The 115,343-nt window shown below is 45.7% G+C and carries 118 protein-coding genes (1 of these 118 running past the window's edge); 45 read left to right on the top strand and 73 right to left on the bottom strand.

The window, feature by feature from the left end:
* The 3 genes in view from XMA152_RS00590 to XMA152_RS00580 are tightly spaced (at most 23 nt apart) and all read left to right on the top strand, a layout consistent with a single transcriptional unit that may run on beyond the window.
* Positions 1-359 carry the 3' portion of a carboxymuconolactone decarboxylase family protein gene (locus XMA152_RS00590; RefSeq protein WP_173480796.1) on the top strand. The gene continues 19 nt to the left of window position 1, outside the view, so only the last 359 of its 378 coding nucleotides appear in the window; the start codon falls outside the window, past its left edge; its stop codon occupies positions 357-359.
* Positions 360-382: 23 nt separating this feature from the next.
* Positions 383-1,750, top strand: a complete 1,368-nt coding sequence (locus XMA152_RS00585) for an MATE family efflux transporter (RefSeq protein ID WP_173482401.1) — start codon at positions 383-385, stop codon at positions 1,748-1,750.
* Positions 1,716-2,771, top strand: coding sequence for a DUF3080 family protein (locus XMA152_RS00580; RefSeq protein WP_173482400.1), 1,056 nt, complete (start codon positions 1,716-1,718; stop codon positions 2,769-2,771). The genes XMA152_RS00585 and XMA152_RS00580 overlap by 35 nt, the downstream gene beginning before the upstream one ends.
* 1 nt (position 2,772) lies before the next feature.
* Here XMA152_RS00580 and trxC read toward each other — a convergent pair whose 3' ends face one another.
* From trxC to tusA, 3 genes are all read right to left on the bottom strand, one after another.
* A complete protein-coding gene (gene trxC / locus XMA152_RS00575) occupies positions 2,773-3,198 on the bottom strand; it encodes a thioredoxin TrxC (RefSeq protein WP_173482399.1) in 426 nt (141 codons plus the stop codon).
* Positions 3,199-3,298: 100 nt separating this feature from the next.
* A complete protein-coding gene (locus XMA152_RS00570; RefSeq protein ID WP_173482398.1) occupies positions 3,299-3,859 on the bottom strand; it encodes a ProQ/FINO family protein in 561 nt (186 codons plus the stop codon).
* Positions 3,856-4,095: a sulfurtransferase TusA gene (tusA, locus tag XMA152_RS00565; RefSeq protein WP_173482397.1), complete on the bottom strand. Its 240-nt coding sequence runs from the start codon at positions 4,093-4,095 to the stop codon at positions 3,856-3,858. Before tusA ends, XMA152_RS00570 begins: the two co-directional genes overlap by 4 nt.
* A gap of 139 nt (positions 4,096-4,234) precedes the next feature.
* Here tusA and XMA152_RS00560 point away from each other — a divergent pair, with 139 nt between their 5' ends.
* Entirely contained in the window at positions 4,235-4,516 is a 282-nt protein-coding gene (locus XMA152_RS00560) for an antibiotic biosynthesis monooxygenase (RefSeq protein ID WP_173480790.1), read from the top strand.
* On the opposite strand, the gene rlmM is transcribed toward XMA152_RS00560, so the two are convergent.
* A complete protein-coding gene (gene rlmM, locus XMA152_RS00555) occupies positions 4,517-5,581 on the bottom strand; it encodes a 23S rRNA (cytidine(2498)-2'-O)-methyltransferase RlmM (protein WP_173480789.1) in 1,065 nt (354 codons plus the stop codon). It lies immediately after the preceding gene.
* Between the two features lie 392 nt (positions 5,582-5,973).
* Here rlmM and ccoN point away from each other — a divergent pair, with 392 nt between their 5' ends.
* From ccoN to XMA152_RS00465, 18 genes are all read left to right on the top strand, one after another.
* Entirely contained in the window at positions 5,974-7,413 is a 1,440-nt protein-coding gene (gene ccoN, locus XMA152_RS00550) for a cytochrome-c oxidase, cbb3-type subunit I (protein WP_173480788.1), read from the top strand.
* A 20-nt stretch (positions 7,414-7,433) separates the two neighbouring features.
* Positions 7,434-8,054 carry a cytochrome-c oxidase, cbb3-type subunit II gene (gene ccoO / locus XMA152_RS00545; RefSeq protein ID WP_173480787.1) on the top strand — a complete coding sequence of 207 codons (621 nt, stop codon included), beginning with the start codon at positions 7,434-7,436 and terminating at the stop codon, positions 8,052-8,054.
* 6 nt (positions 8,055-8,060) lie between these two features.
* Positions 8,061-8,240, top strand: a complete 180-nt coding sequence (locus XMA152_RS00540; protein ID WP_173480786.1) for a cbb3-type cytochrome c oxidase subunit 3 — start codon at positions 8,061-8,063, stop codon at positions 8,238-8,240.
* A gap of 11 nt (positions 8,241-8,251) precedes the next feature.
* The gene (ccoP, locus tag XMA152_RS00535; protein WP_173480785.1) at positions 8,252-9,145 is read left to right on the top strand and encodes a cytochrome-c oxidase, cbb3-type subunit III; all 894 of its coding nucleotides are present in this window, start codon (positions 8,252-8,254) and stop codon (positions 9,143-9,145) included.
* A 108-nt stretch (positions 9,146-9,253) separates the two neighbouring features.
* Positions 9,254-10,675: a cytochrome c oxidase accessory protein CcoG gene (gene ccoG / locus XMA152_RS00530; protein WP_173482396.1), complete on the top strand. Its 1,422-nt coding sequence runs from the start codon at positions 9,254-9,256 to the stop codon at positions 10,673-10,675.
* A 90-nt stretch (positions 10,676-10,765) separates the two neighbouring features.
* Positions 10,766-11,275, top strand: coding sequence for a FixH family protein (locus XMA152_RS00525; RefSeq protein ID WP_173482395.1), 510 nt, complete (start codon positions 10,766-10,768; stop codon positions 11,273-11,275).
* 9 nt (positions 11,276-11,284) lie between these two features.
* A complete protein-coding gene (locus XMA152_RS00520) occupies positions 11,285-13,690 on the top strand; it encodes a heavy metal translocating P-type ATPase (protein WP_173482394.1) in 2,406 nt (801 codons plus the stop codon).
* A 6-nt stretch (positions 13,691-13,696) separates the two neighbouring features.
* Positions 13,697-13,909 (top strand): cbb3-type cytochrome oxidase assembly protein CcoS, encoded by a 213-nt coding sequence (ccoS, locus tag XMA152_RS00515; RefSeq protein ID WP_173480781.1) that lies wholly within the window; start codon positions 13,697-13,699, stop codon positions 13,907-13,909.
* 2 nt (positions 13,910-13,911) lie between these two features.
* Complete coding sequence (locus XMA152_RS00510; RefSeq protein ID WP_173480780.1) at positions 13,912-14,565, top strand: sulfite exporter TauE/SafE family protein; 654 nt, start codon at positions 13,912-13,914, stop codon at positions 14,563-14,565.
* 75 nt (positions 14,566-14,640) lie between these two features.
* Positions 14,641-16,026 carry an oxygen-independent coproporphyrinogen III oxidase gene (hemN, locus tag XMA152_RS00505; RefSeq protein ID WP_173482393.1) on the top strand — a complete coding sequence of 462 codons (1,386 nt, stop codon included), beginning with the start codon at positions 14,641-14,643 and terminating at the stop codon, positions 16,024-16,026.
* A 121-nt stretch (positions 16,027-16,147) separates the two neighbouring features.
* Entirely contained in the window at positions 16,148-16,909 is a 762-nt protein-coding gene (fnr, locus tag XMA152_RS00500; RefSeq protein ID WP_173480778.1) for a fumarate/nitrate reduction transcriptional regulator Fnr, read from the top strand.
* Between the two features lie 13 nt (positions 16,910-16,922).
* Positions 16,923-17,465 (top strand): adenine phosphoribosyltransferase, encoded by a 543-nt coding sequence (locus XMA152_RS00495; protein WP_173480777.1) that lies wholly within the window; start codon positions 16,923-16,925, stop codon positions 17,463-17,465.
* Between the two features lie 76 nt (positions 17,466-17,541).
* A complete protein-coding gene (locus XMA152_RS00490) occupies positions 17,542-18,420 on the top strand; it encodes an alpha/beta hydrolase (protein ID WP_173482392.1) in 879 nt (292 codons plus the stop codon).
* A gap of 25 nt (positions 18,421-18,445) precedes the next feature.
* Entirely contained in the window at positions 18,446-18,850 is a 405-nt protein-coding gene (locus XMA152_RS00485; protein ID WP_173482391.1) for a thioredoxin fold domain-containing protein, read from the top strand.
* A 99-nt stretch (positions 18,851-18,949) separates the two neighbouring features.
* Positions 18,950-19,867 carry a recombination-associated protein RdgC gene (locus XMA152_RS00480; protein WP_173482390.1) on the top strand — a complete coding sequence of 306 codons (918 nt, stop codon included), beginning with the start codon at positions 18,950-18,952 and terminating at the stop codon, positions 19,865-19,867.
* Positions 19,867-20,517, top strand: coding sequence for a 7-carboxy-7-deazaguanine synthase (gene queE / locus XMA152_RS00475; RefSeq protein WP_173481156.1), 651 nt, complete (start codon positions 19,867-19,869; stop codon positions 20,515-20,517). Before XMA152_RS00480 ends, queE begins: the two co-directional genes overlap by 1 nt.
* Positions 20,518-21,093: 576 nt before the next feature.
* Entirely contained in the window at positions 21,094-23,181 is a 2,088-nt protein-coding gene (locus XMA152_RS00470) for an ATP-binding protein (RefSeq protein WP_173482389.1), read from the top strand.
* A gap of 38 nt (positions 23,182-23,219) precedes the next feature.
* Positions 23,220-23,816, top strand: a complete 597-nt coding sequence (locus tag XMA152_RS00465; protein ID WP_173482388.1) for a hypothetical protein — start codon at positions 23,220-23,222, stop codon at positions 23,814-23,816.
* A gap of 20 nt (positions 23,817-23,836) precedes the next feature.
* On the opposite strand, the gene XMA152_RS00460 is transcribed toward XMA152_RS00465, so the two are convergent.
* From XMA152_RS00460 to flhA, 4 genes are read right to left on the bottom strand one after another with little or no spacing between them, the layout of a single operon-like run.
* Positions 23,837-24,553, bottom strand: coding sequence for an RNA polymerase sigma factor FliA (locus tag XMA152_RS00460; RefSeq protein ID WP_173482387.1), 717 nt, complete (start codon positions 24,551-24,553; stop codon positions 23,837-23,839).
* Complete coding sequence (locus XMA152_RS00455; protein WP_173482386.1) at positions 24,553-25,374, bottom strand: P-loop NTPase; 822 nt, start codon at positions 25,372-25,374, stop codon at positions 24,553-24,555. Before XMA152_RS00455 ends, XMA152_RS00460 begins: the two co-directional genes overlap by 1 nt.
* A 16-nt stretch (positions 25,375-25,390) precedes the next feature.
* Positions 25,391-26,707, bottom strand: coding sequence for a flagellar biosynthesis protein FlhF (gene flhF / locus XMA152_RS00450; protein WP_173482385.1), 1,317 nt, complete (start codon positions 26,705-26,707; stop codon positions 25,391-25,393).
* 16 nt (positions 26,708-26,723) lie between these two features.
* Complete coding sequence (gene flhA, locus XMA152_RS00445) at positions 26,724-28,841, bottom strand: flagellar biosynthesis protein FlhA (RefSeq protein WP_173482384.1); 2,118 nt, start codon at positions 28,839-28,841, stop codon at positions 26,724-26,726.
* A gap of 303 nt (positions 28,842-29,144) precedes the next feature.
* On the opposite strand from flhA, the gene XMA152_RS12675 reads away from it, so the two are divergent.
* From XMA152_RS12675 to XMA152_RS00430, 3 genes are read left to right on the top strand one after another with little or no spacing between them, the layout of a single operon-like run.
* Positions 29,145-29,615 (top strand): LPP20 family lipoprotein, encoded by a 471-nt coding sequence (locus tag XMA152_RS12675; protein ID WP_173482383.1) that lies wholly within the window; start codon positions 29,145-29,147, stop codon positions 29,613-29,615.
* Between the two features lie 17 nt (positions 29,616-29,632).
* A complete protein-coding gene (locus tag XMA152_RS00435; protein WP_173482382.1) occupies positions 29,633-30,802 on the top strand; it encodes a hypothetical protein in 1,170 nt (389 codons plus the stop codon).
* A 14-nt stretch (positions 30,803-30,816) separates the two neighbouring features.
* On the top strand, positions 30,817-31,254 hold the full coding sequence (locus tag XMA152_RS00430) for a FimV family protein (RefSeq protein ID WP_173482381.1): 438 nt from the start codon (positions 30,817-30,819) through the stop codon (positions 31,252-31,254).
* 30 nt (positions 31,255-31,284) lie between these two features.
* Here XMA152_RS00430 and XMA152_RS00425 read toward each other — a convergent pair whose 3' ends face one another.
* From XMA152_RS00425 to flgB, 35 genes are all read right to left on the bottom strand, one after another.
* On the bottom strand, positions 31,285-32,829 hold the full coding sequence (locus tag XMA152_RS00425; protein WP_173482380.1) for a hypothetical protein: 1,545 nt from the start codon (positions 32,827-32,829) through the stop codon (positions 31,285-31,287).
* A 25-nt stretch (positions 32,830-32,854) separates the two neighbouring features.
* Positions 32,855-33,943: a hypothetical protein gene (locus XMA152_RS00420; RefSeq protein ID WP_173482379.1), complete on the bottom strand. Its 1,089-nt coding sequence runs from the start codon at positions 33,941-33,943 to the stop codon at positions 32,855-32,857.
* Positions 33,944-33,951: 8 nt separating this feature from the next.
* Positions 33,952-34,635 carry a hypothetical protein gene (locus tag XMA152_RS00415; protein WP_173482378.1) on the bottom strand — a complete coding sequence of 228 codons (684 nt, stop codon included), beginning with the start codon at positions 34,633-34,635 and terminating at the stop codon, positions 33,952-33,954.
* A 15-nt stretch (positions 34,636-34,650) separates the two neighbouring features.
* On the bottom strand, positions 34,651-35,814 hold the full coding sequence (gene flhB / locus XMA152_RS00410) for a flagellar biosynthesis protein FlhB (protein ID WP_173482377.1): 1,164 nt from the start codon (positions 35,812-35,814) through the stop codon (positions 34,651-34,653).
* Complete coding sequence (gene fliR, locus XMA152_RS00405) at positions 35,814-36,587, bottom strand: flagellar biosynthetic protein FliR (protein WP_173482376.1); 774 nt, start codon at positions 36,585-36,587, stop codon at positions 35,814-35,816. The genes flhB and fliR overlap by 1 nt, the downstream gene beginning before the upstream one ends.
* Before the next feature lie 2 nt (positions 36,588-36,589).
* Positions 36,590-36,862 carry a flagellar biosynthesis protein FliQ gene (gene fliQ, locus XMA152_RS00400; RefSeq protein ID WP_173482375.1) on the bottom strand — a complete coding sequence of 91 codons (273 nt, stop codon included), beginning with the start codon at positions 36,860-36,862 and terminating at the stop codon, positions 36,590-36,592.
* Positions 36,863-36,876: 14 nt separating this feature from the next.
* The gene (gene fliP / locus XMA152_RS00395) at positions 36,877-37,635 is read right to left on the bottom strand and encodes a flagellar type III secretion system pore protein FliP (protein ID WP_217363973.1); all 759 of its coding nucleotides are present in this window, start codon (positions 37,633-37,635) and stop codon (positions 36,877-36,879) included.
* Positions 37,636-37,638: 3 nt separating this feature from the next.
* Positions 37,639-38,022 carry a flagellar biosynthetic protein FliO gene (gene fliO / locus XMA152_RS00390; protein ID WP_173482374.1) on the bottom strand — a complete coding sequence of 128 codons (384 nt, stop codon included), beginning with the start codon at positions 38,020-38,022 and terminating at the stop codon, positions 37,639-37,641.
* 8 nt (positions 38,023-38,030) lie between these two features.
* Positions 38,031-38,381, bottom strand: a complete 351-nt coding sequence (gene fliN, locus XMA152_RS00385) for a flagellar motor switch protein FliN (RefSeq protein WP_173482373.1) — start codon at positions 38,379-38,381, stop codon at positions 38,031-38,033.
* Positions 38,378-39,382 carry a flagellar motor switch protein FliM gene (fliM, locus tag XMA152_RS00380; protein WP_173482372.1) on the bottom strand — a complete coding sequence of 335 codons (1,005 nt, stop codon included), beginning with the start codon at positions 39,380-39,382 and terminating at the stop codon, positions 38,378-38,380. Before fliM ends, fliN begins: the two co-directional genes overlap by 4 nt.
* A 10-nt stretch (positions 39,383-39,392) precedes the next feature.
* A complete protein-coding gene (gene fliL, locus XMA152_RS00375; RefSeq protein WP_173482371.1) occupies positions 39,393-39,989 on the bottom strand; it encodes a flagellar basal body-associated protein FliL in 597 nt (198 codons plus the stop codon).
* Positions 39,990-40,041: 52 nt separating this feature from the next.
* A complete protein-coding gene (locus XMA152_RS12775; protein ID WP_173482370.1) occupies positions 40,042-41,586 on the bottom strand; it encodes a flagellar hook-length control protein FliK in 1,545 nt (514 codons plus the stop codon).
* A gap of 260 nt (positions 41,587-41,846) precedes the next feature.
* Positions 41,847-42,293 carry a flagellar export protein FliJ gene (locus tag XMA152_RS00365; protein WP_173482369.1) on the bottom strand — a complete coding sequence of 149 codons (447 nt, stop codon included), beginning with the start codon at positions 42,291-42,293 and terminating at the stop codon, positions 41,847-41,849.
* A 3-nt stretch (positions 42,294-42,296) separates the two neighbouring features.
* Positions 42,297-43,688: a flagellar protein export ATPase FliI gene (fliI, locus tag XMA152_RS00360; protein WP_173482368.1), complete on the bottom strand. Its 1,392-nt coding sequence runs from the start codon at positions 43,686-43,688 to the stop codon at positions 42,297-42,299.
* A complete protein-coding gene (locus XMA152_RS00355) occupies positions 43,685-44,713 on the bottom strand; it encodes a FliH/SctL family protein (protein ID WP_173482367.1) in 1,029 nt (342 codons plus the stop codon). The genes fliI and XMA152_RS00355 overlap by 4 nt, the downstream gene beginning before the upstream one ends.
* Positions 44,700-45,752, bottom strand: a complete 1,053-nt coding sequence (fliG, locus tag XMA152_RS00350; protein WP_173482366.1) for a flagellar motor switch protein FliG — start codon at positions 45,750-45,752, stop codon at positions 44,700-44,702. Before fliG ends, XMA152_RS00355 begins: the two co-directional genes overlap by 14 nt.
* 17 nt (positions 45,753-45,769) lie before the next feature.
* Positions 45,770-47,542 carry a flagellar basal-body MS-ring/collar protein FliF gene (fliF, locus tag XMA152_RS00345; RefSeq protein WP_173482365.1) on the bottom strand — a complete coding sequence of 591 codons (1,773 nt, stop codon included), beginning with the start codon at positions 47,540-47,542 and terminating at the stop codon, positions 45,770-45,772.
* A gap of 41 nt (positions 47,543-47,583) precedes the next feature.
* Positions 47,584-47,913: a flagellar hook-basal body complex protein FliE gene (fliE, locus tag XMA152_RS00340; RefSeq protein WP_173482364.1), complete on the bottom strand. Its 330-nt coding sequence runs from the start codon at positions 47,911-47,913 to the stop codon at positions 47,584-47,586.
* 42 nt (positions 47,914-47,955) lie between these two features.
* On the bottom strand, positions 47,956-49,401 hold the full coding sequence (locus tag XMA152_RS00335; RefSeq protein WP_173482363.1) for a sigma-54 dependent transcriptional regulator: 1,446 nt from the start codon (positions 49,399-49,401) through the stop codon (positions 47,956-47,958).
* 326 nt (positions 49,402-49,727) lie between these two features.
* On the bottom strand, positions 49,728-50,927 hold the full coding sequence (locus tag XMA152_RS12760) for a sigma-54-dependent Fis family transcriptional regulator (protein ID WP_173482362.1): 1,200 nt from the start codon (positions 50,925-50,927) through the stop codon (positions 49,728-49,730).
* A 283-nt stretch (positions 50,928-51,210) separates the two neighbouring features.
* Positions 51,211-51,603, bottom strand: a complete 393-nt coding sequence (gene fliS / locus XMA152_RS00325; RefSeq protein ID WP_173482361.1) for a flagellar export chaperone FliS — start codon at positions 51,601-51,603, stop codon at positions 51,211-51,213.
* A gap of 102 nt (positions 51,604-51,705) precedes the next feature.
* Entirely contained in the window at positions 51,706-53,100 is a 1,395-nt protein-coding gene (gene fliD / locus XMA152_RS00320; protein WP_173482360.1) for a flagellar filament capping protein FliD, read from the bottom strand.
* Between the two features lie 209 nt (positions 53,101-53,309).
* Positions 53,310-53,675, bottom strand: coding sequence for a flagellar protein FlaG (locus XMA152_RS00315; protein ID WP_173482359.1), 366 nt, complete (start codon positions 53,673-53,675; stop codon positions 53,310-53,312).
* A gap of 338 nt (positions 53,676-54,013) precedes the next feature.
* Entirely contained in the window at positions 54,014-55,201 is a 1,188-nt protein-coding gene (locus XMA152_RS00310) for a flagellin (RefSeq protein ID WP_173482358.1), read from the bottom strand.
* Between the two features lie 210 nt (positions 55,202-55,411).
* Positions 55,412-56,341 carry a flagellar hook-associated protein FlgL gene (gene flgL / locus XMA152_RS00305; RefSeq protein ID WP_173482357.1) on the bottom strand — a complete coding sequence of 310 codons (930 nt, stop codon included), beginning with the start codon at positions 56,339-56,341 and terminating at the stop codon, positions 55,412-55,414.
* A 38-nt stretch (positions 56,342-56,379) separates the two neighbouring features.
* Complete coding sequence (gene flgK, locus XMA152_RS00300) at positions 56,380-58,488, bottom strand: flagellar hook-associated protein FlgK (RefSeq protein WP_173482356.1); 2,109 nt, start codon at positions 58,486-58,488, stop codon at positions 56,380-56,382.
* 6 nt (positions 58,489-58,494) lie between these two features.
* Positions 58,495-58,968, bottom strand: coding sequence for a rod-binding protein (locus tag XMA152_RS00295; RefSeq protein ID WP_173482355.1), 474 nt, complete (start codon positions 58,966-58,968; stop codon positions 58,495-58,497).
* Positions 58,969-58,979: 11 nt separating this feature from the next.
* Positions 58,980-60,179 carry a flagellar basal body P-ring protein FlgI gene (locus XMA152_RS00290; RefSeq protein ID WP_173482354.1) on the bottom strand — a complete coding sequence of 400 codons (1,200 nt, stop codon included), beginning with the start codon at positions 60,177-60,179 and terminating at the stop codon, positions 58,980-58,982.
* A 14-nt stretch (positions 60,180-60,193) separates the two neighbouring features.
* On the bottom strand, positions 60,194-60,883 hold the full coding sequence (locus tag XMA152_RS00285; protein WP_173482353.1) for a flagellar basal body L-ring protein FlgH: 690 nt from the start codon (positions 60,881-60,883) through the stop codon (positions 60,194-60,196).
* A 25-nt stretch (positions 60,884-60,908) separates the two neighbouring features.
* Positions 60,909-61,694 (bottom strand): flagellar basal-body rod protein FlgG, encoded by a 786-nt coding sequence (gene flgG / locus XMA152_RS00280; protein WP_173482352.1) that lies wholly within the window; start codon positions 61,692-61,694, stop codon positions 60,909-60,911.
* An 81-nt stretch (positions 61,695-61,775) separates the two neighbouring features.
* Positions 61,776-62,528 carry a flagellar basal body rod protein FlgF gene (locus XMA152_RS00275; RefSeq protein ID WP_173482351.1) on the bottom strand — a complete coding sequence of 251 codons (753 nt, stop codon included), beginning with the start codon at positions 62,526-62,528 and terminating at the stop codon, positions 61,776-61,778.
* A gap of 172 nt (positions 62,529-62,700) precedes the next feature.
* The gene (locus XMA152_RS00270) at positions 62,701-65,127 is read right to left on the bottom strand and encodes a flagellar hook-basal body complex protein (RefSeq protein ID WP_173482350.1); all 2,427 of its coding nucleotides are present in this window, start codon (positions 65,125-65,127) and stop codon (positions 62,701-62,703) included.
* Between the two features lie 32 nt (positions 65,128-65,159).
* Positions 65,160-65,843, bottom strand: a complete 684-nt coding sequence (locus XMA152_RS00265; protein WP_173482349.1) for a flagellar hook assembly protein FlgD — start codon at positions 65,841-65,843, stop codon at positions 65,160-65,162.
* An 18-nt stretch (positions 65,844-65,861) separates the two neighbouring features.
* A complete protein-coding gene (flgC, locus tag XMA152_RS00260) occupies positions 65,862-66,272 on the bottom strand; it encodes a flagellar basal body rod protein FlgC (protein WP_173482348.1) in 411 nt (136 codons plus the stop codon).
* A 1-nt stretch (position 66,273) separates the two neighbouring features.
* Positions 66,274-66,657: a flagellar basal body rod protein FlgB gene (flgB, locus tag XMA152_RS00255; RefSeq protein ID WP_173482347.1), complete on the bottom strand. Its 384-nt coding sequence runs from the start codon at positions 66,655-66,657 to the stop codon at positions 66,274-66,276.
* A gap of 253 nt (positions 66,658-66,910) precedes the next feature.
* On the opposite strand from flgB, the gene flgM (XMA152_RS00250) reads away from it, so the two are divergent.
* Positions 66,911-67,285, top strand: a complete 375-nt coding sequence (gene flgM / locus XMA152_RS00250) for a flagellar biosynthesis anti-sigma factor FlgM (RefSeq protein ID WP_173482346.1) — start codon at positions 66,911-66,913, stop codon at positions 67,283-67,285.
* A 192-nt stretch (positions 67,286-67,477) separates the two neighbouring features.
* On the opposite strand, the gene XMA152_RS00245 is transcribed toward flgM (XMA152_RS00250), so the two are convergent.
* From XMA152_RS00245 to XMA152_RS00235, 3 genes are all read right to left on the bottom strand, one after another.
* Positions 67,478-68,641, bottom strand: coding sequence for an OmpA family protein (locus XMA152_RS00245; protein ID WP_173482345.1), 1,164 nt, complete (start codon positions 68,639-68,641; stop codon positions 67,478-67,480).
* Positions 68,642-68,687: 46 nt separating this feature from the next.
* Entirely contained in the window at positions 68,688-69,455 is a 768-nt protein-coding gene (locus tag XMA152_RS00240) for a MotA/TolQ/ExbB proton channel family protein (RefSeq protein WP_173482344.1), read from the bottom strand.
* Between the two features lie 166 nt (positions 69,456-69,621).
* Positions 69,622-71,268 (bottom strand): chloride channel protein, encoded by a 1,647-nt coding sequence (locus XMA152_RS00235; RefSeq protein WP_173482343.1) that lies wholly within the window; start codon positions 71,266-71,268, stop codon positions 69,622-69,624.
* A gap of 162 nt (positions 71,269-71,430) precedes the next feature.
* On the opposite strand from XMA152_RS00235, the gene XMA152_RS00230 reads away from it, so the two are divergent.
* Positions 71,431-71,658: a hypothetical protein gene (locus XMA152_RS00230; RefSeq protein ID WP_173482342.1), complete on the top strand. Its 228-nt coding sequence runs from the start codon at positions 71,431-71,433 to the stop codon at positions 71,656-71,658.
* A 4-nt stretch (positions 71,659-71,662) separates the two neighbouring features.
* On the opposite strand, the gene XMA152_RS00225 is transcribed toward XMA152_RS00230, so the two are convergent.
* Positions 71,663-72,700 carry an ion transporter gene (locus tag XMA152_RS00225; RefSeq protein ID WP_173482341.1) on the bottom strand — a complete coding sequence of 346 codons (1,038 nt, stop codon included), beginning with the start codon at positions 72,698-72,700 and terminating at the stop codon, positions 71,663-71,665.
* Positions 72,701-72,829: 129 nt separating this feature from the next.
* On the opposite strand from XMA152_RS00225, the gene flgA reads away from it, so the two are divergent.
* The 4 genes from flgA (at position 72,830) to XMA152_RS00205 (ending at position 75,002) form a co-directional block, all read left to right on the top strand.
* Complete coding sequence (gene flgA / locus XMA152_RS00220) at positions 72,830-73,567, top strand: flagellar basal body P-ring formation chaperone FlgA (protein ID WP_173482340.1); 738 nt, start codon at positions 72,830-72,832, stop codon at positions 73,565-73,567.
* A 174-nt stretch (positions 73,568-73,741) separates the two neighbouring features.
* On the top strand, positions 73,742-74,065 hold the full coding sequence (flgM, locus tag XMA152_RS00215; RefSeq protein ID WP_173482339.1) for a flagellar biosynthesis anti-sigma factor FlgM: 324 nt from the start codon (positions 73,742-73,744) through the stop codon (positions 74,063-74,065).
* 20 nt (positions 74,066-74,085) lie between these two features.
* A complete protein-coding gene (gene flgN / locus XMA152_RS00210; protein ID WP_173482338.1) occupies positions 74,086-74,544 on the top strand; it encodes a flagellar export chaperone FlgN in 459 nt (152 codons plus the stop codon).
* Positions 74,544-75,002, top strand: coding sequence for a DUF2802 domain-containing protein (locus tag XMA152_RS00205; RefSeq protein WP_173482337.1), 459 nt, complete (start codon positions 74,544-74,546; stop codon positions 75,000-75,002). Before flgN ends, XMA152_RS00205 begins: the two co-directional genes overlap by 1 nt.
* 16 nt (positions 75,003-75,018) lie before the next feature.
* On the opposite strand, the gene XMA152_RS00200 is transcribed toward XMA152_RS00205, so the two are convergent.
* Positions 75,019-75,300 (bottom strand): EscU/YscU/HrcU family type III secretion system export apparatus switch protein, encoded by a 282-nt coding sequence (locus tag XMA152_RS00200; protein ID WP_173482336.1) that lies wholly within the window; start codon positions 75,298-75,300, stop codon positions 75,019-75,021.
* A 3-nt stretch (positions 75,301-75,303) separates the two neighbouring features.
* Entirely contained in the window at positions 75,304-76,374 is a 1,071-nt protein-coding gene (locus XMA152_RS00195; RefSeq protein ID WP_173482335.1) for a hypothetical protein, read from the bottom strand.
* A 96-nt stretch (positions 76,375-76,470) separates the two neighbouring features.
* Between XMA152_RS00195 and XMA152_RS00190 the strand changes: the two genes are divergently transcribed.
* A complete protein-coding gene (locus XMA152_RS00190) occupies positions 76,471-76,824 on the top strand; it encodes a hypothetical protein (protein WP_173482334.1) in 354 nt (117 codons plus the stop codon).
* On the opposite strand, the gene XMA152_RS00185 is transcribed toward XMA152_RS00190, so the two are convergent.
* The 7 genes from XMA152_RS00185 to XMA152_RS00155 form a co-directional block, all read right to left on the bottom strand.
* The gene (locus XMA152_RS00185) at positions 76,821-77,957 is read right to left on the bottom strand and encodes an OmpA family protein (protein WP_173482333.1); all 1,137 of its coding nucleotides are present in this window, start codon (positions 77,955-77,957) and stop codon (positions 76,821-76,823) included. The two genes, XMA152_RS00190 and XMA152_RS00185, sit on opposite strands and share 4 nt — an antisense overlap.
* A 30-nt stretch (positions 77,958-77,987) precedes the next feature.
* Positions 77,988-78,755, bottom strand: coding sequence for a MotA/TolQ/ExbB proton channel family protein (locus tag XMA152_RS00180; protein ID WP_173482332.1), 768 nt, complete (start codon positions 78,753-78,755; stop codon positions 77,988-77,990).
* 102 nt (positions 78,756-78,857) lie between these two features.
* Entirely contained in the window at positions 78,858-79,397 is a 540-nt protein-coding gene (locus XMA152_RS00175; RefSeq protein WP_173482331.1) for a hypothetical protein, read from the bottom strand.
* A 228-nt stretch (positions 79,398-79,625) separates the two neighbouring features.
* Positions 79,626-80,180 (bottom strand): DUF1566 domain-containing protein, encoded by a 555-nt coding sequence (locus tag XMA152_RS00170; protein ID WP_173482330.1) that lies wholly within the window; start codon positions 80,178-80,180, stop codon positions 79,626-79,628.
* Positions 80,181-80,236: 56 nt separating this feature from the next.
* On the bottom strand, positions 80,237-82,300 hold the full coding sequence (locus XMA152_RS00165; protein WP_173482329.1) for an ATP-binding protein: 2,064 nt from the start codon (positions 82,298-82,300) through the stop codon (positions 80,237-80,239).
* 22 nt (positions 82,301-82,322) lie between these two features.
* Positions 82,323-82,949 (bottom strand): response regulator transcription factor, encoded by a 627-nt coding sequence (locus XMA152_RS00160; RefSeq protein ID WP_173482328.1) that lies wholly within the window; start codon positions 82,947-82,949, stop codon positions 82,323-82,325.
* On the bottom strand, positions 82,946-84,658 hold the full coding sequence (locus XMA152_RS00155; RefSeq protein WP_173482327.1) for a LysM peptidoglycan-binding domain-containing protein: 1,713 nt from the start codon (positions 84,656-84,658) through the stop codon (positions 82,946-82,948). The genes XMA152_RS00160 and XMA152_RS00155 overlap by 4 nt, the downstream gene beginning before the upstream one ends.
* 237 nt (positions 84,659-84,895) lie before the next feature.
* Here XMA152_RS00155 and XMA152_RS00150 point away from each other — a divergent pair, with 237 nt between their 5' ends.
* On the top strand, positions 84,896-85,423 hold the full coding sequence (locus tag XMA152_RS00150; RefSeq protein ID WP_173482326.1) for a hypothetical protein: 528 nt from the start codon (positions 84,896-84,898) through the stop codon (positions 85,421-85,423).
* A gap of 391 nt (positions 85,424-85,814) precedes the next feature.
* Here XMA152_RS00150 and XMA152_RS00145 read toward each other — a convergent pair whose 3' ends face one another.
* The 5 genes from XMA152_RS00145 to XMA152_RS00125 form a co-directional block, all read right to left on the bottom strand.
* On the bottom strand, positions 85,815-86,651 hold the full coding sequence (locus XMA152_RS00145; protein WP_173482325.1) for a hypothetical protein: 837 nt from the start codon (positions 86,649-86,651) through the stop codon (positions 85,815-85,817).
* 171 nt (positions 86,652-86,822) lie between these two features.
* Positions 86,823-87,602 carry a hypothetical protein gene (locus XMA152_RS00140; RefSeq protein ID WP_173482324.1) on the bottom strand — a complete coding sequence of 260 codons (780 nt, stop codon included), beginning with the start codon at positions 87,600-87,602 and terminating at the stop codon, positions 86,823-86,825.
* On the bottom strand, positions 87,602-88,138 hold the full coding sequence (locus XMA152_RS00135) for a hypothetical protein (RefSeq protein ID WP_173482323.1): 537 nt from the start codon (positions 88,136-88,138) through the stop codon (positions 87,602-87,604). The genes XMA152_RS00140 and XMA152_RS00135 overlap by 1 nt, the downstream gene beginning before the upstream one ends.
* A 300-nt stretch (positions 88,139-88,438) precedes the next feature.
* Positions 88,439-89,362, bottom strand: coding sequence for a hypothetical protein (locus tag XMA152_RS00130; protein WP_173480770.1), 924 nt, complete (start codon positions 89,360-89,362; stop codon positions 88,439-88,441).
* A 138-nt stretch (positions 89,363-89,500) separates the two neighbouring features.
* Positions 89,501-91,027 carry a hypothetical protein gene (locus XMA152_RS00125; protein WP_173482322.1) on the bottom strand — a complete coding sequence of 509 codons (1,527 nt, stop codon included), beginning with the start codon at positions 91,025-91,027 and terminating at the stop codon, positions 89,501-89,503.
* An 885-nt stretch (positions 91,028-91,912) separates the two neighbouring features.
* On the opposite strand from XMA152_RS00125, the gene XMA152_RS00120 reads away from it, so the two are divergent.
* From XMA152_RS00120 to XMA152_RS00100, 5 genes are all read left to right on the top strand, one after another.
* On the top strand, positions 91,913-92,596 hold the full coding sequence (locus tag XMA152_RS00120; protein ID WP_173482321.1) for a hypothetical protein: 684 nt from the start codon (positions 91,913-91,915) through the stop codon (positions 92,594-92,596).
* The gene (locus XMA152_RS00115; protein ID WP_173482320.1) at positions 92,596-93,885 is read left to right on the top strand and encodes a DDE-type integrase/transposase/recombinase; all 1,290 of its coding nucleotides are present in this window, start codon (positions 92,596-92,598) and stop codon (positions 93,883-93,885) included. Before XMA152_RS00120 ends, XMA152_RS00115 begins: the two co-directional genes overlap by 1 nt.
* A 96-nt stretch (positions 93,886-93,981) precedes the next feature.
* Entirely contained in the window at positions 93,982-94,533 is a 552-nt protein-coding gene (locus XMA152_RS00110) for a hypothetical protein (RefSeq protein WP_173482319.1), read from the top strand.
* Positions 94,526-95,437, top strand: a complete 912-nt coding sequence (locus XMA152_RS00105; RefSeq protein WP_173482318.1) for a TniB family NTP-binding protein — start codon at positions 94,526-94,528, stop codon at positions 95,435-95,437. The genes XMA152_RS00110 and XMA152_RS00105 overlap by 8 nt, the downstream gene beginning before the upstream one ends.
* Positions 95,437-96,900, top strand: a complete 1,464-nt coding sequence (locus XMA152_RS00100) for a TniQ family protein (RefSeq protein ID WP_173482317.1) — start codon at positions 95,437-95,439, stop codon at positions 96,898-96,900. Before XMA152_RS00105 ends, XMA152_RS00100 begins: the two co-directional genes overlap by 1 nt.
* Positions 96,901-97,447: 547 nt before the next feature.
* On the opposite strand, the gene XMA152_RS00095 is transcribed toward XMA152_RS00100, so the two are convergent.
* From XMA152_RS00095 to XMA152_RS00085, 3 genes are read right to left on the bottom strand one after another with little or no spacing between them, the layout of a single operon-like run.
* Entirely contained in the window at positions 97,448-98,281 is an 834-nt protein-coding gene (locus tag XMA152_RS00095) for an SDR family NAD(P)-dependent oxidoreductase (protein ID WP_173482316.1), read from the bottom strand.
* Between the two features lie 10 nt (positions 98,282-98,291).
* Entirely contained in the window at positions 98,292-98,789 is a 498-nt protein-coding gene (locus tag XMA152_RS00090; protein WP_173482315.1) for a hypothetical protein, read from the bottom strand.
* Entirely contained in the window at positions 98,789-100,195 is a 1,407-nt protein-coding gene (locus XMA152_RS00085; RefSeq protein WP_173482314.1) for a DUF2130 domain-containing protein, read from the bottom strand. Before XMA152_RS00085 ends, XMA152_RS00090 begins: the two co-directional genes overlap by 1 nt.
* Before the next feature lie 210 nt (positions 100,196-100,405).
* Here XMA152_RS00085 and XMA152_RS00080 point away from each other — a divergent pair, with 210 nt between their 5' ends.
* A complete protein-coding gene (locus tag XMA152_RS00080) occupies positions 100,406-101,767 on the top strand; it encodes a TrpB-like pyridoxal phosphate-dependent enzyme (protein ID WP_173481485.1) in 1,362 nt (453 codons plus the stop codon).
* Positions 101,768-101,915: 148 nt separating this feature from the next.
* Here XMA152_RS00080 and XMA152_RS00075 read toward each other — a convergent pair whose 3' ends face one another.
* From XMA152_RS00075 to XMA152_RS00055, 5 genes are all read right to left on the bottom strand, one after another.
* On the bottom strand, positions 101,916-102,608 hold the full coding sequence (locus XMA152_RS00075) for an aspartate/glutamate racemase family protein (RefSeq protein WP_173482313.1): 693 nt from the start codon (positions 102,606-102,608) through the stop codon (positions 101,916-101,918).
* A 19-nt stretch (positions 102,609-102,627) separates the two neighbouring features.
* Positions 102,628-103,527: a nucleotidyl transferase AbiEii/AbiGii toxin family protein gene (locus tag XMA152_RS00070; RefSeq protein WP_173482312.1), complete on the bottom strand. Its 900-nt coding sequence runs from the start codon at positions 103,525-103,527 to the stop codon at positions 102,628-102,630.
* Positions 103,524-104,294: a type IV toxin-antitoxin system AbiEi family antitoxin gene (locus XMA152_RS00065; protein ID WP_173482311.1), complete on the bottom strand. Its 771-nt coding sequence runs from the start codon at positions 104,292-104,294 to the stop codon at positions 103,524-103,526. Before XMA152_RS00065 ends, XMA152_RS00070 begins: the two co-directional genes overlap by 4 nt.
* Before the next feature lie 112 nt (positions 104,295-104,406).
* On the bottom strand, positions 104,407-104,712 hold the full coding sequence (locus tag XMA152_RS00060) for a hypothetical protein (RefSeq protein ID WP_173482310.1): 306 nt from the start codon (positions 104,710-104,712) through the stop codon (positions 104,407-104,409).
* A 43-nt stretch (positions 104,713-104,755) separates the two neighbouring features.
* Entirely contained in the window at positions 104,756-106,291 is a 1,536-nt protein-coding gene (locus XMA152_RS00055) for a chloride channel protein (protein ID WP_173482309.1), read from the bottom strand.
* Positions 106,292-106,410: 119 nt separating this feature from the next.
* On the opposite strand from XMA152_RS00055, the gene XMA152_RS00050 reads away from it, so the two are divergent.
* A complete protein-coding gene (locus tag XMA152_RS00050) occupies positions 106,411-107,577 on the top strand; it encodes a cation diffusion facilitator family transporter (protein ID WP_173481492.1) in 1,167 nt (388 codons plus the stop codon).
* Positions 107,578-107,631: 54 nt separating this feature from the next.
* On the opposite strand, the gene gorA is transcribed toward XMA152_RS00050, so the two are convergent.
* Positions 107,632-108,990, bottom strand: a complete 1,359-nt coding sequence (gorA, locus tag XMA152_RS00045) for a glutathione-disulfide reductase (RefSeq protein WP_173482308.1) — start codon at positions 108,988-108,990, stop codon at positions 107,632-107,634.
* Between the two features lie 359 nt (positions 108,991-109,349).
* On the opposite strand from gorA, the gene xthA reads away from it, so the two are divergent.
* Positions 109,350-110,165, top strand: a complete 816-nt coding sequence (xthA, locus tag XMA152_RS00040; RefSeq protein ID WP_173482307.1) for an exodeoxyribonuclease III — start codon at positions 109,350-109,352, stop codon at positions 110,163-110,165.
* 5 nt (positions 110,166-110,170) lie between these two features.
* Here the strand turns inward: xthA and XMA152_RS00035 are convergent, their stop codons facing one another.
* Positions 110,171-111,073, bottom strand: coding sequence for a universal stress protein (locus tag XMA152_RS00035; protein ID WP_173482306.1), 903 nt, complete (start codon positions 111,071-111,073; stop codon positions 110,171-110,173).
* Positions 111,074-111,277: 204 nt separating this feature from the next.
* On the opposite strand from XMA152_RS00035, the gene XMA152_RS00030 reads away from it, so the two are divergent.
* Positions 111,278-111,601, top strand: a complete 324-nt coding sequence (locus XMA152_RS00030; protein WP_254442871.1) for a metalloregulator ArsR/SmtB family transcription factor — start codon at positions 111,278-111,280, stop codon at positions 111,599-111,601.
* On the opposite strand, the gene XMA152_RS00025 is transcribed toward XMA152_RS00030, so the two are convergent.
* Both XMA152_RS00025 and XMA152_RS00020 read right to left on the bottom strand, forming a co-directional pair.
* Entirely contained in the window at positions 111,598-111,909 is a 312-nt protein-coding gene (locus XMA152_RS00025; protein WP_173482305.1) for a branched-chain amino acid transporter permease, read from the bottom strand. The genes XMA152_RS00030 and XMA152_RS00025 overlap by 4 nt on opposite strands.
* Positions 111,888-112,562 carry an AzlC family ABC transporter permease gene (locus XMA152_RS00020; RefSeq protein WP_173482304.1) on the bottom strand — a complete coding sequence of 225 codons (675 nt, stop codon included), beginning with the start codon at positions 112,560-112,562 and terminating at the stop codon, positions 111,888-111,890. The genes XMA152_RS00025 and XMA152_RS00020 overlap by 22 nt, the downstream gene beginning before the upstream one ends.
* A gap of 212 nt (positions 112,563-112,774) precedes the next feature.
* Here XMA152_RS00020 and XMA152_RS00015 point away from each other — a divergent pair, with 212 nt between their 5' ends.
* From XMA152_RS00015 to rarD, 3 genes are all read left to right on the top strand, one after another.
* Positions 112,775-112,963, top strand: a complete 189-nt coding sequence (locus tag XMA152_RS00015; protein ID WP_173482303.1) for a PA3496 family putative envelope integrity protein — start codon at positions 112,775-112,777, stop codon at positions 112,961-112,963.
* Between the two features lie 219 nt (positions 112,964-113,182).
* On the top strand, positions 113,183-114,259 hold the full coding sequence (gene hisC, locus XMA152_RS00010; protein WP_173482302.1) for a histidinol-phosphate transaminase: 1,077 nt from the start codon (positions 113,183-113,185) through the stop codon (positions 114,257-114,259).
* Positions 114,256-115,158 (top strand): EamA family transporter RarD, encoded by a 903-nt coding sequence (gene rarD / locus XMA152_RS00005; RefSeq protein ID WP_173482301.1) that lies wholly within the window; start codon positions 114,256-114,258, stop codon positions 115,156-115,158. The genes hisC and rarD overlap by 4 nt, the downstream gene beginning before the upstream one ends.
* The last annotated feature ends 185 nt before the right edge of the window (positions 115,159-115,343 follow it).

Here is a 115,343-nt window from a genome sequence, read left to right as displayed (position 1 = left end):
AGGGTTTAGAGATGCGTCGCAGCACACTGGGTGCTGAATACGTTGATAAAAACCTAGCCGCTGCTGATGACTTTAACCGCCCCTTCCAGGAGGCGATGACCGCTTGGTGCTGGGGATTTGGTTGGGGCGATGATGCCATTGATCCCAAAACACGTTCGTTAATGAATTTAGCGATGCTCGGCGCCATGGGCAAAAGTCACGAATGGGCTACCCACTGCAAGGGCGCATTGAATAATGGTTGCAGTGTTGACGAGATTCGAGCAGCCATTCATGCCGTCGGCATCTATGCCGGCGTGCCTGCCGCCGTTGAGTGCTTTCGTATTGCACGGACAGTGCTTGAGGAGGCGGGAGAGCTTTAAGCGCCCCTTATACGAAAAATAGCATGTCATTTTTTCCGCCCAACTCCAGAGTAGAGATCAAGCAGCTACTCCACCTTGCTTGGCCCATGCTGCTGGCTCAGTCCTCGCAAACAGCGATGAGTCTATCCGATACTCTGATGGCCTCTTGGGCGGGCGCTGAAGAGCTAGCAGCTATCGCTCTGGGCTCCAGTATATGGACGCCACTCTCGCTATCCTTAGCTGGCGCTATGATGGCATTGACCCCTATCGTGGCACATCATGTTGGTGGAAAACGTGAGGAGGAGACCGCCTCAGAACTGTTTAACAACCTTCTGATCACACTTGCGATCGGCGTGCTCAGCTGGCTCTTCATCAATGGCACCTCTGACTGGATTCTTACCCTACTGTCTGTAGAACCGGTTCTTAAATCCACAGCCAATGACTATCTGTTCGCGATCAGCTGGGGCATACCAGGCATGCTGCTCTATCAATCGATCAGGGCGTTCGCTGAGGGACATGGGCAGACAAAAATTGTCATGAAAATAGGCATCAGCGCTGTACTGCTCAATCTACCTCTCAACTACATACTCATCTTCGGCAAACTGGGTATGCCTGAAATGGGCGGCGTGGGCTGTGGATGGGCGACAACGATTGTATTCTGGTACATGTTCATAGCCGGTGCTGCTTATCTGATCTACAGCCGCTATTTCAAACCGTTGAACCTCTTCAAACAGACCCTCAAACCGAACAGAGAGAAGATCAAACATCAGCTCTCTATTGGCATACCGATTGCCGCGAGCCTTGGTGTTGAGACCACCATGTTCTGCCTGATTGCGCTCTTTTTGGCCGATTACGGTGCAACGGTGATCTCTGCTCACCAGATCACACTCTCGATATCGAGCCTGATCTTTATGATGCCGCTCTCACTCTGCTTGGCCGTCACCATTAGGGTTGGCCAGCTCAATGGCGCTAAACGCTTTGCTGAAGCCCAGCAAGTAGGATTCCTGGGACTGCGCATCGCCCTTTTGATAGCCTGCTTCAGCTCAACGATTCTGTTTATCCTGTCCGATGGCATTGCTGCACTCTTCTCTAAAGATGCTGAACTCATCGCCATCGCCTCAACCCTGCTTAGCTACGCTGCACTCTACCAATTCTCCGATGCGCTCCAGCTGACCGCGAATGGCGCACTGCGCGGATACAAGGATACTCGAATCCCACTGCTGATCGCGTTTATCGCTTACTGGATACTTGGGCTACCCAGTGGGTATATCATTGCCGAACATTTAGAGATGGGGGCTGTTGGTTACTGGTTAGGCATACTCATCGGCTTAAGCTTTGCCGCCGTACTACTGATAAAACGACTCTATAAGCTATCCAATGAAGCACTGGTTAACCCTCCTAATTTCAACTAGTTTTATCGCGGGCTGTATCGATACCGATCCAGCCCAGTCCCTGGTTGAGACCTATGCCGAGCGGACCAGTCGAGCCATAGATATCGATTTTGATCTTCAACTGAACAAAACCTCTAAGCTCTACCCCATTCTTCCCGATCGAAGAGAGCGAACTGAAACCCTGAGACCCATTACCGAAGGCCTGATCGATGTTCTCGATCTTAAGCAGTGCGGGCTGATCGATCTAATCGCACAGAGAAACACCAGCCTTGGCAAATTGGCCGGTGGCTCACAACGACTGATTTACGAACTGGGGTTCATCCCAAAATTACGCAGCTGTCAGAAGCTGCTCACAGGTGACAGTAGTCAAACTGATGTGTTAGCGCGTGTTCAAGAGATCAATCAGATCAAGAGCGATAACTGGCCAAAGCAGATATGGAACAGCCTATACAGCAGCCCAGAGATGGAACAACACTTCTCACTGGGGGCTGCACCACTGTTACCCGATGCAGACTACTCAACCTCAGAGTTAATGCTGACAATGCAGCGCTTTGCTGAGATCGCTGAAACCCAAAACAATACAGACTGGCAAACACCCTCTTTTGCCAATGAGCTAGAGCGTGACTACGAAACGCTCTATCGATCCAATTTCGGATCAGAGTGGCTCGCCAGCATGGCACTGTTAACTCAGGTTTTAGAGCAGACCTCAGAAGCGATTAACCAAAGACTCAATGACAGACCGATCTGCTTTAATCAGAGGCAAAACCAGAAGTCAGAGATACTCTGGAACGTCTTTATGAAGTTTTACGTCAACAGTTTGCAACCCTACATCGCTCAGGTTGAACGTACAGGCCGCCAATGGAGTAACCTTCATCAAGCCATCATCGCGTCACTCAACCTCCCTCAAAGCCGATGGCTAGACACCTATACCCATCCCGAAGGAGAGGTCTGGTCTAGGTATCTAAAAGCTCGAGAGAACCACACCCAATCTTGGCAGAATATTTTGGATCAGTGTGGACTTCGTCCGGGTAATCAGAACTGAATTAACCCACCCACTGCTGCAGCTGGCTGATGTTCATTGCGCCCGACTGACGCTTAACCTCTTTACCGCCCTCAAAACGGACAACGGTTGGAAGGCTTCTGATGTTATAGCGAGCGGCCAGCTGTTGATTGGCTTCGGTATCAACTTTAACGAAGCGCATCTCAGGCTCAGTGCGTTTTGCCACTTCGGCAAAGGCGGGTGCCATCATTCGACAGGGTCCACACCAACCTGCCCAGAAATCAACAATAACCGGAATATCCGTATTGCGAATAAACTTAGCGAAATTCTCTTCGCTCAGGGCGATCGGTTGCTGAGTAAAGATCGCTTTTCGGCATTTACCGCAGGCAGGCCCTTTATCGAGCTTATCTTTGGGCACTCGATTGGTTGCTAAACAGTGGGGGCAGCTGAGATTAACTGATTGACTCATAACATCTCCTATATCATTAACTACTAATATATAGGCAGAAATTCAGAGTTCAAGGGGAGAACAAGACAGAGCAGCGAGAACCGTTGCCCTGCCTAAGCGATTAGAACTTCTTAACTAGGGCTTCTAGTTTAGAGGTAAGACGCTCCTCTTTTTGAGCAACGCGTTGTTGTTTACGAGCCTCTTGGTGGCGCTCTTTACGGCGCTGCTTGTACTCGTCTAGCTTAGCTTTAGCGTGCTTTTCATCTTCAGCAGTCACTTCAGCCACTTCAGCACCGGTCAAATCAACACGCTGAGCGCCAACAACCATTGACTGAAGGTAACGTGGGTTACGAACATAAGTCGCTAGCGCACGCTTAATCTTACCGCGACTGACCTTTTCATCCGCCACTAAGTCCTCTTGAATACCAATTTTCAGAGGCTTGGGTTCTTCAAGGTTGAATGTATTGGGGTAAGCGGCAATCAGCAGTTCGACTGCGGCTTGGTTAGCTTCACGGTTTTTATTGCGAGGCTTAGCTGTGTTCTGTTCTGTCACTGTTTTATTCTCTTGAAGTTGACGAGGTTCAGTTCGATCAACTTGTTGTTCAACTCTGATTAAAATTTCTTCTGCCTCTTGCAGAAGACGCTCTGTATCAGAGGCTATCTGTTGAATGATTTTACTCATCCACCTTTCCGTATTCGATAGATGAAAAGATCATCGTTCACTTCATGACTGACCAACTCGTGCCCTAAGAAGTTACAAAACTTAGGGATATCACGCTCTGTAGAGGGGTCCGTGGCAATCACCTCAAAGAGATCACCCACTTGAAGTTGAGCAATTTTACCATGCAACATCATCACTGGCTCTGGGCAGTAGAGGCCGCGCGCATCCAGCTGTTCAATGGGTTTTTCAATGCTCATGGCACTATCCTTTCAATCAAGTCGCGCATTGTCGCAAATAGTTTTTAAAAACTCCAACGAGTTTAAGCCCGATTCACCTTTACCTAGACAAATCCGAGCGCTATTCTCAAGGTATAACAAGTAGTTAGAGGACAAATCGATGATCAAGGTTTTTATAAACCGCAAGGTTCCTGCCGAACTAGAGCCACAATACACGGCCATTGCTAAAGAGACTCTGCAAGCGTCTATGCGCTCACCAGGCTTTATCAAAGGTGAGGTCATGCATGACATCAATGACCCAGAGCACCGCTTAGTCATTGCCACTTACAGCACACTGGCTGACTGGGAGCGTTGGTATCAATCTCAAGAACGTCTTGAACTGATGAACAAACTCCGCCCTATGTTAGAGCGTGACGAGCTGATCAAAATCTACGAGCACTGATTAGACGTCTAACTCCAGGTAGCAAGTGATCTCTTCACGGTCGTGGTAGAGATGCTTGCTGACGAGACGGTAGGGTTTTTCATGCTCCTGAAGAATCATCTCCAACTGCTCTATTCGATCTGATACTTCAATGTAGCGCTTTTTCATTGGCAACTTTAAGTTGAAGATCAAACGATCAGCCCAGCCATTAATGGCCCACTTTGCCATCAACTCAATGACACGTGTCGGTTTATCAACGACATCACACACCATCAGATCCACTGGCTTGGCAGGCGCAAAGGTAAAGGCATCCTCGCGTTGGTGATCAACCTGACCGGTCTCCATTAGATCACCCTTCATGGGCCCATTATCAACCGCTGTGACAAACATGCCGCGTTTAACCAGCTGATAGGTCCAGCCACCGGGGGCCGCCCCCAAATCGACTGCTTTCATACCGCGCTGCAACCGCTCATCCCAGGCTTTTTGTGGGATAAAGTAGTGCCACGCCTCTTCAAGTTTTAATGTAGAGCGGCTCGGTGCATCGGCTGGGAATTTAAGTCGCTTAATCCCCTGCTCCCATTTGGAACTGTTATTGATCGGACTGACACCGACCCAAATCTGATTATTTTCGAGCAGGAAGATATGTAGCCGATATTCAGCCTTTGATTTTCTTGGAAGTAAAAGATCCTGCTGTCGTAAAAAGCCTGCTGCAGCACTACCGAGTTTTTTAGCCAAACCATTAAGGTTGCGGCCATCAGTAGTATCCGCACTCTCAACCAACAACTCAGAGGCTTTGGGCAGCTTAGCAACCGCTTCACTTATGGGTGTTAGGCGATCTTTTGACGAAACGCCCTGCAGCATTGGCTCACAGGCGATCCATTGGCGCGCAAAGATGAGATCGCGAAAGCGCAGCTTACTCATCAACTGCAGCGCGTTGTGAGGAGGGTTGATCACAAACTCTATATAACCCGCCAAATCATCAAACTTCGGATAACCGTAAACTCCAGCCTCCGCCGCTTTTACTGATATTTCACTGGCGGCCTCACTCTCAAAGCCACTGCGACAATAGATAATAATGTGATTCAAAGGAACCTCTCCCTAAAACAGAGGCGACAGTTTAACGAGTTAGCCGTCGTAATAGCAAAAATCAGTCACTTTTATGAAAATTGATACATATCAAAAAAGCGTTATTTTTGATGAATCAAAAAATTGACTAAAATCGAACAAATAATAAACAGATATATAGTTTGAACCAATCGTAATAAATGATTAAGTCATTTAATATCAGTAACTTACACCATTAACAAATCGTATCCGCCTTTTTAAAATTCACGACAACCGACTTATTAGATAATACTAATGGATAGCTACAACGCCCTATTTAGGGGCGTTTTGCATTGAAAAATCTTGCCCCATAACTGATAATTCGCAACGGTTTCAAAAACTATCAATTCACTTAGCTTTGATGAGAGCATGAAATGAGCACTGCAACAGCAAACACGACCTACAACTACAAAGTTGTACGCCAGTTCGCCATCATGACTGTAGTCTGGGGCATAGTTGGTATGACGATGGGTGTACTCATCGCCGCACAACTAGTCTGGCCGGCACTTAACTTCGACACTGCATGGTTCTCTTTCGGACGTCTTCGTCCGTTGCATACCAACGCAGTTATCTTCGCCTTTGGCGGATGTGCACTATTTGCAACGTCTTACTACGTTGTACAGCGCACCTGTCAGACGCGTCTAATCTCTGACGGTTTAGCATCGTTCACTTTCTGGGGTTGGCAAGCAGTCATCGTCGCAGCAGCAATCACGCTGCCGATGGGTCTGACAACCACTAAAGAGTACGCTGAACTTGAATGGCCTATCGATATCTTGATCGCGGTTGTATGGATCTCATACGCAATCGTGTTCCTAGGTACCGTTAAGAACCGTAAAACGTCGCACATCTACGTGGGCAACTGGTTCTACATGGCATTTATTATCACTGTTGCAGTGCTTCACATCGTTAACAGCATCTCTATGCCTGTTACACTGTGGAAGTCTTACTCTGTCTACCCTGGCGTTGTCGACGCGATGGTTCAGTGGTGGTACGGACACAACGCTGTAGGCTTCTTCCTAACGGCAGGCTTCCTAGGCATGATGTACTACTTCGTACCTAAGCAAGCAGAGCGTCCAATCTACTCATACCGTCTATCGATCGTTCACTTCTGGGCACTGATCGCGACGTACATGTGGGCTGGTGGTCACCACCTACACTACTCTGCGCTTCCAGACTGGACTCAGTCAGTCGGCATGGTCATGTCTTTGATCCTTCTTGCACCTTCTTGGGGCGGTATGATCAACGGTATGATGACGCTATCTGGCGCTTGGCATAAGCTTCGCACAGACCCAGTTCTTCGCTTCCTTGTTGTCTCTCTATCCTTCTACGGTATGTCAACATTCGAAGGCCCAATGATGGCAATCAAGACAGTCAACGCACTGTCACACAACACTGACTGGACTATCGGCCACGTACACGCTGGTGCTCTAGGTTGGGTTGCAATGATCTCTATCGGCGCGGTTTACCACATGATTCCTAAGCTGTTTGGTAAGGCTCAGATGTACAGCGTCGGCCTAATCAACACTCACTTCTGGTTGGCAACAATCGGTACAGTTCTTTACATCTGTGCAATGTGGGTTAACGGTATCCTACAGGGTCTAATGTGGCGCGCAGTTAACGAAGACGGCACGCTTACTTACAGCTTCGTAGAAGCCCTAGAAGCGAGCCACCCAGGTTACTTTGTACGTTTCCTAGGCGGTGTCTTCTTCGTAACCGGTATGCTTCTAATGGCTTACAACGTATGGCAGACCGTACGTGCAGGCAGCACAGTAGCTAAAGCTGAAAACCCAGATCCATCAGCAGCTACTGCGTAATTAGTACCGGAGACATTAAGATGATTAAACACGATACTATTGAAAAGAACGTCGGCCTCCTTGCCCTACTGATCATCATCGTGATCAGTGGTGGTGGTTTGGCTGAGATCGTACCTCTGTTCTTCCAGAGCTCTACGACTAAGCCAATCGAAGGTCTTCGCACCTACTCAGCTCTAGAGCTTGAAGGTCGCGATATCTACATCCGTGAAGGCTGTCACGTATGTCACACTCAGATGATCCGTCCTTTCCGTGCGGAGACTGAGCGTTACGGTCACTTCTCTACTGCTAACGAGCACGTTTACGAGCACCCATTCCTTTGGGGTTCTAAGCGTACAGGTCCAGACCTAGCTCGTGTCGGCGGTCGTTACTCAGATGACTGGCAGCGTGCTCACCTATACAACCCACGTGACGTTGTACCTGAATCAAAAATGCCATCTTACCCTTGGCTGTTCGAACAGAAGCTAACGGGTAAAGATACGGCTGCGAAGATGGAAGCTCTTCGTAAGCTAGGCGTTCCATTTGACGATGCAACAATCGCTTCAGCGCGTGAAAACGTAGAAGGCAAATATGAGATCGATGCTCTAGTTGCTTACCTACAAGCGCTAGGCAAGATGCATACTGTGTACAACAACAAGCGGTAATTAATAGTGAGCTACGACGTCTACGGTCCATACATTCCAGTAGTGATGCTGGTAACGTTTCTGGCCCTGTTCATCTGGGTACTGAATCCGAAAAACCGCAAACGGTTTGACGATGCAGCCAACCTCCCCTTCCAGGACGAGGAGATTGATGAACGCACCAGAAAAACTGACAAAGACGTCGAGTAAGGAGTAGAAAGATGAGTGCTTTTTGGAGCGCATGGATCACAGTCATCACTCTAGCCGTTATTATCGGCTGTACTTGGCTGCTTCTAGCAACGCGCAAAAGTGAAACACACAAAGAAACAACTGAAGCGACTACGGGCCACGAATTCGATGGCATCGAAGAGCTTGATAACCCACTACCACGCTGGTGGTTCCAACTATTCATTGGTACGGTTATCTTCTCACTCGGTTACCTAGCGCTTTACCCAGGTCTTGGTAACTTCAAGGGCCTTCTTGGTTGGACGTCGGCTAACCAGTGGGAAGAGGAAGTGGCACACGCAGAAGAGGTCTACAAACCTGTTTTCGCTAAATACGCTTCGCTATCAATTGAAGAGCTAAACCAACCAGGTAACGAAGCAGGCCTTAAAATGGGTCAGCGCATGTTTGCCAACAACTGTTCTGTTTGTCACGGTACTGGCGGTCAGGGTGCTTACGGCTTCCCTAACCTAACCGACAAAGATTGGTTGTACGGTGGCGAGCCACAAACCATTATGATGTCTATCGTCAATGGTCGTCGTGGTGCGATGCCTGCTTGGGGTGCGGTACTGGGTGAAGATGGTGTTCAAGACGTGACTAACTACGTGCTTAGCATCAGCGGCAACGAACACGACGCAGCAGCAGCTGAACGTGGTCAAGCACAATACAACACTCTGTGTGCGGCATGTCACATGCCAACAGGTAAAGGTATGGCGGCACTGGGTGCACCAAACCTAACTGATGACACTTGGCTATACGGCGGCAAGTTTGAGCAGATCGCTCACACTATCCGAGCTGGCCGTGCAGGCGTAATGCCAGCGCACAAAGATCTTCTTTCAGAAGATAAGATCAAACTGATCTCTGCATACGTCTACAGCTTGTCTAACAACTAATAGACCGCATGCAGAAGAAAAGGCGACCTGATATATATCAAGTCGCCTTTTTTTTATTCCATTTATAATAGACAATCAAATCAAGTCATATAAGCACAGGCGAGTTGCATGTCTAATATCCCAGTTAAAGATGTCACCCCAAAAAAGGGCTCTGGCGCTGCTGAAACCTATGATCTATACGCTAAACGTGAAGAGATCTACGTCAAGTACACGACCGGCCTATTCAAGAATCTACGAAACATCTCTAGTGCGATCATGTTGCTGATGTTCTACGGTTTCTCTTGGATCCAATACGATGGCAAACAGGCCGTACTATTTGATCTACCAAACCGCCAGTTCCATGTCTTTAACTTCACGTTTTGGCCACAAGATTTCATGCTGCTTTCGTGGCTGCTGATCATTCTCGCCTTTACCCTCTTCTTTGTAACGGTGTTTGCCGGTCGTCTCTGGTGTGGCTATGCATGCCCACAGTTTGTCTGGACATGGTTGTTCATAAGAATCGAACAACTGACCGAGGGTGATCGCAACGCTCGCATGAAGCTGGACAAAGCGCCTTGGAGTGCGAACAAGGTTCTTCGCAAACTGGCTAAGCACCTTATCTGGCTTGCTATAGGTGCCGTATCAGCCGTTGCGTTTGTTGGCTACTTCTCGCCGGTACGCGAATTGGTTCCAAACATCCTAAGCTTCAATCTTGGACCTTGGGAGCTTTGGTGGTTGGCCTTCTTTACGGTAGGCACCTACGGTGCAGCTGGCTGGTTGCGCGAACAGGTCTGTATCTACATGTGCCCATACGCTCGTTTCCAGAGTGTTATGTTTGACCAAGATACCTTGATCATCTCTTACGATGAGAAACGCGGTGAGAACCGTGGTGCTCGTAAACGCCACATCGATCACAAGGCTGAAGGCCTGGGTGACTGTATCGACTGTGGTCACTGTGTGCACGTCTGCCCTGTCGGTATCGATATCCGTGATGGTCTTCAGTATGAGTGTGTCGCTTGTGGTGCCTGTGTCGATGCCTGTGACAACATCATGGAGAAGATGGGCTATGAGAAAGGTCTGGTTCGCTACACCACCGAGCATGAGCTTAACGGTAAAAAAACCCATATCTTCCGCCCTCGCTTGATCGGTTACTTCGTCGCGATCTGTGCCATGTTCATCGCCTTCAGTTATGTACTCTTTACACGAGTGCCGCTTGAGGTGGACGTTATTCGTGAACGCGGTCAGCTCTACAGCACTACTAATGATGGGTTGATCCGTAACACCTACACACTAAAACTGGCAAACAAATCACAACGTGATTACCAGTACGAGATCCGTGTTGAAGGGTTAGAGGATGCCATCATCAATGGTGATACCGTTGTAAACGTAGCCGTTGGTGAACTACTCGATCACAACCTGTCGATCATTCTGGATCCTCGCGCTATGGAGCGAGCAAACTATGAGATCGATTTTATCGTAACAGCGACTGATGGCTCAGGCGTTGAAGCTGAATCAGAAAGTCGTTTCATAGGTCCTGCGCCTAAGCGTTAAGACAGTGTCACAGAGAATCTGTGATATACTCGCGCGCGGATATTCTTAGGGGTATCCGCGCTTTATTTTAGTCACTATTTTGAGGTTTACATGACTGAACAGACTCACGACATTGGCCCTTGGTACAAGCAGAAATGGCTATGGTTTGTATTGGCGCCGTTGATCGCTGTGGTTATCTATGGAACAACCTTCCTCTATCTTGCTATTACGACTATGGATGGCGTGGTTAAAGACGATTACTACAAAGAGGCACGTGGTACTAATGTCGACACCAGCCGTTCAGATGAAGCGGATCGCTTAGGCATTCATGGTGAAGTATTGTTGGACACACTGACCGGTGATATTCGCTTGGATCTTAAATCGAACAGTTTTTTGGGTGATCAACTATCCGTTGACCTGGTTCACCCTACCCACCAGAAGTATGATCAAAGCCTAACGGTTCGCTCAGTGGGCGGTACAGGCGTCTACGTTGGCAACTTACAGAGCACACTAACCGGCAAACGCTACCTGATCATTACCAACACTGAGGGTAACTGGCGTCTACGTCGCGAAATATTGCCCCCTTACGATCAAAATACCTTCAAGGTGGGTAAGTTCTAACAGACCAAAATGAGTAATCCAAAAGACTCTTGTTTTCACTGTGCCACCCCTATTCCTAAGGGGGTGAAGGTTGAGCTTTCAATTGATGGAAAGCAAGAGTCATTTTGTTGCCCCGCCTGCCGCGCGGTCACCCAAACAATACTGGGATCAGGTCTAGAGAAGTACTACCAGCACCGCGGCAATCAACAGCAAGAACGCCCCACTGAAATAGAGTCCGAAGATCAACTCGCACTCTATGATAATGAATCCATTCAAGCACCCTTCGTCAGAACCATAGACTCCGATCGCAAAGAGGCCCTCTTTGTCATTGAAGGGATCCACTGTGCTGCCTGTGTTTGGCTTTTAGAGAAGCATCTGACCGAACAGGTTGGTGTCACTAGCTTTACCGTTAACCTAACCAACCACCGCGCTCGACTCGTTTGGAACCCGTCAGAGAAACCCTTAGGTGAACTGATGGCCGCCATCATTTCGATCGGTTACACACCTCACCCGTTTACGCCCAACCAAGAAGAGAAGCTCTACGAACAGGAGCAAAAAAAGGCGATGCGCCGACTCGGTGTGGCCGGTGTCGGCATGATGCAGGTGATGATGATGTCATCGGCACTCTACCTAGGTGACGCCTTCTTCATGGAGGAGCACATCCAGAACTTTATTCGCTGGACCAGCTTCATTGTTGCCACCCCTGTTGTATTTTATGCCGCGCGCCCCTTCTTCAACGCGGCCCGACGGGATCTTCGCACCCGACACCTCAGTATGGATGTGCCGGTATCTATCGCTATTGGTGGCGCTTATATAGCCAGCGTATGGGCTACGATCACACAGAGCGGCGAGGTCTACTACGACTCGGTCTCGATGTTCACCTTCTTCCTGTTGATTGGCCGCTTCTTCGAGATGAAAGCTCGCCACAGAACGGGTATGGCTGGCAATGAGTTGGCCAATATTCTTCCAGCCAGCGCTACGCGATTGACCGAGACCGGCGAACAGCTTGTCCCTGTATCGGAACTCAATCCAGGTGATCGCGTACTGGTTAAGCCCGGTCACTCCATACCGGCTGATGGCATACTCTTTACGCAACACACCAGCATTGATGAATCGGCCCTCACCGGTGAGCCTCTGCCCGTCAGCAAAGCGCTTGGCGACCCTTTAGTAGGCGGTACCATCAATATGGAGCAAGCGATTGAGATGGAGATCACCAGCAGTGCTGAACAGTCGCGCATGTCCTCCATTTTGAATCTATTGGATCGTGCTCAGGCTGATAAACCCAAGGCGGCTCAGATTGCCGACAAGGTTGCGAGCTATTTTGTCGCTGGTGTTCTTCTAACGGCTGTCGTTGTCAGTCTTATCTGGTGGCAGATATCCCCTTCAGACGCTTTCTGGGTGACACTCTCTGTCCTAGTAGTTACCTGCCCTTGCGCACTATCCTTGGCTACACCGACGGCTTTAACAGCAGCCATAGGTTCTCTGCGTAAAATGGGACTGCTGGTTACTCGCGGGCATGTATTAGAGAGTTTGGCACAGTGCACGGCCGTCTACTTTGATAAAACCGGCACACTGACCACCGGCAAACTGACGTTGCGTGAGACCACCCCTCTCTGTGAGCAGTCCGTTGATGAGCTCAATCAACTAGCGGCAGCAATTGAGAGCCGCTCAGAGCACCCCATCGCGTCCGCTTTTGCTCCCTACTTTGAATACTCTGTTGAAGAGGCCACTAACCATGTGGGTAGAGGCGTAGAGGGAACGATTAACGGAAACACCTATCGTATTGGTAAACCCGGGTTTGTATCCGAACTCTTTGGAAACCAACCTCCCACTCACCCAGAAGGGACAGGGATTTTTCTTCTGATGGGTAATAGCTCCGGCCCTCTCGCCTGGTTTTCGATTGACGATCAACTTCGACCTGAGGCTATTGAAGCGGTTAAGCAGATCCAAGCATTGGGATTACCTGTTGGCATGCTAACCGGTGATCGCGAAGCGAATGCACAACGCATCGCCTCTGAGTTAGGGATCGATCATGTTGAAGCGCACTTGTCGCCAGAAGATAAGCTAGCTCGTGTAAAGGCGATGCAAAACAACGGTGAACGCATCCTGATGATTGGCGATGGTATCAACGACATTCCCGTTCTGTCCGGTGCGCAGACCTCTATTGCGATGAACGGCGCGACAGACCTTGCCAAAACATCCTCTGATGCTGTGTTGGTCAGCTCTGATCTAAGACGCATCCCTGGCTCCCTTAACATGGCTCGTAAAACACGAAACATCATTCGTCAAAATATTGGCTGGGCTTTGTTATACAACCTAATCGCGCTACCCTTAGCAGCAAGTGGTTTTATTGCCCCCTGGATGGCGGCTATTGGCATGTCCCTTAGCTCGCTGATTGTTGTCGGCAATGCCCTTCGTCTAACCAAACAGCTGTAGGTTTTTATGGAAATCGTCTATTTACTTATCCCTGTCGCGATCATCTTGGTAGCCTTTGCGACCTGGGCTTTCTTCTACAGCGTTAATTCTGGTCAATTTGATGACCTAGAGTCCCCTGCTCATCGCATTCTATACGACGATGATGAAGATATGATTCCTGAAGACGCGCGCGTCAAAAAAGAGCCTGAAGCTCCATCCTCTGAAACACCAAAAGATTGAGCATGCTGCCCGCCTCTCTTAGCTTCACCTCGGCATTCATCATTGGCCTTCTTGGCACAACACACTGCCTAGCCATGTGTGGTGGACTTGCCTCGAGTCTCAGTATAGGTGGAACAGGTCGAGCCAACTCCCTATTAGGTCTGTTTAGCTACAATCTTGGACGTATCGCTAGCTACTGTGCAGCGGGTGCCATTCTTGGTCTGTTAGGTGCAACCCTACAACAGACAGAGATAGCCTTTGCGCTACGCTGGATTGCAGGCCTTCTACTGATCAGCATGGGCCTCTACATCGCACAGTGGTGGTTTGGCCTAACGAAACTGGAACAGGCTGGCTCGCTATTGTGGAAACAGATAGCGCCTCTTCTTAAACCCTTTATGCCTGCCGACACCCCGTTTAAAGCCTTAGTACTGGGCATTGGCTGGGGCTGGCTACCTTGCGGTCTGGTCTACAGCACCTTAATCTGGTCATCGGCCGCCGGTAGCGTTGCAGAGAGCACTCTACTCATGCTGGGCTTTGGCTTGGGTACATTACCAGCCATGCTCGCCACTGGACTACTGGCTAAACAACTACGCGAGCTGGTCGCCCACACTTTGGTACGCAAACTCTCGGGACTACTTTTAATACTGATGGGCATTTGGACACTGCTAAGCGCGTAGCGGTTGACCCGTATCAACACATAAACCTCTATTATTGCTTAATATTCTTACATCTGATGATTAAGGAATATTACTGTGCTGCAACAGACCAACATCCAGTGGGATACAGACCTGATTCGCCGTCATGATTTAGCAGGTCCACGCTACACCTCTTACCCAACCGCACTGCAATTTACTGACACTCCAGACAGTGTCAAAACGCTCTCTAAAGCGATCAGTGAGCGCGACAGTCGTAAGCCTTTATCACTCTATATTCACATCCCCTTCTGTGCACACGTCTGCTACTACTGTGGATGCAACAAAGTGGTCACAAAAGATCGCTCCCGTGCAGAACCCTACCTTCAGACGCTGTTAAAAGAGATTAAACTGCGCAGCTCTGAACTGGGCGGTGACGTACAAGTGGATCAGCTTCACTGGGGTGGTGGTACACCCACCTTCATCGATGATGAGCAGACCGCTCGCTTAATGCAGGCACTCAAAGAGGCCTTCAAACTGCGTGATGATGATCAGGGTGACTACGCCATCGAGATTGACCCTCGCGAGATGACACCTGGCCGCTTAAAACTGCTGCGTGAATTGGGTTTCAACCGCATCAGTATAGGGGTTCAGGATGTTAATGAAGCGGTTCAAATCAAAGTAAACCGCGTGCAATCCCTAGAGATGACAACGGACCTTCTTAAAGAGGCGCGTGAACTGGGCTTTCGCTCAATCAACGTTGATCTAATCTATGGCTTGCCACTGCAAACTGAAGAGAGCTTTGCCGAAACGTTGGATCGAATTCTAGAGCTACGACCTGATCGTCTCTCGGTATTTAACTATGCTCACCTACCCGAGCGTTTTAAACCGCAGCGTCGTATCAATGCCGATGAGCTTCCCGATGCGCTGACTAAACTGGCGATTCACCATCAAAGTATTGAGAAGCTGACGGCAGCGGGCTACCGCAACATTGGTATGGATCACTTTGCTCTGCCAGACGACACACTGACACAACACCAAGATGATGGAACGCTGCATCGAAACTTCCAGGGCTATACCACCCACTCACAGTGTGACTTGATTGGTTTGGGCGTCTCATCGATCAGTCAGATTGGTGATTACTACCTACAGAACAGCCCTAACATTGAGCGCTACACTCAGGATATTGAATCTCAGGGCTCAGCATTAACCAAAGAGTACTGCCTCAATGAGGATGACAAAATTCGCAGAGCGGTGATTACCCGCCTGATCTGTGACTTCCAACTCGATTTTGCGGATCAATCCAAAGCGCTCAACATCGACTTTAAAAAGTATTTCGCTAACGAATTAAAACTGCTTGAGCCTATGGCACAGGATGGCCTAATTCATTTAAGTGAGGATGGCATGGATGTCACCGCCGCTGGACGCCTGCTGATTCGTCGAATCTGCATGACTTTTGATGCCTATATCGATCACTCAGAACAGCGATTTTCTAAAATCATCTAACCCACTCTATCCCAGCGCATTTCACTATAAGTGGACCGTTAAAAAGTCCACTTTTATATCTAAATTGACTTGGGTCAATAAAGCCCTTTTGGATATACTGTCAGACAATTAAGGAGCCCTTATGTCTGACACTAAGAACATCAAACTCGCGAGCATCGGCCAGGTAAGTTGTAACACCTGTAGTTTGAGTACACTCTGCTTGCCTGTCTCTTTAAATGACGAAGAGGCGCTTCGCCTCGACGACATCGTTGATAAAAGTAAACCACTTCACAAAGGCGACTTCCTTTTTAGACAGGGTGAAGAGTTCACATCACTGTTCGCCATTCGTGCGGGTTCGTTAAAAACCTACTCTGTAAACCCAGAGGGTGAAGAGCAGATAAACGGTTTCTACTTCCCAGGTGAACTGGTTGGCCTAGCCGGATTCGATTCAGGCAGCTACCCAATGTCGGCTAAGATGCTTGAGACGACCACTGTCTGTGAGATCCCTTTCTCACGCTTGGACGATCTGGCAGGTCAAATGCCAGAGCTGCGTCGTTCTGTGATGCGCTCTATGAGCCACGAGATCAGCGATGACCAACAGATGATGATGCTGCTCTCTAAAAAGACGGCTGAACAACGTATCGCAACCTTTATTTTCAAGCTGTCGCAACGTTATGCCCTGCGTGGCTACTCTGCACAATCCTTCCGACTTTCGATGTCACGTAACGAAATAGGCAACTACCTTGGCCTAGCGGTCGAGACGGTCAGTCGAATCTTTACACGCTTCTCTTCACAAGAGCTGATTCGTGTTGAAGGTAAAGAGCTGGAAATTCTTGATCAAGCAGCGCTGCTGGATGCGGCTGGTGAAGCACCCAGCCCAGAGTGCAATCAACACCACGGTTAAATAAGGATCTTTAATGTCTTACGACGAGCACTATGTAAAATCGGTTGTCCGCTCTATTCCAGATTGGCCAGAGCCTGGCATTCTGTTCCGTGATATTACGCCGATTTTTCAAGATCCACGTGCCTCTCGCATGGTCGCAAACGCCTTTATTGATCGTTACATGCAGATGGATATTACCCACATAGCCTGTATCGATGCTCGAGGTTTTCTATTTGGTGCGATTATTGCACACCAGCTGAACAAGCCTCTAATTTTGGTTCGTAAAAAAGGGAAGCTTCCTGGTGAAACGATTCACCAAGACTATACGCTGGAGTACGGCACCGCCTCTGTGGAGATTCAGAAGGATGCCGTTACCGCTGGCGATAAAGTGGTACTAATCGACGATCTGATTGCCACTGGTGGCACAGCTCTGGCGGCCTGCACACTGATCAACGGTCTAGGGGCTAGCGTAGTTGAGGTGGCTGCGCTGATTGACCTGCCAGACCTTAACGGATCACAAAAAATCCAAGACACCGGCGTCCCCGTATACTGTTTACTGGCCTACGACGGTCTCTAATAGAAACCGAGGTTTAGCCACCTCGGTTTTTTTATACCTATTAACGATAAAAATTTTAAGTTTAATGGAGTTTTAAATGCTTCGACTATCGACCACCCTACTCGCTGCATCACTCATGGCTGCAACTGCACAGGCTGAACAGGTTCAGATACCGTTTGAGGGTTTAACACTGAACGGCAACCTTGAACTGACGGCTGATAAATCCCTGGCAGACGGTGTACTGATGCTGACGCACGGCACCCTGGCTCACAACGAGATGGAGATCATCAGCTACGTGCAGGAACAGATGGTCGATTACGGCATCTCTACTCTAGCCATCAACCTGAGTTACGGCCTAGATAACCGCGAATCAGCGATGTACGACTGTACCCTTCCGGCTCAACACACCATGCAGCAAGCACTGGCTGAAATGGATGCATGGCAAACCTGGCTAGATGGACAAGGCGCAGGCGATCGTTGGGTAATGGGTCACTCGCGTGGCGGCAACCAGACGGCTCAGTTTGCTGCAGCTAACCAAGATAAGATCAAAGGCCAAGTTCTATTAGCACCTGCAACTTGGGACTACACTAAGACCATAGAGGGTTATGGCAAACGCTATGAAACGCCTATCGAGCCGATTCTAGAAAAAGCTAAGGGAATGGATCCTAAGGCGATGATCGATGGCATCAGCATCATCTACTGTGAGAACAGCGGTGCGTCAGCTGAAGCGGTCCTAAGCTACTACGGTAACTACCCTGAGTACGACACACCCACCGTGTTAAAAGAGACTAACATCCCTACTCTGGTCATCGCAGGCAGCTTGGATACCGTGGTTGCAGATCTTCCTGAAAAGATGGAAAGTATCGACAAAGAGAACATTGAACTAGTAGTCGTTGAGGATGCAGATCACTTCTTCTTAGATCTGTTTGCCGACGAGGCGGTGGAATATGCGGTCGATTTTATCGAAAACCTGTAGTGCACTTCTTCTCAGCTTGGGCCTTATGATAAGCGCCCAAGCCGAGGTAACACTTAAGACAGCCACAGATCTTCAGTCGCTTGGTAAAGCGAACCCAAATGAAGTGATTGTTCTGTTGGTCTCTCAGGATGGTTGTGCCTTCTGTGTTACCGTCAAAGAGGACTTCCTAAAACCTCTTTTACAAACGAACGATGCACCCCCTATTCAGGTACTGGATCTGAGCAACCCTACTCCCGTCATCAACTTTGATGGCTCAACGGGCTCGGCTGAACAGGTCGCTAAGAGCTTGGGTGGACGCTTCACCCCGACCATTCTATTTGTCGATGCAAAGGGCGAGACTCGCGCTAAAAAGATCGTCGGTGTGAACACGCCAGAGTTCTACGGTTACTACATCGATGAAGCGATTAAATCGGCTCGTAACAGCTTTTAACCACAGAAACTAACCGCAAGCAGAGGGCTCTCTGCTTGCATCCCTTCTATCAGAGCAACATAATAGCGCCCCTTCACCTAATCCGCATTTAGAGGTTTTATGCTCTGGTTTCGTAACGCCATTTGGTACCGTTTTTCTCCCAGTGATTCATTTAATGAAGCCGCACTGATGGAGGCGCTAGAAGCCAGACCCTTCGTACCCTGTAAAGGCGCTGAACCACGTTCAGTGGGTTGGGGTGAAGTGGCGCCTGGTGTCATAGATCTACCGGTACTGACCAGTCACGGCTTTCACCTTATCTCACTGCGAGAAGAGGAGAAGATCCTACCCTCGAGCGTGATCAAAGATCAGCTCAACGAGAAGGTAGAGCAGATAGAGGCGACTGAAGATCGTAAGGTCTACCGTAAAGAGAAGGTGCAGCTTAAAGACGAGATTACCCTGACGTTATTGCCACGTGCATTTACACGCCGTAAAACCACACGTGCTCTTATCGCGCCTCACCATAAACTACTGATTGTGGAGGGCAGCAGCTTTAAGCGCGCAGAAGAGCTGCTAAGCACACTGCGTGAAGATCTAGGGTCACTATCGGTAAAACTGACCTCGACCGCGCTTCCGGCCAACAAAGTGTTCAGCGACTGGCTACTAGAGAACCGTGATCTACCCCGTGCACTTGAGCTGGGCGCTGTCACCGAGTTTACCGATCCTTTAGAGACCAGCAGCCAGATCAAGATTAAAGGCCAAAACCTGACTGACAAAGAGATCCAAGCGCACCTTAGCGGCGGCATGTTAGCAGAGCGCCTAGAACTGGTGTGGCGCGATCAGCTGCAGTTTGTCATGCACTCGGATCTAACCCTGCACTCGATTAAAATGACGGATCAGTACCAAGAGCAACAGAGCGACCGCGAGCAAGAGGACGAAGCACTGGCACTGGATGCTGATCTAGCCCTGTTGGGCATTGAATTTACCCGCCTACTCCCTGAGCTTTTGGAAGCCCTGGGCGGTGAGGCAGAAGAGGCTTAATTTTGGCAAAGACCTACTCCGTAAAAGAGATCTTCTACACCCTACAAGGCGAAGGCTTTCACGCAGGACGCCCTGCGGTGTTCTGTCGCTTTACCGGTTGTAATCTTTGGAGTGGTCGTGAAGCCGATCGAGTGGCTGCAGTCTGCCAATTCTGTGATACCGATTTCGTGGGTACGGATGGTCAAAACGGCGGCAAGTTCACCTCCGCCGAAGCCCTGGCACAAAGGATCGCTAGCTTCTGGCCAGATCCTAAGCAAGGACAACCCTTTGTCGTCATCACCGGGGGCGAGCCTGCCCTGCAGATGGACAGCGATCTGATCGATGCTCTACATAACCAAGGGTTTGAGATCGCCATTGAGACCAACGGCACCCTACCGCTTCCAAACGGAATCGATTGGGTCTGTGTCAGCCCCAAAGGGAGCTCCGAGATTCTTCTTTTAGAGGGCCACGAGTTGAAGCTGGTCTACCCGCAAAAAGAGCTCAGAGCACAGCCAGAACAGTTCCAAAATCTAAGCTTCGAACACTTCTACATCCAACCCCTGGATGACCAAAACGCGCTTGAAAATCGTGCACGTTGTATCGAATATTGTATGCAAAATCCTCAATGGAAATTGAGCATTCAGACCCACAAAATCCTTGACATCGACTGATCGTTTTTAACCTTTAATTCTCTAAAATCGACCACCCCAGTAACCATGGGGGCTAGCAAAGTGTGCTCACATTATCTGTGGATAAACCTGTGCACAGAGTCATCAAAGGTGAACTAAAGCGTCATTAAAAGGTAAAAGCAGAAAATTGGTTAAAATTTAACCAATACCATTAAGCCTATAATAAACAATAACTTACATTGGCAATGTAATCTTAAATTGTCTATTTTGGGCCTAACTTGTTCATAATGTCGAAAATAGAACTTAAGTTAGTACTTTGGCGACACTGATGCAGAATTATGTTATTTCAAACTAAGTTTGATACTGGTATCAAAATGATTTGAATTTAAAACTGTGCATTGGAAAGGGTTGTGGATATATATTAGTGTAATCTAATGTTTAAATTCAAATTAAGCTTGATATTCAAATTATAATGACCATGAATCATGTCTAGTAGTACGTATTGAAAAACAGCATCAAGATCAAATAAATTTTAGTTTCATTATTTGTAATAGTTGCCACACGTCTGGCTCAAGGTTAACCTCTAAAATTGGTATATACGATTTAAAAAAAACGCCAATGGACGAGCAGAAAAGAGAACTTCAAAAACAGGTAAAAAGTGACATTGTCGATCTAATCTATCGACAATCAGTCGGCGCTTTGTTGATGACGGTTATAAGCGCCTCAATTCTGGCATCTATCATATGGGATAATGCAGACCATCTCTCGGTCGTTATTTGGTTAATTTCTGTTTTTACGTCGATCATATTTCGCGGCATCATTTTCGCCCTCTACTTCAAGAATAACCCCCAAGGTGTCAACCGTGAAAAGTGGGAAATTCCATTTGCAGTTGGCGTACTCATTAGCGCTGCTGTATGGAGTATCGGCATTACTATCATTGCAATCGATTTGGCGTTAACCGATCAAATAGCTGTATTCTTTTTCCAAATGGGGATGGCCGCAGGAGCGATATCTGTTTTTGGTGCTATTCGCTATATTGCTCTATCTACTGTGGCCATAATGCTTGTTCCAGCAGGATTACTTTTTGCATTTTCCGGTGAGACTTTCCAAACATTGATAGCTGTTGGCGCCAGCTTGTTTCTCATCTCGACCATTCGCTCAACTAAGATTCTGGCAAACACGCTAAATGATGTATTCAATTTAACCTACAATCTTTCTGATCAGGCTGTAAAACTAGAAATTGCACGGCAATCTGCTGAGCTAGCTAAGAATACACGCGGGCAATTTATTGCATCTCTAAGTCATGAGATACGAACACCGTTAAACGTAATTTTAGGGATGATTGAACTGCTACGAGGACGTTTTCAAGACCCACAGAATGAGCACTATTACAAATCCCTAGACTCTGCGAGTAAACACCTCTCATCTCTTGTCGATAACGTACTCGATTTCAGTAAAATCGATGTGGATAAAAACGTTCTCTCGGTTAGGCCGGTGAACCTATTAGAGGTCGTCCAAGATGTTGTAGACGTTTTCTCTGATCAAGCTAAAACAAAAGGTATTACGCTCACTCTTTCATCATCTAATTTGACCAAATCAACCTGGCTAGCCGATCAACAACGTCTCCGCCAAATTCTTTTTAACCTAGTGAGCAATGCAATAAAGTATAGCGATTCAGGTGAAGTGACTCTTAGCGTCTACTCTAAGGATGAAGGTGTTGAGTTCTCTGTTACAGATGCAGGAAAAGGGATCCCTAAAGAGCAGATTCTTCATATTTTTGACCCATATTACCAATCTCCACACCAAAAACTGGACCAGCTCTCTAGTACAGGTTTGGGGCTATCTATCTGTAAAAAACTTGCTCATCAAATGGGCGGGGATTTAAATGTTGAATCTGTGGTAGGTGTAGGCAGTATCTTCACTATTTACCTGCCTCTAATGCATTCAGAGTCTGTAAAACCACAGAAGATGATTGAACCAGATCCAGATACCCATACAGTTGAATCAATTCCCGACTTATCAGGTAAAAAGATACTGGTCGCTGAGGATTCACCTCTCAACCAACAGTTGATACGAGACTTTGTAGAGGGTACAAACCTTCAATTGATTTTTACTGCAAATGGTCAGGAGACCTTATCAGTTCTTGAACATGAATCAGTAGATCTTTTACTTCTGGACCTTCAAATGGAAGTAATGGGTGGTCTTGAACTGATTAATAGAATCCGTGCACAGGAAGAGAAGAGCGACCTACCCTCTACCCCTATCATCATTCAAACAGCGGATAATCGTCGTGAATCACGATTAGCTTGTTTAGACGCTGGTGCTAATCGATTCCTAGCCAAGCCCTTCTCTCGAGAACGCCTGGTATCTGAAATTATCGAAGCGTTAGAGGGTAATCCTAAACCCTGCCTCAATGGATCTGAGCAGATGGATCCGTCACTCATTAGGCTTTTCCCTCGATTTTTAGAGGGTACCGATGACTCCCTCATCAAAATTAATTCAGCACTTGCTGCGCAGGATTTAGCTCAAGCATCTAAAACGACACATGAAGTTAAAGGATACTGTGGCATGTTCAAACAGGATGATCTCTTCCAATTAGCGGGGTTAATTGAGAACCATTGCGAACAGGGCGAACTAGCCTCTGCAAAAAACCTATTGAATGAGTTTGAAATCTTGTTTAATGAGCTTAAAGCCAATTACAAATAGCGGGTAACACCACCGTTAAGGAAACCTTAGAGTTAACTATGAATTTAACAGCTTTAGGTACATTAACTATATTATCTCTACTGGTAAGTGGCTGTACCGGTATTATGGAGAAATCACAACAAGGCACTCCTCAACAGGAGAACAGTCAACAAAGCAATATTGGTTTTGGAAGCGAAATCGAAACTGATAAAGCGTGCCATACCTTAACTGCAACTCAACCCAGTATTGATCGTTTATCAAAACTCTCTAAATGCTATCTAGACTACTCGGTCTCATTGGGTAACAGAGTTGATCTAAAAGGTGAGCGGGAAGAGTTAATGGCTATCCAATCATCTCTTAATGACTTAGCAATACAGACACAGTCTATAGGAGAAATCTACTGCTCTCTTCAAGAACGATGTATTGTTGAAGTTACAAAAGATCAGGCAATCTTTAATGATTACTACCAGATCGCGAGTATAATTCAACAAATGAATGAAGCTGATGGTGACCCAAAGCGACTCAGTCGCGTCATCAAAACGGTCAATTCAAAGGTTAAAGATGCTGCTGGAAAACTTTCTAACAGTCAGCAGAGTGATGCAAATGAGATGCTTAAAGGCATTGGCGTTTGTAGTGGCATAGCCACTCAAAAGTAATTAAAAAGGTTAATCGATTATCAATTGATGTGTTCGACCAGCAGTTCCTGCAACTTTTTAATCGCTTGACGCTGAATCTGACAGACCCTAGATTCAGTTACATTCAGCACCATCGCAATCTCTTTCAGATTCATCTCTTCAGTGTAGTAGAGAGAAAAGATTAACTGCTCACGCTCATTCAGTTCTGAAATAGCATCAGCTAACGCCTCTCTAAACTGACTGTCACTTATTTGATCCGTTATACCCAACCCATCAAATCTTAACTCAGACTCTGCACCATCCTCACCTTCCGTCAAAGAGACTGTCTGGTATTGGTGATTTTTATTAGCATTGGCGTGATACTCATCTAAGCTCAGTCCCATATAGTCCGCCAGTTCAGTATCATAAGCAGCGCGTCCAAGACGTTGTTCAAGCTCACCACGCGCGATTGAAACCTCTCGAATATTGCTCATGACACTGCGTGGCAAAATACTCGAGCGGCGCACTTCATCAATCATTGCTCCTCGAATACGAAAACGAGCAAAGGTTTCAAACTGCGTCCCTTTACTGGCATCAAACGTTTGATCTGCTTCTAATAGACCGATCATGCCAACCTGTATCAAGTCGTCCAGTTCGATACTGGATGGAAGACGTGAAATAAGATGCAGGGCGACCTGTTTTACCAAGCCTGCATGCTCTTCTAATACCGAGGTAGCATGGACTCGATCATTCTCTTTGTAGAGGGATAAGTCACGCATTAGGCTGATGCTCTCTCAATTAAACGTTCAACAAAAAATTCCATTTGCCCACGAGCAGCATTTGGTTTCGGCCATCGAGATACCATAGCGGCAGCTCGCTGATAGGCTTTGGACGATTTAGAGCTTGGCGAGACCTCAAGCACCGCTTTTTGACGCTGGTTTGCTTCACTCAAGCGTGTATCTCGGGGAACCGCACATAGATAGTTAATCCCTTCACCCAAGAAGCGCTCAACCACACCATTCAGCTTATTGAATAGCTTCTCACCTTGCTCACTACTATCAACCAAGTTGGAAACTAGCCAGATATTGTTTACGTCATAGTCACGTCTCAGAAGTTTAATCATGGCATATGCATCCGTAATGGAACTTGGTTCATCAACCACCACAACGACGACGTGGTGGGCTGCTTGTAAGAATGAAAGCACGCCAGAAGAGATGCCTGCTGCTGTATCAATAATAAGATAGTCATACTCCTCATTGAGCTCACTGAAGGCTTGAATGAGATAACCCATCTGCTGTTCATTCAATTCCGCCATACTCTTAACCCCTGAAGAGGCTGGCACAACCTGAATCCCGCCTGGGCCATCAAGCAGTATCTCGTTAATACGCTTCTCACCGCTGAGTACATGTGACAAGTTGTAAGTCGCATAGAGACCAATCATCACATCAACATTCGCTAAACCAAGATCAGCATCAAGCAGAAGCACGCGATTGCCTGCCTTCTGTAAAGCCAGAGCCATATTGACTGCCGTATTGGTTTTACCGACACCACCTTTACCACTGGTAAGGGCGATGACTTGTACACTTTTCGAGCTGCTCATCATCAACGACCTAAATTTAAGCTACTGACTCATGTCTAGTTGTAGACAGAGACTCTTCAGATAAGGTTGATGTTGGAATTTCAAACCAATGGTTTACCAGTTCTGGACCGCTCATCGGATTGTAACAACGAGGAATTTCAGCCCCCTCTGAAGCACCAATGACTGAATGTGACGATTCAATGAGTGATGAAACCACACCACCGCAGCTGAGGGTTTCATCGAGTTTAGTGATGATCGTACCGCATACTTTACCTTTCAAGTCTTGGCAGTTTTTCTGGTTTACGGCTGTTTGGTTGTTGGCTGCCAAGGTTAGAATCACTTGAAGGTGTTCATTTGCTTCCATCAAGGAGTCAGCCAAAACAGATAAGCCATCTGAACGTAACCCTACACCGGCTGTGTCGATCAAAACCAGTTTCTTATGGGCTACTGAATTTAGACACTCTTTAAGTTGGCGTGTACTGGAAGAGTTAATCACCTCTACACCCAGCATCATGCCAAAAAGATTCATCTGTTCACGTGAACCGATTCGATTGTGGTCCTGAGTAATGAGGGCTACGTTATCTCGGCCGTGAACGAGTGCGGCTTGTGAGGCAATTTTTGCGATTGTTGTCGTTTTACCAACGCCTGATAGGCCAACAAAGGCAAAAATCCCACCATCCATTACAGGGTTGATATCGGCTGTACTCAGACGTTGTTTGAACCAATTCACACTGGTATCAAATACTTCAGCGTCAGCAATACTCGTAAGCGAGCGCTGTAGCTTGGCCACCTGATGTTTAATAACCCCCTGCTCATCCAATGTGCGCAACATATCTTTCGCGAAAACACCCATAGAAGCGCGACGCTCGTCGGACTCTTTTTCAAGATGAGATTGAAACATATCGCGCAGTAAGCTCATCTCCATCGCTAGGCTTTGTAAAGATGGTTGCTCAGTTGCTTGAGGCGAAGCAACATGAGAAGAATCACTAGGTTGTTCAGCTCTAGTTTTCTCGAGCAGTTTACGTACCTGATCAATACTATCTTTTTCCGATAGGGTATTGGGTTTAGGTTGGCGCTCTTCGGCTGAGCGACGTGCCTGCATCCACTCAACTGTCGGCGCACTATCAGCTTTTTCATGGACCACAGGGCGAGGTTTAGAGACGACTTCACCAACTGCAGCCTCTGGATCTTGCTGCAGTGAATAGCTGCCATCATTCAGATTAATAGCCACAACCACCTCAACCTGATTGCCTACCTTCTTATTTGAGAGAATAGCCGTGTCCTCTCCGTACAATTGTTTAATCTTTTCAAATGCCGTACGGGTATCTTTTTCAATTACACGCTTAATATTCATGATTCGCCTCAATCACTCAGTTCTCTAATCGATCGCTTTCTTTACGATCAATGGTTCTAACCACGCGGATACCCTGTTCATCAGGAATCTCATTAAAGCCAAGTACAACAAGACCTGGTACGCGGTGTTTAACAAATTTAGCTAACCAAGGTCGCACACTTGGCGACACGATTAGCACTGGTTGAATACCCTCTTCTACCAGCTGTTCACTGGTGGTGTAGAGGTTGGTTAACAGTTGCTCTGCAAGGGTGGGCTCAATGCTATCGCCGCCCATTCCTTGCTGAAGCACATTATGTAGAAGTTGTTCTAAGTCTGGAGCCAGTGTCATGACTGATAGGTCTTGGCCTATCTCAGCAAGCGACTGAACGATCATCCGACCTAGGCTAGGACGTACTGCTGAGGTAAGCTCCGCCGCATTTTGCGAGCTATCAGCTGAGTGCGAAAGTACTTCAACAATCCCTTTAATGTTGCGAATGGGCACACCCTCTTCAAGAAGATTCTGTAGCACCGCAGTGAATACCCCAAGGGAGATCTTTTTAGGAACTAGACTCTCAACCAGCTTAGGTGCAACAGTAGCCAACTGGTCCAGTAGCTGTTGCGCTTCATCATGACCAATTAGGTCACGGGCATTCTCTTGGAGAATTTTATTGAGATGCGTCGCAAGTGCTGTTGATGCATCAACGACCGTGTAACCCAACGTCTGTGCATACTCTTTTTGATCAGGCGTAATCCATGTAGCCTCAAGTCCAAAGGCTGGATCGCGAGTCTCAATACCATTTAATGCTCCATGAGTGACACCTGGGTTAATGGCCAATTCACGTCCTGGCATTATCTCAGCTTGACCACGCGTCACACCATTAATATTGATGCGGTATTGGTTCGGTGTTAAATCTAAATTGTCCCGAATATGAACGGTCTGTACTAGAAAACCTAACTGATGAGAGAGTTTCTTACGGACACCTTTGATGCGCTGCATAAGGTCGCCACCCTGCTCTCTATCGATCAGTGGAATCAAAGCGTAACCTACCTCTAAGCCGATGACATCAACCTTAGGCACGTCATCCCAAGAGAGTTCACTAATCTCTGTACTTTGTGTCTCTTCAGATTCGGAGGTATCAGACTCCTCAAGCTCATTGTTAGAGCGCTTGTAGGAGAGATAAGCCAAACCACCTGCAACCGCTGCCATTGATAGGAACATCAGATTAGGCATTCCCGGTATCACACCGATAATCAACAAGATGCCCGAGGTTACAGCTAAGGGCTGCATGTTACCCATCTGTGTCTTCATCTGACTGTGCATCGTTGTATCAGCCGATACGCGGGTCACGATGATTGCTGTTGCAGTAGCAAGGAGAAGTGACGGGATCTGCGCTACTAGACCATCACCAATGGTAAGCAGTGCATAGGTCTGTGCAGCGTCGGCTAGACTCATTCCATGGAAGGCTACACCAATGACTAAACCACCAACTATATTGATCACTAGAATGATGATACCTGCGATAACATCACCCTTTACGAACTTACTAGCACCATCCATCGAGCCGTAGAACTCTGATTCAGCAGCAACTTCAGCACGACGGAGTTTCGCCTCCTCTTTCGTCAAAATCCCAGCATTCAAATCGGCATCGATTGCCATCTGTTTACCTGGCATAGCATCCAAGGTGAAGCGTGCTGTTACTTCAGAAACACGGCCAGCACCCTTAGTGACAACCACGAAGTTAATAATCATCAGAATCGAGAAAACGATAATACCAATCAAGTAGTTTCCGGCGATGATGAACTCACCAAAAGCCTCAATCACAGATCCAGCTGCACCACTACCAGTATGCCCCTCCACTAACACAACACGCGTTGATGCAACGTTAAGAGCAAGGCGAAGCAGTGTTGCAAATAGAAGTACCGTTGGAAAAGAGGAGAAATCTAGTGGGCGAAGCGCACTAATACAGATCATCACGATGATCAAAGAGAGCGCAATATTTGCCGTAAAGAAGAGATCAAGAAGAAAGGGTGGAAGCGGAATCACCATCATCACGATGATACAAAACAGCACCAAAGGTATAGCCAAACTCGCACCGCCTACGGCAGCGAAGTTTCGCCAAATATTTGACAGCTGTAGCGTCAGTGCTTCGACCATATAAACCTAATCCAATTGGGCTTCTAAATTCTAAAATTAACTAAAAAATTACTAGATAATTTACTTAACTCATTGTTATATAATGATTTAAATTCCAAGCACACCTAGTAAAACCACTTTTTTCACGTCACAAAAACCGACGTTTTTCTTCAATATTTATCTCACATATCTACTAAAGCAAAGAGCGTGCCAACGCGGTGAAAAGCGAAAATAAAATTAGGCTAAAGTTATTTAAAAAGGGGCCGATATAGAGGGTATACATACGCCCTGAGTGGCGCACTGAAGAGTCAATTGGAGACGATCGTGAAGAAACTAACACTACTAATCACGCTAGCTACCCTTTCAATGGTAGGTTGCACCACAGTCGCCCAGAATCAAGCGCAAACCACAACCAAGATCGTGCCAGTGCAAGTAACTAGTGTGGAACAGCCGCTTTATGAAAAGAGAGTTATCATTAGCAGTGGCTACGCCAATATCAGCGCACAGCTTTCAGATAACCCTTCTCAACGCCGACTGATGGCTATACGTGCATCAAAAATAGATGCTTACCGAAATTTGACAGAAAAGGTCTATGGCCAAAACATTAACGCCACTACGACATTAGAAGAGATGGTAACAACACACGATGCTATTCGTGCTCAGGTCGATGGAGTTATCTTCGGTGCACGACTTGTGAGCATTACGCCGGTTGGAAGTGATAGCTATGAAACACGTCTCGAGCTTGATGAAAGTGATGTTGAAGTTATTCGCCAGCGCTTCCTTTACACCCAATAAGCTAGCAGAAAGCTATTATGTACTCTCCTAAACAGTTCAAACTTAAAAAACTTATCACAGCCTCTCTTCTTGGGCTGGTCGTTACTAGTTTTGCTGTTCAGGCTTCTGCACAGACGATTCAAGTTAAGGGAGTTGCAACCGTCAGTGACACTGAATCACAGATAGCCATTGATGCTGCGCGATATGAAGCGATTGCTGATAGTCTTCGTCAACTTACCCTAAGCCAACCTAACAGAGTGCTAAGCAGCACATTGGTGGGAACAAATCAGCAGCTTCATGATTCAACCTACATCGCAAGCCAAGTGCCACTCAAGGCGCTTAAAATCATCCATGAAGGTTTATTGGGCGGTGTTTATCAGGTTACAGCGCAAGCTAACGTTGGCCTACCAACCTTTGATCAGCAGTGCACTCCAAACCAGGGTTTAAAACATACTGTAGGTATCGCAATTAAAAACCACAGTGACTATGAAAGTGACTATCAACCTAGTTTTGATGCACCAGCTCTACTCCTCCATGCGTTGGAGAGTTTAAAGCGATCACTTCAACAAGAATCTACACTGGTTGTGAAAGAGCGACACTACTTTAAACATCATCGTGAAAACCCTTACAACGCAGCCTACTTGAATCATCGAGAAGTGCAGGATGAACAGTTGATCGAGCTCTCGATCGAAACTCAACCTAACGGAACGAAAAACAGTTCAAGTTTCACCCTGAACACCGTCCACTCGATTAATGCCGCAGGACTTTTACCTGTCAAACTTACAGCACCTAAAACCTTAAGTGATGAGACATACCGGTTAAGTGTAAAGCTTAACGATTCCGAGACATTGAGCTCACCAACGTTTTCAGCTGATGCCAACTTAAATCAAGTTGAGTCATGGATTGCCTCTATAAGAGATAACGTAAAACAGAGCATAAGTTGCCAACCGGTAACGTTCACTGTGACACCACGCAAAGATGGACGTGTAAAGTTGGCGGCGGGTAAAGAGCTAGGCATTACTGCTGGCCAACAGTTGCTTTTGCTTGATAAGACGAGTGGTTTGAAAATCGATTTAAGCGACATAAACAAAGCGAACTTTGGGCTCTACAGTGTAGAAAAAGTCTCAAAAAATCATGCCATTCTGAAGGTTGAGCCAGGCTCCCTAAGCGTCACTGCCACAGGCAAGAAAGTGGTTATCCCATTTTAATGGAGCGAACAGTAATGAAAGTAAAACCCCTAACAGCTCTACTTACCTCCTTAGCACTAACATGCAGTAGTCTAACGCTTGCTGCGGATCGTCCAGATGTAAGTGAAGCGCTCTCTGTATTACTTAGTGACTTTGATCAGACAGAGCGAATGCTGAAACGAGCACCCGGAAAACTAACTCCGGGGTCTGAATACACACTTGCAGAGGGTGATACCCTAAGAGCTGTAGCATTAGCTAGTTATGGCAATACACCTTTAAATCAGGAGATTGTACGCAAGCTTATATTTGATCAGAACCGCCAGGCGTTTTTTCGAAACAACCCGGAGTTTCCATTAGTGGGAAAAGTGTTACGGATTCCGGATATTGAAGATATTCGTGCCTATATTTTCAGCTATGAGAAGGGCACAAAATTCCCGCATGATGGCAAAGATACGTGGATTAAATACCCTTAAACGCTTAGTAAATGACTAACGAAAAATAGGTTAAAAGGTGGGGATAGGTTCAATAGTAAAAACTGAATCAGGGATGTCGATTTGGGAGTCTAACTCGATTGAGGGCTCATCAATTTTAAACCCATATTTTGTCACCGGGCCTGCATCAGAATCGGTAATTTTAATAAGCTTCTTCAACTCAGGTTTTGCTTTAGCAGTTTCCACAGTCTCAGTTTGATTATCGGAGGCTCTAGCAGGTTTTAATTTAACAACAGTTGGATTAACAGGCTTTAGATCAGCTTTTACAACAGGTTTAGGCGCTGGTTGCTTTGGGGGCTTAACCACCGATTGAATGTCGGTGTTAGTCACTTTTGCTATCTTAGATTGCTGTTTTGCTTTCGGTTCAACCTTCTTAACTTTCTCAACTTGCCCAGCTTTCTCAAGTAACTGCTCAGGCTCTTGCTTCACGTCATCAATCTGTTTCTGATTCATTGAAGTAGCATAAACTTCAGCCAAAGATCGCTTTTCTGATACGAGATTAGGCTCTAATTTTTTAAGCACTATTTTTGGTTTCTCTTCCTTGGACTTCTCTACCGTTAGCAACTCTGGCTTAGGTGTTTCAGCCTCAACGATTTGATTAGGTTGTGAGTTTACTTTTGGCTCAGCGGTATCAACAACGATGGTAGCAGTCACATTTTGAGGTACAAAATCCTCTCCAAACAGATCTTCCATACGGGCAACCTCATCAACCTGCTCCACCTTTTCAAGATCGGTTTTATCAACTGTTGAGGTAAAGGCACGTTCAATCAGATCAGTCGTATCATTTATAGGCGAACCGAATAGCGTTGGCTGCACACTATGCTCTGTTGGAACCTTCACTGAATCTGTAGTCTCCTCCACTTTTGGGGAAATGGGCGTTGGGGCAGCCTGAATGAGAGTGACGAGTGGTTTTTCTAACTGTTGAACAGCTTGTTCTGCTTGTTGCTCTAATGGCTCTGATTGGACAACCTCTTCAACAATTTTTTCATTGGGCTTTTTATTGGCCTTTTCATTTGCTATTTCATAGCTCTGCTCATTTGCCTTTTCATAGTTCTTCTCTTTGGTCTTTTCGCTTACCTTTGCATGAGTCTCTTCGAGCTTTGTGTCGATATTACTGGGTATAGAATTGCTCAATACTACATCTAGATTCTTAGATTGGTCGCTTTGACCTGCTTCAATAGATTCAACCTTTGTAACAACTTGAGCTGATTTAGGCACTACGGTGTCAATAACTACTGTAGGTGCAGGTTCAACCTCTTGTGAATTCACTTGAGCGAGATTTTCTAGGTACGTCTTCACTTGAATAAGCAAAGGCTCTAACGCTTGATCGGTTTTTGCGAGGTAATTTGCCAACTCTTGACCAAGGGGTGTATCAAGAATCTTTTGTTGGGCTGTTTGGTATAGAGCACTACTCTGATCACGTACCACCTTCACTGGATACATGAGTGGATCATCATAATTTAGTGGACCAGGCTCAGTACCTCTAAGCACAAAAATGCCCAGCATCACTGTCAGTAGTGACGCCTGGGCAACAAATAGCTTAAAGAGTGCTCTCATCCAATCAAACTCTTAGGAGTAACCTTTAACAAGGGAAGCCGAGTACCGGTTTACAATCCCCTTCACTTTGAAGAAGCTCATCCCCTTTTTTCGGATAACGCAGCGCATCACTACCATTAGAATCTGCCGGTGCAGCCTTCTGGTTTTGTTGATCGTAGTAACGCTGCTGTTCTAACTGAATCAATGCATCGAGCTTTTTCAGTAGACCAGTATCCCGCATCTCATTGATAGCAACACGCAGACTAGCAAGCTCGTCTGCTGCCTCAGCAAAGCGAACCTCATTAAGCTTCACACGTTGATCAAGAGATGTCGTCTGCTCGACTAGACGATCGAATTTAATCTCAATACGTTTAGCAATACGCTCAATCTGTTCAGCTGAGCGTTCAATACCTGACTCTTCACGCTTCTGTGCCTCTTTCTCAAACGCGTTCATCGTTCCTATAGCTTCGGCAACCTGCTGATTCAACTCCCCGTTAATCTTGCTAAGTTCATCCAAGGCTTTTCGAAGGTTCTCGACACGCTTAATGTCAGCGTCCATCTGTACAACCCGTTTACCCACCGTAAGCATAATCTCATCAGCTTGAATGGCACTCTGGGTAAAACGTTCCATTAAAACTCCGCTGACCGAAACACCAATCACCATCAGGACAATAAACACCCAAAACATAATGTATTGACGTTTTTGTACCTTGGCCATCGCTTCGTTGAACGCACTAACACTACCAATCACTAACTCAGATGAGTCATTGGCATTGCGAGCAGCAGAGTTAGCTGCCTCAGCAGAATCGATCACCAGATCAGCCAGTACCTCTACGGTACTTGCGGTATCCGCAGCATTAAAGGTATCGCTCTGCTGTGACATCTCTTCAGTCTCATGTTCAGATACTGACTCAGACTCTTTTTCATCAAGTACTGCAACAGCCTCTGATTCAGAATCGTCTTGCGAAAGTGTCTCCTGTTCATTTTCAACTGACACTTCACTATCAAAGACTGTCTCTGCAACAGTCTCTGATCCTTCCGAGGTATCAATAGGTGTCTCTTGAAGTTCAGCCTCATTACCTTGCTGATCAATGGCCTCTTGTTCAGCCGCTACTTTTTTATCGTCTTCACTCATACCATCACCTATTTCAACGCGTTGCGTTTCTCGTTGAGTCGTTCCGTCTCAGCTTTAATCTCACTCGTACCCGCTTTCACGTTACCCAAACGTTCTGCTAATTTTTCAGGCAACTTAGTAGCATCTCCAAGCGCTCCGATTTTGGCTGCATTTTTAGCGGCCTCCATCGCCGTATTTCGCACTTCATCAGCAAGACCGTGCATCTCTGATTTCAAACGTGATATCTCTTGTTCAGAATGAGAGATCGAATAGTTACCACCACCAACAGAGACTCCTCCCTCACGGAAATGGAGATGACTGTTGATACCACTAGAATCTAAATCACCATCGAGTGCGATACCCGTAACAGCACTCTCCGGATCTGCATCAAACTGCAAATCAGACATTCTTGGCTCACCCGATTGCACTGCTGAGCCTGAAAAATTGATATCTGAGACATGGTCTGAACCGGAGGTACCATCAAAAGCAATATCGGACATGCCAGCCTCATTACGCCCCTCAAGACTGACCTGAGTATCCATTGGACCTTTAGTCTCTTCACTCGTTAAAATCGTATCGCCTATAGGGCCATCCAAGGGTTCACCCGTCTCAGCATTAATAGCTACCCGACCCCCTCGTTGCTCTATTGGAGTCTCTTTGGGGTCAGATATGATGCGTCTAAATTGCGTATCTTCTTTATCTTTCTTAGCCATAAAGCACTCCTTAATTTAATGCTTAGTTGCATCTGAAGCGGGTTGACCATCAGTGTCGAAATGGAAATCTGATGGCACCTCTACATCTGGCATTTGAGCATCGGCTCTTCCGCCATATTGACTATCGTTGACCGCAAACACATAACTTAGAACCTGGGCCACAGCTAAGTAGAGTGGCTCTGGAATCTCTTCGTTCAAGTCAGTTGTGTAGTAGATCGCCCTCGCCAAAACAGGCAAACGAACGATCTCAATCTTGTTCTCACGCGCAACGTCTTTAATGCGCTCACTCATATGGTCAACACCCTTAGCGACGACTAAAGGCGCGCCTTCAGCATTCTGGTCATACGAGAGTGCAACAGCGTAGTGATCCGGGTTTACTATCACTACATCGGCATCAGGGATCGCATCAATCATGCGCTGTGATGCAATTTCACGCTGTTTCTGACGTATCGCCTGTTTTACTTCAGGACGACCTTCGACCTCTTTAAACTCATCCTTCACCTCTTGCAGCGTCATCTTCAATTTTTTGGTGTGCTGATAGAGTTGAAATGGCACATCAATCGCTGCAATCGCAAGCAAGGCAAAGCACATGTAGAAAACACACCAAACTAGAATGTTTCCTGCCTCTACGAAAGCGGCCGTTCCGCCCACACGACCAAGGTGCAAAAAGCTGTCAGAAAACCAAAGCAACACGCTATAGGCTACAACTGCAACCAAACCAAATTTAGCTATCGCTTTAAGAAGCTCAACAAGCGCCTGAACACCAAACATTCTGTTAAAACCTTTGGCTAGACTCATCCGGCTAAGTTTAGGCAGAGCCGCCTTACCAGAGAAGACCCAGCCACCTAAAAGTGCGGGCGTTACCAGGCTGATCACAAAGGTCACCGCTAACAGTGGTATCACTGACTGGATACCCTCACTAAAGAGTTTTGCAAACTGTACCGGCATACTCGAGCTATCAAAGAGCATTTCACGTTCAAGAGTGAGGCCAGATGTCAGCATCTTAGTTAACGCATTCACCATATCACCACCGGTGAAGATCAAAATAGTGCTCGCAGCAATCATAATTGCGGCCATAGCTAGCTCTTTAGAGCGCGCTACATCCCCATCTTCACGTGCCTTCTCTAGGCGACGAGCGGTGGGGAGTTCGGTTTTGTCTTGTGCACTATCTTCTGCCATCACTCAACACCCATGTAGATTTGAACCTGGTGATAACTGTCGACCCACAACTTCTCCATACCGGTCGTCATTGAGGGGATCAAAATTACCAGCGTTACAAAACCTACCAACATAGCTGCAGGAAAACCGACAGCGAAAATATTGAGTGTTGGCGCAGCACGTGCAACCACACCCATCGCCATGTTGGTAACAAGCAAAGTGACCATCACTGGAAGCGCGATCATCATGCCACCAGCGAAGATGATGCCTGACCACTGAATAAAGTCATGAATAATCGCCAAATCCAATCGCACACCGTCAATTGGCATAAGGCGGAAGCTATCAAGCAGCATCTCGATCAAAACGAGGTGCCCACCTATCGAAAGAAACAGAAGCGATGCAAGAATCACAAAAAACTGGGAAAGAATGGGTGTCTGATGACCGTTATTAGGGTCAGCCATCATCGCAAAGCTAAGACCCATCGATATGGCTATAAAATCACCAGCAGCAGTTATTGCTGCAAAGGCTATCTGGATTATCAGACCCATGATAATTCCCAAGACTGCCTGCTGTGCCATGATAAATAGTCCCTCACCACTCAGCACATCCAGGATAGGCCAGTCGTAGAGGGGGTAGATGACAAAAGTCAGTCCTAAAGCCAACATGATACGAACCCGCAGGTTGACCGAGCGAGCTGAAAAGATAGGTGCAACGAGCAACGCTGCGCTGATTCTAGTAAAGGGCCAGAGCAGCGTATAGAAGGCATTTAGGACGTCATTCATCACCAAGAACATCGCTACCCCCCTAACATCAACAGAATTCTATCAAATTGACGGGTGGCAAAATCAGTGAGAACAGCGAGTTGCCAACTACCGAAAAAATAGATCGCAATAACCAAAGCGATCAACTTAGGAATGAAACTTAGCGTCATTTCATTAATAGAGGTAGCCGCCTGAATAATACCAATAGCGAGGCCTACGATCAGGGCAGATAGCAATAATGGACTTGAGATCATCGCAATGACCCATAACGCTTCGCGACCGATATCTAGTACATCACCTTGGTTCATCTAAAACTCCTCACCTAACCTGGATAGAAACTACCAGCCAAAGTACCTAGTGTGAGTTGCCAGCCATCAATTAATACAAACAGCATCAACTTAAATGGCAGTGAGATCATCATGGGTGACAGCATCATCATACCCATCGACATCAATACACTGGCGACAACCAGATCAATCACGACAAAAGGTATAAAGATCATAAAACCGATCTGAAAGGCGGTTTTAAGTTCACTCGTCATGAAAGCAGGAACCAAAACACGCAATGGGATGTCATCACTATTTTCAATCACCGTTTCGCCAGCAAGATTGGCAAAGAGTTCGACATCACTTTCACGTGTCTGTAGCAGCATAAATTCACGCATTGGGACAACCGCTTTCTCTAGGGCAGCAACTGGAGCCAATGAACCATCTATATAGGGCTGTAATGCTTCGTTGTTAACACGTTCAAAAACAGGTGCCATGACAAAAAAAGTTAGAAATAGTGCAAGCCCAATAAGTACCTGGTTAGGCGGGGTCTGCATAGTACCGAGTGCTTGGCGCAAGATAGATAAAACAATAATAATTCGTGCAAACGAGGTGGTGGCTAACAACACAGCAGGAAGCAATGTTAGCAGCGTCATCAACGCCAAAATCTGGAGCGTTAAACTGTAGGTCTGTCCACCATCAGCCGTATTTTCAACAACGATACCTGGCAACATAGCACCCTCAGCAAATGCAGGATGCGAAGTCAGCATAGCGCCAATTGATATAAAGAGGATTAAGAGAATCCTAGAGATCATCAGTTAAGCCCCTTTATTTGGCGTATTGATAACATTCGAGAGCGACTGAACTAGACGATCTTTAAATGTAACCGGAGTTTCAGGTAAAGGTGCTTCAAACCCTGTCAGTTCAGAGACATCAACAGAAGGAACATCTTTATCAAGTTCTGTTAAAAGATTCACATTCTGTGCAGTCACACCCAGTACGAGTCGACGACCGCCCACATCAGCAATGACAACACGTTCACGAGTCCCTACAGAGGCCGCTTCAATAATTTGAATGGAGCGACTACCAAAGATGTTACGTTTATTCTGGAGCGCTTTTACTCCCCAAAGCACGAGGCCTAGTATGACAAACGTCACCACTAAGCCAACAAGAGGCTGTACAAAGGAGATTGAGCTATCCATATTACGTCCTAGATTTTACGAAGACGCTCGGCCGCATCTAAAACCTGGGTTAGACGCACACCATAACGCTCATTGACAACAACCACTTCGCCACGCGCGATCACCGTGTTGTTGACTAGAATATCGATCGATTCACCCGCAACACGATCCAGCTCAATGACTGAACCCTCACTCAATTTAAGGAGGTCACGAATCTGCATGCTTGTCCGTCCCACCTCAACCGAGAGGGTGACAGGAATATTCTGCAGAACATCCAGATCCATCTCATCTTCTAGTGTAGATAGGGTGCGATCTACTTGGGCTTCTGCACTAGCGGCATCTGCTGCTTGTTTTTCACCGGTTTCCATCTCATCACTCATGAGCGCTCCTCCTCTTTTTTGAGGCCTAATAGACGAATTGCCGCATGGCCGTTAACTGAGCCATAAATTCCTTCATACGTTGGAACTCCACCGACCTGTAACACCACCGTTTCTGGCATTTTAATTGGGATAATATCGCCCACCTTAAGGTTCATAAGGTCGAGCAGAGAAATTCGCGGGTAAGCCAGATCACATTTGAGATCAAGCTCGACGCCTTTAACACACGTGCGCATCTGACGTTTCCATTCACGGTCACGCTCATCTGCATAATCAGCTTGCACCTGGTTTTTTAGCAGGTGACGAATCGGTTTCATCGCACCGAAAGGGTAAACCAGTTGAATTGTGCCTGAGATCTCATTTGCCATCTCGATCTCATACTCACTGATGATAACCAGGTCGTTATCATCCACAATTTGTGCGAATTGCGGGTTGATCTCATCTGAGACATGCTCAAATTCTAAGTGGTAAACAGGATTCCATGACTTTTCCAAGTCATTAATGATCCCCGCCACAATCATCTGTATAACGCGATGTTCTGTTGGGGTAAATTCACGCATACCCTCAACAGTGGTCCGTGATTTACCCCCACCACCAAAGAATCGATCCAAGGCGTTAAATATGATCTTAGGGTCAACATAAAACAGTGCATTGCCACGCAAGCCATTAAGCTTAGTGATGCTCAACGATAGTGGTGGTTCAAGTCTACGGCGATAATCTGCGAATGTTTCAACACGCAGTTCAGAGACCTTCACTTTGGGTTGGTAGTGAAGCATGGTTGCCAAGGTGACACGGAACATTCGTGAGAAACGATCCGAAATCATATCCAAGGCACCTAAGTGTGCAACGAGCGCACTGTCTTCACTGGCAAGGTCATAACTACGTGCATCAGGTTTAGAACGATAGATTCCAGGCGACGTAAAGGCGTCGCCATCAGAATCGACACTGGTTACCAGTGCATCGATCTCTTCTTGCGATAGTAGCTGTGACGAAGTTGGGCTCATGTCGACCTACTTACTGAATAACGAACTCGGTGAAGTAAACCTCTTCGATACCGCCAAAGTCCTCATACTTCATAAGTACTTTGTTCAACGCATTCTTAATGCGTTCTCGAAGACCATCAATACCCTCAAGGCTTTGATAGGTTTCCTGCGGTTCCATAGAGACCAGAGTGATAACGGCCGAACGAAGCGCCGTCTCATGCTTATCAACATTGGTCAAAACGCGCTGATCATAGAAGGTCATAATAGATAGTGAGAATTGAACGTACTTCTTACTATCAGGCACGTTTACCGTAAACTTCGCTTTGAAGTCCTGATAAGACTGCTCAAACTTAGTCGGATTAGGAAACTCTTTAACCTGCTTCTCTGGCCCCTTATCAGTGATCGGCTGACCATCAGCATCGAGCATTGTCTTCTCTAGGTCCTGAATCACCTCAGTAGAATCCTGCTCCTTCTTCACATCGAAGAAGCCAGTGAGGTATAGAGTTACGCCAACGCTAATTGCGATAACGATGATAAATCCGAAAACAAGGGCAAGGATTTTGATTAAACCACCCTTCTTCTTGCCACCCTCTTCTTGGGTATCTTCTGTTTTCTCTTCTTCAGCCATCTCGGCAATCCTCGTTACAGGTTTCGTTAAAAGCGACGAATGACGTTGCTAATTATGCAAAGGTATCCAACTCACCATCGTGACTTGGCCCTGAAGTTATTGATTGAGTGTTATCGCTGCTTGCGATGCCCTCTTGATTTGCACTAAAACCACCGGAGTTTTGGCCATTCTGTGCAAAATTTGAACTACCTTGCTGGCTCGCTCCCTCTTGCTCTACAGAGGAGTTAGCAAGCATGATGCCTTGCTCTTGTAAGCCGTCACGGAGTCGCGGTAGACCCGCCTCTAACATTTCACGTACAGCTGAGTTCTGCGATGTAACAACCAACTGAAGCTCACTATTTTCCATATTCATGCGAATGCGAACCGTGCCTAAACGGGATGGGTTAAGATCCATCTCAGCATCCCACTTGCCGGACTCCACCATCTGCATAATGCGTTCACCCATTGCACGCTGCATACGATCCTGGTTCTGCACAGTGACAAAGTTCTCCAGAGGCTGTTGATCAGCCACTAGACGCTGAGCTTGAGCCGTTGCATGCTGACTTGTATCCATAGGTGTCAATTGAACGACACCTGGAAGTACAGTTGTCGTAGTAGGCTGGATTGTGGTCGATGCGGAGCTACTGTTAGCTTGTTGCGCCATAAAGCGCTGTTCCAAGAAACGTGCTGAGGTAGTCGCAGTCGAAATAGATTCTGGCAGGGCAACGCGTGTTGGCTGCATCAATTCACTCTCTACAGAGCGCATCATCGGTGCCTTGTTGGTAGAGAGATTAAACACTCGATTTGCCAAGAAATTATCGGTCGTGATGTTATTGCTAACAGTGCCGTCGGCTTTAATCGTTTTACCAGCAAGGCTCATATCTGAGCTATTTGGATTAACACGAACTCGTCCTTGCATTTGTTGTAATAGAACATTGGCATCCGAACGGGTTACCCCAGCAGAGCCTTCAACAGCCGCTTTAGCTCGAGCCAATTGAGCATCTGTACCCTCTTGGGCCTGTACTAGTAGGTCTTCATCAACCAAAGGCTGGCCATTCGTAGCTGGTGCCGTAACAACATTCTCAGCAACTTTTACACTGGCACCGAATGTCTGGGCTGTAGCGATAAGTTGTTGATCAGAAATTGGCTTAGTTAGAATTACTGGAGTCTCAGCACCTTCAGTAGCCACGGCTGTAAGACTCGCTGCTATATTGGTTGCGGGCTGAAGACCGGTTGCGCCTTGAATAACTTGCGCAAGTTTAGTGATGGCACTCTTGGCTTCACTATCACCAATTTGGGCAGCCATCTGCAATGTCTTAGGATCGAGTACAACGCCCAGCTGCTCCGCAAGCAGTTGAAGCTGCTCATCTGAGAGCTCTGCAAGCTCTGGCAACTGCTCCAACAGCTGACTCGGCAAAGCCTTGCCATCGAGCGGCAATTTATTGACACCCGCTGTAACGGCAGCCGTCAGTGCGGTTTCAGGACTTGGAGTCAGTAACGATTTAAAGTTAATCGCCTCCTCACCCTTGATAAGTGTCTGATTTTTAATAGATTTGGGTTCACCGATAGTGTTTCTATCAGTCGTTAATCCAAATAAATTTAGGCTTGAGTTGTTCACAGGCAAACCATCCTAATCCAATCGAAATTTTTTCTTACTGAATAGTAAGCAAGAAGCTTGCCAACTTAGTAAAAAACAGTGATAAATGGTTTTAAGATATTGATTTAATTATAATTAAAATGATTTATTATTTCGTTTGGATGGCGATTCAAATTTAGCAATGATGATATTTTCAGGTTAAACGGCAATAAAGTGACACCTCTTGCCGCTCTATTGCCGATCAATTTGCCACAAACATATTTGCACAGGATTCGGAAGTACTATGAGGGGCTGTGGCTATTGGCCATAAATTGACGGCGTGCCAACTCATCGAGCTCTTTAGCTTCAATCGACTGCTGATAACGACGGTGCTGTTCAATCTCGTTAAGCTCCAGCTTCTCTACCGCCTTCAACTCGGCACGGCGCTCTATCAATTGCAGCTTATCTTGTTGTGTCACGAAGGAGAGTTGCACAAGTAGTTGCTCTTGGGCTGCCGCTGAGGCCGTAAGTTCATCGATAAAATGCCGGGTGCGAATGATGGATGCTATAGGCGCACCTTGGCTTTCAAACTGGGTTAGCTGATCTTTGTAGTCTCGAATAAAGCTTAGAATCTGATTCAAAGAGTCCATCGTTTGCTGCTGTTTCTCTGCGCTCTCTTCCACTTTATGAAGCGCTTCATCCTGTGCTCTGGTCCGAAGATCTTTTACCACTTTCCAGTTCATGCCCATGATTTACCCCTCCAGTACCGCTGTTTGCGAAGTACGATTTATCTGCACGGGTTTAGGCGACTCCTGCTCCACCTCTTCAGGCATATTCTCTAGGTAGTGAATAGACTCACTGAGGCTCACCGCAGTTCTCATATCCTGTTTCAAGAAGCTGCGCATGAAGGAGAGACGCGCCAGTGCCTGGTCAACATCCGGGTTAGAGCCACGTTGATATGCTCCAACACTGATTAGATCTTTGTGCTCTTCGTAGGCGGAGTAGAGACGCCTAAATTCTGATGCCGCTTCAAGATGAGTTGGCGATGCAAGCTGCGGCATCAAGCGACTCACCGACTGCAAAATGTCGATCGCTGGGAAATGTCCTTGAGCTGCAAGTTCACGGGTTAAAACGATATGACCATCTAAAATTGCACGAGCAGAGTCGACAATTGGGTCCTGTTGATCATCACCCTCGGCCAATACGGTATAGATTGCTGTGATCGAGCCATTGGCAACGTTTGAGTTACCTGCCCGCTCAATCAATGATGGCAACAGCGTAAACACTGAAGGTGGATAGCCCTTAGTCGTGGGGGGTTCGCCAACGGCGAGACCGATCTCACGCTGAGCATGTGCAACACGCGTCAGAGAGTCCATCAACAGCAAAACGTTTTTGCCCTGATCTCGAAAATACTCAGCTACAGCAGTTGCCAAAGATGCACCATGTAAACGAGATACCGGTGAAGTATCCCCAGGAGCAGCTATAACTACAGCACGCTTCATCCCCTCTTCGCCCAGGGTGTCACGTACAAATTCATTAACCTCGCGACCACGCTCGCCAATAAGGCCAATCACAACGACATCGGCTGACGTAAAGCGGGTCATCATTCCCAACAAAACACTTTTACCAACTCCGCTGCCAGCCATCAAACCGATACGCTGACCGCGACCTAGGGATAGCAGCGAGTTAATTGCACGCACACCCACATCTAACTTCTCGGTGATTGGCCGACGATGCAAAGGATTTATAGGATCTGCAGTAATCGGACGATAGGCAGTTGCCACTATCGGAGCACCACCATCTAGTGGATGTCCCATACCATCAATGACTCTGCCGAGCAGATCTGGACTAAACCCGAAACTGCTATTGGTGGTACGAACCACGACACGATGTCCAGGAGCGATACCACGAGTCCGCTCAAATGGCATGAGGAGTAGACGATCTTCGGCAAAACCGACCACCTCAGTTTGAATTGATGACCCATCTGGAGAGATGACGTCACAACGTGAACCTATGGGGGCATTGATTCCAGTCGCCTCAAGCGTCAAACCTACAACACGTGTCAAGACGCCCTGTGCCCGTGGAGCAGATAGTTGGATATCCTCTACCCAACGCGCGACATGCTCAGCGAATCGACTATTCATGACTTCAGATCCTCGTCAGAGCTTGGATCTTCAGCGTTTGAATCATCCCTATTTGAGTCATAAGAGGTTGAATCATAAGAGGCTGGGTAATTTGACTCAGACGAGGGATCAGACAGCGGCTCAAGAGGTGTTAAAAAGGTCGCATCTACATCGCTCAGCAGTCGTGATGCCAACTCAGAAAGACGTTGTTCGATAAGGTCCTCAGTGCGACGTTCGCCCTGCTGTAACCGTACACTGCCCTGAGTAAGGGTTTCATCTGTGCAGAGTTCAATCCCCTCTCGGTTGTTCAGTGACAGGCGCTCAAATGCCTCACGATCATCAGGGTTGAGGTAGAGTCTGAGGCTGCCTTCGACAGAAAACTCATTGAGCGCAGCTTTCACTAATTGATGAATCATCGTCTCAGGTGTGCGCAATTCACCGCGAACGATCTGTCTAGCCAAATGCAAAGCCAAGCGTGCCAAGGTCTCATCCAAATCATCAGTGACAGTCGCTTGCGACTCATGCAGATCAGCAAGAATACGATCTACTTTCTCGGAGAGTTTGGCTACTTTCTTAGTCGCTAAATCCTCAGCCAACTTGTCTACATTTTCAAGCCCCTGTGTAAGTCCCGCTCTAAAGCCCTCTTCGTAGGTTGGCAGCGAATCTTCGACTTCAGAGAAATCATCAAGCTCTTCGTTATCTAGCAGTTGTGTAATCTCTTCTGAGCTCTCCTCAGGATCAATCAGGTCTTTGGATGCTATATCTTCACTCAAATGGGGTAGAGCCGAGAAGTCTGAAGAGGTGGTATCAGCCATATCTAAAGGGCGAATCGGTTTCCAGGCAGCCGTACTGACTGATGGGTGAACAAGACCCTGATCATGTTCACGTTTAAAGCTGTTATTTGAAGGTTCCGATCCTAGTGCAAAGAAGGGGCGAAACTCTTCGCTCTCCTCTCCGTTCTCTAGAATCCAAGCAGAAAGCTCGTGATTCCAGTCACTGATGCCGTCACTATCGTGTCCAGCTTTAACAACCTTAGACAAAATCATCGCCACGTCCAGATAGCATTAGCTCACCAGCATCAGAGAGCTTGCGTGCTTTACGAAGAATCTGTTTCTGCGCCTCTTCAGCCTCGGTGATACGGATAGGACCTTTCGCCTCCATATCATCAAGGAACATTTCAGCCGCACGTTTCGACATGTTCTCTAGGAACTTATCTTTAACCTCTTCATCAGCACCTTTTAGCGCCGTCATCAACTGATCCGGCTCAATGTTACGCATCAGCACCTGAATCGACTTGTTATCCACATCAGCAAGGTTATCGAAGACAAACATATTGTCCTGAATGCGCTGCGCGAGGTCGCCATCAACATCCTCAAGGGTGCCCATAACGGCAGTTTCAAGATCCGCTTTGGTGTAGTTCATGATCTTAGCGGCTGCTTTCACACCGCCGACACTTGATGATTTCACCGCTGAGTTATTCGCGAACTGCTGCTTCATAATCACCTCAAGTTCATCCAACGCCTCTGGCTGGATAGTCTCAAGGTTGGCAACACGCATAATGACTTCTGCTCGAATATCAGGCGCTAAGTAATTCAGAACGTCGGCAGCGAGCGAGTAGTCCAAAAAGGCGAGAATGATCGCGATAATTTGCGGGTGTTCGTTACGAATCATCTCTGAGATTGAGCGCGCATCCATCCAACGCAGAATCTCCAAGCCACTCGAGCTCTTACGCGGCATGATACGCCCCATGACACTCGATGCCTTGTCCTCACCAAGCGCTTTTACTAGAACGTTCTCAACATAGTCAGAGGTACCAAAGCCAAGACTCGTCTGGTGCTTGATCGTCGCGATGAACTCATCCAACACAGCGCTAACTGCCTCTTGTGATATCTCTGACACGGAGACCATTGCAGCACCCAAGTGCTGAACTTCACGCGGCTCAAGGTGAGTCAAAATATTGGCAGCTTCATCTTCACCTAAAAGCATCATTAGCAACGCAGTCTTTTGCGTAGGTGAAAGAAGACGTAGCTCCTCTTCCAACTCAGGTGAGCGCTCCTGGGCACCGTCTAAAGTAAAATCAGCCATCGTATCAATCCTGCCGTTTAACCAAGGTCACGTTTAAGCCAGCCGCGCATTACGTTAGCAACGCGACGCGAGTCATCCGATACCAGCATGCGCACCAGTGCCACTTTGTCATCGTAAGTGTTTGCGGTATCAAGCATGTCAGCTGAGATTTGCGATTTCTTCTTAGGTTTAAGTCGTGCTTTCATCTCTTCTAGTGATTCACCGTCACGCAGCATATCTTCCCCATGCTCATCACCTGCAGGAATTGCAATTGGATTGCCATCTGGACCAATCGCAATCTGCTGACCACCCACCATGGTGCCTGGGTTGATCACGTTGCGAATCAATGGACGGAAGACGAAGAAGACCATCAGGATGAACGCAAGTGCGATGAGCAACTGACGAGCAATACTTAGCATCTGCTCATCCTTCCAAAGAGGAATGGGTTCAGCTTCTGGCGCCACTTCAAAGGCTGTCGACATCACAGTCACCGAGTCACCACGCGCCACATCAAAGCCGATCGCGCCTTTAATAAGTGACTCAATTTCGGCCGTACTCTTCTGCGGTTTCGCCTCTTCACCCTCTGCCGGTGCGGGTTGATCAAGCACCATAGCTACTGTCAGTTTTGTTAGATGGCCAGCAACCTTCTTCTCATGGCGAATCGTGCGATCAACTTCAAAGTTACGCGTTGAATTACGATTCATTGATGTAGTTGTACCGTTTGCACCTGTTGCCTGAGCATTAGCGTCTTGCTGTGTTGTAAGCGTAGCCTCAGGGGGCGGGTTGTTAGATGTAGCGCCTGGTGTACCAATAGCCTCGGCAGTACCGTTGGTTCGTTCTGATACCTGCTCACTGCGCACAGCATTGGCACCTGGGAATAGCTCACTCATGCTCTCGACTGAGGTGAAGTCGACATCAGCGTTCACTTCAACATGAATGTTCTCTTGGCCAAGGAAAGGCGTCAAAAGCGCAACGATTCGGCTACGGTACATCTCTTCTAGATCGCGACGGTAACGCATCTGTTCATTACTAATGCGAAGTTCCGCAGAGCCGGTCGTTGAATGTAAAAGGTTACCGTAACGGTCGACCACAGAGACTGACTCAGCATCCATAAACGGCACACTTGAAGAGACCATATGGATAATCGCCTGCACCTGGGAGTTAGAGACGCTGCGCCCCGCTTGTGGCCAAACCACAACAGAGGCTTTTGGCTTTTCACGTTCGCGAATGAATACAGACTGACGTGGAATAGCAAGGTGCACACGCGCCTGCTTAATTGAGTTAATAGTTGAGATCGATTTAGCAAGCTCCTCCTCTATTGCAAGGCGGTAGCGCATCTGCTCCATAAACTGGCTAGTACCAAGTGACTGATCGCCACGAATCATCTCATAGCCGCCGGTGTCGATACCCTGTGGTAACCCCTGTGACGCGAGCAACATTTTTGAACGGTGGAAATCTTCGTCTGGGACAGTAATCGCACCCGTTGCCTGCTGAATCTGAGCATCAATACCTGCTTCCTGCAGAGCTGCATAAACTGCTGCACTATCTTCAGTTGTTAGATTCTCAAACAGAATACGGTTGGCAGAACCGGTGAAGACTGAATAGACAATCATCGAAATCATCAGCAACACAATGGCAATAATCGCTGGAATAGCGCGCTGCACAGCCGGCTGCGCCATAAAATTGGCAACCCGATTGGTTTTGCTTTCGACCTCTGCAGGTGCGACACCTGAATTGACACTGCCCACTGCGGTACTTGAAGCGTTACTCTCTTTGAAGTCTACGCCATCTGCTGTAAGTTGCTCTGCCATAACTAACCAGCCTTAACTCTTAAATGGTTAAACACATTGCCTTAAACTGGCATCTGCATAATTTCTTGATATGCCGATAAGACCTTATTTCTTACCTGCAAGGTTGCTTCAAAGGCGATCGAAGCCTTCTCTTTCGCCAGCATGACGTCGGCGATAGAGATCTCTTCTCCCATTTCAAACGCGACTCGCTTATCGTCAGCGATACTCTGCAGCTCGTTCACTCGCTGCAGTGAATTGGTCAGGGTATCTGCAAAACTGGTTGCTCCAGTGCTGCCTGTCATACTCGATTTATCGGCTGAAACCTGTTCAGCCATGACCCGCATTCGCGTAATCATCGCTTGCATATTGGCATTTGAAATTGGCGCACTCATGGTCAAATCCTTCTCAATATCTCTTTTGGATTAACGGTCCACTTAAGGGATCGCGACACCTTCATCTTTAAGCTTGGCTAACTTGTAACGAAGAGTACGAGGGCTAATACCTAGGTTCTCTGCCGTACTCTTACGGTTTCCACTAAAACGTGAAAGCGTATTCAAAATCATGCGAGATTCACTCTCCCAAGCCATGTCACTGAGGGAGACAACCTCTTCCGCTTCAGTCACTTTCACTGGTGTATCGCTATATGGCTGATGAATCGTCGTACGTTGCGGCACAAATGATTCTGAAGCACTTTGCTCTGGCTGCACTGTTTCTGGCGCAAAACTGTTTTGCGGAATCGCTTGTGCTTGATTGCTCAAATCGTTTTCAAGTAGAAGGTGTTCAACTTCAATAACACCATCAAAAGCCAACACCATTGCACGCTGCACAACATTCTCAAGTTCACGAACATTACCTGGCCAAGGGTAGGCTTTAAAAAACTGCTGCGTCGCTTTAGATAGACGACAACGGTTACCGATGGTTTTGCGGTGTTTTTTCATCAACACGGCAGCAATTGGCAAGATATCCTCAATACGCTCACGTAGCGGTGAAATTTTCAGTGGGAATACATTCAAGCGGTAGAAGAGATCTTCACGAAACTCGCGCTCACGAACCTGGACTGCAAGGTCACGGTTCGTGGCTGCAATTACGCGTACATCCAGCTTCACTAGTTCACTGCCGCCAAGACGACGCAGTTCACGCTCTTGAAGGACACGTAGGATTTTAGCTTGCAGCACAATAGGCATTTCACCTATCTCATCAAGAAAAAGGGTGCCGCGGTGAGCCTGCTCAAATAGCCCTTCATAGCGCTTATCAGCACCAGTGAAGGCACCTTTTTCATGGCCAAATAGCATATCTTCAAGCATCGACTCTGGAATTGAGGCACAGTTCAATGCAATAAACGGTTTGTCTGCACGTGGCGAGTTGTCATGAATATGACGCGCTAGCACCTCTTTACCGGTACCCGATTCGCCATTAATCAAAACTGTGACATCAGTCTGGGCAACACGTTCAGAGAGCATCACTAACTGACGCGACTGCTCAGCTTCACAGGTAAAGTCTGACTGACGTGGTAGAGCAGCAAATTCAGCCATACGCTCAACAAACTGTTCAGGTGTCACCGGAGCTTGAATAACATCAACTGCGCCGAAGCGAACGGCTGCAACGGCAAGCTCAACTTCACCCTCATCCACCATCACGACAATTGGGCAATCGATCGTTGATAGCGCACGCTGTCGAAACGCAGCAGTAAGCAGTTCCTGGTCATCACGTGCATTAATGAGTAGGCAATCGAGTTGCTGTTCTGCAGCTAAGGCAAATAGTGCCTGCACATCGGTGATGAGTGTTGAGCTATCCACCAGTGGACGCAGTAGGTCAGTTAACTGCTCACCTTGGTCGGCAACACTATCTAGGACAGCTAAACAGGTTTTTGATTGTGACATTACAAACTACTCTCAATTTTTTGACACATTTAGGGTCGTTGTCAGTAGTTACGCAAAAGCCGTGCCAATTTTAAAAAATAGGACTTAAAAAGACACAAAAAACAAATATAAGCCATTGATTTAAAAATAAAAAATAAATTTATAAATAATATAAAAATAAGTTTAAGTGTTTTTCTTTGAAGTCAAACGACAAAAAAATGACGCCTTATTGCCGCTTTTATTAAGGAAAAATTGATTGGGTTTAAAAAAGAAAAACCCACATAAATGTGGGCTAAAGGGGGCATTTGGAATATCTGACTTTTGATGGAGCTTTAGAAATCTATTACCTAAGCGGGAACCGCAACACCGTATTTTTTAATCTTCTCGATAAGTGTCGTACGACGAAGGCCCAACAGGCGTGCAGCAGAGGCAACATTGCCCTTTTTGCACTTTAGTGCTTGCTCAATGCAATCAACCTCTATCTTCTGCAGATGCTCTTTAAGGACGATACCTTGGCTAACATTTACTGTAGGTAAATCAGGTGGTGAAGCCGGAGATCTATTTGATGGCAGTTCATGCCCCATCAATGCAGCATGTTCAGCGGCAGTAGTTGCACTTGAGTTGGCCTGTGTACCTGAAAAGTGAGTCGGCGCTTCTGAATGAGTTGCGGATTTAAATGCATACTCACCGCTTATGTTCTGTCCGCTCGCTGGTTGGGCACTTATTTGCTGTGCATTTACTAAGTGATCTTGTGAAGAGGATTCTGCCAACAGTGTCTCACGCCACCCAGCAGCAGGTAGCATCTCTAGAGTGATCTCTTGGCCAGGATAGCGAATGGAGAGTCTCTCTACAAAGTTGCTCAACTCACGCACGTTCCCTAACCATTGACGCTTCATAATTTCTACGCGGGCATAGCCAGTAAGACGAATCGGCGATTCATCCTTCATTGCAAAGCGTTTCGCTAGATGGTCAAACAACTCAACCACATCACCTTCACGCTCACGTAAGGGGGGTACAAAGATAGGGAATACATTAAGACGGTAGTAGAGGTCCTCACGGAACTCTCCCTTAGCGATAGAGGTTTCGAGGCAACGGTTAGTGGCAGCCACTATACGGGTATCAACCTCAATCGATTTGCCACTGCCGACACGTTCGATGACACGCTCTTGCAAAGCACGCAGCATCTTAACCTGCATATCCAGCGGCATCTCACCAATTTCATCCAAGAAAAGTGTGCCGTTATCAGCCAGTTCAAAACGCCCTACTCGGCTCGCTACAGCACCCGAGAAGGCACCCTTCTCATGACCAAATAGCTCACTCTCGAAAAGATCTTTAGGGATTGCACCACAGTTAAGGGGAACTAGGTTCTGTTTGCTTCGGTTGGATAGCTCATGGATACCACGGGCTACAAGCTCTTTACCGGTACCGGACTCACCCAAGACAAGAACGGTAGCGCTGGTGTGGGCAACCTGTTCAATTTGTTGGCGTAGCTCCTGCATCGCTGCAGAACTTCCGACCAATATGTTTTTGAGTGATGTTTTAGCCATAGAGCCTGTCTTCCGACCTAGCAATTAGGACCCAAATCAATTTGGATCAGCTTATGTGTCAAAAGATACACAAATGTCCGACGGCTGTGATGGGTAGAAAATACCCAAAATCATCATTTCTTCAAAAAATTGACGATTATTCGTTCAAAGATTGATCAAAAGGCGACGAAAAATCGTCAGAGAAACGAGTAATGATTAAAGCCAAACAGTTTTAATTCACCCAAAAGTAAAAAACTCGATCAACGGAATTGATCGAGTTTTAGAGGCTTAAATGAATTCTGTTTTAACCGCGAAGCTCAATCGGAATCTGATTCCAGGCTTCATCGATCTCTGCTAACAAAGCACGTACTTTGCGCACTGCTTCTGGGTCTTTTTCACGGTGAGCACGAACAATCTCGCGAGTCATATAGCTGTACAATTCGTAGAGGTTTTCTGCCAATTCACCCTGGCTTAAATCCAATGATTCCCGCAGCCCGTTAATAATACCCACCGAACGGGTAACCTCTTTGGCACAGGTTGCAAACTCTTTTCGCTCCATAAGGACTGGCACTAAGGCTAAAGATTTCATAGCGCCAGCAAATAGCATTTGAGTCAGCTGGTATGGCGTTGCGAACGATGCTTTGGCATCGGTATCAATCGTGTTGTAGTTATGTAGTGCTCGCTGCGCAAGAAACATAGTGTCTGCTCCAAGGGTCGGAATATCATCTTGGTTTGTATCAAACCGTTCAATATTCTTATCGACCCTTGGCATAAAAACTTAAGTCTTTTAATGCAATTATCAGTTATTTTTTGCAGTAAAGGGCAGATTCTTCAACTGACTATCCAGGTAGTCTTTCAGCGAGTTCATTTCACTTACAATCTGGTTCATGGTAGTGAACTGTTTAGTATAACGGGCCTCTAATGCCGCACGTTTTACATCTAGCTCACTCTGATCATCCGTTAAGGAAGCAACCAATTTCGTATTCGCCGATTCACGTGTTGAGACCAGTCCACCAAAGCCTAAATACTCATCCATCTGCTTGATAAGATCGCCAGCAAAGCCTCGCGGCGCACTACTGTAATCCGATTGATCATCACTGCCTGCAGTAAAGAAGCTTTTCACTTCATCATAATGATTAGCCAAAGCTGAATTGAGCTTAGTATCATCCACTTGGAAAACACCATTTCGATCAACCGATACACCCAAATCACTCATACGTTTGATGTTAGCACCAGGAACAGAGCCCTCTGCGAAAAACAGCTCTTTGGCTCGGTTCATAATATTGCGTACCGTTGGGTCTCCAGCGAAGGCACCCGCTTCACCATTTTCGTTAGCTACGGTGAGCAGTCCACTCAATACCGTATTGAACGCATTGAAGGCATCAACAAGATCATGCACTGCGGTAGCTGCAGCGCCATCGTCACGACCAATCTCTAGCGTGGTTTCAGCATCTCCCGCTTGTTGCAAATTTAATGTAAGTCCCGGAACAAGATCGCTCACTAAGTTACTACTGCGGCTAACAGCTACCCCGTTAAATGAGAGTTCTGCATTTTGTGATTGTTGGGCATGGTTGGCATCCAGTCCCAACTGAAGTGCTGTTACATCAGAATCAATCGTGATGGCATTTGCATCACCGGTTGCGTCCGATTGAATAAAGAGACGATAGGAGCCAGCCTCTACCTCCACAATACGTGCATTAACTGCAGCACTAGAGTTATTAATCGCTGTGGCGAGGTCTTCCAATGAATCACCCGCGTTCAGGCTAATAGAGGTCTGCTCACCTGCTACGGTAAAGGTGAAAGTTTCACCGCCGGCACCTAGGTCAGCAGTTTTGTCAACCACCGTATTCGATACGCGAATATCTCCCTGAGCTAACTGGTGGACAACGATAGATTGGGAACCAACCTGCGTATCTCCGCCATTAGCAATCACACTGACGGCACTTGGATTGGTATTGCTCAAATAGGAAAAATCAAATTCACGGGCATCATTCAAAGTTTCATAGGCTGATTGCAATGTTTGCATAGCAGACTTCAAACTCGCCATGCCCGAGATCTTAACCTCTGCATCGGCGAGACGTGTCTCGATGCTGCTCTGCTTCGGTGCGATTTCAGCATCAACAATCGCCGAAACCAGTGCAACGGTATCCAAACCTGCACCTACACCTAACGCATTTAAATAATCAGTCGCCATTTAAATTCCCTCTATTACCCTAACTATCGGCAAATTTGCGGCAAACCTTAGCCGCTTACTGACACAATTTGGCCGTTATGGGTGTAAAAAACCGGTCTTGTAAGAACATTGCAGATTGCGTGCCAGTTCTCTATTACCGCCTCAAATTGGATGCATAAAAAAACGCCACAAGCTAATGCCTGTGGCGTTTTCTAGATTTGCTCACTTCGTTAGGTTCGACTATCGAAGATCACACCCACCATATTTTCCATGTTACGGATAAACTGAAGCATATCCTCATTTGGAAGTTGGCGTACCGTTTCACCGGTGTTGCTATCAGTCACACGAACAACATCTTTGCCACTCGCGCTATCTACAGAGAAGTTCACATTGCGATTCATCTTCTGCATATGCGTGTTGAGTTGATCAACCGCTGCTTTCAAATCATCACCAGAGATGAGTACCTTCTCATTTGCCTCAAAGCTTGCTGGTGGCGGAGTTACCGCACCAGCAGAGCTACTTGACGATTGTGCTGCTGCACGGGCCAAGTCGAGAGACTGAACGGCAGATCCTTTTACGGCTTCAATACTACTCATAAGTTTCGTCTCCACGCTTGCTACGCAAACGCTGTGTAACACTCTTGCCAAACTCTCCCTCAAACTAATTAGGAGTAAGTTCAAGTGTAGCGATTCGATGTTAAAGAGCGTTTAAGTAGTTCACTCCCCAAGTACTTTTTGTACTTAGATCCAGATCCACTTGGTGGGTTACCCTGACACCAGGCCTGAATCTTTTGCTCTCTCAATCTAAAGCTGAATCTAAAGATGAGAGTCTGGAGAGGTTGCTCTCACTAATTGAGAGCGTTGGTATCCTCTAGGGCACCTGACTGAGTTTAGTAACTTGGCCAGGTGTTAATCCCTAGTTCGAATACCGCCTGTTATTTCAGCAGTGATAGCACGTTCTGGGTGCTTGCATTAGCCTGTGACAGCATCGCTGTACCTGCCTGCTGTAGCACCTGTGCTTTCGCAAGGTTTGCAGACTCAACCGCGTAGTCAGCATCTTCGATGCGTGAACGTGCTGCTGACTGGTGTTCTACACGAGACATGATATTAGATGCAGCATGATCAAGGCGGTTAGCTACAGCTCCAAGCGTTGAGCGGTAACTATCAACACTTGTCATAGCCGCGTCTATACTACCCAAAGCTGTTGATGCGTTTGAGGCTGATGAAATTGAACTTCCATCAAGCGAACCACCCGCAGTCACGACCTGGACATTGCTAAGATCAAATTGCACAGTTGCATCAGTGGATAAAAAGGTAACAACACCAGCTGCTGATTCTGTTACTGACAGGTCGCTAACAGCAGCCTCAATTTTATCGCTAAGTGCATTGATAGTAGCCGTATCGTTGTCTGCTGACTTTGCACCAGTTCCGTCTGCGTCAACAAATGCCTGACGGAACTGAGTACCGTTAACAGTCACAACCAACTCTCGACCAGCATCAATATCTGTAGCAGCAGTAAGAGCAAAGTCGTATTCCTGAGCAGTAGTTCCATCAAACTCTTGATCGATAGTAATCGACGCAGAAGCGTTGATGGTATCCGCAGCACCACCAATATCACTAGCTTTCATGGCTTGCATTGTTACCGAAACGTTATCCACGTTAGACGTCGACCCATCGCCAATTTGAAAAGTGGCAGAGGCTGTTGAGTTCAATACAGAAACGCCGTTGAAGTCTGTCGATTTTGCAATACGCGTAATCTCTGATTTGAGCTGACTGTACTCAGCATCAAGATTGGTTAAGTCAGCAGACTCATATGTGCCATTAGCCGCTTGGGTTGCTAACTCTTTCATACGAGTCAGCATTGAGCTGATCTCTTCCATGGCGCCTTCTGCGAGGTTAATCATTGCTACTCCGTCGTTCGCGTTGCGAACAGCCTGATTAAGGCTCGCGATTTTGCCATCAAGTTTGTGTGAAATTGAAAGCCCTGCAGCATCATCACCCGCTGAGTTAATACGTTTGCCTGAGGATAGACGTTCCATCGCCTGCTCCATATCTGCACGAGAGGATGCAAGGTGACGTTGTGATGCGAGTGACGCTACGTTTGTGTTAATTACCATTGACATAATATGTCTCCAATATTTTTAAGTTTTCACCGCTTCGAGTCCCTGAGCATTCTCTCAGGTCTTTCCACTAAGGCCGGCCATTGCCGCCCCTGTACCCTTAATATCGGCAGCGTCTCAGATAACTTTAATCCTAATTTAGAAAATAATTACAACGGTGCTAAAAATAGAAAAACCAGCCCTTTGGCTGGTTCTATTAAGAGTGCAAAACATTTATTTAATGTAGTTAAACAGCGACAGATTACTGATTTGAGCAAAGCTTGCTTGCCCTGCTTCTAATGCAAGGCTCTGATTCTTTAACTCCGTGACAGCGCTGATATAGTCCAGATCTTTAACTGATGAGATCATGCTCTCCAGTGTTAGTGTTCTCTCATCTAATATCTGAGTCTGAGTCTCAGTAACACGCATTTTAGAGCCAACCTGCGTAAGCTTCACATTGACATAGTCAAAGCCATTGCTGACTGAATCAATTGCGCTGCGAATACCCGCCTCATCGCTGGTGCGCAATGCGTTGGTTGCCTGTTTAATCACTTTGAAGAGGTTTGTGCTGTTACCTGCTTCATCTTTAAAGCCTGAAAAGAGTTTAGAACCTGGTAAACCGACATCAATCGCGTAACCGTCATCAATCGCGACCGTTTGTATTGCATCGTTTCCGGCAAAAAAGTCATTGAAACTTCCGATAAGCGGATCATTACTAGCACTGAAAGGCGGAGTACCCTGAATAAAACCAGAGAAGAGATAACTACCGTCAGTATCTTTACTATTACCGACGGAGATTAGATTGTTGTAAATTGAGTCTAGCTCTATCGCTAAAGCCTCTTTCGTTGTTTGATCTAAGGTGCCATTTGCCCCCTGAATGAGCAGTTCTTTAGCACGAATCAAATCATCGTTGACTGATGTTATCGCTAACTCTTGCAGGCTTAGTTTGTCATTCACCGCAGCAATATTCTTCAGGTACTGATCCGCTTTGCGAACAGAGCTCTCTAGGCGATCTAGTGCTGCAACCTGATCTGGCGCATCAGATGGCTTTAGGTAGTTACGCCCTGTTGAGATACGTTCTTGCGTTTCAGCCAGGCGCGCCTGCTGCTGCCCTAGTTGGGTCGTGATGCGATCAAATATTGTACTGGTGGTTACACGAATCATTTTCTGCTTCCTTACTCTGCTTTAACTATCGACCAGAGTTAGCGGATTTGTAATATGACATCAAAGAGTCGGTTGGCGGCTTGGATAATCTGCGCATTCGCTTGGTAGGCCTGCTGGAAGCGCAATAGGTTTGCCGCCTCTTCATCTAGGCTGACCGCCGATACTGAATCACGTTGCTGTTTAGCTTCATCTGTTAGTACTGATTGCGCATCACGGCTGATTTGCGCCTGCACTACCACGGAGCCTAGATCGTTAATCACATCGGCATAGACTTCACCTAGGGTGCCGCGACCATCGAATATATCTCGGTTCGATTGAAGTTCAGCCAATTGCAGTACGTTGCGGTTATCACCTGCAGGAGACCTATTCGCACCGATTGTGAAGCTATCTCCAGCAACTGGGTTGTTCTCTAGAGTTGCTGACCAACCATTAATTTCTATCAGGTCGCCCGGTGTATAGCTGCGAGTACCAACTACGGTATTCGTTGTGATATCGGTAATGGTGTAGCTACTAGAACTGGTGAAGTTTATCTCAACATCTGACAACAACTGTTGTTGAGTTTGAGAGACATCCTCGGGGTACCAACCACCACTAAATGTGGAGGTACCATCAGTTACAAAGACCATAAGATCGTCACTAATCTGCCCATCAATTCGCATATGCGTGTTGCCACTTGAATCGGTGTAGTAGGAGAAGGCATCTTTAAAACTCGATGCACCCGACGCGTTCAAATAAGCATTGCTATACTGATCTGTACCTGATGAATTAAAGCCATTACCTGATGTAAGCAGATTGGATTTAATTGTGTCATTAAGTGGGCTAGAGCCATAAATATGCTGACCATCACGGGTGAAGATCTGAACCCCAGTCTCATTATCGAAAGATAGATCCAAATCTCGGGTTAAATTACCTTCGATGACAAAGGCTTTCGAAGGAATTGCATTCGTGCCGCTAACCGACTTAGAGGTGACAGCCCCCAAGACATCACTAATGCTATTTTCTCCGTTCCGCAGTGAGCTCTCCGTGAGCGTCGACCAGCTATTTAATTTAAGCGTTGAAGTACTACTGTTCTGATCCACCATTAAAGGTGCTGCGGTCGCAATATCATCACCGCCGGTTATTAATACAGAGATTTCAGAGGCTGCGTGTGCGGTGCTATCTGATACACCAAACATGGCACGACCATAGTTCCCTGAAGAGTCCCAACCTGATTGCTGAACTGCGTTCACGGCGTTCATAAAGCCAAGTGCTAGCGCATCCAACTCGCCACGCGCCTGTTGCAGAGCGTTGTTACGAAAATCTTGGATCCCTGCTAATGAACCACTAGTGATGCTAGAGATAGCTTTAGGTGAACCATAAGCATCCAATGTAAAACCGACACGTTCTGGATCACTTGCAAGGCGTTTTGCCGATAGCATTTTCGAGGTATCGCCCTCGACAAGTGCGGTATCCGAGGATTGAAAACCGATGTAGACATCGACAACACCACTCTTCTTCTCAACTACGGCCAACTTAGTCAGTTCGGACATCTGTTGCAGTAGGTCATCTCTTTGATCTAGCAAAGCATTTGGCTGTTTACCAACCTCCCCATTTTTATAGAGAGACTGGTTGACTGAAGCTAACTGCTTAGCCAAGGTATTAAGGCTACTTACTTTGCTATCGATCTCTAGGAATGAGTCGGTATCGAGTTGATCAAACTGACGCGCCATCGACTGAAAGCGCTCCGAGACATTACGTGCCTCATTTAACAGAGACTCACGTGCACTGGCAGAGGATGGCGAGACTGATAAATCCTGCGCTGCAGAGAAGAACCTATCCAAAATAGTGGTAACAGAGAGCTGCGAATCACCCAATATGTTCTCTAACTTGCGCGCATAGTCATAGAGCGAGTTTTGTTGCTCTAATGAAGAGGTGTTCTTTCGAAGGGTTTCCGTCGCGAAACTGTCGTAAGCACGGCGCACAGATGCCGATGAGACACCCAAGCCGATCTTAACGGTTGCAGAGCCAGCATCCATCATCTGTTCAGTCTCATGGGACTGACGTGAATAACCCTCGGTGTCGACGTTTGCTATGTTATTCGCAACGGTCGCGAGTGACCGCTGGTAGATTTTTATGCCGGAAGTACCGACCGATAGTAGATCAGCCATACGCTATTACCACTCTTTACCAACCGCTTGATAGCTATCCAGCGCCATTGGCTGCACACCCTTTTGCGGTAGTTCAAATGTTTTCTGAGCCTGCTGTAGTTCAAATGCACGCGCACTCTTCTGGAGATAATCGAGTGCTGCTTCAAAGTTGAGCTCCTTAGCCTCACCTTGAGTATTGCCACCCTGCCCCTGCAGGTTAGCTTTAAGCAGGTTCGCGATGCCCAAAGGCCCCTCTTTTGCCATGTTCAATGCAATCTGCTGATCTTGCATATCGGTGAACAGACGCATAGATGGGCTGTTAAACAGTTCACTCTCTGGAACCGTTTTACGCATCTCTTTAAGCATCATGTTTAGGAACATCCCTTCAAACTGGGTTGCTACCTCATCAATCGCTTTCGACTGATCCTGCTGCGCCTTACCACGCAGCTCTGCGATACCTTGGAAGTCGTTATAGCCGTTAATACTGGTTGTATTGCCCATAACCTTACCCCTTAGATAATGATCAGCTCAGCACGCAGGCTGCCTGACTGTTTTAAGGTTTCAAGGATTGCCACTAAGGCACTTGGCGATGCACCAACCATATTGACCGCATCAACGATTTCACGAAGCTCAACGCCCGGCTCAAACAAGAACATCGGCTTATCCTCTTCGGATACAGAAAGATCGGTATTGGTCACCGGAGTCGCTTCCGTGACGCTAGTAAATGGGCCCGGCTGGCTCACTTCGTTCTTCTGAACGATTTTCACCATGAGGCTACCGTGTGTGACAGCAGCTGCGCTAACGCGAACGTTTCGGCTTATCACAACAGTCCCTGAGCGAGAGTTCACCACAACACGTGCTGGTGGTTCACCTGGGTCAATCTCTAGACTTTCAATCATCGAAACAAAACTGACACGTGCACCCATTCCATCAGGAGCTGCAACACGAACAGAGACCCCATCTATTGCCTCTGCAATACCTTCACCAAAGGTGTCATTAATCGCTTCTACAACGCGAGTTGTTGTTGTGAAGTCTCGACTTTTCATATTCAAGACGAGGTAATCACTGTTACCGAATGGGGTGTCTACTAAGCGCTCGACCGTCGCACCTGAGGGTACACGCCCTACAGTTGGCACGTTAACAATCACTTTCGAACCCGCAGCCTCTGCCCCTAGGCCACCTACGGCCAGGTTACCCTGCGCCATGGCGTAGACTTCGCCATCGACACCTAATAGACGTGTCATCAATAGAGTACCGCCGCGCAAACTGCTTGCCTCACCAATCGTTGAGACAGTGACATCGATACGTTGACCCGGTTTCGCAAAAGCGGGCAACTCAGCTGTCACCATAACAGCGGCAACGTTAGTCAAATCCATATCCTGTGCACGAGCTGCAATGCTGTTATAGGCAGACTGGGATAGATCTGAGGTTGCATCCTGAAGATTTAATCCAAAGCGCGACAACATTGAGCGCAAGCTCTGGTTAGTAAAAGAGATGCTGCCATCACCTGTTGCATTCAAACCAACAACCAAGCCAAAACCGATCAACTGGTTGTCACGGATACCGGCAATATCAGTCAGGTCCTTAATACGATCTGCATTGGCGTTACTAACCCAAGCCAAGACTAAAATCAGAGCTAGGCCGCGAAAGAACAACTTTGCAGTGACCAACGAGGCGTTAAACACAGCTTTTTCGAGTGGGATAGTTTTCATCTTTACTCCCTCGCTTAGAATGGCCAGAACTTGAGGAAGAACGCATTACCCCAAGCCATCTTAGTGGCGTCATTTAGCTGGCCCGAACCACTGTAGGTGATCTGAGCGTTTGCGATACGTTTAGATAGGATGGTGTTATCAGGCTGAATATCATCAGGGCGAATCACACCTGATACCTGTACATACTCATCGCCATGATTCAGGGTGATCAGTTTTTCACCTCGAATCACGAGGTTTCCGTTTGGTAGAACATTCACAACACTTAAAGTGATGTCACCACCGAGTTGGTTACTCTGTGTAGCTGAGCCAGATCCATCACTACTGATGCTGGAGCCTAAGGCTGAGTCAGTAGAGAGGAGACCACCCGCTGTGCCTAGACGGGCGAGTTGCAGCGGCGACAGTGCATCATTTTCAGAGGTGCGATCAACTGTACCCGTCGCCTCTTTTACGGCGTTAGTACGTTCACGAAGAAGAATAGTAATCAGGTCACCTGCTTGGTAAGCCTTACGGTCACCAAATAGACCACCGTTAACACGGCCTGCATAGATAGAGCCATCAACGACCTTATCTGCCACGATGGTTTGCGGCATTACCGGCTCGAAGTTATTAACGCGTTGCGGCATCACATCGTTACCGCCACAACCAACCAGCGTTATTGCCGCGGCTGCTACTAGCGTCATTTTTAAGCCTGTTAACTGATTCATACTATCCCCTCCTATGAACTCGCTGTTACAAGTTGTTGTTCACAAACTTCAACATCTGGTCTGCGGCGGAGATCGCTTTAGAGTTCACCTCGTACGCACGTTGTGTCTCGATCATGTTGACCATCTCTTCAACAACGTTCACGTTTGAAGCCTCTAGAGCACCCTGAACCAACTTACCAGCACCCAACTGAGCAGGTGTTAGTAACTGTGCGGCGCCACTGGCTGCAGTTTCGACATACATGTTCTCACCCGTAGCCTGAAGGCCAGCTGGGTTAACAAAGGTCGCTAACTGCACATTGCCGACAATAGAAGGCTGGGCTTGTCCAAAACGCATCACACTTACCGTGCCATCTAGGCCAATGGTGATTGACTGCGCATCAGCAGGAATTGCCACCGAAGGCTGTAACTGGAAACCGTTTGAGGTAACAAGCTCACCGTTAGCGCTGAGCTTAAAGGAGCCATCACGGGTATACCCAATCGTTGCATCTGGGCGCAGGATCTGGAAATAGCCAGGGCCATCAATCGCCACATCCAAGGCATTTTCGGTTTGCACCATATTGCCCTGCGTGTGGAGTTTCTCTGTGGCAACAATACGTGTACCAGTACCCAACATCAGTCCCGTAGGCGCTTCGCTGTTTGCAGCTGTATTGGCACCTGCCTGACGAACGTTTTGGTAGAGAAGGTCTTCAAATACCGCACGGTCGCGTTTAAAGCCCATGGTGTTAACGTTCGCAAGGTTGTTCGAGATCACGGACATGCGCGTCTGTTGCGCATCAAGTCCGGTCTTTGCAATCCATAATGTAGCGTCCATTGTGTTTACCTCTATTTTTCTAAGTTGCGACTCGGCGGTCGCTTTCCCTGATCTGTTAAATTCTGTTTGATTTAAGTTCGCTTAACCGTCCATGCGGACCACAGAGGCCCCAGCGGTTGAAAGCTCTTTAGCATTTTTAAATACACTGACCTGCATCTCATATTCACGCGAGTCACGAATCATCTGCACCATCGCATCAATAGGACTAGCCGAACTGCCCTCAACTGCCCCCGACATCACTGTAATATCGGCATCAGCTTGCAAGAGTGCTTTATTAGCCGTTTGGAACAGGCCATCTGGGCGAATCTGCATCACTTGATCTTGGGCATTGACCAGTTTGATGCGAGCGACTGGCGTCATGACATTGCCAGCCTCACCCGCTGCCAAAATATTGACAGTACCATCGGCTGCTATATCGACCTTGGCTGATGGAGGCAAAGTGATGGGCCCGTTATCCCCTAAAAGGAGATGCCCAGCGCCGGTTGTTAACACACCATTTTCAGTGATTTTGATATCGCCACGACGGGTATAAGCCTCAGTTCCATCCGGTGCCTGCACAGCAAACAAACCCTGGCCTGAGACATAGAGATCCAACGGATGACCTGTACGCTGAACAGAGCCTGGACTCAGGTCTACAATGTTATCTGTCTGTAACATTGGGAAGGCACGCGAGTTAAGGTGCCCCTCTGCAATAAGGTCTCGTGAAATAACCGCAGAGCTGAAGCTCTTTTTAAAGCCAACGGTGTTGACGTTAGCCAACTCGTTAAAGGTGTTGGCCTGTCTTTGCTCTGTCACCTTCATACCGTTGAGCACGGTAAATATCATCTTATCCATCTGTCTTACCTCATCTTGAGGCGGCAAGTGTTTGCCGCTTCAACGACGTTTTTATGACGAAAGTTGTCGTTTGCTAATAGGTAAGCAGATATCATGCCAGAAAATAAAAAAAGCCCTCGTATCAATAAGATAGAGGGCAAAGGAAACCAAGCCTAATATTCTACTGGAGGGGTTATCCGCGAATATTAATGATGGCCTGGGTCAGGGTATTTGAAGTTTCAATCGCTTTCGCGTTTGCTTGGAAGTTACGTTGTGCGGTGATCAAATCCACCAGCTCCTGGGTCAAGTCCACGTTAGAACGTTCAATCGCACCCGCTCGGATTGAACCGAAACCTGAAGAACCCGCCTCACCGATCTTAGCATCACCTGATGATGCAGATGCCAAGAAACTTGAGTCACCCATCTGGCGTAGACCAGAAGGTGAAGCAAAGTTTGCAAGAATGATCTTACCAAGGGACTTCTGAGTACCATTTGAGAAGGATGCGTTTACTAGACCGTCACCACCGATATCCAAGCCCATTAGGTCACCTTCAGGTTGACCATCCTGAGACTGCGATAGCACTGAGAAGGTACCGGTATATTGACTAGAACGAGTAAGGTCAATCGTCATATCACTAATTGGGATATTTGTGTCCTGGCCCGCTACCAGTTTTGCCGTGAACGGACTGCCCATAAAGGGTGATAATGCCTCACCATTCAATGTAAATGTCAGTTCACCTGGATCAAGGAAGACAGGCTTCCATGTTTCGGCGTTAATAGTTGAGTCCACACCTGATGGATCGGTTACCTCTTCGTAATATCCATCATCACCCAACTCAACGAATGTCTGAGTACCGTTGACTGTGTGTTGTGAAAGGTTAACCCAGGTATTTGTAACACCTACAGCACGGGTTGTATTGGCAAAACCAAATAGTTCAGGAACTTCTGTTTTGTCGCCTGTTGTTTCAGCAATTTTTACAATATCGATTACTGAGCCAGCACCGGATGTTGGGCTAGTAACGATGAATTGATTGGTTGTCTCATCAAAAGTCACCTGAACACCACGCAATTTCTGGCCTGCTTCAGTAATAGAAGAACCACTCTCCTGTTTTACTTTTGAGTCCACTGTGACGTCTGGATAGTTAATTCCCTGCTCAAGCAAATCCGCTATAACACTTGGCTTCAAGCTGGTATTACCAATATCTAGCTGGAAATTAGATTTTACACCGTTTACCACTACTTCAATATCAAGGTCTGAAGCAATGGTCATGGTTCCATCAGATTTCAAAATAACCGGGTCAGATTTTAGGATTGCAGGATCTGAAGCTTTACCGCGAATTGCGTTATCGGTGGCGCCAACTGCATTCACAACATTCTCTACAGTATCTAGCCCTAATATATTTGAAGCACCCGTCGAGTTAGTAGCATCTAGCGATGTAAAGCTGATACTTGATGCATCACCTGTAGAACCTGAAGAAAACGAGAACTGTCCCTCTTCATAGGTTACTTTCATGCCGTACTTACGATCAGCCTCAGCGACTGTTGATTCAGAGAATGCGTTATTAATAGCTACAGATAATTTAGATGCTAATGCATCACCTGAAATTTTACCGGTAACTACATCTGAATCGCTTGTAAGATCAAGTGACACAGCTTGGGCTATGCCATCAACCTCTACACTAAAGTTGAATTTCAGATTATCCCCTGACACTGAAATATTGTCGTCTGCATCAATAATGGTTGAAGCACTAGGCACAGAAGAGACAGTTGTTGCAGCCAGCGAGTTCTGTTTTGACACGTTTTCATCGTAACGGAACATACCCACTTTCTGAGAGGCCTTTGCAGTTACGTAACGCATATCACCATGGCCATTCATCTCCAAATATTGGCCCGCTTCATTGGTAACTTGCTGAAGACGAGGATCAAATGCCTGATCACCGATGAAAAAATATGTCTGCCATTTTGACTCTGGCTGGCCGATATTGGCTGTTTGCGTTTTAACGTAGTAAATGGTTGCTAGATAACCCTCACCCGAATCATCGTACACAGTCAAAGCGGTAGACTCGTTGTAAGTGGACGGATCTGTGCGGTCAAACTTAGCTGTAATAACTGGGGCATCTGCTGGTAAGTTAAGGCCAAGTTTTACTTCCGTAGTTTTTTGCGCTTCACCCGTTGTTTGTGACGGGATAGTCAAAGCACTTAGGTTACTCATATCCGCAGTACCGGATGAATCGACCGATGCTGCCATCAGACGCTGACCGGTAGAGTTCACCACGTTGTTCTGCTCATTAAGCATGAAGGCACCGTTACGAGTGTAGATATCCTGCAGACCGTCGGCTGTTTTAAGTGGAAAGAAACCGTCACCGGTAATCGCCAAATCGAGCGAGTTACCTGATGTCGAAATGTTACCCTGGCTGAACTCCTGGTTTACCCCTTTAAGAAGTACACCCTGACCGATCTGAGCCGAAGATTTCTGCAACGGTGAGGTCGAGAAGATATCACCAAAGTCTGCACGAGAACGTTTAAAAGCTGTCGTACCGGAGTTGGCGATGTTGTTGGAAGTTACCGCCAACTGTGAGGTCGCTGAGTTAAGACCTGTGAGTGATGTATAGAATGACATGTCTGTTGTCTCCTAAGTTATTTCTTATCGCTCTATTCGCCAACGCGATAGACATTATTAAATGGAAGATTACCCACACCTGCGACTTCCAATAGAAGCTCACCAGCAGGGCTTGTTGATATTGCATTCACATTCGCGTAAACCAGCGTCGTCGGTGTAAACGCTTCACCATTTTTCATCGCGACTGGTTCTACAAAATATTCACCCGGTTCAGCAGGGTAACCATCATTGGTGATGCCATCCCACTCAAACTCATGGATACCTGGGAAGAGCAGTCCGACAGCTTCTGAATAGACCACCTCTCCTTTGAGGTTCTTAACGACTAATTCAGTACCGTCAGTTGCTTCATCAATCATGATCGCGCCCTTCAAACCTTTGGTCTCATCCAGTTGCGCAAAGCTTCCTTCAACCAATGCGCTTTTGTTGATCAAACCACTGGCCTGCATCAACTGCTGTGACTTAAAGCTATCGGACATCGATTGCATTGAGGTGTTCATTTCAGTGATTCCGCTGACGGTTGAGAACTGCGCCATTTGGGCTAGAAACTCACCGTTCTCCATCGGTTGGAGCGGATCCTGGTTCATCAACTGGGTGGTCATAAGTTTTAGAAAATCGCTCTGCCCAAGCGTTGATGAAGTACGTTCTGCTTCAGCCTGCTGAGCCGCCTGATAATCATCGACAGTACGAACAGCACTACTAATTGCAGTGTCTACCATAGCTTGCTACCCCCGTCCTTATTGACCTAAACGTAGAGTCTGTAGCACCAGCTTCTTAGCGGTGTTAATTGACTCAACGTTGTTTTGGTATGAACGTGATGCGATGGTCATATCCACCATCTCCTCAATCGAGTTCACATTAGAGATGTAGATGTAGCCATCCTTATCAGCAATAGGGTTGTTCGGCTCAAAACGGCGATCGTTAGGTTTATCACTTTGACCGATGCTATCGACGGTGACGCCAGCAGTGTAGTGATCACTCTGTTGATCCATCACTGTTCGGAATACCGGACGCTTGGCTTTGTAGGCCTCTTCTGCACTTGAAGCGGCAACCCCCACGTTAGCTAAGTTAGAGGAGATGGTATTCATGCGAACCATCTGAGCATTCATGGCAGAGCCTGCCACCCCTAAAACATTAAAAAATGACATATTATTCACCCCTCAGTGCTGTTTTTATGCCTTTGATACGACTGTTCAAAAACGTCAGCGTTGCCTGGTAACGCATGGCGTTATCGGCATAAATATTCTGTTCGGTATCCATCTCCACGGTATTACCGTCGAGTGATGGACTAGAAGGCACTCGGTATAGAAGGTCCCCACCCTCTGCACCAAACGCCGACTGCATATGGTTGAAATCACTTGTCTGCATCTGGCCCTTTGCGCCATTTTGAATCAGTGATTTAAAATCAATGTCTCGCGCCTTGTAGTTAGGCGTATCGGCATTTGCGATGTTTGCGGCCAACACTGTTGAACGCATATCTCGCAAGGAGAGTGCTCTCCCGTGAATTCCGAATGGATCTTGTAGTAAAGACATTGTGTAACTCTCTTTTTTACCCTTGCCAACCTATAAGCAAACCCCGTACCAGAAAAATAAAAATTATTTTAAAACAAGCATTTAATTAATATATTTGATAGCAATCACGATTCTTTCGAAGGCATGAAAGCGGCAAATAGAAAGAGAATGGCAAGGCTTTGCCGCTTTTTTTAAGATTGCCACTCAAGTTTTAGCCTGAGGTGTCGATAATGAGAAAGTAACTCTATAAACATTCAATAGATAAGATTGAGACATGGCAGATAATATTCATTTCCTAACTCGCAATAGCGGACAGAAGACGGACTCACCGAGCCGTGTTCAAGCGCGCGCGTCAGGAACTGCTGACACCCCAATCTTGCTAGATGCTAAACGTGCAGAACGTACAAGTAGCGCATCTCAAACTGAAGCTAGTCTCGCAAGTGATACCGTCACCCTGACAGACGCAGCCAAAAAGGCAGCAGGAGCGACCAAAATAGCTACAGAAAATTCAGGCGTAGACCTCGATAAGGTAGAGCGAATCAAACGTGCTATTGCTGAGGGTAAATATCCATTAGATCCGGAAGCTATTGCGGATAAGATGGTGTCTTTGAATTCATTAATTAACCCCCCACCCGGTATTCAACGCTGATTAGGCTTCCATTCGAACCCAGCACCAGCGTTATTTTTTCTTGATTTAGACCCACTAAACCTTCAAAAAAATGCCTTGATGATAAAGCCGGGAAACCCTACTTAGAGGATGAATGATTCATCACACAATCATTGGATACTGAGCCGCTAATAAAAAGGGTTAGAAATCTCTTTAAGTCGATGTGGGAATAGCTTAATTCACATCCATCACGATCTCGATTCGGCGCTCGCCCATGAGGCTACCCTCACGCGGAGGCTTTGTATTAGCGTAACCTTTAATTGTGAGGCGATCACTTGGTATCGCGAATTGATCAGTGAGTGAGTTTGCCACTGATGAAGCACGTGCTATGGAGAGGTCCCAGTTTGATGGGTACTTGCCGCCTACAGGGAGTGGTTCGGCGTCAGTATGGCCTTCAATCGTCACTGGTCCATCGTTCTGGGCAATGATAGAACTAACCTTGCGCAACATGGCTTCAGCACGGTGCTGGCTCATCTCTGCACCCCCCTCTGGGAAGGTGGCCTGTTCAGCTAGCCTTACAATCACCTGGTCACCCTGCTGTTCGATCTCTGCAATGCCTGTGGCTATTTCACGCGCTAACTCATTATTGAGCTGATCAATTTTATGCGCGACTGCATCAATTTTATTTTGATTAGGGTCCTGTTTAGCCCAATTCATCGTATCGTCGTAGTCGAGTACCTCAATCGGCGATTGCGCACTCTGTTGAAACTCTGCGATTCGACGCAACAGTTCAACCCTTTCTTGAGGGACAACACCACCGACATTCTTGGTTTTATCTTCGCTCTCCGCTTCCGCTGAACCTGTCGACTTCATCTCTACTATGACTTGATTATCCTGCTGACGAACCTCTACCTGCCCTCGTGCTACATACTCCGCTAACAGCTCTTCTAACTGCTCTTTAGTGGTGTTGGTATCAGACTCTGTCTTCTCTTTACGGTTGCGATCTAAGTCTCGCTCCGGATCAATCTCATCTACTTTGCTTTGCTCTACAGAAGGTACGATGGTCGGATTAGACATCGATGAGCTAAATGAGTTGTTGATGATCATCGTGCCATCTGGACGCTCAAAGGTTTGCACCTCCTTTTGCACACCAAAGGCTTCAGATAGTGCGCCAGCCGCCTGCAAATACTTCAATTGGCGCTGTTCGGTAAACGATAGAATCAATACGAAGAAAGCCATCAACAGTGTTGCCATGTCAGCAAAGGTCGCCATCCAAAGGGGCGCACCTGGCTTACACTCTTCACACTTAACCTCTTTCTCGGGTGGCGGATCACTCTCGACAACGGCAACTTCCGCATCAGAGTCTATCTCTTGTAGATCTCTCTCTTCTTCTGCCATTTAAAAGTCCTCTAACCTATCGATTCCACTTTTCTAATTTGAACAATTAAGCATTTGCAATCTTCGCGCGAGTGGCTGGATCTAGGTAGATAGATAGTGTGTCTGACAGTACGCGTGGGTTACCACCGTCCTGCATGAAATTAAGCCCTGTTATGATCAGCTCGTTATTAAGTGCCTCATCCACCAGGCGTTGTTTCAGTTTCTGCTGAATCGGAAAGGCGATGATGTTTGCCAAAAAGGCACCGTAGAGTGTTGTTAAAAGGGCTACCGCCATCGCAGGACCGATGGACTTAGGGTCTGACATGTTAGCAAGCATCTGCACCAAGCCAACAAGAGTACCAATCATCCCCATCGCAGGGCCAAAGTCACCAATGGCACTCCACACCTCTGCACCTCGCTCATGGCGAATGGTCATGATCTCTGTATCTTTGCTTAGCTGGGTCCGAACGTAGTTTTTATCCTTACCATCCACCAGCATCTCAAGGCCCGCTTTAAGGTAGCTATTCTTCTCTTCAGTGACCTTTCCCTCAAGCGCTATCATGCCATCTTTACGAACTAGCTCTGCAAACTCGACAAATTTCTCGATGAGTACTTCCGGTTTCTCAAGTGGGTTACCGAAACTACGGCCAGCGACTTTAACAGCACCGACGAAGTCTGCCATCGAGGAGCGCATCATAGTGACCATTAGGGTGCCACCGAATACGATAACCAAGGATGGAACGTTGACGAACATCCCAGCAGATCCACCAAGCACAATCGCCATAATGATCGTACCGCAGGCGCCAATTAGACCTATTAACGTTGCTATATCCATTTAAATGCCACCTTAAAAACGCTGAGGGATTGACCCGATAATAGTGTTCAGGTGCAGTCGAACTGCACTGATACATAGAGTATCGGCAGCAAAAGAAAATACTTAAGGGGAAATTGGAAATGTTTGAGTTTTTGGGGCGATATAATACCGCCCCAAGTGAGGAGAGTTAGTCTTCCACGTTTCGATAAAAATCTTCGATGTGCTTCTGGGACAATATCCCTTGTACTATCCCTTTTTTGGTGACGATCAGACGCTCGCACCCCTCTCGATGCATCGTATCTAGTGCCTGCAACAACGACGAACGTACATCTACAGAGCAAAAACTTGCACTATCCACTGCTGAATCAGTTAGCTCTTCTGTCATCTCAGCATGACTGAATACACGGTGCTGATCGTCATGATCAACAAGATGCCAGTTAGATTCGATTGAGCTGTCGATACCACCACGACCGCGATGATCATGGAAGGAGTCATCCATGAGATCTCGCACATTAGAGCTCATCATGACACGACGGTAGAGGTGCGTATCACGACTAAGCCCTTGTGCGGTAAGGAGCCGTTCAAAAATTGATGGCATACGAAATAGAGAGCGCATCATCAGATCTGAGAGAACGATCACTGTCATCGCAAGGGTTAACGTCTGCACACTTCCACTCAGCTCAAAAACGGCGAGTAAAGCAGCAAGCGGAGCATGAATAACCGCTGAAAGCATCGCAGCCATACCGATCAGTGATAGTGTTGTTGCATCCACATTGTGACCCCAGCTACCCATAGAGACACTCAAGAGAGCACCAATGAGTGCGCCAGCTGTCAATGAGGGCCCTATAAGACCTCCAGGTATACCTAGACCCAACACTATAGGGGGAACAAGCAGATAAAAGAGCGTGAACTGCCATAGTTCTGTGCTGTTATATTCCAGCTCCAAGGTATTCTGCATTACATGGTGAACTGAGGTGACAAAATTGGGCTCGATAGCAAGCAGTAGGCCGACTAATACCCCAGTTGTCATGATATTAAGACTCAAATATTTGGAACGATTCTTGGTAAGCGTGACTAAAATTTGTTGAAAAATAAGACCGGCAAATCCGATACAGAGAGTAAGCGCGACAAGAACAGGTATCTGCTCCAATATACCTGTACTTACGATTGAGTGTCCGAGTGGTTCTGGATTACCAAATATGTGACGTGTTAATGCATCGGCGCTAATAGCTGCCACAATAATGGCTGTAAAACCGGCCAGACTGTACTCAAGCAGAATCACTTCCATAGCAAAGAGCACACCTGCCAAGGGTGTGTTAAACAGTGCTGCAATAGCAGCAGCGGAGCCGCATCCAAAAAGAAGTCGCTGGTGGTTGTATGAGATGCCACTCTTCAATCCAAGCCAACTACTGATAGCTGCGCCGATGTGAACACCTGGTCCCTCTCGCCCTACCGGCTGTCCAGTACCAATCGCTAAGGCCGCACCGATTAGCTGGTTAAAGAGATTGCGCATTGGCAACTCACCATGATGGTATGAGAGGTGTTCATAAAGATGCGGTACACCCACGCGACGGGACGAAGGGCTTTGTGAGCGCCAGAACAACCAAAATAGCGCCGCACCAATCACTGGAATCATAAATCGAACCCATGGTGAGGAGTGATCAACCCCCATTGCAGTGTAAACCTGAACCGGCAATTCGATTAAGAATCGAAAGAGACTGATTGCACCAGCTGTGACAATACCAGCCCCTAAACCCAGTAGAACTAGGGCCGGAAGTTTTGAGAATTGGTTATGCTGTCCAGCATATCTATTTGGCGAACTTTTAACTGACACAGTTCACTCTCCATCAAGTATAAAATGCCCTATCAGGCTTATTCTTATCGCTCTATTCAATCCTTATCGTCAACTTACAAATAAACTTGAATGAGGCTAAATAAAATAGAACAGGTGCCGATAAGCTATAGTGTTATACAAATCTATATGCCGGAGCTAGCCATGTTTAAACGCGCCCCCACTTACAAGAGAAAAGATTGCAGTTTCTGTAAGACTGTTCGCGTGGTTGTCGCACTCGCTGTCTTAGTCATGTTGCTCGCATCACTCTCGTTTGATTATGGCTTACTCAAGGGCATACAGTTTACTGACCTATTCGCTACAATCGTTGGCGTCGCATTTCTAATTGTTATCGGTTACAAAATTTGGGATGAGTACTACCGAAAACGCTAGGCCATCAACAACCGGACTCATTCTCACCAAAGGACTCACCACAATGCGGGCAACAGATCTGTCGTTCCTGCTTGTTCCGCCCCTGTTGCTGGCTGTGTTGACGTTGCCGCGCCGCTTCAATTCGATTTGCCGTAGACTCATTTAACTCCAGACTATCACGCGCTTCCCGAAGCAGAGCCTCCTCCTCAGAGTCAACAACCCCATCTTGATAGACACTCTCCACCATCTCTTCATACATCTTTTCACGCTGACGCAACTGCTCTGAAAATGCTGACGCGAGAATACCAGCGGGTAAGGCAACCATACCGATACCTACGACGGTAATAGCGGCACCAAACACCTTACCCCAGGTAGTAATCGGCGTTACGTCTCCATAGCCAACGGTGGTTAAGGTAGCAAAAGCCCACCACATAGCGTGTGGAATGCTTCCAAAAGCTTCAGGTTGTGCATCACGCTCAAACACATACATGCCACTAGCTGCCAATAGCATGACTACAACTAGAATTGTAATGGCTGCTATAAAAGATCGAATATGGCCACTAATTGCGTTCAGCATCAGGGTCATGCTTTGTGAATAACGAGTGAGTTTAAAGATCCTCAATAATCTGAATGCACGCAACATTCGAAGATCAGCCTCGGAGCTACTAAAGAGACCAATATAAAACGGCAAGATTGCTATTAGATCGATGATAGCTGAAGGGGATTTAATATAGCTGAGGCGTATCTGCAAATTAGACTTTTCATGATGTTGAAAACGAGGGTGCTCTACACTAGCCCATATTCGAGCAATATATTCACACGAGAAAATCACCACTGAGAATATGTCAAAGTATTCAAACCAGAGTCCGTACTGAGCATTCATATCTGGAATGGATTCCAAAATGATAGCGAGCACATTGGTGAGGATAAGAAGAATCAGCATTAAATCAAACAGGCGGCTAAGGTGATCACCGGGTTTGGCGATTTCCAAGATTGCATAAAACCGCTTTCGCAACACATTATCACGAGCTTTATTTGGTAATTCTGATGTGTGCACGCTCATTTACATTCCTAAAAAGCTGATCTAACTGGCGTTAATAAAGACGACATTTGAGTCAGTCGTTGCTTTAATAAACTACATTTAGCTATTCTTAGCTACTCAAATATGGATTTACCAAGGTACTCCGAACCCATGAAATTAATCAGTGTAGTTATCTACTCACTGCTTCTAACCCTTCCAAATAGCACACTTTTTGCTGCGGAAAAGGAGCAGGATCATGGTGTCATTTACAAGGCGATCCAAAACCTCGCTGGTCAACAAGTGGAAATTCAAGAGGTTGACTCTCGACTTCGTCTTAAAGCGTGCGAAAGTGATTTACAGGTACGATACCCCTTTTCTAAAAACACCACGGTAGAGGTCCTTTGCCCGACTCCTGGCGGTTGGAAAATCTACCTAACACTCAGAAACACAGCATCTCAAGCCATTACATCTGATACAACGGTAAAAAATACCCATATCTCTTCGCAGGCAAATGATCACCAGTACCAACGGACAAATGCAGTCGTTGCAAAGAACATACTTCTTCGTGGTGTACCCATTAAAGCGAGTGACCTGGAGTTACAGGCATTCCCTATATATCAAGTGCGCACTGCAAATTTTAGTAATCCAGAAGAGATCATCGGTTTTGAACCCACGCAAACCATTCCAGCTGGTACCCTCATTGCGCTGAACATGCTGAACCCGCCCTATCTGGTTAAAAAGGGTGATACGGTCACGTTGATCTATCAAAAAGGTGGGATTCTTGTCTCGAATGTCGCTGTTGCGTTGGAGAGTGGAGAACTGGAGAAAACCATCGAAGTGCGTGTTCCAAGCACTGGAAAAGTTGTCACGGCGATTGTGAGCCAATCAGGTGAAGTTCGCATTCCCTGATAAACTTTCGAGACTAAATTAAAAAAATTAAATTTTTTTCTATTTTTTCCTAAAGTTCTCAATTTAGCTGCCGATAAGCATGTCGAGGGCTTAATAGATCCGTTATTGGATCGGCGCAATCGAAAGGTTGTCTCTTATAAAATCAGGGTAGAGCTCCGAATAAAGGAAAAAGTTATGATCGACTCAACGGGTAATATTTCAAAAGCGTCGACACAATCTACTAACCGCGTTTCACGCGCTAACGAGGCGGAAGCTAAAGAGCTTTCACCTGGAACAGCACCTGCGGCTAGCACAACAGATTCGATTGAGATCACGCAAGCATCTCAAGATTTGATGGCAGCGGCAGAACTCAGTAAAGCTTCTGAGGCGGTTGATATGGATAAGATTGCACGCATCAAAGAGGCGTTGTCTGAGGGGAACTATCCATTAGATTCAGAGCGCACAGCGGAAAAGATGATTGAACTTGAAGGACTAATATCCGATATTGGTAAGAATTAATCACAAGGTAACTTGTTCAAGTGGCAAATTTTTCCGAGCAGCTTAACCAAGCAAACAGTTCAATCGATGAACTCTACTCTCTTCTGCAGAATGAGTTTGCTGCGCTTACAGATCAGGATTTGAATCGATTCCAAGAGGTTCAACCCATTAAGTTAGCTCTACTGAACAACATCAAGCAGTTCGACCAACATAAAACTAGGTTTATCTCCGAGGCCAGCAATCCAAACCAAACTGAAGTCTCAATAGAGAAATTATTGTCAGATGAACAAAAAATCGCTTGGAGTCATTTTTTGTCCCAACTAAAAGCCTGTGATGAACTGCATAGAAAAATTGATCAGTACCTCAGCCAAAAGATTAAAACTACTAATGCAATACTAGAGATACTGCAGGTCAATAAATCTCATAGCGCGACTCAACTTTACGATGAGTTCGGTACCAGCAAACTGAGCACCATCGGAAACAAAATTTCGGAAGCCTAATGGATAATCTATTTTTTCTATCGATCGCCGTTATTGTTCTAGCCATTCTCTTTTCAATGATTTTGGCCTACCGTCTCTATCGTGACAGTCAACAGAATGAAGCGAATCTCAAAGCTGAGGTATTAAAACTACTGGCTGAAAAAGCGGGAAGTGATCGAGAAGAGTTACAGGATATCCGCGAGGAGATGAGTGCCCTACGCCGTGAAGTTCGCTCACTCTCTTCAGGCAATAACCTGGCACCGGTTATGACGGCTCTAATTGATAAACTGGATAACACAGAAAAGGCTGTTTCGCAGCCCGCAGCCAGTTCATCAGGGAGTGCTACACGTGATGATCACTCCGTGTTTAACCATGCTATTCGCTTGGCGAAAGACCACTACCCTGCCGAAAAGATTGTTGAGGTGTGTGGTATAGACCTATCTGAAGCTGAGTTAATTGTTCGTATGCATGGCCAGTAATTAAGCATTTGAAAAATTACTCTGAATTTTGCCTCTCATCACCCGGCTTCATACCACGAATCCAATAACTGTAAGCCAATACCTCAGCTACGACCCGATATAGAGACTCAGGTATCTCTTGATCCATCTCTAGCATTTCTAGGAGTGCATTAAAATCTTCATCCCTGTGAATTGGCACACCTGCTTGCCGAGCAGCTTCTATTATCTTTTTCGCTAATTCCCCACGACCTTTAGCGGTAACGACAGGCGCTTCATTTTGGCCATACTCAAGCGCTATTGCAATTGACTCTTTACTCATATCTTAGACCCTCAAATCAAATATAGCGTGGTCTGGTGCTTCATCATATGGACCATGTTTTTGCTCTTTAATCTCAATGGCAGAGATCTGGTTAAGAATTAACCCCTCATGGATCACAGCATCAATTAAGCGCTGCTGATTACTGTTTATAAGATCAACAATCCAAGGTTGATTGGATTTAAATATGATCGAGACCTCTCGTTTACGCATCAAAATATCAACCGCAAAGGCACCCATTTCAGTACTGTGATGCGTTAAATGTACACGCCATTGATCTCGATCGACTTCATCTTGATTTTGTCTAATTTGCGCCTCAATCCAGGCGTGACCAAGAAAAGGCAACAGAAAACTGTAGAAAATATTGCCGTTAACTTGGGCATCAAGGGCTTTTATTTGGCTTGAAATTATTCCCTCGATTGCAGTTTGCAGGGTCTGAGAGTCTGGTAGTAGATCTTGATTTAATAGGGAGATGAGTAGTGATTTAAGATCACTCTGTTGCCCTACTGAGTTGGCGATTTTGCTGGCCGACTCTTTAAAAAGCCCAGACTTTTCTAGAAGCTCTTTAACGAGAGCCGCATCAACTCTTTTTTCAGCACGCTTATCGATATCAAAAAGCTCTTGTAGAGCGGGATGTTCTTGTGCAGATTTTCCCAGCGTGGTGAGATTTGTCATCAATTGAGTCAGTAGACTCTGGGTTGGCTCTAGCGATCGATGTCTAAACAAGAGGCTTCTAAGGTTTGAACTCAAGCCGGCTAACAACGAAGCTGGCAGATCATCATCTGTAATTAACTTTAGGCGCGGTGGTAGTGTATTGGGGTCTAACACTTTGAGAAGAAGTCGCTCGCCCACTATGGCTCCTAGAGGTAGAGGTGTGGTCCTTAGAATTTGGTTGGCACTCTCTAACCAAACCTCACCGGCTGTCACTTTGATGACTGTAGCCTCAAGAAGTTGACCTGCAGTTAAGCGAGAAACGCTAGCAACAGGCGACGCTGCTGCACTACGCGTAGCATGACTGGTGTCGATACCTTCAGATTTGATATCAACAAATCGAGTATTGATTGGAGGAAGTGCCAATACAAACCTACCTATCTAATTCATCTATTAAGCGCCTCACTTGTGTAATTATAGGCACTGGACTACTATTTTCTAACACCAACATGAGTTTGAGCTATGGAACTATCTGCAAGCGCTAAGGGTTTACCCCCGCTACCCACCAAGCCAGTCCCTCTAAAAGAGGTTTTAACAGACAAAGCTGATAATAGTGAACTCTCTCAGTTTAAACCGATTGAGGAGACGGCTGATTCTGCATCTTCACGCTCTTATGCAAACTCAGACGCCGATAAGGCGGATACAGTCAAAGATCGAATCGATGACAAACTTTCTACTGTCGAATTCCTTAAGGATCGCATCAAGTTTTCAGAACTGAAGTCTGTTGTCACCTCTGAAAAAATGATGGAGCAATATCAGGCATCCGAGCCTGGTAGTAAAAATCGCGCCAACCATCAGTTAGACCAGGTTGTTTAACTCGTCGTCCCCGGTCGCATAAGAATCTCTATACGGCGGTTTTTACGACGCCCCTCTTCTGTTGCGTTATCCGCCACTGGCTGAGTATCAGCATGGGCCTCAATTTCAATACGACTTTCCGGAACACCCAATAATTCAGTCATCGCATGAGCCACGGCAGCTGCGCGCGCTGATGAGAGATCCCAATTTGAACTATAGAGCCCACCTGGTGACACAGGTACGTTGTCTGTATGTCCCGCAACGACGACGGTTCCATCTCGCTGCATAATCAGGTCTCGCACATCTTTAAGCGCTTCTACGGCCTCTTTACTGATCACGGCACTACCAAATCCAAAGGTATCTTGTTCGTCCATAATGATAGCGACAGAGTCATCACGTCGCTCAACACTTACCTTACCTGAAATGAGCTGGCTTTTAAGTTGCTCTTCAATCTCTGCCACGTCACGAGTCAGCTCCTCTTCAAGCCTCTGCTTCGCCTTTGGAGAATCTGTTGTCAACGCACTTTCTGACATTTGCGGTGCATCCTTCTCTATCTTGACCACTGTCTGCGCATTGATCTGTTTCTGAGCCTGTGAAACTTTGGCAACAAGCCCTAAACGCTCTGGAGAAATCACACCCGCTTTCTTAACCTGATCAGACTCTTTTTGGTCCTGGCCTGCACTGTTTTCGCCTTTTAATTCGATAACCAGTTTTTCACCCTCAAGTTTCACATCGACCTGAGCATCCATAATCTCTTGTTGAAGTAACTGCTCGAGCTTACGTTTCTCACTCTTAATATCGAAGTTTGCGTTATCTGGGCTCTCCTTTCGCTCAGGCACATCTTTATCAGGATCAATAACCTCTTGGTTCATCTGATTGACTGGAGTTGGAAGGCTAATTGATGGACTAAAGTCAGACTCAATTACCGTAGTACCCATTGGCACTATCTGCACCTTAGGCATACCAAAGGCGTTGGTTAGCGATCCAACTACTGCTTTGTACTTGTCCACTTTAGTCTCTGAGAATGAGAGAATGAGTACAAAGAATGCCATCAACAACGTTGCCATATCAGCAAAAGTTGCCATCCAAAGTGGTGCACCCGGTTTACACTCGGGACACTTCACTTTTTTTGGTGGGTTCTCTTCTTCAGCCATCGCTTTAATCTCTATCCTATTAGCAGGTAATTAAGCATTCGCAATCTTCGCGCGAGTAGCTGGATCTAGGTAGATAGATAGTGTGTCTGACAGCACGCGTGGGTTACCACCGTCCTGCATGAAGTTAAGCCCTGTGATGATCAGCTCGTTATTGAGTGCCTCATCCACCAGACGTTGTTTCAGTTTCTGCTGAATCGGAAAGGCGATGATGTTTGCCAAAAAGGCACCGTAGAGTGTTGTTAAAAGTGCTACCGCCATCGCAGGACCGATGGACTTAGGGTCTGACATGTTAGCAAGCATCTGCACCAAGCCAACAAGTGTGCCGATCATCCCCATGGCAGGGCCAAAGTCACCAATGGCACTCCACACCTCTGCACCTCGCTCATGGCGAATGGTCATGATCTCTGTATCTTTACTTAGCTGGGTCCGAACGTAGTTTTTATCCTTACCATCCACCAGCATCTCAAGACCCGCTTTAAGGTAGCTATTCTTCTCTTCAGCGACCTTTCCCTCAAGCGCTATCATGCCATCTTTACGAACTAGCTCTGCAAACTCGACAAATTTCTCGATGAGTACTTCCGGTTTCTCAAGTGGGTTACCGAAACTACGGCCAGCGACTTTAACAGCACCGACGAAGTCTGCCATCGAGGAGCGCATCATAGTGACCATTAGGGTGCCACCGAATACGATAACCAAGGATGGAACGTTGACGAACATCCCAGCAGATCCACCAAGCACAATCGCCATAATGATCGTACCGCAGGCGCCAATTAGACCGATTAACGTTGCTATATCCATGGATTCTCTTCCTTAATCATAAGCCAGATCTCTCGTTAGAGATGTTCTATGAGTAATTTATCGGCAGAATGAAGGAAAACTTAATAGCAAAAGTGATGGAATTTAGTGTTCCGCGTGAAGCGCCTTGATGATCTCCAAATAGCGCTCCTTACGTCGTTTTAGCGCTTTAAGGCGCATCAACTGTAGTATTAATGGGACTCCGAAAGGCAACACTAACAGCGCTGTTTGGTAGGTTCGACCGACGGATCCAATAGCCTCGTCAGGCCAATGCTTAAGATCCTCTAGCAGATCTTTTGCCAGTAGATTAATAAGTAGAAAGGTAGCAAAGAAGAGCCAAAGGCTTTGAGTTAATGTTTTGCCGTCCTGCTCGATATTAAGGTTTCCAGAGATAGACCAGGGTAAGAAGATCCAAACAGACCAAGCAAAAAATGAAACAGCCATATAGCCTACGCCACCCACTAAGAGGGAGAGGCCTTTAACATTCAACATCGCTGCGAATAGTTTGCCAGTGAGCCAAAAGAGTGCAGCGATGAACAACAGCGCTGCAAACATTAAGGTCACTGTTGCTAATGCTTGAGCAAACAAGGGCCAATTCGATATGCTCGGAAGTGAGCCTGTAAGCAGGTTGTACCAACTATCCATTACTTTAACTTACCCTCTCCTGAAGGTATTTACCACATTAGTAATTAGCATGCACAATTCAAATATTCCTGACTGTAACAACTGCAAACACTACTTTGTAACTTGGGACGCTTCATTTCCCAAGGGCTGTAGGAAGTTCAACATTAAGAGTCGTCGTATACCTTGCCAGGTTGTTTTGGAAGCAGATGGAAAACCTTGCCTACACTTCCAGATTAAAAACAACAACCTTTAAGGTGTTTGGTTACGTACTAATAAAACGAAATACTCACTCTCTTTGGAGTGCCGTCCAAAATCCGTTCCATTAAAAAAGTATACGCCCCAACCAAGATATGGGTTGAAGAAATTATCTTCAACCGTCCAGTAAACTTCAGTCTGTACGCTAGGAAATATATAGGTGTTGATGGAGGGGTTAACACACTCTTTCTCTACCAAACTGCGTAACTCTTTTACTGTTGGAATACGCCAGTCTGAATAACCTGCAATTGTAGCTTTAGAAGCCGCACCCTGAGCCTGCGTCCATCCCACTCTTGAAGGAACGCCCCGGCATTCACCATCATGAAAGAACTCACCAAGATTACATCTAAACCAGACCAGACCTGTACGCTTATCTATAGCTGTACCACTACCAGTCAGTCTAAACTCAGTGACAGGGTAATGTGTCTTAAAATATTCGATACAATCTTGATCTGGAGTACCTAAAGCAAAACTTGACGCCGCAGTCGTTGCACCCAATAAAAATGCAGTTAAGGTTTGTGTACAACGAATTAAAAGACCTTTCTTCATGGTTTTCCTGCTCTCAAATAGCAATCCATTCACTTATCGACCTTTGATAGAAAATCTTAAGTATCAATCGCATCGATATTCTCTTTGATCCTATGAAGGTTCATGCTGATCTCTTCCGAAGACACAGCACCTGATTGCGACAAGTTTTCGATCTCTAGGCAGATACCTGCCAACTCTGGATAGTCAAAGAAACCACAGTAGCCTTTCATGCGATGTGCTGCTTTTTGAAGAGTCCAGTTATCACTATTTTTTAATGCATCAAAGCTGCTAATCAACTCTTCCAACATGGATGCTTTAAATTGTGGTATCAAATGATCAAGCCGATTAGCGTTGGTGTTTTCAATTAATCCCAAGGATTTCGTTTTAAGCTGACTCGCCTCCTGAACAATTTGGACAATTCGCTCTAGTTTAAAGGGTTTAGGCAAGAAGTAATTCGCGCCGACCTCTTTAGCTAGTTGTGGGTTTTCGGCGCGATTATCTGCCGACTGAATAATAATGATTGAGCGACTATCTCCAATATTGGCTTCGATCTCACGTATTCGCCGACAGGCTTCGAGCCCACCCATGCCCTGCATCTGAATATCCAGAACAACGATTGGGTAGTGCTCTAATGCGAAGGCATCAACAGCTTGTTGGCCTGAACGAACTTTAGTAATGGGTAGATCAATTTCGCTAAACAGAGCATCGAACAACTCAAGATTCAACTCAGAGTCATCGGCCACCAATACTGAAAGGTGTTCAATGTTCTCTAATGTAAAATCATCAAGCGAGACAGAATTAGATAACTCCTTCGAACCAGCCAAGGGTTCTAGGGGTAGAAATATCTTAAATTGGGCGCCCTCACCAAATTTAGAGATAAGTTCAATTCTACCATCCAACAGCATCACCAACCGCTTGACAATGGTGAGACCTAAGCCTGTGCTGACAATATCCTCACGTTTCAACTCACTGTTTTGGAAATAGGGTTGGAATATCTGTGTTTGATTATCTTCAGAGATGCCAGGCCCGGTATCAGAAATGATGAACTCAACTCCCTGTTCACTCTTCAGTTCGTTAACTCGCACCCTAACAGAGCCGCTGTCTGTATATTTGACTGCATTTCCGATGACATTGATAAGAATTTGCGAGATTTTTCTCGGATCGCCCAAGAATCGGTTGCTATTCAGCTCAGATAACTCTAATCGAAAAGCTAAATCTTTCTCTTTTGCCGTTTGTCTAAACAGTGAAGTTGCATTGTTAATCAGTTTCTTCAGATCAAATTCGCTCTGTTCAACTTCCAACTTATTTGAATCAATCTTGGCAAAATCTAGAACATTAGATACCAGTGAAGCCAGATGTTCACTTGAGGTCAAAACGACATCGACATCTCTTAAAAGTTTTTTATCGCCAACTCCTTTGACTCGTCGTCGAATAATCTCAGCCATACCCAAAATTACGTTTAACGGTGTTCTGATTTCATGACTCAGGGAGGCTACAAACTGCCCTCTAGATTTCACCGCTTTCTCAGCTCTTTCATTAGCCTCTGATAGGACCTTAGCTTGCTCATTCAAATCATAAGAGTATGCAAAACTCTGGATTAAACGTTCAGACAACGTTTTGCTTGAGTAGATCAATGAGAGACAAAAGGCTACTGAGCTAATACCCGCTAGATTCATCCATTCACGCTCATCAAGAAGTAGCGCAATTGCTAATGGGACTAGCGTTAGTAAAGAACTCGTAATCGAGAGGTATCGTAGAGCACTATAAGAGTATGCAGAACCTGCCGCATATACCGTCATAAAAAGCGCAATGATGGGTGATAGCTCTGGTGGTGCGATCTTAATAAATCCAAAACCTGCAGCACCCCAACATGCTGAATTAAAAAGAAGAACTCCAGCAAAGGGTTTCTCCCAAACACCGTATTGCTCTCTCTCTGAACGATGAAATAGAGCATAGAGCCCCATACGAATAATGGTAATAAAGCCGATTAGGGAGAACCACAGGATATAATAGGTGCTTGGAGCAGCTTGGTGGAGAAGTGAAGAAAGCAGCCCAGCATTGAAGATGGTTAAAATGCCAGAGATTATGGACTGTTTAAACAGTAGTTCTAAAAGGTCATGCTTGATGGCTACACTCTTCACACTACCAATCCTCTAAGCCATCTCAGGCAATAAATCCAAACTCACGTGCCTTTTTAACCAAGAGGCTAAGGGAGCGCGTTTCAAATTTATCATTCAAAGTTGCTCGATACTTCTCCACAGTTCTAACACTTAGATTTAGAGGTGCTGCCATCTCCGCATTGGTGAATCCTTGTGAAAGCATTTTGAGAACCTGCAACTCTCTTTCTGATAGAGTGAAATCGACCTGCTGGGAAATTTGTGAATTGAGTATTTCTGCGACGAATTGTTCATCACTTTCAAATACTCGTTCAATGGTATCTATAAAACTATCTTGATCAGCCAATTTTAAAATGTAGCCATTAGCGCCTGCATTACGAGCTAACTCGATCTGATCAAACTGATCAAATGCACTTAGCACAATAATTTTAGTGCTATCGTGACTTGCTCTTAAGCGTGTTATAACCTCTATCCCATCCATTTCCGGCATACGTAAATCAACAAGAAGAAGGTCCGGTTGATAGTGATGAACAGCCTCTAGCCCCTCAATTCCCGAGTTAAGCGTAGCCAAAACCTCAAATTCAATTCGACTACGCGAGCTCTCAAGAAGTACTTTAAGCGCTTCAGTCATCAACACTTGATCATCAACAATTACTACACTCAGCTTTCTCATTTTGAGACTCTTAATGACTGACCCGGCACTATCACAGAGTCCAATTTCAAGTTATTCCAATCAAGCAACTGCTGCAGTTTGATCCCATATTTAAGCGAAATTCTGTAAAGATTTTCACCCTTTTTAATGACATGACTTTTAGAAGCTTGAATTGTTTTTTGTGGCCTATTTGAGTCGCTTTTATGTTTTACAGATGCTGGGACCGGTTGCTTAACTTTAGCAGGTGTTGAATCTTCATCTGTGACTCGATCGGAATTAGATACTGTAGGCTGCTGGTACCCGTTTCGAGCCACCAATACCTGTTCACCAATACCAACTTCACTGATTAGATCTATACCATTCCAATCAACTAGTTGAGCAGCAGAAACTCCATATAGTCTGGCAATAGACCAAAGAGAGTCACCAGCCTCTAGGGTGTGAGGTATGAGCACTGGATTCTCAAGAGAAACCTCACCCTGCTGAATATCAGAAGTCCGCTCAGGAGCTACGACTAAACTATTACTGGTCTCAAGTGCAGTAGGAATAAGAAGTGTCTGACCAGCTTTCAAGCGAACACTCTTCAAGTTGTTAGACTGCTGGATGCTGCGAATATTAGAGTTAAATCGTTTAGCAAGTTTTGAAATGGTGTCACCAGCGACCACTTCGTAACGACGCCAAGTTAATTGATCACCATTCTGCAATGAGTTCAGAGTGGTTCTAAATTGCGCAGAAGCCTGCACTGGTAACAACAACTGGTGTGGACCATCTGGATCTGTTGCCCAACGAATGGCCCCTGTATTTAAAGAGTAGATCTCCTCAATATCGATGCCACTGAGTTCAGCCGCTTTAGCTAGTTCAATCTGGCCACCGGTATCGACCACCTCAAAATAGGGAGTGTCGGATAATGGGGCTAGGGCTAAATCATATTTTGAAGGGTGTTTTATCAATTCGCTTAAAGCTAACAATCGAGGCACATAGGCACGTGTTTCATCGGGCAATTTCAGATTCCAAAAATCAACAGGCTTACCCGCTTTACGATTTTTTTCTATCGCGCGAGCGACTGTACCCTCACCTGCGTTGTATGCAGCAATGGCCAATAACCAGTCACCGTCAAAGTAGTCATGAAGATATTGAAGATAGTTTAAAGCCGCCTCAGTAGAAGCTAAAACATCACGTCGCCCATCCATCCACCAGTTCTTTTTAATGCCATAGTGCTCTGCAGTCACTGGCATAAACTGCCATAGGCCAACAGCGCCGGCTGGTGATTTAGCACGCGGATCATACGAACTCTCCACAGCAGGCAATAGGGCTATTTCAGCGGGTATGCCACGCTCTATAACTTCATGAAGAACAAAGTAGTAGAAGAGAATAGCGCGATCGGCAAGGCGATTAAGATACTGTTCGTTACGCGAGTACCATTGGATGTAGTTTTGAACATCTGGTTGTTTTAAATGGCCTGGGAGCCGCATATTTTTGCGAGTCGTTACCCAGATATCAGTCTCATTAACAGGATCTAAAAACTGAACGCGTTGAGAAGCACTGGTATTTGAAAGTGTTGTCCATTTGACGTGGGAAGCATCACGACTTTTTTGAATGAGTTTAAGTGAGCTCTGCTCCGAGGTTTGCTTCGGATATCCCTCAGGTACACGACACTCTCTCACCTCAGTAGCTGAACAACCAACAAGAAGCAAAGTAGCGAAAACACTGATTACATTTTTAATTGAGGGCATAAGTAATCTAACAACTACATTTTGGGCGTGACCGGATCAGCGCGAGCAAACAAGACAAACGCCCTATATGTCTTGAGTGCCTAGTTATAGCAATCTAACAAGGGGAGTAAAGACAGGCAACCAGAAATACAGTAATTGAGAATAAAAAATCGGGCAAATCCACACAGATTGAATATAAAAACTTTGCCTTGGAGAGAATTAAGGTATTCTGTAAAAGGGCATTAACAGCGAGTGCATATGATAGATAACCGACTTCCACCACACCTTCGTGAAGAGTTTCTCTCTAAAAGCTTTCTTATGTGCTGCTGGATTATGCTGACTACCTATCCTATTGCGGTCTATAACAACCTTTTTGCACAACCTAACCTTTACCAGTTTTTCTTCGTATCATTCCTAGCTGTCACCACGACAATATTATTAGCAGAACATCAAAAAATTTCGAATCGCCTTAAAACTTTTTGGTTTGTAGGGGCAACAACCCTATTTGTATCGAGTATTAGTTTGAGAAATACTCAAGATGGTGCCTTGGTTCTGAATATCATTTTCATCCCCTTATTTGCACCGCTTTTATCTTTAAAGCGAACTTTCATATTGGCAATTACTGTTCTATTCATTCAAACCTTGGTAATTATTTTTGTGTTACCTGAACGTAACGGCTGGTTTGTCACCTTCCTATGGAGCGTTATCTCATTGACGTGCATCGGGGCAGTTTCTGGACCAATCAGTTTTCTTTTAGAGCTGATAAATAGAAATAACAAAAGTTAATTACGACACAACAGAATATTCTATAAGAAGTTTAATTTCCCTTCAGATCGTAGAGTGAGACTTCATAAAAAGCCGATATAAACACTAGAGTAGCAAAACACAAAAAGGCGCCCCATCAGTGAAGTGCGCCTTTTTTGCGTTTACTTTAAGCGCTCCAAGGCACTCATGTGATGCGAAACCTCTTTCAGCAAGCGCTGGGCCTCTGATTCGTGATAACCGACCATGGACAGTAATTTATTGATCTGATGTTGCTAAAGAGCATAGTCAAACCATATTAGCCCTATACGAGGAAATACTTGAGTCGAAGACGATAGGGAAGGATTTTCAGTAGAAGATGTCGAAAGTGATCGTCCGAGTGGTTTATCACTTACCACCCGAACTAGATTAACCTCTAACCCTCAGCAATCATGCTAGCTACAGCCTTAACGTGCATATCCGCAAACTTCTGCAATTCCGTATCTGAGTTTACTCGCCCAGAAGAAAGTTCAAAATGAGAGTTGTGGGAGTAACTTAAAATTGTAGTAATTGCTCCCAAAGATACACAAAAGGACATTTGCTGAACTGGATCAGAAATTCCATATAGTTCAAAAAGCCCGAAAGTATCGATGCTTTCCAAATCGCTATAGAATGTTTGAATTATATCCCTCGGCAAAAGTCCAACCAATCTATTGAGCGTTACGTCTGTAAAGACATCTTTACCTAGCTTAAGTTGTGTAGCCGTAAGAAATTCCTTGAACGAATCATAATCTAATTCATCTCCAACCACATCTTCCTTGGTCAGGTAATTGTACATCTCTCGCCAGAAGGGGTGATTCTGATTCATCACAAGCTCCATCGGAAAAGTTACACGAGTAGCAAAATAAAATGTGACCGATCGATACAAAATTTCTGCAAAATGGCAGCATTCTTCCGAGAGATCATTAGGCTCTGAGAGTATGAACTGAGAATCCCCCTCACAGTCAATAGCCTCATAGATAAGTTCCCTCAGAAATGCATCCTCGATTGCACTTAAGCTAGAGAACTTCTGAGCCACTTTAAGAATTTCCTCGAGGTGGTATGCGCTCTGACGAACAAGCTTCAGTGATCGCAGTGTTATAATCTGACCAATATTTCCATAATGTGAGTCATCATAGTCTTCGAGACCTCGTAGGACTTGATAAGCAATATCAAGCTCTTCCGCGCTGAAATAGTTAATGTTGAATGCTGAGTTTATGTATCTATTTTTCATTTTTTAAAATTCCTTTTGTAATTAATTAAGATTTCCCTCTCTCAATTTTTTAACTGCTCCACACCTCCTCAAGTGGCAGCTATGAACGCATCCTCAAGCGCTGTATGTTGTTAAAATATGGTAGTTAAGCAAGTCTGCCTCTAATAGACAGGCCCGCTTAAAAAATGCTGGTTAAGCAGGAACTCGCTTATTAATAAAAGCATCGTAATGAAGCCGCGCCATATACTCGTTATTTCTCAGCAACGTCTTGGCTTGATGGAAGTCCATATCCTCAAGATCACTTGTGAATTCCAGCAAAATTTCCTCAAACATAAGCCACAAAAAACATAGAGCAAACATTTTCGAATTAGTGGTTAGGGTGTCATACATAGAGGTGTTCTTTGTATTCTGAGTGGTTCCGATCGTTTTAGTCACAATACTTACCACGTTTGACCGCAGTGGTTTACCTCCACAGACATCCTCTATTTCCACCAGACGCTCTAACAACTGAATTTCAGAAAAAGGCTCATTTAAGCCTTGAACAAATAGTTCATGTAATTGACTCCAAAGAGGGTTGTGAATATCTGAATAAACACCATTGGGCAGATATCTCATAACACCTAAGTTGACCTCTTTAGTTATCAGTGTGAGAAGATTCAAAGAGTACAATTTTTCATCCACTACACTTCTACTTGGCCAACGTGAAAAGACACTCTTGGCTCTGAGGGAAAAGTCGATAAGGACCTGAATATAGAGATCATCTAAAGCGGTATAATGCTTTAAACGCTGAAAATGTATTTCATTAAAACCGTTTTCAGACTCATCACCGAACTTTGCATAGAAAGTCACTAATGAGTCTTGAAAGAGCAGGTTTGATCTGTTCTGTTTTTTAAATAATTGAAAAAGCTCATGAACTTCCGATCCACGACGCTCGTTACAAATTGAGAACTCAAAAGGAACATAGATCTCCATTATTGACCTCCGTGAAAACGATCAAAATTTTTGATAAATACATGGTGACCATTGATCACAAAGTATTCGGAAAGCACCTTTTTGAAGTACTCATCAAAGTCTATCTGTGAGTGAAATTGTAAAACGATGTACTCGAAGACCGTCGCTTCGGATATGAGTGATAGGTAATCCTCTGCAAATTTCTCTGGGCTGTTGAACTTGCCCTTGTACAGCTCTTTAATCCGTCCCCATGGGATTCCCAATTCAAATGCCGCAATCCAAACCTCGAAGCCAAGATTTGAGTCAATAAAGCCCTGAAAAAAAGACTGGGCATCTACATCAAGTCCATGCTGTTTAAGTTCCAATAGTGCAATCTCTAAGGAAACCTCCAGTGTTTTAGCCACATTCAAAAGCACTTTTAAACATGCACAGTAGTGACCTATTTTGAATAGCTGATTAACATCTGGGTAAGTTTTAGCATCTAGATCTAAATCAGAACTCGTTATGTAATTATATTTAACAAATAAATTACCCAGTTGATTATTTTCATTAGTCATACTTTCTCCTTGTAAAATAAAATCAGATCATCCAGATCCAACCAATGAATAAATAGTAAAATACGAAAAAATAATACGAGTCAACCCCAAAAAGATAAAAACAAAATGACAAGCCGCCCAAAAAACTAAGAAAATCCGCATAAAATATAGGAAAAATTAAAGGAATTTTTTTTAAAAAAAAATTTAAGTTTTTTAAATTCAACTCAAGAAAAGAATATGTAATTTAAAAATCAAAGAAGCATTTAGAATATATGCAATGAAATAAAATTGGCTCACACTTATAGTGTGAGCCAGAAAAAGCTAGAAGTCGAAATTAAGTTCCGATCTTTCTTTTTGCTTGTAGCGGGGAGGTATTGATTTTATCGCACTCCAATTTAAGAGATCTTCCTTATCGTCAGTAAGAAGTTTGTCTGCAATTTGTGCCAAATCAATTCCGATAGCACTATACGAAGAGATGTTAACGAAACGTTGAAATGACTTATCAACTCCTCCCAGAACTTTATTTTCAGCCATAAGGGTATAAGGGTTCTTTGTCTTTGTTTCCAAATACGGAACCTCATGCTCTACGATCCTAGATACTTTGAGTATCTTGAAAGTCTGATCATTCGAAAGAGTGTCGAAGAATTCAGGTGCTATATTACTGTGATCAATCGCTATCGATTCAATTGCATACTGCTCAACCCAGTCCGAGAAATTTGCAGCACTCATATCGGCGGAATACATTTTTCGATCACTAAGCAGCTTATACATGATCTTCCAAAGATCATTCTTACTGTCTGACAACAATTCTAAAGGTAAGATTCTATTAGGTAGACTCTTATACTTCCTAGATAACAGATCAAATGCATCAATGAATCGCTCCCAGCGATCACTTTCATTCACCTTATCTCTTACAGGAATTGCATCAGCTAGTTCCAATGCCCTTGATGTAACAAATCTTAGAAGCGCGTCTTGTACAGGGCTGTATAACGTATACCTCAGCTTAGCTGAGTGCTCTGAGTGTGATAGCTCATCATTTTTTTCGGGGTAGGCTTTCTTGAATAAATGAAATAACGGAGAAGCCATCACAACGTCTTCATTACCAATTTCACTAATTATTTCGTAAGCGTGGATAACTTCGTCTGCTGTGAACAGTTCACTTAAGTTGCCATCAAATTGGTAATCAGTTTTACCAATTCTGTATAGACTAGGTCTTTGAGTTAGATTTAATTTAATATTCTTCATTTGCGGACACCTCTTTTTATTATTATTAATCCGTAATACAAAAATATAATTTTAAAGAAAAAAAAGCAATAATGAATTTTTGTAAAAATTCATGACAAATTTTAAAAATAAAAAGGAGGCTTCCGCCTCCCTATTAAATCAAGCCAACATAAAGTCAACAACTTCTGAAGTTTTCATACCATCTATGAACATTTTCTTAATATTTCGAATCAGATAAGGCGTTTCAGAATCACAAACCACGTAATTATAATTTAACCACTCCATCAGTTCTTCAATATAATAATCAAGATTATTTTCTTCCGAGCTATCTAAATTAAAATCTAAGGTATCATTCTTAGGTAAATAGGCTGCGCTTATTGTTTTAGTAGAGAACGGTGAAATGTGAGAAGCTACTCTCAAGTCATAAAAAGGATTCATCCCTTCATTGATGCACAAAAAGTTTCTGATCGTATCTCTTTGACTGGGCAGCAAAGAATCTGGCTCATGAAGAACAGCAAATAGATCATCTCTCATATCCGCAATTAAGTTATAGCTTGCCTGCAAGGCTTCAGGAGCATACCGAGCAGCATTTACAAGCCAGACATGAATCGATACGAAATACTCTAACTGCTGTAGACGTTCATCACTAGCTAGCAAATGCGCCAAAGAGACCAAGTTGTTTCTAATTGATGAAACTACACCGTTTCTAGCTCTAGACTCTCTGATGTTTGATCTAGCGTCTTGTAAAGCCACATTTGAACGCGTGTATCCTATTGAATGATCTAACCTGCCAACATGAAAATGTTTACGTTTGAATTTTCGATTCTTATAAGGTCGGTGAAGAATCATTGAGACAAGATCAATCACATCAAGCTCTACCAACTCTTTGCTGTAATTCATGAAATTATCGAATCCTACATCCCTCACAGCCTGCTTCTTAGAGGAAGCAAACACCCTTTCAAACTCGAGCGGATTAGTTTCTGACAAAACTCTCAAGCCCTGGCTCCAAGCGTTTTGCTGTTCAATCTTGCTTGCCAAATGGGTTCTTGTTATCCCCTCACACCGATTCAGTGTTGGTGTTTGAAAGGCACAGTTCAAGATGCTTTTCCCTTTAGCATGATCAAGCCGACTCATGTCAAAAGCTGACTTTTTACTTTTACCCGTAATCACTTTCACAACGTCTTCTAAGTCGGGTGATGAGCAAGTAATGACTGTGAACTGAAGTGGGGTCATAGTCATCCAGTAGTCTGGCTGAGACTTTTGACGATCGAAGCTATTGTAGAAGAGTGTTCTTAACTTAGATTCAATGTAGAAACGTGCATCATCCTGAGTTAGCTGAAGATCAAAATTCTCTGCTAACCTAGCCTTTAGTAATGCAGTACAGGTATCAAGATAGTAAGGATCAAACGTAAATATACTCCAGTAAGGAACACGATCTCCTTTCGATAAAATGCTTTGAAACATTTTGTTGTGCTTAAGATCTTTTGCGTCAAAATCCTTATGATCTTTTTTTATTTTTCGGAAACGTTTTCTAGCTTTATCAACTTTTGACCAACCAAACTTTTCATTTAAAATTTGTCGAACTCTTTCTTTGGTTAGTCCTAACTTATTCCCAATAGCTTCTAAGTTAAAACCTTCACTTTCAGCAATGTCCCACAATTCTTTTCTATCAAATGCATAAACCATGTTTCGATTCCTCTTTATATTTGCCACAAGGGCAAGACGGGAAGAAACTTAAAACCATACAAGAACGATAGCAAACAACCAAAATGGTCACATATTACTAAATCGAATATGGCAAATTTTTACAACAAGAACAAACCAATTGTGAAATAAATCAAACCCAAGAATAAACCCTCAAAAAATACCGACTTCTTAACAATCAATATCTTATATTTTTCAGAGGGTAATTTTTCTCAGCTTATTTTAATATTAAATATTTTAAAAATTTAAAACGAAATATTTTAAACAAACCAATAAAAATCAAATCAACATAAAAGGCTTTTATTTAATAAAGGTTTATCATTTTTTGTCTTATGAAAATAAAATCTAAACAGAACAGGCTAACAACAAATATTTTTTCTACCAATCTCACTTTGACTCAGTAAACCCATCCTCTTAACACTGTCTAGCAAGTTGATTCGACATCTCTGAAAAACACATACGCTGGACTTCACCTCTCCCCTAACTTTATTAACAAAGCTACAAAACTTGTTGATCTGGATTTCATGTATGAGCAAAAAATTCACATCAAAGCATCTTTTTTAAAAAAAAATTAAAATTTTTTTGCGAGCACTTTTATGGGTTTGAGAGGCAAATTCGTGAAAAAAACGTGACAGTAATCTCGGCTCGAAGTGGCGAGCTAATGGACACCTGGAAGTAGCGTGAAAACTGAATATGGAAAGAGATCAGCTTATCAATACTCCATAAAACTCAACGCGAATATTTTACTAAAACTACAATGACCCGTATGAATTAAACCAATAAAATCAATGGCTTATGCTTGATTTAGGCATTGACACCCCTTGCTCATATCGTTATCGTTTAAAGCATCAAGGCAAAGGAGAACGTATGACGAAACAAATTTTTGATCTAACAAAACAATCAGGAGAACGCACACTAAGAGCTAATAATTTTTATAATAAAACTTCTTCGAAGAAGTTATGTGTCAAACAGAACCCTACCCACGGCACTGCAATTCATTACTCGCAAAAGCTTAATGATATTCATGAATTGAAACCCCATGAGCGTGATTACGCTGTAATTCTTGATTGGTCTGATGACGTTGTCTCTTACACATCAAATATCCAGCTAAGTGCATCCATCAACAAAGTTACTAAAACGCAGAAATTTTCGTTTCTTGTGCACTACAAAGATAAACAAGTGCTGGTTGATATTGGGTCGAGTCAATCTCCACGTCACTCAAATCCTAGATTTAGTAACCAGCTTCAACGTATAGCCGCAGCTAATAATTTTGAATATCAATTTCTAAACTCTGAGAGCATTAGAGGACCATTGTTGCGTAATGTTATGCACATTCGGTCAGCATTATCGAAGCCATGCCCTCTCGATGAATTCAAAGAATTTACTCGAGCCTCAACTAGCGAGTGTGCGTCTATCCTTTCGGCACAAGACAGGCTTCGTTCTGTTGGTAAGAATCCTGATCTAATTAGGCAGTTTGTCGCTCATGGTTTAGTGAATGCTGATCTCAACACTCCTTGGACGGAAATGCATATTTCCTGGGAGGCTGCGTAATGACTTCTTTAGCTAATGTATTCAGGCTGAATGAGCCCACTCCAGTTATATATAACGGTGCGCATGCGATAGCTCAGGCATTAGATGCTGACTGCCAAGATTTAACTTTACGTTTCGAAGATGACATTCAACCAATTTTTTTGTCGGGTGATGAAATCCAGCAGGCTTACGGAACAGAACTCACTTTGACATTCGGTTCTAAAAAATTAAAAGCAACCAAAGACCTCACGACAAAACAGCAAATAGAATTTCACCGAATCAAAAAATATATTGATGAGCAATTCAATCGATTAGGAAAAGGGGTTATTGGAAGTGTCTACGAACGACAGAAGACGATTGATATCGTTCGTCATCGAGAGAATGATCTCAAAGGAACATCTCCCGCGACCTTAGCAAGAAAAATTAAACTATTTAACACCGACCCAAGTCTGCTCGCTGAGTCAGTAAAGGGAATTAAACCCAAGAATCGTCAGTCTAAAATTAACAAGATCGTTGAGGATAAAGCTAGAGATTTTTTTGATGACTACTATCTAACACGAGAGCCCGTTAAGCGCTCAGTTATTTATGAGTGGTTCGTTGAAGAATTGAAAGATGAAGGTTTCCCTGATTCTCAAATCCCTTCACTTCAAACGTTCTACAACTGGAGTAAGAGATTCGATCCATTGTTCGTGATTGGATGCCAGGCTGGACCTAGAGAGCTGACTAGAGCTAGTCGAAATGCGGTTAGTAAAATCATATCGAGTCAGATTCTTGAGCGTGTTGAGGCAGACGCGGTAAATCTTGCATGTGGACTTGTCGATGCAAATGGTAAATATCTCGGAACACCTACCGTTTTTGTACTGTTTGATTGTTATTCGCGATCTGTACTTGGTGTACATGTTCAGATTGGTCGAGGAGAAACAGCAGCTAGTGTGATGGATTGCTATCGCCATGCGTTCTTACCTAAAGATGTGGATTACGGAACTGAAAACCGTTGGACTCAATTTGGTCAACCACAAACTCTTATAGTTGATGGAGGAACAGCATACAAAGGCGTCCTTTCTCAATCGTTTCTGATTCAATCTGGAGTTAGTGCTACTGTCGCGCCAACGGGTCAAGGCTGGTACAAGCCGTTTGTAGAGAGATTCTTCGGGACCGTTAGAAGTCGGTTTGCCGAACTGTTACCTGGTTATTGTGGTCGAATCAATGACAAGCGACGTCTAGAGAGAACTATAGAAGAAGAGGCCACTCTGACGTATGAGGATTTCAAATCGAGACTGATTAGTTGGATTGTTGATGAATACCATTAAACTGCTCACAAGGGATTAGGTAAGAGAACGCCTCAATCGGTTTGGGACGAACAGGCATTGAATTACCCTCCATTTGTGCCTACTAACATAGAGCACATGTCGCTTCCTCAAGGTGAGGTCTTACAGCGCATGATCACTGGAGAGCATTCTCATCTTGGTGTCTCCATTAATAATATCCGATACAACGACCGAGAGGGTCGTTTGAAAAAATTGGGGATGCGTTTAAATCAGGATCATGAAAAACCTACTGTAACCTGTAACTACAACCCTAATGACATCTCTTCTATTTCGGTTGTAGATCCATACACAGATGAAGTCTTTGAGGTACGTAACACTGAAGGTATTCCTACTGACACACCTTACGTTAAATTTAAAAGTGAGAGACTCCCCCAAGAATACCAAAGCGAGTCATCTAATCCTGTCGCTAAAACTAGAACTCCAGGGGATAACCTTAAGATTCATGAACGCCAAAAAGAAGCAGAGGCTCGTAGGCGCCATCCTGATATCGAGGTTATTTCTAAAGAGGATTTACTTTCTGCAGTTCAAAACTCTAATGCTAACCAAAACAGCGCTGAGCAAGACACTGAGTCAGGGAGTCTTCCTGTCACATTAGACGAAGATTTATCTGGAGGTTACGACTATGAGTAACCTCGTTGCTGAATTTAATAGTAAAACGATTCTTCACTCCCAGCTGAAGACTGCTATCAAGGCTATTTCCAATACACATAGTATGAGTGGCATTGTGGGTACTGGGATGCTTTTGCTAGGTCCCTCAGGTGTTGGAAAGACGAAGATTTTAGAAAACTACACTAAGACTTACCTAGCTAAACAGACTGGTCTAGAGACTAAAACACTCTCTAAAAAGCCAATTTTAAGCATTCGAATTCCAGCTTCGCCCTCGCCTAAAGCCATCCTTGAGAAGCTCTTAACGGCTGCTGGTCATCCTTTTACCACATCGAACACACAGTCTGTGCTCGAGAAAAGGCTCTCTGCTGTAATTAAAAATCAGCACGTAAGCTTAATTATATTTGATGAATTTCAGCACATGCTTCGTGCTCAGGCTCAGAAAAGCACACGAGCCGTTCTTAATTTCATCAAAGTGTTAATGGATGAAAACCAAATCGCCATTGTGATGGCTGGTACGCCTGAATCACTCGAATCCATTCGTGAACATGAGGAGTTGTATCAAAGGTTCACGCATGAGCACATCACTTTGAAGCCGTTTAAGCTCGATTCACATGAAGAGATTTCTAACTTTTCATCATATTTGAGTGCATGTGAACACATACTCAATGATCTTGGGGTTCACTCTATATCGTTAACTTCAGAAATTAATCTTGCACGCATATACCTCGCAACAGACGGCAAACCAAGACTTATCAATCGCCTTATAGTTAAAGCGATTCAAAGCGCACCAGATAGTGGGAATTTAACACTCATCGACTTTGCACTTGCGAATACTAACCCGCCCCTTAATCCAAAGCTTGGTAAATTTAATCCATTCCAAGCTAAGCCTGATGCCATCAAAAAACGTTTGAAGGTATCTAAATAATGGAATTTGGAGTACGCCCTGAGCCAAAGCAAGAGGAAGATATCTATGGTTACCTTCTTCGTATTATGAGCCTGAATGGAATCATTACTCCTAGTGCTATTAAGTCGGACGAGCTGTCTCTATCTAATATTGAAAGCAACTTTGGCTCTTGGTCGGAGAAAGAGCTCAATAAGCATATAAACGGATTATGTAACTTAACAGGGCTCGCCAAACATCGTCTAAATTTGCTATGGAAAAAAGCACATCCAGAATGGACCTTCAACCAAAAACGGATAATACAATCACTAAGAACAACGTCTCCTCGCTGCTGTTTAAGCTGTCTCTCGGAATCAATGTCGTTTAACAAAAATTGGTCAAACGTCACATTGACTGTATGTGATTTGCACAATGAAAAACTTATCGACAAGTGCCCTCATTGCGATACTCCCTTCACATGGAATTCATCCATCTTCGAAAGCTGCCCGCACTGCAAAACCGCATGGAAAAGTTTAGATCCAGATGAAAGAACACTAAAACCTAGTGCGGCAGAAATGAAATTCAAAAATTTAAGTAATCGCGAGAAAATCAAAGCTTCAGATAGTTTTGCCAAATGTTTGATACGAGCTATTCGTCCTTTGGATATTGAGCCCTTTCAAATGCGAGAAGTTCCACAGGTTATTTTAACGTCAGAAAACATAAGAAATGGCTTTTTGCTTTGGTCGAGCTCAGTCGTACGAGATGATCACAAACGAAATTTTGAAAGACACTGGATGTCTGTCTCTCCTTTGGTGGCCAAGCAATACCAAGATATTGTGATTCCTTATCTGTACAGTAGAGATATCAAAGAGCCCATTTACTCATATGAATCTTGTAACAACGAAACTGATAAAGCGCTTAGACCCGCAATCCAAAAGTTAATCACTGAAGATCAGCCAAGTCATACAATTGTTTCTCCAAATATCTTTGCGAAGACTCTTGAGATTGATAAGCAAGACTTACCTGCACTGTGCAAGTGCAACCTGGTTAAAACAATCAGAAAAACAACTGTTGTTAGAGATACATTGTATGACGTCAGGTCTGCTGAAAAACTCATTAACTCTATCGCTAGTTACAGTGAACACACATCAATAGATTTAATTGAGGTTAGACCTGGCGACTCCGTTTTTGATAGACACTTAACAAGGTATGGATGTCTCTTAGCCGATATCATTCTTGGCAAGGTATCTGGTTATCGTTGTTCAGAGTCACTCAAATGCATCGTTCTAGATAAAACTCAATTTTACGATTGGCTCGCTGACCAATTAAAGACTAACTGCAATGGCAAAATTTCTCTTGGAAAAGCCAAAAGAATAGGTGGATGTCTATTCAAAGAAGCTTCTCTCGAAAGCCTGCTTTGCAATGGAGAGATCAAATACACCCGAGTTCAAAAAGATAAGATTGAAGTTGATGGCTTGTCTCTATACCAGTTCATAACTACGCACTAAATACTGACCAATACTCCCAAACCATAGATCTAAAAAGGCCAATACCGTAAGGGGAATTGGCCTTTTTTATGGCTATTTTATATAGAAAAAAAACTGTAGATTACACTTCTAAAAAGCTGTAAAGTGCCCATAAACATTGGCTTTGCGCCTATTTCTGATCATCAGCAGAGTATCAATCTTGTCTTTAAAAAACGTAAGGAATATCACCCTTAGCTTGAATGCAATATCAAGCCTAATTTTAAAGCACCTCCTAAGTTATTGATTTTAAGAAAGCGCCAGTCTCACTCTTAATTTGAAATAACAATTATGTTATTTCAAACTAAGTTTGATACTGGTATCAACATTATTTGAATTTAAAGCTGTGCATTGGAGAGGACTGTGGATGTATATTAAAAAAACCTAATATTTAAATTCAAATTAAGCTTGATACTTAGGTTATAAAGACAAGGAACTAGGGTTTACTGGTACGGACTTACTCTTCCAAGAACTAGTCAAAAGCCTTGATGAATACCTTTGCTCTTATATTAGTAACATCACTTAGATTTATTTATCGATCCACTATTCTTAGCAAACGATCAAGCTGATGCTTAGGAAGCAGCTTTTCTAACCAGAACAGCGCTTTGGTTGGTGGTGTGATGTAGTAATTCGCTTTGGGTTTTCGTGCATTGATGGCATGGTCTAGCGCTTTAAAAACATATTCTTGTGGGTAGTTTCCAGTGCTCTCATGATCAGGCTTATTCAGGCGTGGTAACACAGTTTCATTGTAAATATCTTTGTTAACAGAGCGCTCGACATTCACATGTTTCAATAGCGCTTTTAAAGCGTTAGCCCTGAATCTACTTTCCACGGGACCTGTATTGAGGAGACTGAACTCGATACCACTGCCTTTCATCTCCACTCTCATGGATTGAACCATGCCTTCAAGGGCGTATTTGCTTGCGACATAAGCCCCACGACAGGCCATACCAACAAAGCCTAATACAGAGCTGTGAATGACGATTCGCCCCTCCCCCTGCTGACGCATGTAAGGGATAACAAGTGTATTGAGTTGGTGCAATCCGAAAACATTCACCTTGAACTGTTCTTCAAACGCTTCGACGGGTAAGTCTTCTACGAAACCTGCTTGGCCAAACCCTGCATTCTGAAAAACTACGTCAATACGGTTATCAAGTAACACCATAGCATCATTAAAGCCTGAGTTGATGCTAGCGTAGTCGGACATCTCCATGTGAACCGTTGGGATACCTCTAGATACGAGTGTTTCAGCATCTTCAGCAGTCCGAACGGTCCCAACAACGCGATACCCCTGTTCCTTTAGGCGTAAAGCGCAGTGGTAGCCAATACCGCCAGGTGAGGCGCCTGTAATCAAAATATGTTTCATGAGTCATTCATTACTGTTTGTTAAATTCAGGATCAGGTGGAATGATCTCTTTTTGCTTGTACTCACCATTGCCATCGGCTTTAGTCACCACATAACCCTGAGCTTGTTGGTTCGCAATGTACTGCTCGATACACTGTGCGATGCCATGATCCAGAAAATCTCCGACATCCCCCTGAGTTTTCCAAGCCTCCCAAGCATCAATATCTTCTTGCGATAACGTTCTAAAGAATGGGAAGTCATTCATGAAGTCACCTTCCCAATACATATTTCCATCGGGAAGGCCTATGACCACCCGAACGAACTGCATCATCTCTTCGCGTGTCTCAGGTATTGGTGCTGTGACAGGTGTTGCTTCCCAGACATCGGTGGGCTTAAAGGGTGGTGGATTCTCCGGTGCAGGTGTCCAGTACCAAAAATGATTCTCGGGTGCTTTAAACCAATTTTTGTCGGGTGGCAGGATATGGTCCTTGTAGATAGCGACCTTCAAGCCTGATGGGAGAACGGGCATTATTCATTCTCCGTCTCAGGGCTATCGAGCTCCGCAAATTTTGCTGCCATCGTAGGATTCTTACGAGTGAGCTTTTTTACGGTGACATCTTGGGCTTTATCATTCGCTAAGCGCAAATTGTTGTCCGACTTCAGCAGAGCTTCCCGTGTTTTCTGCAGGTGGTTAATCGACTTATCGATCTCATCAATCGCGGTCTGGAACTGTCGAGAAGCAAGATCATAGTTACGTGAGAAGGCATCTTTAAACTTATTTAAGTCGTTTTCAAAATTGGTGACGTCAATATTTTGTGCTTTCACCAGTGCCAACTCTTGTTTGTATTGCAACGCATTGGTCGCCGCGTTTCGTAGTAGCGTAATCATCGGAATAAAGAACTGGGGACGAATGACGTACATTTTTGGATATCGGTAAGAAACATCGACGATACCTGAGTTGTATAGCTCACTGTCGGGCTCGAGCAGAGAGACAAGCACAGCATATTCACAACCCTTCTCGGTGCGGTCTTTATCGAGCTCTTTGAAGAAGTCCTCATTTTTTTTCTTAGTAGCCGTTGTATCACTCTCATTCTTCATTTCGAACATGATTGAGACGATCTCAGTGTCTAACTCATCAAAGTCTTTGAATATGTAATCGCCCTTACTGCCACTGCGATCGTCGTTATCTTTCTCGAAGTAAGCGTTTGGGAATGCAGTCGCTCTGAACTGGTTAAACGTGACTTCACAATGCTGCTCAAGGGTCTCACCCACCATTTTGGTGGACAGCTTCGCTTTTAGATCTTTCAATCGCTCGATGGCTTCATCACGATCTTTGATCTGCGTCTCGTACTTCTCTTTGAGGTTCTGCTCAGAGATCTGTTTCTGCATTTCAGCTTGATCGAGGGAGTACTTCAGCTGATCTCTCTCTTGTTGAACAGTTGAGACAGCTTGAGTGATTGCAAGTTGCTGTTCAGTGCTTTTCGCCTCAAGTTGAGCTTTGAGCTCGGCAATGGTCCGCTCTTGTGCTGCAGCGTTTTCTTGGTGTTGGCGAATGAGCTCTGCAGAGGCGAGTTGTTGGGCGGTATCGGCCTCTTTCTTAACTTGCTCTAGAGTGTTGGCTAGAGTGTCACGCTCTTTCTCAACGGCTTTGAGAGCTTCTGAGACGGCCAGTTGTTTGGCAGTTTCATTTTGCTCAAGTTGTGACAGAAGTTTTTGTATTTGAGCGTCTTTCTCAGCCGTGGCTTGTTGTACCTGAGCGGTAGCACGCTCACTGGCTAAGGCGAGTTCATTTTGTTTTTCTTTCTCTGCCAGAGCGAGGCGTTCATGAAGAGCGGCATCGAACTCACTGTCATGGACTTGTTTCAGGATATCAGCGTAGCCCGCTTCATCGATTTTGAAAGCCGTATCGCAATGTGGGCAGATGATTTCGTTCATAAAAACTCCAAGGTTTCTGAGTAAACAGTCCCAGTGGGTAAACGCTACAATCAGCACAAGTACAAATATTGAGACACTTTATTTTGTCATTTCAACGACTCAATAACTACCAGTATCCCAATTAAATCCTCATTAGATTGATGGTTGAACTTACATTTTAAAATCGTTTAACCTCATATAGCTGAATCCTAAAAATAAAAGAGAGGCAATATGTTCGAGAACGATAACAAGATTTTACTAACCGAAGATGAAATGCCCACGCAATGGTATAACATTCTTCCCGACCTCCCAGAACCAATGGCTCCACCGCTTCATCCAGGCACGATGCAACCAGCAACGGCTGAGGACTTTGCACCATTATTTCCGATGGCGTTAATAGAGCAAGAGATGAGCCAAGAGCGCTTCATTGACATTCCTGGTGAGGTTCTAGACGTTTACAAACTATGGCGCCCTTCGCCTCTCTTCCGTGCTCGTCGTCTAGAGAAACTGCTAGATACACCGGCTAAGATTTATTATAAATATGAAGGTGTTAGCCCAGCAGGCTCTCATAAACCTAATACAGCCGTACCTCAGGCTTATTACAACTACAAAGAGGGCATCAAAAAACTCACTACTGAGACGGGTGCAGGGCAATGGGGTACCTCTTTAGCGTTTGCCTGCTCGCAATTTGGTATGGAGTGTGAGATCTGGCAAGTGGCTGCCTCTTACCGTTCAAAGCCTTACCGTAAAACAATGATGGAGATATATGGTGGAATACTTCATCCAAGCCCATCAGATCGAACGGAATACGGCCGAAGCTTATTGGCTGAGGATCCAAACCACCCTGGCTCTCTAGGTATAGCGATCTCTGAAGCGGTGGGTGAAGCTGCGGCTAACCCAGAAGCACGCTATGCACTTGGCTCCGTTCTTAATCACGTGTTGATGCACCAAACTATTATTGGCGAAGAGGCACTGTTACAGCTGGCTAAAGTGGGTGAGACACCAGACGTATTAGTAGGCTGTACCGGTGGCGGCTCTAACTTTGGTGGCTTAGCATTCCCGTTCTTGAGAGAGAAAATGGCCGGTAAGATGAATCCGACCATACGCTGTGTTGAGCCCTCTGCATGCCCTACCCTGACACGTGGCGAGTTCCGTTATGACTTTGGCGATACAGCCGGCATGACACCGTTAATGAAGATGCACACGCTTGGACATGATTTCATTCCAGATACCATTCACGCGGGTGGTCTTCGTTATCACGGTATGGCGCCTTTGGTCTCTCACCTCTATGAGTTGGGTATGGTCGAAGCGATTAATATTCCTCAAACGGAATGTTTTGAAGGAGCGCTGAAATTCGCTCGCACTGAAGGCATTGTTCCTGCGCCAGAGCCTACTCATGCGATTGCCGCTGCTATTCGTGAGGCACTGGCGTGTAAAGAATCAGGTGAAGAGAAGGTCATTCTGACTGCACTGTGTGGCCATGGTCACTTAGATTTAGCCGCTTATGAGAACTTCTTGGCGGGTCAAATGGTTGATGCGGATCTAGAACAATCCGTTATCGATAAATCGATGGAAACCGTACCAAACCTTTAATAGCCGTTTGGTAATCCTACTCCAAAAGCCGCACTAAATATTGGTGCGGTTTTTTTTGAGTAAATGCTTGGCTTATCTGGAATGGAATGCTTCGGAGACATCAGGCAAGGATCCAATGGGGTCATTAACTCTTTACCTGTAAACTTCATTATCGCAAACAAGCATTCACTGCAGCTTGTGCATGAATCTCTGTCGTGTCGAAAAGATCGACCTCTGTATCTTCTTGTTTTACTAGCAAGCCAATTTCTGTGCAGCCCAGGATAACTGCCTCCGCACCTTCTGCTGCAAGTCGATCAATGACAAGTAAATATCCATCCTTCGCCTCAGCAGTGACTGTGCCTAGACAAAGTTCCTCGTAGATAACTCGGTGAATAAAGGAGCGGTCATTAGCATCGGGCACAATGACATCGAGCCCGTATTTATCTGTGAGACGCCCTTTATAAAAGTCCTGCTCCATTGTGAAAGCAGTTCCGAGCAAACCGACCTTTTGGATACCTCTGGATACCAGTGTTTCCGCTGTTGCATCTGCGATATGGATGAGCGGAATATTGATGCCGCTTTCAATTTGTGGCGCCACTTTGTGCATTGTGTTGGTGCAGATAAGTAAGAAATCAGCGCCTGCTGCTTCAACTCTCTGAGCAGCCTCTGTCAGAATTTCAGCTGTACCGTCCCAGTTACCCTCGTGCTGGAGTTTCTCAATCGGATCGAAGTCGACGCTATAAAGTGCAATTTGAGCGGAGTGAAGACCACCGAGTCTTTTCTTAACGCCTTCATTGATGGCTTTGTAGTAGCTAAGCGTACTTTCCCAGCTCATGCCGCCCAGTAGACCGATAGTGTTCATGTAAACCTCTCTGACATCTCTATCTCTTCAAGTAGTCATCCAATGCTGATAAGTGTGCACGGTATACGTCAGGTTTCTGGTTTTTAAAATTTTGTAGATTTAGTAACTTCCACTTGATGGCGGGGAATACCTGAAAATTGTAATGAGACCAGTCCGGCTCGAGTCGGTTAACACCCAGTAAGAACTCTCGATCAACATCATTCAGTAGTGATTTGACTCTGGCAATGAGCAGAGCTCGTGTCTCTTCGAAATCTGTATAAGAGAAAGTGACGTCACTCATGCCTCTGAATTGATTTTCATAAGCCGCACGTTGATCGCTCAAGCGAGGATTCAACATTTCATGAGTCGGGCGATTAGAGCAGAGCAGTCCGTAGATGATGCCTAATTTCACATTATCACCGATTCCCTCTTCATCACTGAGAAGGCGGACATCAAACAGATCCCTCGGGTGTTGGCGGTCTAATGCTGCACATATCTTTCCACCATAGAGTTGAGATAGAGGTACAACGGGTATAGCGCAAAACACATCGAACTCTTCTTGCGCCCTGTCACACAGCGGCATCCGGTTAGCTTCGTGGAGCAGTCCTCGTCCAATTGTGTTGACCTCAAGTTTGATCTTTACACCCTGATCATCGACTAAGAGCTTACAAACATCACTACGATGCTGAACCTTGATCGAACTACGCAAACCTTCGATTCGAGTTTTGATTCGCTCTAACCCCGCGTTAATGCCTTGCAGGGCGGTATTTCGATCGTCAAATCCAATATAAGTGAGATCGATATCTACGGACAACCGCGGCATATCCCGAATAAAAAGGTTGATAGCCGTGCCACCATGAAGCGCAAAGCTGGACTCTCTGGCAACCTCCGGGAGCACGTCTAACAGCAGCTTTACCTGGCGTTTGTAACCGTTATTCATTGGGCACGCTCCAGCTCTGGTGGAACTGTTATTTGGTATTTGGGGACATAGACGCCCTCGTTCACTAAGGCGCGCTTGCCCTTCCCAAGGTCGATCTTTTCGACGTTCAGATGGTTGAACCACTCGTGACCTGCTTTGTCAGCTAAGTATAAAAACAAGCGCTTCACTTTTACTGAGGTACAACTCTCCAATAATTCTTGAACACGGCTTGGACGCAGATTATTGAGCCCTTCCATTAGTTCATAAACTTCGAGCAGTGACTGTTCAGCGGGAGCCAAATATAGACATTCAAGGATGGCTCTCACAGCGGAAGATATTTTTACAGAGAAACCTTCATACGTATGTTCGATTAACCCTATGCTGGGCGGAAGAAAGTCAGAACGGGTGTATTGAGGTCGAACACCCCAGTCGTATTTCTGAAACCATGAGGGGAGTGTTTCTCCCACTCTGCCAAATAGACGCACCTCATCCAGGGCAAGTTCCAGATAGTGCGCCTTGCCCTGTAGGGTAAGCGCTGTTCGTCCGCCGAGATGAACGGATAAGTTTAGCTGCGTTTGTAGTGCGTAGATTGCGCCGAGATAGCTTACACAGTCATTGTGACGAACCAAGGCACCACGTCCGATCGAATCAAACCATCGGCTTTTCCGATACTGTTTCTGCAGATCAAGACTGTAGCCTTGTGTCGTCAGCCAGGCAGATGCGATCACAACCCCATCGGGTTGTGATGTCAGAAGGCGGTTTAATTTACTTCGATTATCGGTATTCATGATGCCAATATATTAAACAATGTAAACTAAAGCAAGAAGAAGGTTTAATATTATTTGATTATAGGTATTTAAAATACCTATATATTTGAAAATATAAACTCAAGTTCGGGTGCTAGGTGATACAAAAACGAACTAGACCATCTAGGTCATGGGTCTTTCTCAGTGCCACAGTTTTACCCATCTCAGCAGGTATAAGCTGCGACTCGATTAAACCAAAATACTCCATAAAACGATCGAAACTGCGCACGGTGTAGCAGCTTTCGAAACGAGCGTCCGCCTCTCGGTAATCACTGTCAACTATCTCCATCAAACCCATTGGGAAGGCCTCTAGAAACAGCTGAATGTAGAACGATTCTGGTTTAGGATGATCACCGTACGACTGAACAAGATGTAGTGGTGAATAGATCCACCTAGCCACACCTCATCTATACAGTCACACTGATTAAAACGCGCAGCGATTATCACTCACTCGCCTCTTTAAAAAAGCGTTCAATGTCGTCTCTTAGCACCCTGCCTATGAGTCGGCCTTTTCTAGAGACAAGCAACTCATCTTGACCACTCGATTGCATCAACTCCATCGCCTGTAACAGGGTCGCTTTGGACTCAATCACTACCTGTTCATCCGTCGCAAAATCAGCATCACTTTCACTCAGCTGAATCATTAACTCTTTAACGCTGTGGCTGGTCATGACGCGTCTGTAGATTTTCGTGTTTCGACTCACCCCTTGAAGCAACAGCAGTCGCTCAAAGATCGAGGGGCGGTTAAAAAGCGATCGCATGATCAGGTCTGATAGTACGATTACTGTAAGGGCTAGCGTTAGGGTGTGAACATTCCCGCTTAGTTCAAATACGGCCAGCAGCGCTGCCAGTGGTGCATGTATGACCGCTGATAACATCGCAGCCATTGCGATTAGCGATAGGCTTGCCTGATCAATCTCAAAATCGGTACCGAGTAATTGATACCCAAGGATGGATCCAATCAACGCGCCTAAGGTAAGCGAGGGCCCTATCATTCCTCCAGGTATGCCTAGGCCGATTACCAGAGGCGGTATAAATAGGTAGAAGAGAAGTAATAGATAGAGGGCTTGTTCCGCATAGGCTTGATCAAGGGTACCCAGCATCACTTCGTGTACAGGGATGAACAGGATCGGCTCATAAGCAACCAGCGCACCAACTAACAGGCCTGAGAAGATCAATTTCGCTGGCCAATATTGCCCACGCTGTTTTGCTAATCGCGTGACGATCTCGTGAAACAGAAACGCCGCGACACCGATGAGTACTGCCAACAGCACCAGAACTGGCAGGTGAGCAAACAGGTCACTGCTTTTCAGGCTGTGACCCAACAGTTCTGGAGAACCAAATAGGGCTCTGGAGATGGCATCGGCACTGATGGAAGCGACAATAATGGCGGTAAAGCCGACCAGGCTGTATTCAAGAAGAATGACCTCCATCGCAAACAGAACACCGGCTAACGGGGTATTAAAGAGCGCAGCGATGGCGGCCGCAGAGCCGCAGCCTATCAGCAGCCTTTGATAACTGTTAGAGACGCCGACTTTGGTGCCCAACCAACTACTGAACGCCGCACCAATGTGAACCCCGGGCCCTTCACGACCTACGGGTTGTCCGGTGCCTATGGCCAAGGTCGCACCCACGATCTGATTCAATAAGTTTTTAAAGGGTAAGGCGCCATGTTGGTAAGAGAGGTGCTCAAAAAGATGCGGTATGCCCACTCGGCGGCTGTCTTTAGATTGACCACTCCAAAAGAGCCATAAGAGCACAGAACCCGTTACAGGCAGAGCAAACAGAACCCAAGGATTGGATGTCGATAACCCAAGCCCGCTAACCAGTTCAGTCGGTAGCGTAATGAGCCAACGGAACAGCCCCATCACCAATGCGGTGACGACGCCGACGGCGATACCTAATAGCACAAGCTGGGGTAACTTATTAAACGACGCTCTACTTGAGTTAGGTGTCGTATCTGACGGCTTTGAAGACATGTCGCTAGGCCAATAGTCATGAATGAATAGACAAAATTTTATCACATTCATTTTACAGACACTCTGGCCCTGAATGCCTTAGTCACTTATCCTTATCAAAGTTAACTCTGGGAGCTTTCATGCAAAACGAATTGGATACCCGCCGTAAAGAGGCCGAAAAAGTCACACTCATTGGTTCAGCCGTCGACCTCTTTTTAGGGGTGACTAAAATTGTGGTTGGTTTTTTTGCCAACTCGGCTGCCCTGATTGCTGACGGTGTTCATTCGCTCTCAGATCTTGCCACCGATTTTATGGTGATTGCGGTTCTGCGCATTTCCCATCAAGAGCCCGACGAAGATCACCCTTGGGGGCATGGTCGTTTTGAGACGGTGGGTACCACGGCGCTGGGTGTTGTCTTGATTCTGGTGGGTCTTGGTATGGCCTACGAGTTAATCAGCAATCTATTCTCAGGTGTCCCTGCCGAGGTGCCTACCTGGCCGGCTCTGGTTGTTGCTGCTATCTCAATCATCTCTAAGGAGTGGATCTTCCGTTATAGCCTTGCGGTGGGCAAGCGCCTTAAATCGGATCTATTGATTGCGAACGCCTGGCACTCACGAACTGATGCGCTGTCATCGATTGTGGTGTTCGTTGCACTCATTGGGGCCATGCTCGGTTGGGTTTGGCTTGATGCAGTGGCGGCAGTATTGGTAGCAGGCCTAGTCACTAAGATCGGTTGGGGACTGGTTAAACGCAGTCTTACGGAGTTGGTTGATACCGCCCTACCCGAGGAGCAAGCCGCCGAGTTTCGTGCTGTTGTAAATGAGGTTGAAGGCATCATTAACGTTCACGACTTCAAATCACGTCCCATGGGAAGCCAGATCATTCTAGAGATGCACCTTCAGGTTGCACCACATTTGAGCGCCAGCGAAGGCCACTATTTAGGGGACCAAGCGGTCTGCGCGCTGACCGAGGCGTTTCCGGAGATCAGCCAAGTGATCTTCCACATCGATACCTACAATGATGAGCATTTAGATGAGTTGAGCTGCCCGATCATGCCGACTCGTGGCACCATTCGAGAAGCGGTTGATGCTGCATTGAACGATGCCGTTGGCAGCAGCAGTGGTTATCAACTGCAGCTCTACTATTCGCCGAAGAAGGTTGATTTAGAGATTCGTCTACTACCGGCTATGCAGCCGTTGTTGGATGAGAAATCACTGACTCCCAGCCAGTTGAAGCAGGCGCTTAAAGAGACGTTAAGCAAACACAGTTGGCTTCACCATCTAGAGGTGCTGGTTGTTGCACAATAAGAAGTAACACACTGGTATCGGCCATTAAACATACCGATACCAGTGGCTTAGAACTTAACGGGTTTTCTGCCTCATTGTGACAAACTCTTCAGCAGCCGTTGGGTGAATGCCGATCGTTCGATCGAAATCACGTTTAGTCGCGCCCGCGATGACTGCAACTGCAAGACCTTGCAAGATTTCACCAGCATCCGCACCGACCATATGAATGCCCACGATTTTGTCAGTGGCAGACTCCACGATCAGTTTCATCAGTGTGCGCTCTTCACTACCCGAGATGGTGTGGCGCATCGCTCTGAAATCTGAGACGTAGACATCCACGCTGTCAAAGCGTTCACGCGCCTGCTCTTCGGTTAAACCCAAGGTGCCAATATTAGGCTGGCAAAAGACCGCCGTTGGGATTAACTCATAGTTAGGCAGTTCGCCCTCACCGCTGCCATAGAGGTGATCAACCAACGACATCGCCTCAGCGAGCGCGACAGGCGTTAACTGAACACGATCGATCACATCACCTAAGGCGTAAATTGATGGTACTGAACTTTGGAAATGATCATTAACCTCAATGGCACCTTTGCTATTCATCGCAACGCCTGCTGATTCGAGCCCAAGGTTGGCCGTTTTAGGCACACGACCTGTGGCGTACAGAATCTGATCAACAACACGGACTTCACCGTTAGACAGGGTCACATCGAGTGCACCATCAGAACGTTTCTCAATGCTGGCGACATCGGTATTAAAGCTTAATTTAATGCCTTTGCGAGCCACTTCAGTTGCCGTGAACTCGCGCACCTCTTGGTCAAAGCCACGCAAGAATAGATCGCCTCGGTAGACCAGTTCCGTTTGTGCTTGCAGACCGGCAAAAATACCGGCGAACTCAATGGCAATGTAACCACCACCGACCACCATGACGCGCTGTGGGAAGCTGTCTAGATCAAAGACTTCGTTTGATGTGATGGCGTGCTCTTTACCGGGAATATCGGGCACAAATGGCCAACCACCGACAGCCACCAAGATACGCTCAGCCGTGATCGTCTCGCCATTCACGCTGACTGAATTAGGACCTGTAACCGTTGCGCGTCCATTAATGCGGGTACAACCTGAGTTATCCAACAATTTACCGTAGATGCCATTAAGGCGAGCGATCTCGTGCTTTTTGTTGTCACGCAGTGTCGCCCAATCAAAGCTGACGGAGTCTGCATTGACACCAAAGCCGCGACCCTCTTCGATCTCTTGCATGTACTCCGATGCATAGACGTAGAGTTTTTTAGGCACACAACCGACGTTGACACAGGTACCGCCCAAATGGAGATCCTCGGCCACGGCCACTTTAACCCCTTTCGCTGCCGCCATACGCGCCGCACGCACACCACCAGACCCTGCACCAATAACAAAAAGATCGTAATCGTAACCGCTCATGCTCTACCTATCTGAGATCATTAATATTCAATCACTTAAGCTTACCCTGTGTGAGAGGCTGCATCCAATTAAGAAGCGCAAATGATGTGATTGAGTAGGGCTATTGGCACCGGTGTCTGGCCTTCAGCCTGACATCCACTATCTCAGCGTTTTCCAGGTAAGTAGTAAAGCATACTTGCGGATGACAGGCTGAAGCCAGTTAAGTCCAAGGATGGTCTGTATGCGGTCATTGCAGGAGCAAATTACTGTCACCGAAAAGATCGCCTCATCTTTGATAAGGCTCCAACAATAACAGGGTTATTCTTTTAACCCTCCCCCATTTTCGGTAGCATCCAAGCCACTAAACTTTGGAGGTTGTTATGTTTGTTGTCTCGTTTAATACCAATGGCATTCGTGCGCGTTTTCATCAGTTGCAGGCTTTGGTGGATAGCCACTCGCCCGATGTCATCGGTATTCAAGAGACCAAGGTGCATGATGATCAGTTCCCGATTGAAGAGATGGAGAAGCTGGGTTACCACGCCTATTTTCACGGTCAAAAGACCCACTACGGGGTTTGCCTTCTCTCTAAAGAGCCGGCTTTATCGATTCAAAAAGGGTTTGTCACCGATGAAGAGGATGCTCAACGTCGTATGATCATCGGGGATTTCAAAACAGCCAAGGGAGAGACACTGCGTGTCATTAACGGCTATTTCCCGCAAGGCGAGAACATAGCTCACGAGACAAAATACCCCGCTAAACGCAAATTCTACGCAGATCTCAGTGATTACCTGCAAAATGATAATGACCCCAACAGCAATCTACTTGTGATGGGGGATTTGAACATCTCTGCGACCGACAAGGATATCGGTATCGGTGAACCCAACCGTGTGCGCTGGCTGAAAACCGGTAAAACCAGCTTCCAACCCGAGGAGCGTGAGTGGTTACAGCGCCTGTATGACTGGGGACTGGTTGACTCATTCCGTGAACAGCATCCAGAGACCAACGATCTGTTTAGCTGGTTCGATTACCGCAGTCGCGGGTTTGAAGACACCCCTAAACGGGGTCTGCGTATCGATGCGATCATGCCAACCAAACCTCTGATGCAAAAGTGCGTGGAGACCGGCATCGATCTTGACATTCGTGGTATGGAAAAGCCTTCTGACCACGCACCTGTCTGGGCTAAGTTCGATCTTTAAATACTTTATTGATCGTGAATAACCAAAATATCGGACTCTATTCTTTTTAAAAGACGTGCGGTGGTGCTGCCCATTAAGAAGCGCTCCACCCACCCTTTTTCGGGTGCGCCCAGAATCAACAGATCGATCTTCTCTTGCTGACAGAACTCAGGCAATTTTTCATCCGCATCCCCCACAATCAATTTAAGCAGTGGCGAACCCAATGGACGGTTTAGAGGTTCAATCAACGATTCAATTCTTTGACGATGCTCCTCACCCACCTGTTTTTGAAGCGACTCAAAATCTTCCACTAAATGCTCATCATAGATGACGCTCTGTGGAAGTGTTTGAAAACAGTGAACGACATGAAGCTCAGCTGACAGCCGTTGTGCAAACTGATCAGCCACCTCAAGCAGTTGCTTCTCCAACCTGTGATTGCGACTATCCAGATGGAACGGATCAATGGCTACGGCAATCCTTGGGTGGGCCTGCCAGGGTTGATCATTGGCTAGCAGAACCGGTTCATGGAGACGGCGGACCAACTCTTGCTCATCGCCACCGATTAGCCAATCCAACAGATCATGTTTTCTGACACGGGGTACCACCATCAAGTCAGGCTGGTAACGATCTGACTCTTCTAGTGCCGCTTTAAGAAAGCTAGGGTGCCAACGAATATCAGCCGCTACATCCTGTGGTAGGTCTAACTCTTCGATGTGCCGCTCAGCTTGGTTGAGCCTGTGCGTCACATAGAGTGCCAACGCATCCTCTTGTGATGGTTGATCTTCCGCCGTCGCCGTTTCAAACGCAGCGTTATAGACCGACTGAAACCACTCGATATGAGACGACTCCGCAAAGAGTGCCGACGCTTTTAACAGCGGCTGCGGAGAGTAGTGTGACTCTTCACTAGTGACCAGTACTCGTTGGAACATAAATACTCTCCTGCACTCTACTATGCGATTAATTGCAGTATAGCGTTAACTGTCGAAATGAGCCTGACTCAGCGCAATTAAGGGCGATTAATAGATTCGATAGGATAATAAAAATTTACAAACCCCCATCAAGTCGTTATATTCAAAACTGCTAATTAAGCAATTTCACATCCCTTTGGGGACCGATCATTACCGAGTTCAACTATGACAGATACACAACGCCTACCCGCAGACACATTAGAGCTAATGCGTGAAAACTCAAAAGAGGCCGCGCGTTTGATGAAGGCACTCGCGAACGGTAGTCGCTTGATGATTCTTTGCTACTTGGAAGGTAAAGAGCTCTCTGTCACCGAACTAAACGAGCATCTGGATCTTAGCCAGTCCGCCCTGTCACAACACCTAGCAGTGCTGCGTCGTGATGGCCTAGTTAAAACTCGTCGCGATTCGCAAACGATCTACTACTCACTTGAAGGCGATCGTGCACAACGAATTATCAGTACTCTGCACGGCATGTACTGCGGCATTTAAATCAATAGCATGTACAACAGGCTGCCCAGCGCAATGCTGAGCAGCGCATTTTTGCTCAACCACTGAGTCACGGCTACCAGCATTAAACTTCCCAGACTTACTGCCCACTGTTGATTGGCCATCGGCAGATCAGAGACCGCATACACCACCAACAGAACCATTAAAACGGGCGGCAGATATCGACCCAGATACTCCAGTAGTGGGTGCTGACTGTGACGCGATAAAAAGAGAAACGGTAGCGCACGTGTAGCCACTGTTGCCAACGCTGCTAACGCTATAAAGCTGATCAGATAGAGTGACTGGTCCATCGCTGCCTCAAGTAGTTAATTAACATTAGAACCAGTGCGGTAGTGATCGATAGCAACAGCATCTGATCTTGCCAAAGCCAAATGGCAACCAGCCCAATCAAACAGGCTATCAACATCAAACCCGCCGCTCTATGCGTTCGATACTGCTCAACGGCCAGTACCACGAACAGTGCCGGCAGCACTATCTCCAAACCTAAATCGGGCAGTGTCAACTGAGCGCCCAATAGAGCACCAATCAATGTACCGAAAACCCAGTAGCTCTGATTGATGCCTGCCAAGCGCCAATAATCTTGCTGCTGCAGGCCGCTCTCTTTTGGCAGCCCGGTTATCAGTGAGAAGGTCTCATCGGTCAATGCAAAGACCATGTAGGCCTTACGCCACCCAGTAAGCTTTAGCGAAGATAGCAGTGTCAGGCCATAGAAGATGTGCCGACTGTTCAGGAGGAAAACAGCCACAAACACTTCTAACAGCCCTGCATGATTGGCAATCAAACCCACCGATAAAAACTGGGCAGAGCCGGCAAACACAATGACGCTGAATGCAACGGCCCAATACCAATCCAATCCCAACTCGGTGACAAACAGCACGCCGAAGGCCATCCCAAGTGGAAGGTAGCCAAATAGAACCGGCAATGAGAGTCTAAAAAGATGCATGCATTCACTTCTCGTAAAAAAGCGATCCTCGCTCAGGCTCTTGATCAGGTCAACTTTATAGATAGTTAAAATATCGATTTTTATTGAAATCAGATTGAAAAAATTAATTTTCTCAAAATTCTAAGCATGAACTATATTCCGCATTAACGGTAACCCTCGACCGTGACTAGCGTCAGAACTGAGCGATCAATTTTATAGAGTGAGATTAAGAGATGGGCAGCAAAGTCCGTGTCGATGAAAAGATCGAAGACCTCGACGATTGGAATGATCAATTCGAAGAGCAAGAGAGCCAACGTAACCGATCCAGATACAATGCTAAGCGCAGACGTCAGATCGAAGATATTATGGAGGATCGCGTTCTCGCCAGTCAGTTACGTGACGCTTACGACGAACTTTACTAGGCTCCCCGTACCACCTAAGTCTTAATAAAAAAGGTTGTGGTCAAAGTTTAACTTTGTTTATATGGAGTTGACTGAAGTTGACCTTAATTATTGAGGGCAAGTTCGGCACACCCGACCGGTGGCAGTATCAATAGCTGACACCGGTCGACCTCTTCTTCTTTCCCTACTTCGCTTCTGATACTATCTCAGCTCAAATTTATCCATTTGTAAGGTTTCGTTATGAGTAAGTTTTGGAGCCCGCAGATCCATGATCTCGTTCCTTATACACCCGGTGAACAACCTAAGGTTGCCAACTTAGTTAAACTCAACACCAATGAGAATCCTTACCCCCCTGCTCATGGGGTTCAGGAAGTGTTAACCGCGTTTGAGACCGATCGTTTACGCCTCTATCCAGACCCTGAGTCTTCTGCGCTCATCAATGAGCTTTCAACCACTCTGGGTGTGCCTAACGAAAATCTATTTGTCGGTAATGGCTCAGACGAAGTGTTGGCTCATGCGTTTATGGCGTTCTTCCGTCAAGAGAAGCCACTGGTTAAACCAGACATCACTTACAGCTTCTACGATGTTTATGCTGATCTATATGGAATTGAGATTAAGAATCAAAAACTTAATGATGATTTCTCAATCTCTTTAGAGGATTACCCACTGGATAATGGCGGTATCATTTTTGCCAACCCGAATGCTCCTACTGGGTTAGCTCTGCCGTTAAAGCAGATCAAAAACCTACTCGATCGCAACACTGAAACGGTGGTATTGGTGGATGAAGCGTACGTCGATTTCGGTGGCGAATCGGCCATTGAGCTAGTGAATCAATACCCTAACCTTGTGGTGACACAGACCTTCTCTAAGTCGCGCTCACTTGCTGGTTTGCGCATCGGTTATGCAGTCGCACAACCCCATCTGATCGACGGCTTGAATCGAGTTAAAAACTCATTCAACAGCTACCCTATGGATATGCTCGCGATCGCAGCTGGCGTTGCCTCATTGAAAGACAGCGCCTACTTCAAGGAGATGTGTGACAAAATCATCGCAACGCGCGAGACCACTCGTGATCGCCTTGAAAAGTTAGGTTTCAACATACTTCCTTCAGCAACCAACTTCCTCTTTGCCGAGCACCGGTATATCGAGGGGGGTGAGTTAATGGGCTACCTACGGACTAAAGGGGTGCTGGTTCGCCACTTTAGTCGTCCAGAGATTGCCAACTTCCTTCGCATCACTATTGGTACCGATGCTGAGATGGATGCATTGATCGACGCACTTAAGTCGCACCCTGATATGGTCGAGCTAGACGCTTGAACCAATCAATAGAGTCACAGCAGAACTCAAACACAGAGTATCGTCAAGGACTCTTCCAAGGCACCCTAGCCTATCTAATCTGGGGCTGCTTTGGACTCTACTTCACCCTACTCGCCGAGGTACCCGCCGACGAGGTGCTAGCACACCGTATTGTCTGGTGTGTGCTCTTTGTTGGCTTGCTGATTCTTCTGCAGAGAAAAATCCGTTCCACCTGGACGATGTTAACGTCCAAAAAGACGCTGTTCTGGTTAACCATTTCATCACTGCTCATCAGTGGTAACTGGTGGATCTATATCTGGGCGGTAGGCAGTGGCCAGGTTATCGCGGCCAGTCTGGGGTATTTTCTATCGCCTCTGGTTGCGGTCTTGTTGGGGCTGATCTTTTTTAAAGAGCAACTCAACAGGCTACAAAAAACATCGGTCCTTTTTGCCTCCGTCGGGGTCTTATGGCAGATAGTCGCCATTGGTGAGTTCCCTTGGATCGCTGTCAGCCTCTCGCTGCTGTTCGGCTTTTACGGAGTCGTGCGTAAGCAGATAGCGGTCGACTCAGTCAGCGGATTGTTGATTGAGACCCTAATCATGTTGCCGATCGCATTGATCTACCTTAGCTTGCTGACCACCCAGGGTGTCGATCATTTCGGTGCATTCACTTGGGAGTTAATCGGTGCTGGGGTTATGACCGCTGTACCACTGATTCTGTTTGCCTCTGCCGCAAGAAAACTTCCGTTAGGTACCGTAGGCTTCCTAAACTACATAGCCCCGATCATGCAGTTCCTTAGCGCTGTGTTCATTTTGAACGAAGCCTTCGGCATCGATCGTTTTATCAGCTTTGCTTTTATTTGGGTGGGGCTGATTGTGTTCAGTGTCGATCTATTTCGTAAGGCTAAGGCTAACGGTTAACAGCGGTGTCAGACCTTAGGTCAGACACCAGAGTGTTAAACTGGCTACGCAGCTGCGGGTCTAATGGGATGGTCCGTCCCGCTTCTTAAACGGCATCACAATGTGCCAGGATATTAGTTACCACACTTTTATCCAAAGGAGACGGACCATGACGCAGACTATAACAAACGCAGAAGTACATACCC

It is taken from the genome of Marinobacterium sp. xm-a-152 (assembly GCF_013282965.1).
Classification (GTDB): domain Bacteria; phylum Pseudomonadota; class Gammaproteobacteria; order Pseudomonadales; family Balneatricaceae; genus Marinobacterium_E.
This window is presented reverse-complemented; position numbering and strand designations above follow the sequence as displayed.

What these genes read in the sequence shown, in the direction of transcription:
- XMA152_RS00585 (WP_173482401.1), top strand. Translation starts at nt 383, where the DNA reads ATGTCATTTTTTCCGCCCAACTCCAGAGTAGAGATCAAGCAGCTACTC.
- XMA152_RS00580 (WP_173482400.1), top strand. Translation starts at nt 1,716, where the DNA reads ATGAAGCACTGGTTAACCCTCCTAATTTCAACTAGTTTTATCGCGGGC.
- trxC (WP_173482399.1), bottom strand. Translation starts at nt 3,198, where the DNA reads ATGAGTCAATCAGTTAATCTCAGCTGCCCCCACTGTTTAGCAACCAAT.
- XMA152_RS00570 (WP_173482398.1), bottom strand. Translation starts at nt 3,859, where the DNA reads ATGAGTAAAATCATTCAACAGATAGCCTCTGATACAGAGCGTCTTCTG.
- tusA (WP_173482397.1), bottom strand. Translation starts at nt 4,095, where the DNA reads ATGAGCATTGAAAAACCCATTGAACAGCTGGATGCGCGCGGCCTCTAC.
- XMA152_RS00560 (WP_173480790.1), top strand. Translation starts at nt 4,235, where the DNA reads ATGATCAAGGTTTTTATAAACCGCAAGGTTCCTGCCGAACTAGAGCCA.
- ccoN (WP_173480788.1), top strand. Translation starts at nt 5,974, where the DNA reads ATGAGCACTGCAACAGCAAACACGACCTACAACTACAAAGTTGTACGC.
- ccoO (WP_173480787.1), top strand. Translation starts at nt 7,434, where the DNA reads ATGATTAAACACGATACTATTGAAAAGAACGTCGGCCTCCTTGCCCTA.
- ccoP (WP_173480785.1), top strand. Translation starts at nt 8,252, where the DNA reads ATGAGTGCTTTTTGGAGCGCATGGATCACAGTCATCACTCTAGCCGTT.
- ccoG (WP_173482396.1), top strand. Translation starts at nt 9,254, where the DNA reads ATGTCTAATATCCCAGTTAAAGATGTCACCCCAAAAAAGGGCTCTGGC.
- XMA152_RS00525 (WP_173482395.1), top strand. Translation starts at nt 10,766, where the DNA reads ATGACTGAACAGACTCACGACATTGGCCCTTGGTACAAGCAGAAATGG.
- XMA152_RS00520 (WP_173482394.1), top strand. Translation starts at nt 11,285, where the DNA reads ATGAGTAATCCAAAAGACTCTTGTTTTCACTGTGCCACCCCTATTCCT.
- ccoS (WP_173480781.1), top strand. Translation starts at nt 13,697, where the DNA reads ATGGAAATCGTCTATTTACTTATCCCTGTCGCGATCATCTTGGTAGCC.
- XMA152_RS00510 (WP_173480780.1), top strand. Translation starts at nt 13,912, where the DNA reads ATGCTGCCCGCCTCTCTTAGCTTCACCTCGGCATTCATCATTGGCCTT.
- fnr (WP_173480778.1), top strand. Translation starts at nt 16,148, where the DNA reads ATGTCTGACACTAAGAACATCAAACTCGCGAGCATCGGCCAGGTAAGT.
- XMA152_RS00495 (WP_173480777.1), top strand. Translation starts at nt 16,923, where the DNA reads ATGTCTTACGACGAGCACTATGTAAAATCGGTTGTCCGCTCTATTCCA.
- XMA152_RS00490 (WP_173482392.1), top strand. Translation starts at nt 17,542, where the DNA reads ATGCTTCGACTATCGACCACCCTACTCGCTGCATCACTCATGGCTGCA.
- XMA152_RS00485 (WP_173482391.1), top strand. Translation starts at nt 18,446, where the DNA reads ATGATAAGCGCCCAAGCCGAGGTAACACTTAAGACAGCCACAGATCTT.
- XMA152_RS00480 (WP_173482390.1), top strand. Translation starts at nt 18,950, where the DNA reads ATGCTCTGGTTTCGTAACGCCATTTGGTACCGTTTTTCTCCCAGTGAT.
- XMA152_RS00470 (WP_173482389.1), top strand. Translation starts at nt 21,094, where the DNA reads ATGGACGAGCAGAAAAGAGAACTTCAAAAACAGGTAAAAAGTGACATT.
- XMA152_RS00465 (WP_173482388.1), top strand. Translation starts at nt 23,220, where the DNA reads ATGAATTTAACAGCTTTAGGTACATTAACTATATTATCTCTACTGGTA.
- XMA152_RS00460 (WP_173482387.1), bottom strand. Translation starts at nt 24,553, where the DNA reads ATGCGTGACTTATCCCTCTACAAAGAGAATGATCGAGTCCATGCTACC.
- XMA152_RS00455 (WP_173482386.1), bottom strand. Translation starts at nt 25,374, where the DNA reads ATGAGCAGCTCGAAAAGTGTACAAGTCATCGCCCTTACCAGTGGTAAA.
- flhF (WP_173482385.1), bottom strand. Translation starts at nt 26,707, where the DNA reads ATGAATATTAAGCGTGTAATTGAAAAAGATACCCGTACGGCATTTGAA.
- flhA (WP_173482384.1), bottom strand. Translation starts at nt 28,841, where the DNA reads ATGGTCGAAGCACTGACGCTACAGCTGTCAAATATTTGGCGAAACTTC.
- XMA152_RS00435 (WP_173482382.1), top strand. Translation starts at nt 29,633, where the DNA reads ATGTACTCTCCTAAACAGTTCAAACTTAAAAAACTTATCACAGCCTCT.
- XMA152_RS00430 (WP_173482381.1), top strand. Translation starts at nt 30,817, where the DNA reads ATGAAAGTAAAACCCCTAACAGCTCTACTTACCTCCTTAGCACTAACA.
- XMA152_RS00425 (WP_173482380.1), bottom strand. Translation starts at nt 32,829, where the DNA reads ATGAGAGCACTCTTTAAGCTATTTGTTGCCCAGGCGTCACTACTGACA.
- XMA152_RS00420 (WP_173482379.1), bottom strand. Translation starts at nt 33,943, where the DNA reads ATGAGTGAAGACGATAAAAAAGTAGCGGCTGAACAAGAGGCCATTGAT.
- XMA152_RS00415 (WP_173482378.1), bottom strand. Translation starts at nt 34,635, where the DNA reads ATGGCTAAGAAAGATAAAGAAGATACGCAATTTAGACGCATCATATCT.
- flhB (WP_173482377.1), bottom strand. Translation starts at nt 35,814, where the DNA reads ATGGCAGAAGATAGTGCACAAGACAAAACCGAACTCCCCACCGCTCGT.
- fliR (WP_173482376.1), bottom strand. Translation starts at nt 36,587, where the DNA reads ATGTTCTTGGTGATGAATGACGTCCTAAATGCCTTCTATACGCTGCTC.
- fliQ (WP_173482375.1), bottom strand. Translation starts at nt 36,862, where the DNA reads ATGAACCAAGGTGATGTACTAGATATCGGTCGCGAAGCGTTATGGGTC.
- fliP (WP_217363973.1), bottom strand. Translation starts at nt 37,635, where the DNA reads ATGATCTCTAGGATTCTCTTAATCCTCTTTATATCAATTGGCGCTATG.
- fliO (WP_173482374.1), bottom strand. Translation starts at nt 38,022, where the DNA reads ATGGATAGCTCAATCTCCTTTGTACAGCCTCTTGTTGGCTTAGTGGTG.
- fliN (WP_173482373.1), bottom strand. Translation starts at nt 38,381, where the DNA reads ATGAGTGATGAGATGGAAACCGGTGAAAAACAAGCAGCAGATGCCGCT.
- fliM (WP_173482372.1), bottom strand. Translation starts at nt 39,382, where the DNA reads ATGAGCCCAACTTCGTCACAGCTACTATCGCAAGAAGAGATCGATGCA.
- fliL (WP_173482371.1), bottom strand. Translation starts at nt 39,989, where the DNA reads ATGGCTGAAGAAGAGAAAACAGAAGATACCCAAGAAGAGGGTGGCAAG.
- XMA152_RS00365 (WP_173482369.1), bottom strand. Translation starts at nt 42,293, where the DNA reads ATGGGCATGAACTGGAAAGTGGTAAAAGATCTTCGGACCAGAGCACAG.
- fliI (WP_173482368.1), bottom strand. Translation starts at nt 43,688, where the DNA reads ATGAATAGTCGATTCGCTGAGCATGTCGCGCGTTGGGTAGAGGATATC.
- XMA152_RS00355 (WP_173482367.1), bottom strand. Translation starts at nt 44,713, where the DNA reads ATGATTTTGTCTAAGGTTGTTAAAGCTGGACACGATAGTGACGGCATC.
- fliG (WP_173482366.1), bottom strand. Translation starts at nt 45,752, where the DNA reads ATGGCTGATTTTACTTTAGACGGTGCCCAGGAGCGCTCACCTGAGTTG.
- fliF (WP_173482365.1), bottom strand. Translation starts at nt 47,542, where the DNA reads ATGGCAGAGCAACTTACAGCAGATGGCGTAGACTTCAAAGAGAGTAAC.
- fliE (WP_173482364.1), bottom strand. Translation starts at nt 47,913, where the DNA reads ATGAGTGCGCCAATTTCAAATGCCAATATGCAAGCGATGATTACGCGA.
- XMA152_RS00335 (WP_173482363.1), bottom strand. Translation starts at nt 49,401, where the DNA reads ATGTCACAATCAAAAACCTGTTTAGCTGTCCTAGATAGTGTTGCCGAC.
- XMA152_RS12760 (WP_173482362.1), bottom strand. Translation starts at nt 50,927, where the DNA reads ATGGCTAAAACATCACTCAAAAACATATTGGTCGGAAGTTCTGCAGCG.
- fliS (WP_173482361.1), bottom strand. Translation starts at nt 51,603, where the DNA reads ATGTTTCTTGCGCAGCGAGCACTACATAACTACAACACGATTGATACC.
- fliD (WP_173482360.1), bottom strand. Translation starts at nt 53,100, where the DNA reads ATGGCGACTGATTATTTAAATGCGTTAGGTGTAGGTGCAGGTTTGGAT.
- XMA152_RS00315 (WP_173482359.1), bottom strand. Translation starts at nt 53,675, where the DNA reads ATGAGTAGTATTGAAGCCGTAAAAGGATCTGCCGTTCAGTCTCTCGAC.
- XMA152_RS00310 (WP_173482358.1), bottom strand. Translation starts at nt 55,201, where the DNA reads ATGTCAATGGTAATTAACACAAACGTAGCGTCACTCGCATCACAACGT.
- flgL (WP_173482357.1), bottom strand. Translation starts at nt 56,341, where the DNA reads ATGATTCGTGTAACCACCAGTACAATATTTGATCGCATCACGACCCAA.
- flgK (WP_173482356.1), bottom strand. Translation starts at nt 58,488, where the DNA reads ATGGCTGATCTACTATCGGTCGGTACTTCCGGCATAAAAATCTACCAG.
- XMA152_RS00295 (WP_173482355.1), bottom strand. Translation starts at nt 58,968, where the DNA reads ATGGGCAATACAACCAGTATTAACGGCTATAACGACTTCCAAGGTATC.
- XMA152_RS00290 (WP_173482354.1), bottom strand. Translation starts at nt 60,179, where the DNA reads ATGAAAACTATCCCACTCGAAAAAGCTGTGTTTAACGCCTCGTTGGTC.
- XMA152_RS00285 (WP_173482353.1), bottom strand. Translation starts at nt 60,883, where the DNA reads ATGAATCAGTTAACAGGCTTAAAAATGACGCTAGTAGCAGCCGCGGCA.
- flgG (WP_173482352.1), bottom strand. Translation starts at nt 61,694, where the DNA reads ATGGACGCTACATTATGGATTGCAAAGACCGGACTTGATGCGCAACAG.
- XMA152_RS00275 (WP_173482351.1), bottom strand. Translation starts at nt 62,528, where the DNA reads ATGGATAAGATGATATTTACCGTGCTCAACGGTATGAAGGTGACAGAG.
- XMA152_RS00270 (WP_173482350.1), bottom strand. Translation starts at nt 65,127, where the DNA reads ATGTCATTCTATACATCACTCACAGGTCTTAACTCAGCGACCTCACAG.
- XMA152_RS00265 (WP_173482349.1), bottom strand. Translation starts at nt 65,843, where the DNA reads ATGGTAGACACTGCAATTAGTAGTGCTGTTCGTACTGTCGATGATTAT.
- flgC (WP_173482348.1), bottom strand. Translation starts at nt 66,272, where the DNA reads ATGTCATTTTTTAATGTTTTAGGGGTGGCAGGCTCTGCCATGAATGCT.
- flgB (WP_173482347.1), bottom strand. Translation starts at nt 66,657, where the DNA reads ATGTCTTTACTACAAGATCCATTCGGAATTCACGGGAGAGCACTCTCC.
- flgM (WP_173482346.1), top strand. Translation starts at nt 66,911, where the DNA reads ATGGCAGATAATATTCATTTCCTAACTCGCAATAGCGGACAGAAGACG.
- XMA152_RS00245 (WP_173482345.1), bottom strand. Translation starts at nt 68,641, where the DNA reads ATGGCAGAAGAAGAGAGAGATCTACAAGAGATAGACTCTGATGCGGAA.
- XMA152_RS00240 (WP_173482344.1), bottom strand. Translation starts at nt 69,455, where the DNA reads ATGGATATAGCAACGTTAATAGGTCTAATTGGCGCCTGCGGTACGATC.
- XMA152_RS00230 (WP_173482342.1), top strand. Translation starts at nt 71,431, where the DNA reads ATGTTTAAACGCGCCCCCACTTACAAGAGAAAAGATTGCAGTTTCTGT.
- XMA152_RS00225 (WP_173482341.1), bottom strand. Translation starts at nt 72,700, where the DNA reads ATGAGCGTGCACACATCAGAATTACCAAATAAAGCTCGTGATAATGTG.
- flgA (WP_173482340.1), top strand. Translation starts at nt 72,830, where the DNA reads ATGAAATTAATCAGTGTAGTTATCTACTCACTGCTTCTAACCCTTCCA.
- flgM (WP_173482339.1), top strand. Translation starts at nt 73,742, where the DNA reads ATGATCGACTCAACGGGTAATATTTCAAAAGCGTCGACACAATCTACT.
- XMA152_RS00205 (WP_173482337.1), top strand. Translation starts at nt 74,544, where the DNA reads ATGGATAATCTATTTTTTCTATCGATCGCCGTTATTGTTCTAGCCATT.
- XMA152_RS00200 (WP_173482336.1), bottom strand. Translation starts at nt 75,300, where the DNA reads ATGAGTAAAGAGTCAATTGCAATAGCGCTTGAGTATGGCCAAAATGAA.
- XMA152_RS00190 (WP_173482334.1), top strand. Translation starts at nt 76,471, where the DNA reads ATGGAACTATCTGCAAGCGCTAAGGGTTTACCCCCGCTACCCACCAAG.
- XMA152_RS00185 (WP_173482333.1), bottom strand. Translation starts at nt 77,957, where the DNA reads ATGGCTGAAGAAGAGAACCCACCAAAAAAAGTGAAGTGTCCCGAGTGT.
- XMA152_RS00180 (WP_173482332.1), bottom strand. Translation starts at nt 78,755, where the DNA reads ATGGATATAGCAACGTTAATCGGTCTAATTGGCGCCTGCGGTACGATC.
- XMA152_RS00175 (WP_173482331.1), bottom strand. Translation starts at nt 79,397, where the DNA reads ATGGATAGTTGGTACAACCTGCTTACAGGCTCACTTCCGAGCATATCG.
- XMA152_RS00170 (WP_173482330.1), bottom strand. Translation starts at nt 80,180, where the DNA reads ATGAAGAAAGGTCTTTTAATTCGTTGTACACAAACCTTAACTGCATTT.
- XMA152_RS00160 (WP_173482328.1), bottom strand. Translation starts at nt 82,949, where the DNA reads ATGAGAAAGCTGAGTGTAGTAATTGTTGATGATCAAGTGTTGATGACT.
- XMA152_RS00155 (WP_173482327.1), bottom strand. Translation starts at nt 84,658, where the DNA reads ATGCCCTCAATTAAAAATGTAATCAGTGTTTTCGCTACTTTGCTTCTT.
- XMA152_RS00150 (WP_173482326.1), top strand. Translation starts at nt 84,896, where the DNA reads ATGATAGATAACCGACTTCCACCACACCTTCGTGAAGAGTTTCTCTCT.
- XMA152_RS00145 (WP_173482325.1), bottom strand. Translation starts at nt 86,651, where the DNA reads ATGAAAAATAGATACATAAACTCAGCATTCAACATTAACTATTTCAGC.
- XMA152_RS00140 (WP_173482324.1), bottom strand. Translation starts at nt 87,602, where the DNA reads ATGGAGATCTATGTTCCTTTTGAGTTCTCAATTTGTAACGAGCGTCGT.
- XMA152_RS00135 (WP_173482323.1), bottom strand. Translation starts at nt 88,138, where the DNA reads ATGACTAATGAAAATAATCAACTGGGTAATTTATTTGTTAAATATAAT.
- XMA152_RS00130 (WP_173480770.1), bottom strand. Translation starts at nt 89,362, where the DNA reads ATGAAGAATATTAAATTAAATCTAACTCAAAGACCTAGTCTATACAGA.
- XMA152_RS00125 (WP_173482322.1), bottom strand. Translation starts at nt 91,027, where the DNA reads ATGGTTTATGCATTTGATAGAAAAGAATTGTGGGACATTGCTGAAAGT.
- XMA152_RS00120 (WP_173482321.1), top strand. Translation starts at nt 91,913, where the DNA reads ATGACGAAACAAATTTTTGATCTAACAAAACAATCAGGAGAACGCACA.
- XMA152_RS00115 (WP_173482320.1), top strand. Translation starts at nt 92,596, where the DNA reads ATGACTTCTTTAGCTAATGTATTCAGGCTGAATGAGCCCACTCCAGTT.
- XMA152_RS00110 (WP_173482319.1), top strand. Translation starts at nt 93,982, where the DNA reads ATGTCGCTTCCTCAAGGTGAGGTCTTACAGCGCATGATCACTGGAGAG.
- XMA152_RS00105 (WP_173482318.1), top strand. Translation starts at nt 94,526, where the DNA reads ATGAGTAACCTCGTTGCTGAATTTAATAGTAAAACGATTCTTCACTCC.
- XMA152_RS00100 (WP_173482317.1), top strand. Translation starts at nt 95,437, where the DNA reads ATGGAATTTGGAGTACGCCCTGAGCCAAAGCAAGAGGAAGATATCTAT.
- XMA152_RS00095 (WP_173482316.1), bottom strand. Translation starts at nt 98,281, where the DNA reads ATGAAACATATTTTGATTACAGGCGCCTCACCTGGCGGTATTGGCTAC.
- XMA152_RS00090 (WP_173482315.1), bottom strand. Translation starts at nt 98,789, where the DNA reads ATGCCCGTTCTCCCATCAGGCTTGAAGGTCGCTATCTACAAGGACCAT.
- XMA152_RS00085 (WP_173482314.1), bottom strand. Translation starts at nt 100,195, where the DNA reads ATGAACGAAATCATCTGCCCACATTGCGATACGGCTTTCAAAATCGAT.
- XMA152_RS00080 (WP_173481485.1), top strand. Translation starts at nt 100,406, where the DNA reads ATGTTCGAGAACGATAACAAGATTTTACTAACCGAAGATGAAATGCCC.
- XMA152_RS00075 (WP_173482313.1), bottom strand. Translation starts at nt 102,608, where the DNA reads ATGAACACTATCGGTCTACTGGGCGGCATGAGCTGGGAAAGTACGCTT.
- XMA152_RS00070 (WP_173482312.1), bottom strand. Translation starts at nt 103,527, where the DNA reads ATGAATAACGGTTACAAACGCCAGGTAAAGCTGCTGTTAGACGTGCTC.
- XMA152_RS00065 (WP_173482311.1), bottom strand. Translation starts at nt 104,294, where the DNA reads ATGAATACCGATAATCGAAGTAAATTAAACCGCCTTCTGACATCACAA.
- XMA152_RS00055 (WP_173482309.1), bottom strand. Translation starts at nt 106,291, where the DNA reads ATGTCTTCAAAGCCGTCAGATACGACACCTAACTCAAGTAGAGCGTCG.
- XMA152_RS00050 (WP_173481492.1), top strand. Translation starts at nt 106,411, where the DNA reads ATGCAAAACGAATTGGATACCCGCCGTAAAGAGGCCGAAAAAGTCACA.
- gorA (WP_173482308.1), bottom strand. Translation starts at nt 108,990, where the DNA reads ATGAGCGGTTACGATTACGATCTTTTTGTTATTGGTGCAGGGTCTGGT.
- xthA (WP_173482307.1), top strand. Translation starts at nt 109,350, where the DNA reads ATGTTTGTTGTCTCGTTTAATACCAATGGCATTCGTGCGCGTTTTCAT.
- XMA152_RS00035 (WP_173482306.1), bottom strand. Translation starts at nt 111,073, where the DNA reads ATGTTCCAACGAGTACTGGTCACTAGTGAAGAGTCACACTACTCTCCG.
- XMA152_RS00030 (WP_254442871.1), top strand. Translation starts at nt 111,278, where the DNA reads ATGACAGATACACAACGCCTACCCGCAGACACATTAGAGCTAATGCGT.
- XMA152_RS00025 (WP_173482305.1), bottom strand. Translation starts at nt 111,909, where the DNA reads ATGGACCAGTCACTCTATCTGATCAGCTTTATAGCGTTAGCAGCGTTG.
- XMA152_RS00020 (WP_173482304.1), bottom strand. Translation starts at nt 112,562, where the DNA reads ATGCATCTTTTTAGACTCTCATTGCCGGTTCTATTTGGCTACCTTCCA.
- XMA152_RS00015 (WP_173482303.1), top strand. Translation starts at nt 112,775, where the DNA reads ATGGGCAGCAAAGTCCGTGTCGATGAAAAGATCGAAGACCTCGACGAT.
- hisC (WP_173482302.1), top strand. Translation starts at nt 113,183, where the DNA reads ATGAGTAAGTTTTGGAGCCCGCAGATCCATGATCTCGTTCCTTATACA.